Below are 114395 nucleotides of genomic sequence, written 5' to 3'. Positions count from 1 at the left end.
CAGCTTGACGGCTTCCTGCGGCAGTTTCTGCGCCATCAGCACGTCGCCTTCGAGCTTGTAGCCGGCCGCCAGCTTCGGCTGCTGTTCCTGCACCTGGCGCGCCACGGCCAGCGCGTCGCGCTGGCGGTTCAGCGACAGCAGCAGGGTTACTTCGACCACGCGCGCTTCGAGCAGGGTGGGATCGAGCAATTGCGCCCGCTTGGCCGCTTGCAGCGCATTCTGGCGGTCGCCCAGCGCCAGGTGCAGGCTGGCGATGCGCATCTGCAGCGGTGCCGACGTCGTCTGTATGCTGGCCAGCTTGCTGTAGCTGTCGAGCGCCGCCTGCGTCTGGCCGGCGCCGTATTCGACCTGCGCCCGCATGGCCAGCGCCTCGGCGTCGTCCGGGTGGCCCGACTGCAGGGTGCGTGCCAGTTCCAGCGCCTTGTCGGGCGCGCCCGTCTGCAGGTAAAAGTTACTCAGCAGCAGGGCCGGCGCGACGGCGTCGGGATTGTCGCGGTGGGCCCGTTCCAGCCAGCGCCGCGCCTCGTCCATCTTGCCTTGCGAGGCGGCCAGCTTGGCCAGCGCCGCGCACAAGTCGGCATTTTTTGGCGCTTTCGCCAGCGCCCGCTCGAAGCGCTGTTTTGCTTGTTCCGGCTTTTTCCCGGCCAGGTCGAGTTGCGCCAGGTTGTTCAGCGCGGGGAGATAGACAGGGTCCATCCCCAGCGCCTGCTCGAAACTGGCGCGCGCGGCGGGGACGTCGCGCAAGGCCATGTAGACGCCGCCTTTCAGGTTCAGCAGCAGTGGATTCGTGCCTTTCTGCTGCTGTTCCAGCATCTTGACGGTGGCCAGGGCCTTGTCATTCTGTTTGTTGCGCAGCAAGGTCAGCACCAGCATGGTGCCCACCTGCGGCGTGCTCTTGTCGAGCATGCTGGCGCGTTCCAGTTCGTCGATGGCACGGCTGTTCTCGCCCATGCCCAGGCGGCTGATGCCCAGCGCCGCATGCAGCCTGGCCGTGTCCGGCGCCAGGGTATTGGCCTTTTCGAAATACGCCGTGGCCTTGTCGTAGCGGCGCGCGCGCAAATGCGCCTCGCCCGCCAGCGACAGCAGTTCCACGTCGTCGGGAAAGGTGGCCAGTACGGGCAGCAGCAGGTCGAGGGCGGCATCGGTCTTGCCGCGCATCAGTTCGATCGACGCCATCATCTTGAGCGCGTACAGATGTTTGGGATAGACGGCCAGGAAGCGCTGCAGATAGTTTTCCGCCAGTTGCGGCGAGCCCAGCTTCAGTTGCACGGCGCCGGCCAGCAGGATGGACGGCATATGCTCGGGTGCCGCCTTGAGCACAAGTTGCAACGATTGCAGGGCCGCCTTGTTCTTGCCCTGGCGGAAATCGAGCAGCGCCTGGGCCTGCAGCAAGCCCAGGCTGTTGGGTGCCGTCTTGCGCGCCGTGGCCAGCTTGGCCGCCGCTTCCAGGTAGCGGTTTTCCAGGAGATCGAGGTTGGCCAGGTCGATATGCGCCTGGGTATTGTCCGGCTTGAGCTTGAGGATCTGCATGTAGGCGAGGCGCGCCGCACCGTTCTTGCCTTGCAGGCGCTGCAGGTCGCCCTGCAGCCGCAAGGCGTCGAGGTTGGCGGGCGCGCTTTTCAGCGCCTGGGCCAGCAGCAGCTCGGCCGCCGGCACCTGCTGCTCCAGCGCCGCCAGCCGCGCCAGGCCCAGCAGGGCCTCGACCTGGCCGGGATGGGCTTCGAGCAGGCGCGCAAACACGGCGCGCGCCTCGTCCTGGCGACCCAGGGCCAGCAAGGCATCGCCGCGCAGGCCCAGCAGGCTGGCGGGCTGCGCCGTGTCATCGGCGATCTCGGCCAGTACCTTGTCGAACTGGCCCAGCATCAGCCAGGCCTTGCCCAGCAATGGCATCACTTGCTGCGCCGCCGTGCCCAGCGACTTTGCCCTGCGCAATTCTTTCTCGGCCGACAGTGCTTCGCCCGTGTCGATATAGATACTGCCCAGCAGCAAGCGCGCCGCCGCATTGTCCGGCTCCTTTTGCAGCAGGTTCTTCAACTGGATGATGGCGGCGCGCGCCTCGCCCTTCTGGCGGTACTGCTGCGCCTCGGCCAGCAGCGATGCGCTGCTCTGCGTGCCGTGGCACCCAGCCAGCAAGGGCAGCAGCAGGGTGCAGCACAGCGCGGCGGCCGGCAAGCCGGGGAAAAGGCGGGGCAGGGTACGGGCCATGGAAGTCTCCGGTAGCGGCGTGCATGAAGGATGGGCATGGCCTAGCTTAAAAAGATGGGCGCCGCTCTCCTTGATTGCGCTCAACAAGCCGCCGATTGTCCGCGCGCCTGCTTGGCGCCGCTTCGTGTTCCTTGTTCCTGCTCAAGAATGGCCGGGCCGGCGACCGTAGAATTTCCCCGACGGCGATACTCAGGCCGCAACCATTGGGAGCACATGCATATGGACAGCAAGGTGGATGGCAATGTGAATCACAAAGCGGGCGTGGTGGCGGTGATGGGGCTCGGTTATGTCGGCTTGCAGCTGGCCGTAGCGTTCGGCATGCGCCAGCGCACCATCGGCATTGACTTGTCGGCACGCAAGGTCGAAAGTTACCGCAACCATGTCGACCCCACGGGCGAAGTAAGTACGGAACAGCTGCGCGCGGCGCAGTGGCTGAGCGTGGGCTGCGATCCGGCCGAGCTGCAACTGGCCGATTTCATCGTCGTGGCCGTGCCCACGCCCGTCGACAGCGCGCACAATCCCGATTTTTCCGCCCTGGCCGGCGCCAGCGCGGCCGTCGGCCGCCATATGCGGCGCGGCGCCACCGTCATCTACGAGTCCACCGTGTACCCGGGCGCCACCGAGGAAATCTGCATCCCCATTCTCGAGCTGCATTCTGGCCTGCGCTGGAAGGAAGATTTTCATGTGGGCTTTTCACCCGAGCGCATCAACCCCGGCGACAAGGACCACACCCTGCACAGCATCCGCAAGGTGGTCTCGGGCGACGACGCGGCCACCCTGGACAAGGTGGCCGCCCTGTACGAAGGCGTGGTCGCGGCCGGCGTGCACCGGGCCTCGAGCATCAAGGTGGCAGAAGCGGCCAAGGTCATCGAAAACACGCAGCGCGACCTGAATATCGCGCTGATGAACGAACTGGCCATTATCTTTGACCGCATCGGCATCGATACCCTGGAAGTGCTGCAGGCGGCGGGCACAAAATGGAATTTCCTGCCATTCCGTCCCGGCCTGGTGGGCGGCCACTGCATCGGCGTCGACCCGTATTATTTGACGCACAAGGCGGAAATGCTGGGCTACCATCCGCATGTGATCCTGGCCGGGCGCCGCATCAACGACGGCATGGCCAAATTCGTGGCGGAAAAGACCATCAAGGAAATGGTGCGCGCCGGTTTCAAATTGAAGGGTTCGCACATTAACGTGCTGGGACTGACCTTCAAGGAAAATTGCCCTGACTTGCGCAACTCGAAAGTGGTCGACATGATCCACGAACTGCAATCGTACGGTGTGCAAGTGCATGTGCACGACCCCGTCGCCGATGGCCGCGAAGCGCTGGAAGAGTATGGTTTGACCCTGGAAAGCTGGCACCAGCTGCCGCGGGCCGAGGCCATCATCAGCGCCGTCTCGCACCAGGCCTTGCTGGCCCGTCCGCTGGCCGACTTCCAGGCCAAGGTGCTGGAAAACGGCTGTTTCATCGACATCAAGTCGCATTTCGACCCCCGTCCGCTGGCGGACGGCGGCCTGCACGTGTGGCGGCTGTGATGGCGGCCGACGCTTTCGATGCCGCAGCAGACACGGCGCAGGAGTCAGCCGGTGGCGTGGCGGGCCCGGCTGCCGGCGTTTACGCGCAAGCGTGTGCGCAACTGGCCAGCGAACCGCGCCGCTGGCTGGTGACGGGCGTGGCCGGTTTCATCGGCTCGCACCTGCTGGAAACCTTGCTGCAACTGGGCCAGGAAGTGCGCGGCCTGGACAATTTTTTGACGGGCCACCGGCATAACCTGGAGCAGGTGCGCGCCAGCGTGGGCGAAGCGGCATGGCGGCGTTTCAGCTTCATCGAAGGCGATATCCGCGATCCGCAGGCGTGCGCGCGCGCGTGCGGCGCGCCAGCGCCGGCCGCCGGCAGTGGCGACGGTACGGCAGATGGTGGCGGCGGCAGCTTGAGCGAGCACGGCCGTGCCGATCCAGGCGGCCCCGTCGCCGTCGATTTTGTGCTGCATCAGGCGGCGCTCGGTTCCGTCTCGCGTTCGCTGGAAGACCCGCTGCTGTGCCATGCCGTCAATGTCAGCGGTTTCCTGAACATGCTGGCCGCCGCGCGCGAGGCGGGCGTGCAGCGCTTCGTGTATGCCGCGTCGAGCGCCACCTATGGCGACCATCCGGCCTTGCCGAAAGTGGAAGAGCACATCGGCGCGCCCCTGTCGCCGTATGCCTTGAGTAAATATGTCAATGAATTGTACGCGCAGGTGTACGCGCGCTGCTACGCAACACAGACAGTGGGGCTGCGCTATTTCAATGTCTTCGGCCCCAGGCAAGACCCGCTGGGCGCCTACGCGGCCGTGATTCCCTGCTGGATCGCCGCCATGCTGGACGGCCAGGCCGTGCACATCCATGGCGACGGCGCCACCAGCCGCGATTTCTGCTTTGTGCACAATGCCGTGCAAGCCAATATCCTGGCCGCCACCGGCACCGACCCGGCAGCCGTCAACCAGGTCTACAACGTGGCCGTCAACGCCCGCACCAGTCTGACCCAATTGCACGCCAGCATGCAGCAGATGTTGCTGGCCGCCCTGCCGCAGCACGTGCCGCAGGCACCCGAATATGGCGAATTTCGCGCCGGCGACGTGCGCCATTCGCAGGCGGACATCGCCAAGGCGACCCGCTTGCTCGGCTATGTGCCCACGCACGATCTGGCGCAAGGCTTGCGGCACACCATCGCCTGGTATGTGGCGCAGGCGGGCCTGGCGTGAGGTACGAGCTGGCCGCACCTGACGTATGCGCGCTGGCGGCCCGCATTGTGGCCCGCTTACTATATGTCCAATACAATGCCACACCCGCGCGATTGCCAGCCCCCTAGTGTTGCACGGGCGTAGCTGCCGGTGTTGCCGGCTTGGGCGGTTCGGGCACACCGTCGCTCTTGCTGTGCAGGGTACGGGGTGTGCCGCGAAAATCGGCCGTATGCAGGGTGACGGGGCGGCGCCAGATGCGGGCGATATACGCCAGCACCTGTTCCGCCCGCTCCAGGTCGAGGCCGCGCCCATCGCGCTGGTGATCGTGGCGCAGCACCAGGCTGCCGTCGTCGTTAAGCAGGGTGACGGCGATGCACGGCACGCCATAATTGTATTTGGGCGCCAGGATGGCTTCGCGGATGGCCCGCAAGTCGCGGCTGGCCAGGCGCGTTTCGCCGTCGCGGCGGCTTTCATGCACGAACAGGCCCAGACGGTCAGCCAGTTCCCCGTCCAGATAGTTGCGGATGAAACTGCAGTCATCGTCGTCGCGGCAAATCTGGCGCGCCCGCGCCAGTCCTTCGCGCTCGATGATGTGTTCCCACATGCAAAAGCCCAGGTGATAGGGATTGACGGCCAGCGCCTGCTGGTGCTCGCCCGCGTAAGGGCGCACCACGTCCGAATGCGACTTGATGGCAGACAGATACAATGCGGGCGGCAGGAAGTCGGCTTCGCGCAGCAGCCGCGCATGCCAGTACGAGGCCCAGCCTTCGTTCATGATCTGGCAGGCGTACACGGGATAGAAGTAAAACGACTCTTCGCGCACGGCCAAAAAAATGTCGCGTTCCCAGTCGGCCAGCTCCGGCCCATGCTGTGCGATGAACCATAATAAATCGTACTCGGCTTGCGGCGGCAGGAGCGGGCGCTGCGTCACACGTGCCCTGGCCGCCTCGCGCGCCGCCAGCGTGGCGGCCTCACCTGGCAAGCGCCGGTAGCGCCGGTCAAACGGGCCGTCTGCGGCGGCTTGGTCTGGCGTGCCCGCGACGCCAGCTGGCCCCGATGCCGCGGCATAGGGCGGGCGGTGCAGCTCGGCATGGATGTCCACATGCTGCTCCAGCGCCAGTGCCGCGTCGAGCACGGCTTCCACCTGCTCTTGCCCGTGCCGTTGCAACGCTATTTCCAGGCGCTGCGCCCGCGCCGCGCTTTGTTGCAGGATGTGCTGGCCCGCCATGGCGCCGAAGCGCAGGAACAGGGCATTGCGGCTGGCAAAATCGGCGTGACCGAGCACATGCGCCGTGACGAGGGTGTTTTCGGCCACGGAATTGTGCTCCGCCATGTAGGCATGGCAAGGGTCGCCGGGAAACATGACCTCGAAAATATGCGAATTGCCCATCTTCTGATGCACGAGCTGGTGGATGTAGCGCACGCCGAACGACCAGTGACGCATGCGCACGGGCAAGCCATAGATGGCGATCTCGTTCATGAAATTGTCCGGCACCAGCTCGAACTCGACGGGCGCAAACGCCAGGCCCAGCTCGCGCGCCAGTGCTTCGATGCGCGCCGCGTAACCGTCCAGGCCCATGGTGTCGATGCTGTCGGCCTTGTCGGCCTGGTCTGCCGCACCGCCGTGGTCCAGGGCGTCAGGCCGCGTCATGACGCTGCCTCCGTGTCGGCCGCTTCGTGCTGGAAAAAGGTACGGATGGCCGCCCACACATCGTCAGGCTTGCTGAGGATGCTGCTGTGCAAGGGCAAGCCCCGCCGTTCCTGCTCGGCGCACAGGCTGTGCATTTCCGTTTCCAGGCTGCGCGGCACGCCGGGCAAGGTTTCCACATAGCCCATATAGTTGAGCAAGGCGGCCAGTTCGCCCAGGCCCAGGCTGGCGGCCGCCCTGTCTTCGCTGAAATTTTCGCCATCGGAGGCATAGAACAGATAGGCGTTATAGCGTCCCGGCGCGTAGTGTTCCTGCAGCAGTTCGCGGCTCAGGCGAAAGGCGGTGGACGCCATGGTGCCACCCATGCCATTGACCTGGAAGAATTCGGCTTCGGAAAATTCCCAGGCGCGCGTCGTATGGGCGATGAAGCGCGTTTCCACGCGCGCATACCTGCGCCGCAAGCCCTGCAAGGCAAAGAAAAAGAAGGACTTGGCCAACTTGCGCTCGGCTTGCGCCATGCTGGCCGACACGTCCAGCACGAAAAACACGACGGCATTCGTGCTGCGGCGGGGCTGTGCCAGCACCTGGCGGTAACGCAAGTCATCATTGGTGAAGGGCACGGGCTGCGCTTGCAGGGCGCGCCGCTTGATCGCTTCCTTGACGGTGCGGCGCCGGTCCAGGCGCGAGCGGGCGCCATGCCGGTCCAGGCCGCTGCGTACCAGCCGCACGTCGTCGATCGCGCCCAGGTGGCGCGGCTTCAGGTGCGGCAGTTCGAAGGCGTCCCATAGCCAGTCGAGGATGTCGTCGATGGGAAACTCCAGCAGCAGGCGCACCGCCCCCTCGCCATCGCCGCCTGGCGCACCGGCCTCGCCTGTGGCGGCAGGGCGCGCCGCGCGCAGGAGATCGCCGGGCTGGCCGTCACCCTGGCCCGCCCCCACGCTGTTGCGCGCGGGCGCCAGGCGAAAATGCGCATGTTCGAGCAGGCGCATGGGCACTTGCACGGTGCGCTGCTGCGGTCCGCCGATCAGGTCAGGCGTGGCGATCAGCTCGGGCAAGTGCGCCTGCACGGCATCGCGTACTTTCTGGTTATGGCGCAGCCAGTCGCGCGCGCCGCGCGAGAACAAGCCGTACCAGGGCTGGGCCAGGGCCGGCGCGGTGGACACTGGCGAAGTCGTGGCGGCCATGGCTATTCCTGCCCCAGCAAGGTGGTCACGTAGTTGAGCGCTTCGCGCGCGCTATGGGCGTCATAACCGTATTCGTCCACCAGGCGCTGCTCGACGGCGGAGATCCTGGCCCGCACGTCATCGTCGGGGCGCTTGGCCGAACCGACCAGGCGCAGCACGTCGCGCCGCTGCTCGAACAGATACTGCTGGATGGCATCGTGCAATTGCGCGTGGCTGCCCAGGCCAAAGGGCTCACCCCGCTTGAAGGCGCCCATGGCCTTGCGCACCACTTCTTGTCGGAACGACTGCTTGCCCGCGTCGCTGATATGGATTTTTTCTTCCACGGCGCGCAGGAAGCGCTCGTCGGGGCGGCGCTCTTCGCTGGTCATGGGGTCGCGGATCTGGCGGTTGTCGAGCATGGCTTCGACTTCATCGAGATACTTGCTCAGCAAGTCCTGCGCTTCTTGCTCGAACGACACGAACAGGGCCTTGTGCACGTCGGCCTTGACCCAGCGGTTATAGAAATCCTTGCGCGTGAGCACCAGATAATCGACCCACTGGCGCTTGCGCCGCGGTTCGATGCGCGCATCGCTTTCGATGCCATCCTTCAGGGCCAGCAGTACATCCATGGTGGAGAGGCTGTTGCGCTGGGCGGAAATGATGGCGTGCGACAGGGCATTGATGACAAAACGGGGCGACACGCCCGACAAGCCCTCGTCGGGCGACTTGTCGCGCGCGCGCAGGCGCCGGATGTCGGCATGCTGCAAGTCGTCGACGTCTTCGTCCGCATACACGCGCAGCTTCTTGACCAGTTCGGCTTCCTTGTCCTCGCCTTCGGGCAGGCGGCTGAGGATGGCGAACACGGCCGCCGCATGCAGCACGTGCGGATCGAGATGCACGTCGCGAAAAGCGGGCGCGGCCGCTAGGATCAGCTTGCGGTAAATGCGCGCTTCTTCGCGGTAATTGAGTGTATACGGCACTTGCACGATGACCATGCGGTCGAGCAGCGCCTCGTTTTCGCTTTCTTGCAGAAATTTGCGAAATTCGGCCAGATTCGTGTGCGCGAGAATGGTTTCGTCGAGGTAAATCAGGGGAAATCGTGACACCTTGACATTCTTTTCCTGCGTCAGGGTGAGTAGTAAATAGAGGAATTCGCGCTTGACCTTGAGGATTTCGATCATTTCCAGCATGCCGCGGCTGGCCGCATACACGGCGCCGGACCACGACCAGGCGCGCGGATCGCCTTCGTCGCCGTACTGCGCCACTTTCGACAGGTCGACGGAACCGACCAGGTCGGCCAGGTCGGCCGTGGTGGGGTCGTGCGGCGCATACGTGCCGATGCCGCAGCGGCCCGCCTCGGACAGGTGGATGCGTTCGACGGGCATGCGCAGGAAGTCGCCCGCGTACTGTTCTTCCAGCCGTGCGCGGCAATGGGGACACAGTTCGCCATGCAGCTCGGCGTCATAGCTGGCGCGAAAGTCAGCGCGCATGCTGTGCGGCACCAGGTGCAGCGGCGATTCATGCACGGGACAGCCGGCGATGCCGTACAAGGCGCCTTCGCTGCTGTGGCTGTATTCTTCCAGCCCCCGTTTGAGCAGGATCACCAGGCTCGACTTGCCGCCCGATGGCGGACCCAGCAGCAGCAGCATGCGCCGGCCCACTTCGGAGCCGGCGGCCGCCGCCTTGAAGTAGGCGGCCACGCGGTCGATCGCCTCGTCGATGCCGAACAGCTCGTCGTCGAACAGGCGGCAGCGGAAGCGCCCGCTGTCATCGGTCTGGCCGTTCCCGCGCATCATGTCCCACAGGTACTGGTGCGCGCTGCGCGTCAGCAGGGCCGCGCGACCGGGCAGGATTTGCTCGATGAAGTCGGCAAAACTGCCGCGCCAGGGGCTGATGCGGTGTTTTTCCGCCCAGGCCGCCATGCCGTGCAGAAAACCGGCATGCTGGCCTGCTTGCTCGCCCGCAGGCGCGTCGTCGTGGCGTGTCATACCAGGGCTCGTCATTGTTTCCCCATCCATACCGTTGCCGGTGTTGCTGTTGTTTCTTACCTTGCTGTTGTTGCTAACCTTGCTGTCGTGGAGCAGGCCCGGTTCCAGCCTGTCGGCCAAGTATACGGCGGCGCCTCTGGCCGCACGCCTGATCTCGCTCAACCTTGACGAGGGAACTATTTTTGCCCTCCTTTTGCCCCTTTGGCGCAGGGCTGTCACGCGCCTGCGCACTTCAATCCAGATCAATACCGGCCGGCGCGGCCCGTCCACACTGGATATCCAGAGCACCCCACGAGGAGAACATGATGATCGGCAATGATAACGGTTTCAGCGCCCCACCCGGCAGCAGCGGCCAGGGGCAAAGTGCGGACGATGAAGAGGCCATCGGCCAATTTTCCACCCCCGGCGCAGACGACAATACGATCGAGAGCGCATCCGTCTCAGACGTGCCCGACGCCTTGAGCGGCGTCAGCATGGAATTGCTGGAAATCAAGCGCAGTATCGAAGACGGCATGCGCCAGTCCATTTCCCAGGCGGGCGGCGTGCGTGCCGCCGACGCCTTCAGCGACGGCGGCAATATCCAGGGCGTGTCCATCGGCCTGGGCGAGGGCGCCAGCGACAGTTCGTCCGGCGAGCCGGGCTTGCCGGCACTGACCCTGTACGTGGCCGAACCCACGTCCGTCGACCGCGCCAAGGCCGCCATCGTTGGGGCCATGGGTGTGCGCGCCGTGGCCAGCGACAGGGTGCCCGTGAACATTGTCGTCACGGGCGTGATCGACGCGCAGCCGCACCGTTTCCGCTTGCGTCCGGCGCCGGGCGGCGTCTCGGTCGGGCATTTCCGCATCACGGCCGGTACCATCGGCTGCCTGGCCGTGGGGCGCAGCGCGCCGCGCAACAGCCGTTTGATGATTCTGAGCAATAATCACGTGCTGGCCAATTCCAACGGCGGCGCGTTCAACGACTGCATCGTGCAGCCGGGCCCTATCGATGGCGGGCGCTGCCCGCAAGACCAGGTGGCCGTGCTCGAGCGCTTCGTGCCCATCAATTTCAGTGGCGGCGTCAATTTTGTCGATTGCGCCACCGGCTGGGCCTGGCCAGACCGCGTGCGTCGCGAACTGGTCTACCTGAGCGGTGGCGTGCCGGCCTATTTCCGCATCAGCAACGCGCTGGCAGCGCCCGCGTTGGGCATGCTGGTCGGCAAATCCGGACGCACGACGCAATTGACGCAGGGCCGCATCACGGGTCTGGGCGCTACCATCAACGTCAATTACGGCGGCGGCAGGATCGCGCTGTTCCAGGACCAGATCGCCATTACGGGTGTCAGCGGGGCATTCAGCGCGGGCGGCGACTCCGGTTCGTCCATCTGGACCTGGAACCAGCAGCGCAATCCCGTCGGTCTGCTGTTTGCCGGCGGCGGCAATATCACGTTTGCCAACCAGATGCGCAGGGTGGTGGTGGCGCTCGACATCAATTTGTACACTTGAGCAGGGTCACAGAAAACGGCGCGGCGGCGTGATGCTTCCTTGCACTGCGCCACCTTTTGCACGATGATGATAGGGTCAGGCGTGGCTGCCATGCTTGGCCTGGCGGGCAAGAGGCGCTGCCGTGCCTCCTTGTTCCACGCGTGCCATGGGCAGCATCAGGAGGATGTGTCATGTCAAACAGTAAATTTGTAACCGCGCCTTACGCCGTCTTCGAGGATGCGGCCATGCCGTATGTGCCGGACGAGGCGGGTAGCCACGCGGTGGCGGGCTTCGCGCATGCCGCACCGCCGCCCGGCCGATTGGAAGCGGCAAAGCGGCGCAATGAGCGGGCCCTGATGGCGATAGATGGCGTCGAAGGCGTCAGCCTGGGGCAGACTGCCATCGGCGGCGAAGCCCTTGTCGTGTATTTGCGCGATGCCTCCGTCAAGCGGCGCGTGCCGTCGCAGGTCGACGGTTACCCGGTGGAAACGAGCATCACGGGCCAGATCGATATCCAGCGCTGGTAGGGCCTAGTGACGTATATGGCAGGCAAGAAAAGCCCGCGTGCGGGCCTTCCTTGCCCTGCGTGCGTTGACCCTATTTGCTCAGGCGGGCTATCGCTTCGGCCACGCCCGCGCCATACGCGGGGTCGCACAGGGTGCAGTTGCCGATGTGGCGTTGCTTGACTTGCTCCGAAGCACCCGAGATGGCGCGCGCCGTGTTGTCGAACAAGGCTTGCTGCTGTGCCGCAGTCATCAGGCGGAACAGGGCCCGTGGCTGCGAATAGTAATCCTCGTCGACACGGTGGTTCCAGTGATCGGCCGCGCCTTCGATACTCAGCGGCGGTTCGCGGAAGTCGGGCTGCTCGGCCCATTCCTGCTCGCTGTTCGGTTCATAGCCCAGGGTGCCGCCCTGGTTGCCGTCGACGCGCATCTGGCCGTCGCGGTGATAGCTGTGGAACGGGCATTTCGGCGCGTTGACGGGGATATGGCTGTGGTTGACACCGAGGCGGTAGCGCTGCGCGTCGCCATATGAAAACAAGCGCCCCTGCAGCATCTTGTCCGGCGAAAAACTGATGCCCGGCACCACGTTGGCCGGGTTGAAGGCCGCCTGCTCCACTTCGGCAAAGTGGTTGTCGGCATTGCGGTTCAGTTCCAGCACGCCCACCTCGATCAGCGGATAGTCGCCGTGCGGCCACACTTTCGACAGGTCGAACGGGTTCAGGTGATACGTGCCTGCCTCTTTTTCCGGCATGATCTGCACGTACAGCGTCCAGCGGGGGAAATCCTTGTTTTCGATGCTCTCGTACAGGTCGCGGTGCGAACTTTCGCGGTCCTTGCCCACCAGCGCCTCGGCTTCGGCGTCCGTCAGGTTTTCAATCCCTTGCTGGGTTTTAAAGGTGAACTTGACCCAGAAACGCTCGTTTTGCGCATTCAGGAAGCTGAAGGTATGGCTGCCGAAGCCGTGCATGTGGCGGAAGCTGCGCGGCAAGCCCCGGTCGCTCATCACCACCGTCACCTGGTGCAGCGCTTCCGGCAGCGAGGTCCAGAAGTCCCAGTTGCTGTTGGCGCTGCGCAGGCCCGTGCGCGGGTCGCGCTTGATGGCGTGGTTCAAATCGGGGAATTTCAGCGGGTCGCGCATGAAGAACACGGGCGTGTTGTTGCCGACCAGGTCCCAGTTGCCTTCTTCCGTGTAGAACTTCAGGGCAAAGCCGCGGATATCGCGCTCCGCGTCCGCCGCGCCCCGTTCGCCAGCCACCGTGGAAAAGCGCGCGAACATGGGCGTTTGCTTGCCCACGGCGCCAAAGATTTTCGCCCGCGTGTAGCGCGTGATGTCGTGCGTGACGGTAAACGTGCCATGCGCGCCGGAACCCTTGGCATGCATGCGGCGCTCGGGGATGACTTCGCGGTCGAAGTGGGCCAGCTTTTCCAGGAACCACACATCTTGCAGCAGGGCAGGGCCGCGTGGGCCGGCCGTCTGGATGTTCTGGTTGTCGACGACAGGCGCGCCAAAGGCGGTGGTCAGCTTTTTCATTGGACTCTTTCTTTATAGGGAGGTCGACGGACGAGCCAAGGCCTGCCCAAACACTGGCTGGGCTGAGCGTATGCGACGTTCACCTTGGCTGGTCCAGAGTAACAAATTTCTAAAAAGCAAATTCAGCGTGCGATTTCGAGGCTGGCATCAGCCCCGCCGTGTCCGGGGACGCAGCTAGACCATCATAGCCCCTCGGCAATGACTAGTCCAACACGATTGATCTGGCGCAAAGCGCAGCGTGATTTTCTAGCGCGCCAGCGAGATGTGGCCATCCTGCAATATGGTTTTGCCTTGATTGGCTTAAAACTTGTTCCAGTTATTGTGCCGGTGTTCCGTCGCTTCCTTCATCAGGTGGCCCGCGCGCAGGGCGTCGTCCGCCTGCACCGTCATGGCCAGCTCCTGGATGGCAGGCGGATATTCGTGGTGGGCCGCTTCTTCCAGCAATGCATGGCCCTTGACCAGGTCGCGCGGCACGCCGCGGCCTTCGCGGTAGGCGTTGTACAGCAGGAACATGGCATGTGGATTGCCCAGCTCGCTCGATTTCTCCAGCCAGCGGGCCGCTATCACGGGATCTTGCGGTACGCCTTCGCCGTTGGCCGCCAGCAGGCCCAGCATCAATGCCGCCTTGGCATGCCCTTGCAGCGCCGCTTGCCGGTACCACAACCAGGCTTGGCCGGGCGTGGCCGCGCGCCGCATCTGCCCCAGTTCGAAGGCCGCTTCCGTGTCGCCGGCGCGGGCCGCCTGTTCGAACAGACTCAGCGCTTCGGCGCGGCGTTCCGGCCGGGCCTGGTAAATCAGCGCCAGTTCGCGCTCGGCGACGGGCATGTCCTTGCCGGCCCAGTTGCGCACCTTGCGCTCGGCTTGCTGGTCGCCCGCCTGGCGCGCGTGCATGGCGACGGCTTCGATTTCCGCTGACGTAGGCGGTGGCGATGCCTGGCAGGCGGCCAGGATAGTGGCCAGGACAGCGGCCAGCACGACGGCGGGGAGGGAGAGTGCGTGTTTCATCTTGATCACCTTTCATCAAAACAGGCCGGAACTGCCGCAGTCCCGGCCCATGGACCTTATTTGCTCAGGTCGATGCGGTACTTGGCGAAACCGCTGGCGTCGAGGCCGCCTTCGGCCGCCACGTTGGCGATGCCGCTGCCTTGCGCCAGCGCCAGGTGTCCCGGTGCCGAGCGCAGGATCACGGGACCGGCCGTGGCTGTCTTGACGAAGCTCCAGCTGCGCGCGCTGCCATTCGCCGCCAGGGTCACCTTGCCGCCCTTGGTACTCAGCGACGCCAGGTAATTGCTGACCACGGCCTGGTTCGCATCGGGCGACTTGATGATGGTCTTGCTGCCATCGATGCCAGGCACGGCGCCGCCGCCACCGGCGCGGTAATCGTTGGTGGCAACGATGAAATCATCGCTATCGGCCACAGCTGCGCCCTTGTACGTGAGGTTGACGATGCGGCTGCCTGGCTTTTTCGTCACGTCGATCTGGTATGTCAGCGCATTGTTTTCCGCATAGAACACGTCGTAGTTATAAATCGTGCCATACGACGGCACCAGGTCCTGCTCGGCAGTACTGGCCGGGTCGATCTGGCCAAATTGCTTGGCCGACGTTTCCAGCCACGCCTTCAAGTCCGATCCCTTGATTTTCACGGCTTGCAAGTTGTTGTTGCTATATAAATACAGGTCGCCCGGATTGCGCACCTGCAAGCCGATCGGCGCGGCCGGCGTCGCGCCCGCGGCCACGTCCGTGAAGTCCGATGGCCCGTTGCGGCCCGCCTTGAATGGCGCGCTGCACGAGATGACGGGGATGTTCTTGTAGCTGGACAAGGTGGCATCCGTGCTGGTGGCGATGAAATTTTTCACGTAGTCGAGCTGCGCCTGATTCACCAGCTGGATGGCGCTCACATCGCCCACCAGCGCAAAATAGGCGGACATTTCGAAATCCGTGCTGATGCCCAGCGGCTGCTTGGCGTAAGCGATGGTGGCTGCGTGCTCGGTGGCCACCAGCGGTGCGATGGCCGGGTCGGCTTTCACCAGGGTCTTGCCATCCGTGTACTTGAAGCCACGCGATTCCACCGTCGTCTTGGCCGGCTGCACCACCCATTTTCCGGCCTGATACACCATCGTCAGCTTGATGATGCCCAGGCGGCGACCCCAGCTTTGCGCCATGACGGTCGGTACACCGTTCACGAAGCCGTTGACGGCGTCGATCTTCGCGCTGGCGGGGAAGGCGGCAAACGAGGCGTCCAGCGCGGCTGCGCCTTCTTCCTTGCCTTTCGGGAAGATCAAGTGCGAATGGCCGATCATCAGCGCATCGATGCCCGTGCTGGTCAAGTGATAGCTGCCGTTTTCCATTTTCGGGCTGTAGGCACTGGTGTCCAGGCCGCCATGCGACAGGGCTACGACGAGGTCGGCGCCCTTGTTGCGCAATTCCGGCACATATTGTTTCGCCGCTTCCTGCACGCCTGTCACGCTGACCTTACCAGCGAGCACTTTTTGATCCCATTCGAGGATTTGCGGCGGCACAAAGCTCAGCACGCCCACATTGATCTTCACGCTCAGCTTGCTGCCATCGGGCGCCGTGGCGGTGAAATCGCGGGGCAGCAGGGTGTAGGGCTGGAAGAGGGGCTTGCCGCTGGCCACGCCGACGACATTGCTGAGTACGGAAGGGAAGGCGGGCGCGCCGCAGGTACCCGTCGGCTTGGCCACACCGGGAATGCCGAAATCGGTGTTGGTGATCTGGCTCAGGTAAGGCAAGCCATAGTTGAATTCGTGGTTGCCCATGCCGCCCGCGTCATACTTGAGCGCGTTCATCGCCTTGTGCACGGCCAGCGTGCCGGAGCAGGGCACGGGCGCGGCCACGGCTTGTAAATCGGCCAGGAGGGTGCCCTGGATGACGTCGCCATCGTCGAGCAGCACGTTGTTCGGATTTTCCGCGCGCGCCGCCTGGATCAGTGTGGAGGTGCGCTCCAGGCCCAGGCTGGTGTCTTCCGCCAGCGCGTAATAGTTGTAACTGAGGACGTTCGAGTGGATATCGGTGGTTTCCAGCAAGGCCACGCTGACCGTCGTGCCTTCTGGAATAACCTGCGCCGTCGTCGAACCACCGTTGCAGCCGACCAAGCCCACACTTGCCAGCGCCGCCAGCATGACCCAATTTGTTTTCATTACCGCCCTCGGAAAGATTCAAAGGACGCGACTGTAACGCCGCCATATGACGCGGCGATGACAGCCGTGCGGGGCGCATGGATGCAGGGGGGCGGGACTTACTCCGCTACCCGCCGTACTGACAGATTTGCCGCAGTGGTCGACTGTGGATTGGCGTACAGCGTCGCCAGCACATCCCAATAGGCAGCGGAAATCGCGGGGCCATTGCCAAATCCATTGAAATGGTTGGCCAGCCCAAGCGCATGGCCAAACTCATGTGTCACGATATCCTGGGTGACGTTGCAATGTCCATTCCCCAGATTCAGATACACGGGATTCGAGGCGATGCCATTCTGGCTGCCTGGTTGAATCGGGTTGCCCATATTTTTTCCTGTCGCCACATTGGCACAGTAACTGGCGTAATCCGTGGAATTCGGTGGCACATACGACGTGCCATAACTGACGTGAATATAATTGCCGCTGGCCGGGATGGAATAGACCGCATCGAGTACTAAAAGACCGCGCAACTTGGTATTAATCTGCGCGATGGCGTTTTGCGTCTTGCCCGAGTAATCGAGCTCGGTGGCATTGCCAGCCGCCGGCGGCGTGACATACACGCTGACGTGCTGTTACGGCGTGCCCAGCCAGCGCCAGGTGCCCGCAGGTCGATTCGCGCTTGAAAATTCAATATTACTGGACTTGATATTGGCAATCACATCGCCATCGTTCGCGCTGACATTGTCGCCGCCGCCACACGCTGATAATCCACCACAGACCAGGGCCATCGCAATCAGGTTTAATTTCATCTTGTTTCTCATGTTGTCATCGTTTTGGCAGGGCCAGGAAACCGCTTGCATATAAAAGCCGAAGGCTTGCAGCATTCTTTTACGCCGCGATTGTACCTCAGCCATTATTAAAAAAATACCACGCTATCGGTCAGGCATTCTGATTGATGTCGATGGTCATGACGACAACAGTCTGCCTGCCACGGAGTACCCCATGATCGTGAGCAGCAGCCCGGCGGCCGGGGCAGCCATCAACGATTGCTACCAAAATGCAAGTGAATTGCATTACAATGCCAAACGCAATCAGCTTGCATTTGATGGTGCGAGCGCCATTGCCTCCCATACCTGACTCCACTCCGAAGGAATCCCATGTCGCAACTCCAGCGCAAACTCCCCGTCACCGTCCTGTCCGGCTTTCTCGGCGCCGGCAAGACCACCTTGCTCAACCACATACTGCGCAACCGCGAAGGCAAGCGCGTGGCCGTCATCGTCAACGATATGAGCGAAGTCAATATCGATGCCTCGCTCGTGAAAGACAGCGCCGAAGTGGCTGGCGCGGCTCTGTCGCGCACGGAAGAAAAACTCGTGGAAATGTCAAACGGCTGCATCTGCTGCACCTTGCGCGACGATCTGTTGCTGGAGGTGCGGCGCCTTGCCGCGGAAGACCGCTTCGATTATTTGCTGATCGAATCGACGGGCGTGGGCGAGCCGATGCCCGTGGCCGCCACCTTCGACTTCGAGGATGAGCACGGCGACAGCCTGAACGACGTGGCGCGCATCGACTGCATGGTCACCGTCGTCGACTGCGCCAACCTGCTGGCCGATTTCAACAGCGAAGACAGCCTGGAGCAGCGGGGAGAAACGGCGGGTGAGGGTGACGACCGGCAGCTGGCCAATTTACTCACGGAACAGATCGAATTTGCCAATGTCATCGTCCTTAACAAGGTCGACATGGTGGCCGCCGACGAGCGCCTGCGCGTGCTGGCCATTGTAAAAGCCCTCAATCCCGGCGCGCGCATCATCGAAACCAACCAGTCCGTCGTGCCGCTCGATGCCATCCTCGGCACGAACTTGTTCGACCTGGAGCAGGCGGCCGCCATGCCGGGCTGGGCCCAGGAACTGGCTGGCGTGCACACGCCGGAGACGGAAACGTATGGCATCAGCAGCTTCGTCTACCGGGCGAAAGAGCCGTTCCACGCGCAGCGCCTGCATGACTATATTTCGCAGCCGATTCCGGGCGTGGTGCGCAGCAAGGGATATTTCTGGCTGGCCAGCCGCCCCGAATGGGTGGCCAGCCTGTCCGGCGCGGGCAAGCTGATGAATATCGAAGCCGTGGGCCTGTGGTGGGCGTCCGTGCCGAAGCAGCGCTGGCCCACGGACGCCGCCTCGCTGGCGGAAGTGACGGCGGGCTGGAGTGAGCCATATGGCGACCGCTACCAGGAACTCGTCTTCATCGGCCAGGACATGGACCAGGCCGCTATCGAGGCGGACTTGAAAAAATGTCAATTGAACTACACGGAAACGCGCCAGGGCATGGCCGCCTGGCGCCAGCTGCCCGACCCGTTTCCACTATGGCAGAGCATGGAAGAACTCGAAGATTAACCATCGATAGGAAAGAAATATGACAGAACTGACCCCCGTCACCATCATCACAGGTTTTCTCGGCAGCGGGAAAACCACCTTGCTCAAGCGCATATTGCAGGGCGATCACGGCGTGCGCATCGCCGTGATCGAAAATGAATTCGCCGCCGAAAGCATCGACCATGGCTTGCTGGTGCAGGACAGCGACGAGCAGATCGTGGAAATGAACAATGGCTGCATCTGCTGCAGCGTGCGAGGCGACCTGATCCGCATCCTGGGCGAGTTGCACGCGAAACGCGCAGCCGGGACGATCACCTTCGACCACGTGATCATCGAAACGACGGGCCTGGCCGCACCGGGACCCGTGGCGCAAACCTTTTTTGCGGAGCCGTCCATCAGCGAGTGCTACCTGCTCGACGCGATATTAACCGTGGTCGATGCGCGCCATGCGCAGCAGCAATTGACGGCGCACAAGGAAGCGCAGGAACAGGTGGGCTTTGCCGACCGCATCCTGCTGTCGAAGACGGACCTGGTCGGCAAGGACGCGCTGGCCGCGCTGCGCCAGCGGCTGGTCGCCATCAATGGCCGCGCCGGCATCCAGAAAGTGCGCTTCGGCAATGTGCCGCTGCGCGACATCCTGAACATTCGCGGTTTCAACTTGAACGCCATCGTCGAACTGGAGCCTGATTTCCTTGGGGAACTGGGACACCGCCATGGCGACGGCGTGCAATCGTTCGTGTATCACCAGGCCCAGGCCCTCGATCTGCTGCAGGTGGAAAATTTTCTCGATGCCGTGGTGCAGCTGTTCGGCACCCAGTTGATGCGCTACAAGGGCATTTTGTACGTTGCCGATCTGCCATGCCGCGCCGTCTTTCAGGGCGTGCACATGCTGATGGGCTCGGAACTCGGCGCGCCGTGGCGCGATGAGGAAACGCGCGCCAGCAAGATCATTTTTATTGGCCGCGACTTGCCGCAGGAAATGCTGATCCGGGGCCTGGACCGCTGTATAGTGGACAGTCCGGGCAAGGCGGCGGCCTGAGCGTGGAAGCGGGCGTGCCCGCCCTGGCGCAGATTTTCCTGCTCGGCATGCGGCATGGCCTGGCACCGGACCATCTGGCGCGCGCGTGGGTATAATGGAAAAAAACTGCCGGATTCCACCATGCCCGCACCCGATATCGTCATCCGCCTGCTGACGCCAGCCGACACCGCCGCCTTTTGCGCACTGCGCTTGCGCGCCATCCTTGACTCGCCCAGCGCGTTTTCCTCATCGCGCGAAGATGAACTGGCGCGCACACCAGAAGAACACGCGCAGCGCATTGCCGGCCCCATGCAGCGCGGCTTTGGCGCCTTCGATGGCGCACGCCTGGTTGGCTTTGCCGGCTTGCGGCGTGACCCGTTGCGCCAGCTATGGCACAAGGCCTTGCTGTGGGGCGTTTTCGTCGATGCGCCGCAGCGGGGGAAAGGCGTGGCGCGGCGTCTCGTCAACGCCTGCATCGAACAGGCCGAGACGGACCCTGCCATCATGCAAGTGCATTTGAGCGTGAATGCGGAAAACAATGCCGCACGCCAACTGTATGAATCGCTGGGCTTTATCGCGTATGGCACGGAACCGCGTTCGATGCGCGTCGGCGAACTGTTCTATGACGAACACCACCTGGCCTTGCTGCTCAAGTGATGTTTCGGGAAATTATTTACAGCGCGGGCACAGGCCTTTGATCAGATAATCGACTTCGCCGCCGCTGAAACCTTCCGGCAAGAGCACGGGCGGGGGCAGCTTGACTTCATTGAAGCAAGTGACGTTCGCGCACTTGGTGCACTGGAAGTGCGCGTGTTCGTGCGCCTGGTGGCCGGCGCCGGCGCTGAAGCGCCACACCTGGTCGGCGCCCGCGATGCGGTGCACGAGTTCATTTTCCGTCAGCCATTCCAGTACCCGGTACAGGGTGACGGAATCGATATCGCTGTCCTGCGACAGCGCTTGCTGGATTTCATGGTGGGTCAGCGAACGGCTTTGCGCCATTAAAAAGTCGAGCACCTTCACGCGCGTCTTGGTGACGCGGGCATTGGTGTTGCGGATCAGCGATTCGGCGTGCGGTGTAGAAGATGATGTCAACATGATAGGCCTGCTTGCGGGGGACCGGCTGGCGGCGTCATCGCCGTGCCCGTTGCCACCCTATGGGCCGTATCTTAGCATGCGTGCCGCACCGGATGAAACGGTGTCATGCTTTGAACGTCCAATAGCGGCCGGCGAGCGTATCGACGGGGTCGAGAAAGCGCTGGTCGGCGCGCGCCTGGTCGCGTATCAGATAAAACATGTCGGACAGGGCGGAGCGCTTTTCCGCAAAGTAGGCGTGCTTCATGAAGCTGGTGTCGACCCCGGTGGCGTCGATGGTTTCCACGCCCGCCACGATCAGCATGCCGGCGCCGCTGTCGCCCGCACGCGGGTAGCCGTGCACGGCTTTCGAGGCGGCCAGGGCCAGGTCTTGCGACGAAGCATACAAGGTGACGGGGTTGCGCGCACCGGCCAGTTTGGGCGCGATATCGTGCTTGAAGACGGCAGCGTCGATGTCGGGTGCGGACAGGATGAGTTCCGTGATTTTTTGCGCCAGCTGCGGCTGCGTGGCCAGCAAGTCGGCCACGGCCCGCGCCAGGCCGCGGCTGCCTATGCTGTGTCCCACCAGATACACTTGCGCCGCCTGCGTGCTGGCGAGAAAGTCGGCCAGAAAGCCGCTGATGTGGGGCGTGCTCCATTCGATATTGTTTTCATCGATCGTATAGCCGGCCAGGTCGCCGCGCGACGGCCAGCTGTAGAACACGGGCGCGCCGTCGAAACCCAGGTCGTAAGCCATTTGCCCAGTGCGCCGCGCCGCATCCTCGAAACTCACGTTGTAGCCGTGCACGAAGACAAAGGCGCTCTTGCCGGCCGAGGCGCGGATCTGGGTTTTTAGTGCTGCAAAGAAGTTGTCGCGGTCTTGTACCTCGGCCGACAGCACCACCACGTGCTTGGCCGGGTCGTCGCGAAATTCCAGGCGCCACAGCGATGGCGATTCCAGCTGGCCCATGCGGTGGTCGCGGGGAATGCTGATGTCGCAGCTGCCATAGCTGAGCGGGCCATTGCCGCCCATGACGTTGCGTTCGCCGCTGAAGCGCTGCGCGGGCGGCTTGCCCACGTCGCGCTGGCGGTCCGTGGCGAAATACACTTTGACCACCGCATAATTGGAGACGACGGCGCTCTTGTCGGCCGGGGCGGGCACGGCTACCACGTCGTGTATCTGGGGCAAGGGCCGCTGCAGCGCATCGAGCAAGCCTTGCGCGCCAAACAGGGTTGCCATGTCGTCCGGCGCGTTCGCCGAGGCCAGGGCGGCCGACAGGGCCAGTTGCAGGCGGGTATTGGCAGGATCGGCTTCCAGTGCGGCGATGGCGGCCAGGATGGCGGCGGCGCTGTCGAACTTCGCGATGGCCAGCTTGAGTCGTTGATAGTGGCTGGCGACGGCCTCGGGCGCGTGGCCAGGTGCGCCATGCCCGATGGCTGCCACGACAGCGGAAGTGATCAAGTCCATGCGCCACCTGCCTTTCAGGTCAATCTGGATTGAATGTCAATCTATATTGCCATAAAAGCACGCGCAACGCGACTTGTCCAGCGTCTTGCGCAGCAGTGGCGTCACCGGTCAATGCTGCTTGTCGTCGCTGAACTGCTGCGCCAGCGATTGCAGGGGCGCCACGGTCAGGCCGCCACGGCTTACGTGCTCGGGGATGGCCACGCGCACGGGCTTGCTGTGCATGTTGGCGGACGACAGCACGTTCGTCGTGGTCTCGGGCGCCGCATTCCACACGGGATCGACGATGCCTTCGAACACATGTTTCAATTGCTCACCCCAGGTATCGCGGATCATGCGGAAATACTGGTTCTTTTCATCGATGGTGACGAAGCGCGTGACGGCCAGGCTGCCCGACTCGTAGACGAGCAAGTCGAGCGGCAAGCCGACGGAAATGTTCGAGCGCAGAGTCGAATCCATGGAAATGAGGGCGCACTTGGCCGCCTCGTCCAGGCGCGTGAACGGGTTGATGACCCGGTCGATGATGGGCTTGCCATATTTCGCTTCGCCGATCTGGAAATACGTGTTTTCATCGTGCGATTCGATGAAGTTGCCAGCCGAATACACCTGGAACAAGCGGCAGCGCTCGGCGCCTATCTGGCCGCCTAAAATGAAGCTGACATTGAAATCGATGCCGCACTCGGCCAGGGCCTTCGCTTCGCGCTGGTGTACGGTGCGCACGGCGTCGCCCACGATGCGCGCCGCATCGTACATGCTGGCCACGTTCCAGATGCTGCGTCCATCCGCATCCACGTGTTCGGAGACGATCTGGCGGATCGCTTGCGAGATTGACAGGTTGCCAGCCGTCATCAGCACCAGCATGCGGTCGCCCGGGTTTTCGAACACGCTCATCTTGCGGAAGGTGCCCACCTGGTCCACGCCGGCGTTGGTGCGGGAGTCGGACAGGAAGACCAGGCCTTCGTTGAGGCGCATGCCTATGCAATAAGTCATCGTCGTAAATCAAGTCAAAGGGGGAAGCATTCTACACCAGCCGGGCCGTGCCACCTGCTGGCAAGGCCCGGCCAGCCTCATTCTTGCCACTACACGGGCACGATCTGCACATCGACTCGTAACGTTTCCGTGCCGCCACCCTGGCGCACGCCGCGCACGGGTGCCGCCGAATCGTAGTCGCGCCCGATGGCCAGGCGGCAATACGCGTCCGTCATCAGCCGCGCGTGGGTCACGTCGATGCTGACCCAGCCTGCGAAATCCGGGTCTTCCGTCCAGGCATCGACCCAGGCATGGCTGGCCGCGTGGCCCGTCGTGCCCGGATCGATATAGCCGGAGACATAGCGGGCCGGGATGCCCCAGGCGTGGCAGCAGGCGAGGAACAGATGGGCGTGATCCTGGCACACGCCGCGCCCCAGGGCCAGCGCGTCGCCGGCCGTGGTGGTGACCATGGTGGCGCCGCTTTCATACGCCACCTTGCCGACGATATGCTCGGCCAGGCGCAGCAAGTGGCCCGTGCCGGCCGTCACGCGCTGGTCGGGCAGGCTGGCGGCCGCCAGTTCCAGAATAGCGGGGTTGGCCTGGGTCAGGGCCGTCGGCATGGTAAACAGCAGCGGCGACAAGGTATCGATCAGGTTCAGGCGTCCCTTGTGCGGGTAGATGGTGTCCACCACGCCGTGCGCCACCAGGCTCAGCGACTGGTGGCTGCCGTTGATCGTCAGCATGTGCGACAAATTGCCGTAGGCATCCGTGTAGGCGTGGCACTGGCCCGGCGTGGTGATTTGCCAGGACAGGGCGCGTTGCTGCGGCTCGATACGCGGCGTCAGGTGCAGCTGCTGGATGGTGTAGGCCAGCGGCGCACTGTAGGCGTAATGGGTTTCGTGGCGGATAGTGAGCTGCATCAGGCCGCCAAGGGAACGAGGAAATCGCGGCTGACGCGGTTGCCCAGGTCGTTGATGTTTTCCAGAAACTCCGTCAGGGTCAGGTGCAAACCCGCCTTCATGATGTCGTCGATATGGCCGAATTTCAGCTCCGCATGCAGTTTCCCTGCAAACCTTTCCGTATCGGCCGACACATCGTTGCGGATATGCTTTAAATTTTCCACCACGTCATCCATGCAGGCAAGTAAAGACCTGGGCATGTCGCCGCGCAGCATCAGCAACTGCGCCACCCGCGCCGGGGTGATCACGTCGCGGTAGACCTTGCGGTAGATCTCGAAGCCGGAAACCGAGCGCAGCAGGGCCGCCCAATAGTAAAAGTCGCGCTGGGTGATGTCTTTCGAGGTGTCGCGCGCGCCGTGGAACTTCACGTCGAGGATGCGCGCCGTGTTGTCGGCCCGCTCCAGGAAGGTACCGAGGCGAATGAAGTGGATCGCCTCGTCCTTGAGCATGGTGCCCAAAGTGACGCCGCGCGACAGATGCGAGCGGTACTTGACCCATTCGAAGAAGGCGCTGGGGTCCGTTTCCAGCAGATTGCTGTTCAATCGCTTCTGCATGTCGAGCCAGGTGGCGTTCTGGATTTCCCACACTTCCGTCGTCAGCGTCCCCCGCACGGCGCGGGCGTTTTCGCGCGCGCCCGTCAGGCAGGCGAGGATGGACGACGGATTGTTCGGGTCGCGCACCATGAAGTCGAGCACGTCGCGCGTGTGGAAGCGGCCATATTTGTGGTCATACGCGCTTTGCAGCTCGGAAATACCCAGGGTGGCGCGCCAGCCCTGTTCCGCGTCCTGCTCGGACTGGGGCAGCATGGACGTTTGCATGTTGACGTCGAGCATGCGCGCCGTGTTTTCCGCCCGCTCCGTGTAGCGGGCCATCCAGAACAAATGATCAGCGGTGCGGCTCAGCATGTTTTCTCTCCTGCAAAAGCGGATGTCTCTTCCAGTACCCAGGTATCCTTGGTGCCGCCCCCTTGCGAGGAATTGACCACCAGCGAGCCTTCGCCGAGCGCCACGCGGGTCAGGCCACCTGGCACCATGGAAATGGTCTTGCCGGACAGCACGAACGGGCGCAGATCGATGTGGCGCGGCGCGATGCCGGCGTCCACGTACGTGGGGCAGGCGGACAGGGCGAGTGTCGGCTGGGCGATGTAGCCGCCCGGATTGGCCAGCAGGCGCTGGCGGAAGTCCTCGATCTGCGCCAAGCTGGACGCCGGCCCCACCAGCATGCCGTAGCCGCCCGCGCCATGCACTTCCTTGACCACCAGTTTCGATAAATTGGCCAGCACGTACGACAAATCGGCGCTCTTGCGGCACTGGTAGGTGGGCACGTTGTTCAATATCGGCTCTTGCGACAGATAAAACTTGATCATGTCGGGCACGAACGGGTAGATCGACTTGTCGTCCGCCACGCCCGTGCCGATGGCGTTCGCCAGCGTCACTCTTCCCGCGCGATACACGGACAGCAGGCCCGGCACGCCCAGCGACGAGTCCGAGCGGAAGGCCAGCGGGTCGAGGAAATCGTCGTCCACGCGGCGATAAATCACGTCGACGCGCTTGGGGCCGCGCGTGGTGCGCATGTACACCGAGTTGTCGTTGACAAACAGATCCTTGCCTTCGACCAGTTCCACGCCCATTTGCTGGGCCAGAAACGCATGCTCGAAGTAGGCCGAGTTATACATGCCGGGCGTCATGACGACCACCGTGGGGTCGTCCACACCCATGGGCGCGACGGAGCGCAGGTTGTCGAGCAGCATGTCCGGGTAATGGTCGACGGGGGCGATGCGGTTGCGGGCGAACAGTTCCGGGAACAGTCGCATCATCATCTTGCGGTCTTCCAGCATGTAGGACACGCCCGAAGGCACCCTTAAGTTGTCTTCCAGCACATAAAACTCGCCCTTTCCCGCGCGCACGATATCGACACCCGCGATATGGGCGTAAATGTCGGAAGCGACGGAAATGCCCTGCATTTCCGGGCGGTATTGGGCATTCTTGTAGATTTGCTCGGCGGGAATGATGCCCGCCTTGATGATGTTTTGCTCATGATAAATATCATGGATGAACATATTCAAGGCTTGCACGCGCTGCACCAGGCCCGTCTGCATCTGCGCCCATTCGGCGGCGGGAATGATGCGCGGGATGGTGTCGAACGGAATCAGGCGTTCCGTGCCGGCATCGTCGCCATACACGGCGAAGGTGATGCCGACGCGGCGGAACGTCAGGTCGGCTTCGGCCCGCTTGCGGGCGATGGTCTCGGGCGATTGCTGCGCCAGCCAGTTGTCAAATTCACGATAGTGTTCACGTACCTTGCTGTCCGTACCCACCTCATCCGCAGTCATTTCATTGAAAAAATTTGCCATGTTGTGATTTCCCTTGAGCCGTGTCTATGTATAGCTCAGCAGGAAGCGTGCCAACAGCGCGGCTGCAGGAAGGTGTAAACATGAGCACTTTTGTGGCGTCGCGCTGCCGTTCGCACTACTTTGGTGCGCTAGCTGTCACTCTTGGGAGCGCTGGCGGGCGGGACGAACGGCCGGCAATCGACGGGGACGTCGAAGATGAAGCTGGTGCCCGTTTCGGGTGCGCTGTCGACGGCGATGCTGCCGCCGTGGCTTTCGGCCACGTTCTGCACGAAGGGCAGACCGATGCCCCAGCCCGGCGCGGGGCTGTCGTTCTCGCGGCGCAGGTAGTCGAAGATGCGCTCGGCCTGTTCCGGCGCGATGGCGTGGCCGCCATTGTGGACGGTGAGGATCAGGCGTTCGTGCACGGCTTCCACGTGCACATTGACAGGCGCGTCGTCACCGTACTTGAGGGCATTGCTCAGCAGGTTTTCCAGCGCGCGCCGCAGCGAGTTCTCGCACCACCAGCCGGTGACGGATTGTCCGCTGACCTGGCATTTGCCGGGCCGCTGCAGGTTGACCTGGCCGGCCACGGCGTGTACCAGCGGCAGCACGTCGAACTGGCTCAGCGCCAGCGGCAACTGCTGGCCCCGGTGGTAGCTGAGGCTATCGAGCAATTCCTCGATCATGCTGTCGAGCCGTTTGCTGTGCTCGGCAATCTTGTGCGCTAGCAAGACCACCCGTTCCGGGTCCGCCTGCCGCAGCAGCAACTGGGCGCTGGTGCTGATCACGGCCAGGGGATTGCGCATGTCGTGCGACAGGCCGGCCGCGATGCGGCGCCGGAAGCCTTCGTGCATGCTGGTAAATTCGCGTATCGATTCGCGAATGCCCACGTCGATCGAGGCGTTGATCACCTGCCAATCCTTGCGGCGCAGGGTGATGCCGGACGCATGCGCAACGGCGGCGAAGCAGTCGCGGAAGATCTGGTATTCCTGGATCACCTGTTCCGGCCCGTAATTGGTCATGCGCGCCCGTTCATTGCCATGCACGGCGGGCACGTTGCTGTTGCTGGCGGCGTTTTCGCGCGGATGGCCCGGCGTCAGCGCTTCGGCCAGGTTATCGAAAAAGGCGGGCAGAGTATTGATGAGTATGGGCGTGAGCAGCTGGTCGGCGCCGCGCACGCTGGCGCGCACGCGCTCTTCCCAGGCGCTGAGGACGGCATCACGCATGGCGAAGAGGCGCTGCGCGCGCTGCAGTGGACGGCGTGCGCTGGCCTGGCGATCCGCCTGATGATCCGTGGCAATATTCACCTGAACTCCCTGACAGGAATGGCTATGCTTCGAATAGTATGCGCCTAATCCGCCGGCAGGGAAACGCCTTGTTGTTCAGTATTGGTTAGCCGCAGGGCCGCCTGCAGGCGGGAAAGCGCGGCTGACCAGTCGGGCAGCGAAAAGTTCTGGGGGTCGTCATGACCGTTCGCAAAGCCCGTATCGAGCACGGCGTGGAAGGCGGGGATCAGCCACGTGCCCTTGCGCACGCTGGCGGCGATATACAGCAGGGCCAGCCGGTCGTATTGCGCGGGCGTAAAGCCCGGATCGGGCGCCAGCCCGTCGTTGCCCTTGCCGCCACCGGGTACGGAGCGGCGCGGCTGCACCAGTTCCACGTGCAGGAACAGGCCCGTCAGCGACGGCTTGTCCTTTTCCAGTTTGCTGGCGTAGCCGGGTGTGCCAAAGTCGCGCACCGACAACGAATCGCCGAGGCGGTTCACGTAGACATGGCCTTTCGGCCCGCCGCCCAGCGCCGGATTGCGCAAGGTAAAATCGTTGAAGTCCCAGCTGGCGTCGTTGATGTGGTCGGGAATGGTTTCTAACAAGAAATTCGGGTAGCTGGTGTCGTGGATGACGAAAAAGCGGGCCATGGGCGCCACCAGCCGGCCCATGGCGCGCGACAGCGGTGCGTCGACGGCGCCGCCCACATCCGCTTCACTGATCGATTGCTGCGCCAGCCAGGCGCGCAGGCGGGCCGGGGCGATGCCCGTGCGCTGGCCGACATGACTGGCAAGGAAGTCCGGCAGCGGCGCGCTGTCGCCCAGGCGCGCATACAGTTTCACAGGGCGCAGCAGACACGTGGCTTGCGCCCGCGCATCGCCCTTGAAGCCGCTCTTCCAGGCGGCATAGGGGCAGGCGGCTTGCTTTTGGGCAAGGGCGGTGCTGGCGGTGGCGAAGAGCAACAGGGAGAGGAGGGCGGGGCGCAGTGTCATGCGCGCATTGTCGCCCAAGCACAAGCGATTGCACAGGGGCGCACGCGGCGCGGCGCCCCTGCCGGGCTCTTAGAAATCGACCGAAGCGGAGACGACCACGGTGCGCGGCGCGGCCAGCACCAGCGTGCCGATGTTGAAGGACGACACGGCCGACGACCAGTAGTTGCGGTCCGTCACGTTGTCCATGCGGGCGCGCAAGGTCACGTCATGGCCCGCCACTTGCGTCAGGTAGCGCGCGCCGATGTCGAGGCGCGTCCACGATGGCAGTTGCTTGCTGTTGGCCAGGTCCGCATATTGCGTCGAGGTGTAGATGCCGCGGGCGTTCAGGCTCAAGCCTGGCGCGCCGGGCACGTCCCATTCGCCGCCCACGCTCACCTGTGTTTCCGGCGCGCCGATGGGGCGCTTGCCATTGTTGGCGGCCACGTCGGTCTTGCTTTGCTGCGCATCGAGCCAGGTCAAGCCGCCCAGCAGGCGCACGCCCTGCATCGGCGTGCCGAAAATCGACAACTCCAGGCCTCGGTTGCGCTGCTCGCCAGCCAGTTCGGCGCGCTTGCCGACCACGGCCAGCAAGGGCTTGGCCGTAGTGAACAGGGCGGCGCTCATGCCCAGCTTGCCACCGTCATACTTGACGCCGATTTCCTTTTGCTTCGATTTGTACGGCGCAAACACCTCACCCATGTTCTCGACATTGAAGCGCTGGCCGTTTTCCACATACGTTCCCGTGGCCGCCGGCCCCTTGACCAGCGCCTCGATGTAGTTGGCGTACAGCGACACGTTCTTGCTGGTTTTGAAGACGATGCCTGCCACGGGCGTCGTGGCGCTCTCGTCATAGGCCTTGCCTTGCAGCACCGAGGTGTTGTAGTCGTAACCGGCATCCTTGATCTGCTGGCGGCGCAGGCCCACGGTCAGCAGCAACTTGTCGTCGAGGAAAGCCATGGTGTCGGCAAGGGCATAGCTGCTGAGGATGGTTTTCTGGGTGATGCGCGGGTCGCTCATGATACCGCCTGTATAGGGGGTTGCCGGCGCGGCTACATTGACGGGCGCGTAAATATTGGTGGCAAACGCGTCGCCGATGGCATACGCGTTCTTCGCCTCATTCCAGTGACCGGACCAGCTGGCCACGAGGGTATGCTTGACGGCGCCCGTAATGAGCTTGCCGCGAATGCCCACTTCGCCCGTGCGGATTTCCTGCTTGCGCGCATTGTCGAAGCGCGACACCGTGGCGTCGCCATTGATCGAGGTCAATGACGGCTCGGCCAGGCTGTTGGCTTCCTTGGTCGAGCGGGAGCCATATGCGGCCCAGGCCACGACATCCTTGGCAAGGTCCACCTCGGCGCGTGCCGTGCCGAACACATCGTGTTCCTTCGAATAGCTCCAGGGCTGGGCGAAGTTCTTCGAGGCATCGGGCGCGCCAGGGAGCACGGCCACGCTGCCAATGCCGACGGATGGACGGGGCGACGTCAGGTCGAAGTTCTGGTAGCCGGCATCGGCCGACAGGCGGTAGCCGCGGCCGCGATAGTCGAGGCCCACGGAAAACATGCCCACGTCGTGGCCTTCATGCTGGATGCCCGTCTCGCCCTGGCGCTTGGCGGCGTTGACGCGCACGCCAAACTCCTGGTTGTCGCCGAAGCGGCGCGCCACGTCGATGGCCGCATAGGCGTGGCCACCCGATTCCACGCCCACCGTCAATTCCGTCAGCGGCGTGTTGCCGGCACGCTTGGGCATCAGGTTGATGGCGCCGCCGATGCCGCTGCCGCCCGGCGCCGCTCCGTTCAGGAAGGCGCTGGCACCACGGAACACTTCCACGCGCTCGAGCAGTTCTGGCGATACATATTGGCGGGGCAAGACGCCGTACAGGCCGTTATACGCCACATCATCGGAATCGAGGGCGAAGCCGCGGATCACATACACTTCCTGGAAATTGCCATAGCCGCGCGACATGCGCACGGCCGGATCGCTCTGCAGCAAGTCGCCGACGCTGCGCGCTTGCTGATCGGCAATGAATTGCTGCGTATAACTGGTGCTGCCGAATGGCGAGTCCATCATGTCCACGGCGCCGAGTATGCCCATGCGCCCGCCGCGCGCCACCTGGCCGCCCGCATACGCCTTCGACAAACCTTCCGCCGAGGCATCGGCGGAGGCGTGGACGAGCACCGTGGGCATGGTTTGCGCGTCGCCGGCCGGCGTGGTTTGGGCTTGGGCGGCGCTGCTGGCCATCAGGAAGGCGGCCAGGGCGAAGGGGGTAGGGGCGAGGCGGAAGGTGCGCATGGTGTTGTTGGGATATTAATGAGAATGATTATCATTATATTCCAGCGTGGCGCAACGCGTGGGAAAGTGTGAGAATGTTGAAAAAAAGTCGCCATTCGTACAACACCTGGAGGGCCAAGGCACTGGAATCTGGCGGAAAAGGGCGCGCCAGACGATACCTTGTGGATTTATCAATGCTTGCCGTACAGTTTCGCTAGAATGGGCCATCGCGCCCGGCGCCCACAGGAAACCGCATGCCATTCCATCTACCGTCCGTCTCCATGCGCGTGCGCATACGGGACGGCCTGAGCCTGAAAGGCGCGGCCGTCGCGCTGATCCTGGCCATGCACGCGCTGGGCCTGTACTTCCTCTTGCTGCCGGCGCGGCAGCTCAAGCAATACACGGAAGTGGCTTTCATGACACTGCTGCCGTCCCGGCCGCCGCAGACGCCGCCGATGGCCTTGCCGCTGCCCATGCCGACGCCCTTGCCGCGCGCGCGGGCCAGTGTGGTGCCTGCCATGCCGTCCGCCATCCTCGCACCGCCTGCGGTGGCAGCGGAAACCATCACAGCTCCCACCGAGGATTTCCCCGACGCGCCGTCCACGGCGCCGTCCACCGCCGACTTGCGCACGCGCGCCCGGCTGGCGGCAGGCGCCGCCGACAAGGCCCTGCGTAGCGAACTGAAACAAGACAAACCCTGGCTGGCCGCAGCCGACCTGAAGAGCGAAAGCAACTTCCAGAAGCTGGTCGCCTCCGCCTGGCGCGGCGGCCCCATCATCCGCGTGGAGGAATACCTGACGGCCGATGGCCGGCCCGCCACGCGCGTGGTCAGTGCCGGCGGCGCCACCTGCTATGGCCTGGATGCGAACCCGGGCGCAGGCGCCGACCCGTTCAAGACGGGCGGCAAGGTGAAACGCGTGCCTTGCCCGGGTTGAGGCGATCTGACAATCGTTGTGGCGGTGCTTGTCGGCTTACGCCCTGCGGGCTAAGCCGACCTACGCATGGCGTACGGGACATACATGCCAGGTCAAGATCGCGCGCCGGGCCGCGTTCTAGCTGCGTAGGTCAGATTAGCGCAGCGTAATCTGACAATCTTTGTGGCGGTGCTTGTCGGCTTGCGCCCGTTGGGCCAAGCCGACCTACGCATGGCGTACGGGAGATACATGCCAGGTCAAGATCGCGCGCCGGACCGCGTTATAGCTGCGTAGGTCAGATTAGCGCAGCGTAATCTGACAATCTTCGTGGCGGTGCTTGTCGGCTTACGCCCTGCGGGCTAAGCCGACCTACGCATGGCGTACGGGACATACATGCCAGGTCAAGATCGCGCGCCGGGCCGCGTTCTAGCTGCGTAGGTCAGATTAGCGCAGCGTAATCTGACAATCTTTGTGGCGGTGCTTGTCGGCTTGCGCCCGTTGGGCCAAGCCGACCTACGCATGATGCAAGGGTGATCCATTCCAGGCAAAAACCACGCCCCGGGCAGGGTTTTAGGGGCGCTAACAGGCGATGCCATCCCCCGCAGGGTCGCAAATATGCTAAGTTGCGTCTGCAAATCTTGCCGACACCGACCCGGACGCCTATGCCACCCGAACTCCTCATTCTTGCCCCCAGTCCCTCGGCTGCCGTCAACGCACAACTGGAGCGGCAATACGCCTGCCACCACGCCTGGCAAGTGCCGGCGGACGAGCGCCACGCCTGGCTGGCCGAACGGGCACCCGGCATCCGCGCCGTCGTTACCACGGGCGCGCTGGGCTTGAATGCCACCGACATGGCCTTGCTGCCGCATCTGGAAATCATCGCCGTCAACGGCGTGGGCCTCGATGGCGTGGCGCTCGACCAGGCGCGTGAACGGGGCATCGCCGTCACCACCACGCCGAACGTGCTGACGGACGACGTGGCCGACGTGGCGCTGGCCTTGCTGCTGGCCAGTGCGCGGCACATCGTGTCGCTCGACCGTTTCGTGCGCGACGGTGGCTGGGAACGCCGCGAAGCGATCGCCCCAGCGTCCAGCCTGCGCGGCAAGACGGCCGGCATCTTCGGCTTCGGCCAGATCGGGCAAGCCATCGCGCTGCGCCTGGCCGCCTTCGGTATCCACGTCCGCTATTTCCAGCCGCGCACCATTGCCGGCACCAGCGTGCCGCGCGCCGCATCCCTGCTGGCCCTGGCGCAGGAAAGCGATTACCTCTTTGTTTGCGCGCCGGGCACGCCGGCCACGCGCCAGAGCATCGACCGCAGCGTGCTCGACGCGCTCGGTCCGCAAGGCACCCTGATCAATATCGCCCGTGGCGCCCTGATCGATGAAGTGGCCCTGATCGCCGCCTTGCAGGATGGCCACCTGGGCGCGGCCGCTCTCGACGTATTCGCCGACGAGCCGCGCGTACCAAGCGCCTTGCGCGCCTTGCCGAACGTCGTGCTGACGCCCCACGTGGGCAGCCTGACCGTGGAAACCCGCCATGCGATGGGGCAACTGGTGGTCGATAACCTGGCGGCGCACTTCGCCGGCTTGCCCTTGTTGACGCCAATCACATTATAAAAGTCGCCAGTTAAACGTTTTAATCAAGCTTGAATGAAAGAGTAACCATGGAATTGAGAAAATCGCTGTTGCGCACGCGCGGCGGGCAGGACAGCGGCAAGGTGGGCATGATCGAGCTGTTCTTCGACCTGGTGTTTGTGTTTGCGGTCACGCAACTGTCGCATGGCTTGCTGGCGCACCTGAGCGCCATGGGCTGGCTGCAGACGGGCTTGCTGCTGATGGCCGTCTGGTGGGTGTGGATATTCACGTCGTGGATCACCAACTGGCTCGATCCCGAGCGTATTCCCGTGCGCATCAGCCTGTTTGCGCTGATGCTGGGCGGGCTGATCATGTCGGCCTCGATCCCGGAAGCGTTCGCCACGCGCGGCCTGGGTTTTGCGCTCGCCTATGTGGCCATGCAGGTGGGCCGGCCCCTGTTCGCCTGGTGGGCCGTGCGCCATGAAGAACTCGCGCGCCGCCGCAATTTCCAGCGCATCGCCCTGTGGGCCGTGCTGTCCGGCATCTTCTGGATCGCCGGCGGCGTCGCGTCGCCCGAGCAGCGCCTCTTCTGGTGGGGCGCGGCCCTGCTGATCGACCTGGCCGGTCCATGGATGCAGTTTGGCATGCCGGGCCTGGGCCGTTCCTCGACGGCCGACTGGGATGTCGATGGCGGTCACATGGCCGAACGCTGCGGCCTGTTCGTCATCATCGCCCTCGGTGAATCCCTGCTGGTGACGGGCGCCACGTTTGCCGGGCTGGAATGGACGCCCGGCAACTGGCTCGGTTTCCTGTCAGCACTGGCCGGCAGCATCGCCATGTGGTGGATCTATTTCGACACGGGCGCCGAGGCGGGCCACCACCGCATCGCCCATTCGAAGGACCCGGGCCGCATCGCCCGCAAGGCTTACACATATATCCACGTGCTGATCGTGGGCGGCGTGATCGTTTCCGCCGTGGCCGACGAGCTGGCCCTGGTGCATCCGGATGAAGCAAGTTTTGCCGGCATCAGCGCCATGCTGGGCGGCCCGATCCTGTATTTGCTCGGCAATGCGCTATTCAAATGGGTCAGCAATGACCGCGCCACGCCGCCGCTGTCGCATTTGCTGGGCATCTTGATCATTCTGGCGCTGATCCCGATGGCCTACGGCCGCCTGTATTCACCGTTGACCCTGGCTTGCATCACCAGCTGCGTGCTGGTTCTGGTGGCCGTTTGGGAACATATGGCGCTGCGCCGCCCGCCACCGGAGATCGATCCTTGACGTCTGTCTGACCTTAGCCGGGCGGCGCAATGCCGTCCGGATCGCTACGCGTATCGAGTTGCAGTTGCAGGAACGCCAGGTCCAGCCAGGCGCCGAACTTGGTGCCGACCTGGCACATCAAGCCCACTTCCGCAAAGCCCAGCTGCTTGTGCAGGGCGATCGAACCGGCATTGCCCGCTTCGATGCCCGCCACCATCACATGCTTGCCCAGGCCCCGCGCCCGGGCGATCAATTCCGTCATCAAGGCCTTGCCGACGCCGGCGCCGCGCCTATCGTGGCGCACGTACACGGAGTGCTCGACCGTATGGCGGAAACCCTCGAACGGGCGCCAGTCGCCAAACGAGGCGTAGCCGGCGACAGTTCCTTGCGCATCGATGGCGACCAGCACGGGATAGCCGGCCCGCTGGCGGTCGGCCAGCCAGGCGGCGCGGTTGGCCGCATCGACCGTCCGTTCATTCCAGATGGCCAGGGTATTGCTGACGGCATCGTTGTAGATGGCCGTGATGGCCTCGATGTCGCCCGCATGGGCGTCGCGTATGTGCATGTTGTTCTCCTTGCTGGTCGTCTACTATAATAGACAAATCATAGATTGCCGCCCACGCCTTGTCCAATAGAATCCGAATGGAAGCTAATATATGTCCACTAAACCAGACGAATTGAACCAGCGCATCGGCGCCAGGGTGCGCCTCGAGCGGGAAAACCTGGGCTGGTCGCTGACTGAGCTGGCGGCCCGTTCGGGCGTGTCGCGCGCGATGGTGCACAAGGTGGAACGCGGTGATTGCAGCCCCACGGCCACCTTGCTGGCGCGGCTGTCGGGCGCCTTCGGCCTGAGCATGTCCGAACTGATCGCCCGCGCGGAGATGCGTGCAGGGCGCTTGCTGCGTAAGCTTGAGCAGCCCGTGTGGATCGACCCGCAGAGCGGCTATGTGCGGCGCCACGTGTCGCCCGCGTCCGACATGCCGCTCGACCTCGTGCATATTACCTTGCCGCCAGGCGCCGTGGTGGCCATGCCGGCCGCCGCCTATGTGTCGCGGCGCCAGCTGATCTGGTCGCTGACCGGCAGCCTCCTTTTCATCGAAGGCGATACGCGCCACGTGCTGGACGCGGGCGATTGTCTGGAACTGGGCCCGCCGGCCGACTGCGTGTTCAGGAATGAAACGGCCGCCGCTTGCACCTACGCCGTGGCCGTATTGAAGAACTGAGGCTACGCCAGCGTTACAGCGCTACAGCGCGCAGCTGGGCGATGAAGGCGCGCGCGGCGGGCGCCTGTTCGTGGCGGCGGAAGGCCACGGCGATTTCCGAGCTGATCTGCGGCGCTGCCAGCTCGCGAAATACCACGCCGGGCAATTGCACGCTGGCCATCACGGAGTGGGGCACGATGGCGCAGCCCACGCCCAGCGACACTTCCGTCAGCACGGCCACCAGGCTGCCCGGGCGCGACACCACCTGCGCCGCAAAGCCGCCGCGCCGGCTCACTTCCAACGTCCCCAATTCCTGTTCCGGCACGATGAACGCCTGCTGCGCCAGCGCCGCCGGCCCGATGACGCCGAGGCGGGCGAGCGGACTGTCGGCCTGCACGGCCAGCACGAAGCGGTCGCGCAGCAACACCACCATATCGATGCCGTCCGGCAAGTGCAGGGGCGGGCGCACGAAGGCCAGGTCGACGCGGCCCTGGTCCAGCAAGCCGGGCAGGGCATCCATCGCGTATTCGCGCGCAGCGATGTGAATGCCGGGGTGGCTGGCGCGAAAGCGGGCAAACTGATCTTGCAGCACGCCGGAATAGGCGGCCGAGGCCACGTAGCCGATTTCCAGCCGTCCCAGCTCGCCCCGTCCCGCCCGCCGCGCCACATCCTGCGCCTGCGCCAGCTGGTCCAGCGCGCGCGCCGCCTCGATGACGAACAATTTCCCGGCCGCCGTCAGGGACACGGCGCGCTTGCTGCGCTGGAACAGCCGCGTACCCAGCAGCTGCTCCGTTTCCTGCACCTGCTTGGTCAGCGCGGGCGGCGAAATGCCCAGTTCCGCGGCCGCCCGCGCGAAATGCAGGCTGTGCGCCACGGCCAGCACGCAGCGGAAATGCCGCAATTCCATGTCTTTGTCTGTATTCACCATGGGTGAATTATAAGGCGCCTGCCTTATAACAGAAAATAATACCAGCCTGCTTAAAATACAGGCATGAAAAATACCAACTGGACCTTATATACGTGCTCGGGCGTGTGCGCGCTGATCATGCTCGACACCAACGTCGTGGCCGTCTCGCTGCCCTCGATCGCCCGCTCGCTCAACGCCAGCTTCGTCGACGTGGAATGGGTGGTCAGCGCCTACATGCTGGCGTTCGCCTCGTTCCTTTTGCCGGCCGGCAGCATCGCCGACCGCCTGGGACGGCGCAAGGTCATGCTGTATGGCCTGGCCGTGTTCGCGCTGGCCTCCCTGCTGTGCGGTCTGGCGTGGACGCCGTTCGTGCTCAACGTGGCGCGCGCCATCAAGGGACTCGGCGCGGCGCTGCTGCTGACGTCCGCGCTGGCCGTGATCGGCCACACGTTTCACGCGGAAAAGGAGCGGGCGCGCGCCTGGTCCGTGTGGGGCGCGGCCATGGGCGTGGCCATGACGGTGGCGCCGCTGCTGGGCGGCCTGATCACGAGCGCCATCAACTGGCGCTGGATTTTCTACCTGAACCTGCCCGTCGTCGCCATATTGATGCTGCTGGTAAGCAGGCACGTGGATGAATCGAAGGATGCTTCCAACGCAAGTTTTGATCCATTCGGCGCGGCATTATTCTCCGCCGGCCTGTTCTGCATCATCTGGGGCTTGATCGACGCCAGCGTGGCGGGTTGGTCCAGCCGCGCCACCATGCTGCGCTTTGCGGCCGGCGCGGCGCTGCTGGCCGTGTTCGTGCTGGTGGAACGGCGCCAGCGCGCGCCGATGGTCGATTTGTCGCTGTTTGGCCGGCGCGTGTTCGTCGGCGCCGTGCTGGGCATGTTCGGCTATGCCATCGCCGCGCAGGTGATGATGACGTTTTTACCCTTGTATTTGCAGAACGCCTTCGGCTTTTCCGCCGTGCTGGCCGGTTGCGCCATGCTGCCGTTTGCCGTCGCCATGGTGCTGCTGTCGCGCCTGGCACCGCGCGCCATGCGGGTTCTGGATGACCGCGGCATCCTCGTGACGGGCTTGCTGATCGTCGCCGTGGGCAACGTTGCCACGGCGCTAGCCGCCGCCAGCCTGCAATATGGCTGGGTGGCGGCCGGCATGGTCGTCACGGGCGCGGGCGCGGGCTTGCTGAACGGCACAACCCAGAAGGCCATCCTCGCCTGCATTCCCCGCGAGCGCACGGGCATGGGCTCGGGCATCAGCACCACCACGCGCTTTGTCGGCATCGTGCTGGCCGTGGGCGCGCTGGGCGCCGTGCTGGCCATGCGCACGGCGGCCTCGTTCGACAAGCTGGCGTGGCTGCATGGCTTGAAGGCCTCACCCGAGATGATCGGGCGCATCGTCGCCGGCAACGCGGCCGAGGCCTTTGGCCAGCTGCCGTCCGCCATGCAGGCCGTGGCGCAGGAAGCGGCGCGCCACGCCTTCATTGATGGCTTTGCCAGCGTGCTGTACCTGGCTGGCGGCTTGGCAGCCGTGGTGGCGGCGCTGGTGTTCGTGCTGGCCAGGCCCGTGCAACAAGCGGAAAAAGTGTAACTGTTCAGCAAGTTCCGCGTGCGCCGCCTCTGCTTGTAATATGATGCCATCGAGCAATACATGGCATTCATATAACTACCGCAGGTAATCATATGCGCAGAAAACGCATCATCGTCACGAGTGTGCTGGTCGCCGTCATCGGCGTGGCAGCTCCCCTGAGTCTGGCCTTTTACCTGTCGTCCGTGCGCGCAGAGCAGGGCGAGCAGGAGCGCCTGCGCCTGCTCGCCGGCTACGCGCTCGAGCGCGCCCACCGTTCCATCGCCTCGGCCAGCGTCGCCCTGCGCAGTGCCGATGCGCTGGACCTGGCGCCATGCTCGGAAGCGCATATCCAGCAGCTGCGCCGCATCACCATGACCACACGCAGCATCGACGATATCGGGTATGTGGAAAACGGCTTGCTCAAATGCACGTCGACAGGTATCGAGGCAGGGCGCATCGCCATCACGCCCGCCGACTTCACCCTGGCCAACGGCATGGGCCTCGATTTCAACCTGCGCCCCATCGTCAGCGGCGGCAAGCGCATGGTGGGGCTGAGTTACCGCGCCTATCAGGTGCTGATCGATCCCGAGCGCTTTTCCGACGTCATCGTCGACAGCGATATCCAGATGGCCGTGGCCATCGGCAAGGGAGCCGTACTCGACACCTTGCACCATCCCGATCCCGCGCAGGTGCAAGCCTTGCTTGCCGGCACGGGGGCGAAAGACAAGCTGGCGCACGAGGACAGCATCCATGCGTTGCTGTACCGCGATGGCTTGACGGCCGTGATGATCGAACCGCGCAGCAAGCTGAACGACAGGCTGCGGCGCGAACAGTTGCTGCTCCTGCCCATGGGCCTGCTGATGGCCGCCTTTATTGTCGGCATCGTCATCTGGCTGTCGCGCCGCCGCCTGTCGCTGCGCGGCGAACTGGAAACGGCGGTCGAGCGGCGCGAATTCTTTGTCCATTATCAACCCATCATCGCGCTCGATACGGGCGTGTGCGTGGGCGCCGAGGCGCTGATACGCTGGCGCCGTCCCGATGGCAGCATGATACGGCCCGACCTGTTCATCCCCGTCGCCGAGGAAAGCGACCTCATCTTACCCATCACCGACCAGGTGATCGCTTGCGTCATCGCCGACATGCGCGCTGCGCTGCTGGCCGACCGCAAACTGCATATCGCCATCAACCTGTGCGCCAGCGATATCGAGACGGGCCGGGTGCTCGACGTGCTGGAACGCGCCCTGGACGGCACGTGCATCGAGGCGCAGCAGATCTGGCTGGAAGCGACGGAACGGGGCTTCATCAACGTGGAAGCGGCGCGCGCCACCATCGACAAGGCCAGGGCGCGCGGCCACGCGGTGGCCATCGACGACTTTGGCACGGGATACTCCAGCCTGTCGAGCCTGCAAAACCTGCCGCTCGACGCCCTGAAAATCGACAAATCCTTCGTCGACACCATCGGCACGGACGCCGCCACCAGCAGCGTCACGCCGCACATCATCGACATGGCGCGCACCCTGAACATGCTGATCGTGGCCGAAGGCATCGAAACGCAACAGCAAGCCGACTATTTGCGCGAACGTAAAGTGGAGTTCGGGCAAGGCTGGCTGTTTGCCAAAGCGCTGCCTGCCGCAGAGTTCCTCACCTTTTACGGGAAGCGCCGCGCGCCTTCGCCCCCATGAAACAGCCGCGCTTTCCCTATCCCTTGCAAGCGCTGCGCGTACCGGGCGGCTGGCACATCACCGTCAATACCCTGTTCGAGGTGGAACCGGGGCCGGACACCATGCAATGGTTCAGCAGCGCGCTGCTGCTGTGGGGCCATAGCCGCGACACGGGCTACTGCTTCAATTCGCACTTCGAGCCGGAAGACGATCCGCAAGGGGAATTCGTGCTGGAGATGGGCAAGGTGGAATACGACCGCCACGGCAAGATCGTCCGGGGCAGCGACGCCTTCCTGGGCGAATTTCGCACGCGCAGCAAGGCGGCGTTTGTCGAGCGGGTCGAACAATTCATGCAAGACCCGGCAGCTTGATTTTTACGGTTTGCGCGGCAAGACCACGTCCTGCCCGCCTTGCGTGAGCACGGCGCTGACTATTTTGCCCGCCGCATCGCGCGTAAAAGCCAGTTCCGCCTCGATGGCGCGGAAGAAGAATTGGTCTTTCGCGCTGGCAAACAGGGGCGCCGAACCGACACCGGTGCCGGCCGCTTCCAGGCCGTTCTTGCCCAAGGTCACCGTCAACGTGAATTCCTCGCCCAACGGATACTCGCCCACGTACTCGGTCAGCGCGGCACGCGGCAGCGCGATGGCGGCTTGCGGTTTTTTCAGCGGCGGCAACGGTGTGCCTGGCAGCAAGGCGGACAAGCCCAGCGCATCGACATCGCGCGCCGTGTTCGTCAGCACCACCACGCCACGCTTGCCGTCCGTGGTGAACGCCGCATAGCTGGCGTAGCCGCCCGTCTGGCCGCTGTGCCAGGCGTAGCTTTGTCCCTGTTGCTGCTCCAGCAGCCAGGCCAGGCCGATCTTCGTGTCGCCGTCGGCCGCCAGCGGACGCTGCGGCTGGATCGCCAGCGCATACGGGCGCAGCGGCTTGAACATATACGCTTGCAGGTAGGCAACCATGTCGCGCGCGCTTGAATACACGCCGCCGGCAGGCGCCACCACGTTCAGCTGCCAGGCCGGTGTCGGCTCGCCCGACAGCAAATGGCCGGGCGCCAGGCGCGCCAGCATGCCGTGGCTGGGCGTGTTCGAAGTCGAGCGCATGCCGAGCGGCACGGCGATGCGCTTTTGCAGCAGCGCTTCATAACTGCTGCCGGCCTGCGCCGCCAGGGCCGTGCCCAGCACGGCATAGCCGATGTTCGAATAGTCAAATGCCGTGCCTGGCGCACGCGGCAAATGGTAGGCGGCGAGAAACTGCCGCTGTTTCGCTTGCGTATAGTCGGCATACGGATTGGCCGGGTCTTTCGGCGCGAAGTTGTCGGGCAGGCGCGGCAGGGAAGAATAGTGCGTGGCCAGGTCGAGCAGGCTGATTGTCTTGCCGTCGAAGGCGGGCAGCGTATAGCCCGGCAATAAAGTGGCCACCGGTTCGTCGAGTGTGACCTTGTTCTCGGCGACGGCGTCGGCCAGCAGCAAGCCCGTCATGGTCTTGGTGATGGAGCCGATCTGGTAGACGGTATCGGCGCCCGGTTTGATGTTCTTGCCTGCCTGCACGCTGCCAAAGCCGTACACGGCGCTGTGCTTGCCATCGAGTACGGCAATGACGATGCTGGCATGCATGCCCGTGCGGGTGAGTTCCTCGGCACGCTGGCGCACGGCATCGTCGAGGACGGGCGCGGCCAGGGCGGCGCTACCGAGCAGGCAAAGGGGGAGGAGGGAGAAAGTGGGTGTCATGGGAAACCTTGTCCAGGGTGGGCCGAATGCACGCCGGCGCCTGGATAAGGTGGCTGGCGTGCATGCCGAGCATAGGCCGATTACATGAAGGTTGCCTGAGTTTTCTGTCATTCTTGCTACATTGAAAAGTTACTCGCCGCAGGCGTTTCCAGCAAATGCGCCAGCTGCCCGCGCATGTCGGCGGCCATGCTGAGCAGCAATTCGCCACGCCGGCGCGCATCGGCGCGTTTCTTCGATGGCACCTTGGCCAAGTCCGGCACCCGGTAGGGCGCGCAAGGCAAGTGATAATTACCGTCGCGCATGCGCAGGGCGTGCAGTTCCTGCCACACATGGTCGTAGTCGGCGGCGATATGGCGGCGCCTGCGCGCATTCAGGGCGATGCGGTTGTCATTGCAGACCAGGAACAGGTTGGTGCAGGCAAAAAAATCACCGAAGTCGCGCAAGGCCGCCACCATCAGGTTTTTCGGACGGCAACCGTGCAGCGCCCGCGTGGCTTCCTTGACGGCCAGCTTGCCCGCCTCCGAGCGCAAGCCTTGCAGCGCGCCCAGTTGCAAGGAGACGCCGTCGGCGCGCGGCAGGAACAAAAAACTGGCCAGGTACAGGGGCTGGCTGTCGCGCGTCAGGCGCAGGCACAGTTCGCCCTCGCGGTAGCTGTCGTAGATGGCCGTCAGTTGCAAACGGTACAGTGCCCCATCCTTGCCTTCGAACGCGGCCAGCACGACGGACTGGCGCGCGGCGCGCTCGACCAGCGCGCGCGCGCCGGCCTGCCACAGGAAGCGGTAGTGCCCTTCCAGCAAGGCCAGGCGATCCGCGCAAGCGAGCTGGCGCGAAGCATAAGGCCGGTAAATCTTGAAGCGCAGGCAGGGATGCAGCTGCGCCAGCGAGCTCAAGCCCGGCATGCTGCCCAGGAAAGCTTGCCAGCGCGTGCGCTGGCGGGGAAAGAAGAGGGCGCCCAGCGCCGCTTTCAGGCGGTGTCCGCTGGCGCGCTGCGGTAGCACTGCGGGCAGCACGGCGGCGCCGTGGCGCAAGCTTAAAGCGATGTCATTCATGGTTCTGCCTGAAAAGGGCAGGCGCTGCACAATGAGAGCCTTGCCAATTTGAATGCTACGCAGGCAAGGTGAATTTCATATTAAGAAGCTAGCCCCACGGGCGTTTAGAGGATGGCAACTAAACATTTGCTTTCTAGTAATACGGACGGTTATGCTCGCCGTACCTTAATTCGATGACTGGTATCGCCCATGAAGCACCGCCATTTGCTTGCCATCCCCGCACTGCTCGCCGCACTCGTCGCCCAGGCGCAAGACCGTACGGCCGATCCTTTGGGGCCCTTGGCGCAATGCATCAACCGCAGCGAATTCCAGTTCCGGCAGCAAGACCGCTTGCCCGCGCACGTGACGACGCGCAGCGTCAAGCTGGCAACGGGAGAAGGCCGGGTATCGGTGGCCGACGGCTATCGGCTGATGTTGTTCCACAAGGGCAGCTTGCCGTTCGTGAATCTGAAAATCGAACGCAGCGCCGACGGCCGGTTTGCCGCCGACCACGACACCATCCTGGCACAAATGCAGCAGATGTCGGCCAACAGCAAGCCGCCCCAGCTGGTGCCGCTGGAGACGGACACGCGCCAGGGCGTGGAAGTGCTAGCATTGAACAACCCCTATATCACGCGATCGTCCGGCGTGATCAGTCTATACACTTTGCTGCATGCCGCCAGCGGGACGGTCGCCACCGCCTACCTGCTCAATCAGCCAGCGGACAAACGGGAATTCGCGACGGATGCGCAGTACCAGGCCTTGCGCGACCAGTTTATTGCCGCGCTGGCCAGTTGCATGGCCGATCCAGCGCTGTAAGGCATGCGGCAGGAACAGAGATATCAGCCATGAAAAAAGCTGTACCGGGCACTCTCGATACCGCAGCATGCAAGGCGCTGATCCGCGCCGCCGTGACGGCAAATACAGCACGGAAACCAAAGCGGACGAACACTTGAGACATTATCTGTATATCTGGCACGACCCGGTGGCGCGCATGATTGTCGCTTCCGGCATCGAATTGAAGGATGTGATCCCCGCGCTCCAGGACGCGGACGGCATCGTGCTGCGCAAGGGCAGCGCCGGCACGGCCAGGAAACCTGCCGCCTGCCAGACGGTGGCGCGGCAGCAACTGGCGGCCCTGGCCCAGGAAGACCTGTACGCCTGCGGCAGCCATGCCTGGGCCGATTACCGGGGCGCGCCGCCGGTCCCCGGCGATGCGGAGGTGGCCGCGCTGCTCGGCCACCGTGGCGCGCTGACGCCGCTGCCGGCCTTGCGCGGCCGCTTTTTCGCCTTTGCCCACGACGACGGCTGGTATCTGAAGCTGTTGTATACGGCATGGGACGACGTGGCGGCCTTGCTCGCCGGCGCCATCCCGCCAGCGCTGGGCACGCTCGACATGGATGCGCTGCAACGGGGAGGTGACGGCTACTGGCTGCAAGACGGCGTGGTCGAGCTTGAACTGACCACCCACGACATCGACAGCGTGCTGAATCGCCGCCTGTAGTCCGTCCTCAGGCCATCATATCAACCCCGGAGCATGTAGACGGGTTCAAACATCGCGTTTCTCCTGGCTATCCATGAGCAGGGCCAGCCTGGCCGCCATGCCGGCATGGTCGCGCAACAAGCCGTCGCGCTCCTGCGCCAATGCGTCCATTTTCTGTTGCGCTATTTGCCCATGTTCCGCCAGCATGTCGAGCTGGCGGTCTTGCGCGGCCAGCGCCACCTTGGCGTCGTTCAGCGCCAGCAGGGCCGTATCGAGCTTGGCCAGCAGGGCGTCGGCCGACGCGGCCGCCTGCAGATACTGAAATTCGAACTGGTCGCGCTCGGGGCGCACGGTTGCCAGCGCTGCGCGGTCGGCGGCCGCTTCGCTGGATAAGCGTGTTTGCTCCGCCTGAAGCTGCGCCAGGCGCATGTCTTGCTGAACCAAAGTCGCTTGCTGGCCTTGCAGGCGCTGCTGCAGCTGGGCGTTATCCTGTTCCAGCCGGCTGATCCGCTGCTGCGCCAGCGCGCGTTCTTCGCTGCGCTGCGTGGCCGCCGCTTCCTGGTAATGGTCGAACTGCGAGCGCACCTGCGCCAGTTGGCGGTTCAGGGCGGCGATTTCCTCGCCCCGGTCGGCCAGGCGCTGCGTCAGGCCCGCGTTGTCACTGTGCAAGGTGGCCAGGGTGACGGCGCGAAAATGATGTTCTTCCTTCAGTTGTGCCAGCGCGTGCTGCGTGGCGCGCAATTCCTGGGTGAGAGCGGCGCGCGCCTCCGTCAGTTTCAGGCGTTCGCCTTCCGTCTTCTTCAGCCTGTCCAGCGCCGCATCGAGTTCGGCGCGATTCTGCTGCATGCCCGTTTCCAGCTGCTGCGCCACGTCGCGCTGCTGCTTGTCATACACGCCGCGCATCGCTTCCATCAGCTCGGCCGGCAAGCCGGACTCCGTTTTCACGGCGCCGGCGCCCTGAAATTCTTCCTTCCAGCGTTTTAGCAGGGGAGCGATGGTGCTCTTGCTGCCCGTGCTACCCAGCGCTTCACGCACGCTGTCGACCGTGGGATTACGCCCATCGGCAGCGACGATTTGGGCTGCTTTCATAACATCAGAGTACAAAATGCCGGTGCGGGCCATGAAACCACCTATGAACGAAATTTAGTAACGTATTACATGATACGTAATATCGAATAATATTACGATATAAATTTTAATGATTTTTGAAAAATATAAGTCACGATAAGATCGCTTATCGCGTGTTATGGGGGTGTTTGGCATGGTATTCTGCGTGTCTCCCAGTACAAAACCGCGATTTCGCCACCGCCATGCCCGATTTGCCCCTCCCGAAACGCAGTGCTGGCGTGCCAAAAGTGCCAAAAAGCACCACCATCGCCGTCGCACCGTTACACGGCGCCCTGATCGATGCCGAGCTGGCCGCGCGCCACCAGGCGTTTCTCGCCGCCGCCACGTCGGACAACACGCGCCGCACCTACCGTTCCGCCATCCGCCACTTTCAGGCCTGGGGCGGGGCGCTGCCCGCCGACGAGTCGAGCGTCATCCGCTACCTGCTGGCGTATGCGGACAGCCTGAACGCGCGCACCCTGGCGCTGCGCCTGACGGCCCTGTCGCAATGGCATGTGTACCAGGGCTTTGCCGACCCCGCATCCACGCCCACCGTGCGCAAGACCCTGGCCGGCATCGCCCGCCTGCACGGCAAGCCGAAAAAGAAGGCCAAGGCGCTGCCATTGGAAGACCTGGAGCTGATCGTGTCCAGGCTGGCCGCGCTGGGCAACGTCAAGGCCTTGCGCGACAGCGCCTTGCTGCAACTGGGATTTTTTGGCGGTTTCCGCCGCAGCGAACTGGCGGGATTGACACTCGAAGACGTGAGCTGGGAGCCGCAGGGCATGGTGATCACCTTGCCGCGCTCGAAAACGGATCAACTGGGGGAGGGTATCGTCAAGGCGATCCCGTTCGGCGACGGCGTCTGCTGTCCGGCAACAGCCCTGCGCGCATGGCTCACCGTGGCGCATATCCGCACGGGGCCGCTCTTGCGTACCGTCAACCAGTGGGGCCATGTGGGAGCGAAGGGATTGCACGCCAGCAGCATCAACACGATCCTGGCAAGCTGCGCCAGGCTGGCGGCGCTTGATTACGTGCCGGAATTGTCGAGCCACAGCCTGCGCCGCGGCATGGCCACCAGTGCGCACCGCGCGGGCGCCGATTTCCAGGCCATCAAGCGCCAGGGCGGCTGGCGCCACGACGGCACCGTGCATGGCTATATAGAAGAGGCGGGGCGCTTCGAGGAAAATGCGGCGGGGAGTTTATTGAAGGCGAAGAAAAAGACGACGGGCTGAGGCGCCCTACAGCGCCTTGCTGGCATCGGTCTGGCCGCGATAGCATTGACAGCCTAATGCACGTACCATGGTTTTGCATGTCCGTTTTCGCCCCAGAGCAGACCGTCACCTGTCGATCGTAATATCAACCATGGTCCAGTCGGTATCCGGCGTAAAAGCTGTGTGCAAGCAAAGTGGCCCTATTTCGGACTCCCGAGTTTTCCTTTCTTTGCAGCCTCAGCAGCCCGCTGGTAGAACTTGAAGGCGTCCTGACTCATGTTCGGTCCGGAAGCTCCTGTGAATCGCAAACGATTCGTCAATACCCATCCGTCAAATTCAGTACCATCTTTCGCTACGTACATCACATAAGACCACTCGGCATCTCCGCCGTATTCGTTATACGCAATTAAGCTGTCTCCCGGTACGACAAACAGTCTTTTATTTACACATTTTTCGTCCGGCCCCGTGTGAAGATAAAGTCGTCCCGTTCCTGCGACGTCATACATTAAATTCTCTTGCAGAAAAACTGCGTTACTAGGTTTGACGCCACACTTAATATTCGCTGCATTTGCAGAGCCCGCGAAAATTAGAAAAGTCGTAAGGGTGCCAATAATTTTTAACATTAATTAAAATCTTTTAAAAAAATATTCAGGAAATTTTGCACTAGGATTACAGGCACAAGTCTCAGCGCCTTGCCGCACATTTATTAAAAAGTACCCCAGTGCAACAATGCAAGCAATGCTTACGTAGTTTATTAGTAGAGCGCCCGTTCCTTGCAGTCAACAATAGCAAATTTTCCGCGCGGAAAATGCCCGCATTATCAGTACAACGGCCGGCGACCGGTTTTGGCCGGTAGCTAAACAAGAGCATAGCGGATTGCTAAGCAGAAAAACTCACAAATTGTCACGCTACCGCGAATCGCCGCTTCTGGTCGGTTGCCGTCATCGGCAGATTCCGGCCCGTAGCGGACTTTGCAATATCAAAATGATCGCCTGAACATTATTCGAGTTTTGAGTCTCGGTCGCAAGCGTATTTAGGGTGCTGCGCTGGAGCGAGGAAAGCATCGATAGCGGATACAATTTTGGCCTTCAATTGTTCACTACCAGCATCTTGCATATCCTTGTGGCGCGAGCCTTTGATGTGGACCACGCATGTACCGTAGTGGCCGCGCTCCTTCTTATTCGGCAGTACACCGGGGTCGGCAGTGGTGTCACTGGCACGAATTGTCAGGACGTGGATACCAGCTGAGCGGGGCAATGCGACCCGACGGCTGTCGAGGCTGATAAAGCTGGAGACCCGGCTCGGGTTGTCAGCGGCAAACTGAGCCGAACTGTCGCCACCAAGGGAGTGCCCGACGAGAAGCAAGTGTCGCCAATCGAACTGAGGATAGCGTACTGCGTTCCCGTCGATCACGGTGGAGATCGACCGTGAAGCTACGCGGGCCATCGCCTGTAGTTGTTTCGTAATCGGCGCGTCTCGATCTAACTCTATGCCGCCGGAGCTATCTTGCAACGCGACAACCAAGTAACCCATTCGGTTGAGATTTTGTGTGACGAATGAGTAGTCTGAACCGGAAAGCCCATATCCTGGGCTAAGGATTGCAACTGGACATGGTTGCGCACGAGTGCACGCTTGCACATTAGGTGGAACGTGAATATTCACTGGTACGGCAGCAAAGGCCATAGGCGTGCAAAACATCAGGGGAATTAAGGTGACGAGACGGCGCATTGAAACCTTTCTTGCTACGTTTGGAGGCTGCTGAATCTGGGCTTACTGATGATTATCTCTGAAGTCGAACAACGAACAATGAGAATGCGATGTAACGACTACATGACGAGTTAAGGCGTAGCCTCGCAATAGGTCTGCTTTTGGCCGAACTCAGCCGGCAGCCTTTGCGGAACGACCACCGATTGAATCCGCAGCCGATAACGGACGTCCTGAATGCTTCAGTGTATGGTGCTGTTACTTCTTTGGCAATAAGAAGGCAGGCGAGTGGCTTTGCAATGCACGTTAATCCAAGGGATTGATGAAGTGAATGCGCTCCCTGGCTGGGTTGCTAAAGTGTTCCACGGCACCTATCCGATGGCCATTGCGGATCAGCAAGCGCAGCTTGGCGGAATAGCGGTGCATCGATTTCACTGTGAAGGCGGAAAAACCGTCTTCAGCGCCCCGTGCTTCCTGGCGATCCAGCAGGCGGTGCGCGGGCAGCACGCCGCCGAGCTAGCTATATAAAGAGCCATCCTCGGCACCATGCCCCAGCTTGAGGCGGCCCCCAAAAAAGCATTGAGCTTGAAAATCATGGGTGTTGCTGCTTGTAGAGCAAGCAGGTCAATACTGCCATGAGAAGCAGATAGAATGCGACAAATGTTGGTCTTTGCAACGACCTCAACCGCATGAGACATGCCTATCGAAGGCAATGCCTGCCAGGAATCCGAGGACAACAAATCCTGCTAAGCATCCTTGCGCGCGATGCTGGCGGCGGCGCTGGCGCGGGCCAGGCTGGAGCGCGCGCCAGCCACCGCGCGCAGGCGTTCTTCCAGGTAGGCACTCACGCGCGGATGCTGGCTGAAGGCGACGTTGAAGCGGATGTGCTGGTCGGGTGTGTCGTTGGCCGAGAACGCGGCGCCGCGCATCAGCAGGATCTTGTTGCGGTAGGCGTCCTGCACCAGCAAGTCCACGTCCAGCCCTTCGGGCATGCTGCCCCACAGGAAAATGCCTGCGTCGCCGGGCTGCTCGAACAGCACGCCAGCCGCGCTCAGTTGCCGCGTACTGGCGTTGCGCGCCACCATGATCTTGCGTTGCAGCCGCTCCAGGTGCTTGCGCAGGTTGCCGGCCTTGAGCACTTCCAGCAACACGTATTCGTTCAGCGCCGGCAACGTCATGATCGAATGGATCTTGGTGCGCATCAGCAGCTTGAGCAGGGCGGGCGCTGCGGCCAGGTAGCCCATGCGCAGGGCCGGGCTCAGCGCCTTGCACAGGCTGGAGTAGTAAATCACGCCGTCGAGTCCGGACAGCGACGCCAGCCGCGTGCTGTGGCCCGGCTGGAAATGGCCGTGCACGTCATCTTCGGCGATCAGGAAGCCGTACTGCTGCGCCATGATCAGCACCTTGTGCAGGTTGGCGGCGCTGCTGCTCCACCCGGTGGGATTGTGCAAGGCCGTCTGCATGAACAGCAGGCGCGGACGGTGCACGCGGCAGGCCGCTTCCAGCTCGTCCAGGTCGAGGCCATCGGGGCGGCGCTGGATCGGTACCAGGCGCACGCCGTCCTGGCGCAGCCGGCCGAACATCAAGAAGTATCCGGGGTCTTCCACCAGCACCGTATCGCCGGGCTGCAGGAAAGTGCGGCAGATCAGATCGATGGCATGGGTGCCGCCGAACGTGGTGAGGATGTGGCTGGCGTCCGCAGCGATGCCGATGCCGCGCAACAGCAGCGCGATCTGCTCGCGCAGTTCGGCCAGCCCTTGCGGCGGACAGCGCGAGGCCATGCCGGCCGCGCTGCGCGCCAGCCCACGTTGCACGGCCGCCGCCGGCAGCGCGTCCTGCAGCCAGGTGGGCGGCAGGGCGCCGCTGCTGGCCAGCAGCACGCCCGGGCGCTGGTCGTTCACTTGCTGGCTCAGCCAGACCGGCTCCTGCTCCTGGCCCGCTTCCAGCGCCACCTCGTCGGGAATGGCGCGGCTGGCGTCCATTGGCGCGCAGACGAAGAAGCCTGTCGTACCGTGCGTATCGATGACGCCGGCGGCCACCAGCCTGTCATACGCCACCACCACGGTGTTGGTGCTGACCGCGAGCTGCGTGGCGAGCTGGCGGATCGACGGCAGCCTGGTCCCGCCAGGCAGGACGCGTTGCGCGATCTGCTGGCGCAATGCGGCCTCGATCTGCTTGAACAGGGCGATGGGGGAGGAGCGGTCGATGGCGAACATGGGCCGGAGTTTAACGTAAAAACATCACGGCGAGGACCAGCAGGATGGCGCCCATCGCCAGATTGAAGATGCGCTGGTTGCGGGGCGCTTTCAGCACGCTGCGGATCGACACGCCGAACAGCGCCCACATGGCGTTGCACGGCATGCCCACCACGGTGCCGATCACGGACACCAGCAGCGCGCTGGCGAGCATGTTGCTGTGCGCAGGCATGAAGACGGACGCCATGGTGATCGCCTTGAGCCAGCTCTTCGGGTTCAGCGCCTGAAATAGCGCCGCCTGCGCAAACGATACGGCCTTCGGTGCACTGCTTCCCGCCACCGAGGCGCCGGCCAGCTTCCAGGCCAAAAACATCAGGTACAGCGCACCCGCGATCCGCAGTACCTGCTGCGCCATCGGGTACGCGACGAACACGCTGCCCAGCCCCACGCACATGAGCATGGTCTGTACAAAGATGCCGGCCTGGATGCCGAGGATGACCGGCAGCGCGCCGCGATAGCCGAAATTGGCGCCGGTGGTGGCCAGCATGACGTTATTCGGCCCGGGCGTGGCGGACATCACAAAGCAATAGCTCATCAGGGGCAGGAGGTCGGTCATGGCAGGCAGTCGCAGCGTGGAGAAGGCCCCAGTCTAGAAGCGCGGCACGGCAGGGACAAGACACAAGGCGCCACGTACAGGCACATGCTGTATCAGTCGGACGACTGCTACAGGGGGATACCGGCCGCTTCGCCCCGCCCCGCCACGCGCACGATCTCACAGGGCGGCGGCATACAGCGCGTCAACGTCCCCGCCCCGGATCAGGGAGAGGTGCCGGGCCGTATCAGGCGGCCGCTTGCTCCCGGGGGCGGATGATCATGCAGGTGGCGGTCGCGTGCGCGTACACTTTACCGGCCTCGTCGCGGATCGTGCCTTCGGAAATGACCAGGTTGCGGCCCGCATTGATGACCTTGCCTTCGGCGTAGACCGTCACGTTGAAGGGCAGGGGACGGCACATTTTGATGTTCAGGTCCGTCGTGCCGTAGCTTTCGCCGGCCGGCAAGACCGTGTGCGTGGCGCAACCCGTGACCGTGTCGAGCACGGTGGCGGCGAAACCGCCATGCACGCCGCCCATGGGATTGGTGTGCGTTTCATTCGCCGTGGCCGTGAAGATCACGCGGCCATGCTCGACCGTGTGCGCGTCCATGGGCATGGTTTTGGAAATGCCGGGCCGGGGAAACAGGCCTTGCGCGAAAGCTTGCATCAGTTGCAAGCCGGTCATGTCGTTGGGGTGCATGGGGTAACTCCTGTGGGTTAGAAAAAAGGGTATGGAAATGCTTAACCCAACGGCAATGACCGGGGTCAGACCCTCAGGGTCTGACCCCGGCTTTTGTCTGTGGGTTGGCTTGATCTTGCGCAAAACGCAGGCGCGAGGCGTGTAACAGGAAGCGGGCGACGACGGCCAGTTCTTCCTCGCTGAAACCTTGCTTCAGTTGTGCATTCAGGCTGTCGAGCAGGGGCAGGGCGGCGGCCAGCACCTCGCCGCCCCTGGGCGACAGGTGCAAGGTGCCGGCGCGCGCGTCGAGCGCCGACTGGCCGCGCACGATCAGGCCGTTTTCTTCCATGCGCGCCACCAGCCCCGTCACGGCCGAGTTTTTCAGTTGCAACAATCGCCCCAGATCTTTCAATTGGCAGCCTTCCTCGCCCTTCAGGGCGAACAGGGCGACGACTTGCGTGCCGGAAAATCCCAGTTCGCTGGTAAACACGGCGTCGGCCGAGCGGAACAGGTTCTGGCGCGCCAGGTTGAGCAGGTTGAACAGCCGTGGCGAACGCTCGCCCAGCGGGCAGGCAGCGGCATCGGGGAGGCCGGATTGGGGGGAGGTATTGGTACGCATGCGGAGTATACTACTACGTATGCGTAATAAATCAAGCGACTATTTTCAGTCGCGCTGGTGGCGTCCGATGTAGCGGGCGCGCGGACGGATCAGCGCTGCGCTGGCGGCTTGCTCGGCCGCATGCGCGATCCAGCCGGCCGAGCGGGCCAGCGCAAACACGCTCATGCCCGCGCCCTCGGGCCAATCAAACGCCAGCTCCATGGCGGCCAGTGCCAGGTCGGCATTTGGCTTGGCATCGAGCAACTCGCCTGCCGCCGTGCACACGGCCAGGATGGCGTCCAGCTGCGGGTTCTCGTGCGCCAGCGTCGACAGAATTCCCAGCAGATACGCGGCGCGCGGATCGCCGCCTGGATACAGCGGATGGCCAAAGCCGGCGAATTCCGGCGCGATGGTCTTGTAAAAGGCGCCGATGGCATCCTTGGCGTCTGGCGCGGCCAGCGCCTGCGTCAACATGCGTCGCGCCGCCGCACTGCCGCCACCGTGTTTGTCGCCGGACAAGGCTGCCAAGCCCGCGCCCAATGCGGCGGCCAGGCTGGCGCCCGTCGAAGCGACGCAGCGCACGGCAAAGGTCGACGTGTTCAATTCATGGTCGGCCAGCAACACCAGCGCCGCGCGCAGCAGTTCAGTTTGCTCCGCATCGGCTTGCCACGCCTGGGCCAACTGCCGGTGCAGCGGCAGGGCGGACGGCGCCGTCTGCAGCAGGGCGGCGGCCAGCAGGCGTATCAAGGCGGGACCGGACTGCAGCGAGTGCGCAATGTCCGCTGGCGCCAGCATGGCCATGGCCAGCATGGCGCGCGCCAGCGGCGGCGCATCGGGCGCACTGGACAATCCCTGCGGAAGGGCAGGCGCATCCTGCCGGAAATAGTCGCCCGCGCCATCGTCCCAAAACAGGCTGGCGGCCGCTTCCAGCGTCGCGGACTCGGTCAATGTAGTCGCCTCGCAGCCGCGGTACAGCAATCGGCCATCGAGAATCTGGGAAATCCGCGTCTCCAGCACGGGCAAGCCCCAGTGCATGGCGGCCGTGGCCGTCTGGCCGCCCCGTTTGGCGTCGTTCTTGCGTGCCGCCAGGCGCAGCACGTCTTCCTGCGGGTAGCGCTTGCGGCGCGATTGCCCGTTGCTGACGGAGGCCAGCAAGCCCCGGCTCACGTAGGAATACAGGGTGGGCAGGCTGACGCCCAGGAGGCGCGCCGCGTCAGGAGCGGACAGATCGTTGTTCATGGCGGCCATTGTAGCGGTTGTCACTTTATATTGATTGATGGAATCAAGATTGACGGGCCGGGTGGCGTGTCACTAGACTCATGCCTTTCCAGGAGTCTGCATGAGCACACACACCATACGCACCCTGCGCCCCGCCGACGCAGCACCCTTGCTGGCCTTCGAACAAGCCAACCGGGCCTGGTTCGAGCGCCATATCGACCGGCGCCCGGACGATTTTTACAGCATTGACGGCGTCCACGCGCACGTCGCGCAGTTCCTGGACGAGCACGCACAGGGCCGCATGCACCCCTGCGTCATCGTGGGCGAACACGGAGAATTGATCGGGCGCGCCAACCTGAAGGACATTGACCGGCAGCAAGGCGTGGCCGAAGTCGGCTACCGCATCGGCGAGCAGCAGGCGGGCAAGGGCCTGGCCACGGCCGCGCTGCACCACTTGATCGCGCTGGCGCAAGACGAGTGGCAGCTGCAACGCCTGTGCGCCTGCGCCATCGACGGCAATGCGGCGTCGATCCGCGTGCTGGAGCGCTGCGGTTTCGTGCAGGGATTGCCCGTGCCCGATATCGCCATCGTGGCAGGCAACGTTGTCGATGGCCATGTCTACAAGCTGGAGCTGCGGGCAGCTCCCCAGCGCATCGTCGTCATCGGCGCCGGCATCGTCGGCGCGTCGCTGGCCTACCACCTGGCCAGCAAGGGTGCAAAAGTCACCGTCGTCGAGGCGGGCGGCATCGCATCCGGCGTGACGGGCACCTCGTTTGCGTGGATTAACACGTCTTGCGCGGGGATTGACCCCATTGCGGCCCTGCGCGGCGGCGCCATTGCGGCCTGGCGCCAGCTGGAAACGCAAGTACCCGGCCTGACGCTGCGCTGGCACGGCGCCTTGTCGTATGGCACGCAGGATGGGCGGGTGTCTTCGTCATCCAGTTTGATACACCGCACGCGCATCGCCCAGCTTGAACCGCAGCTGCGGCAGCCGCCGCAACAGGCCGTCCACGAGCCGGAGCAGGGCGCCCTCGACGCCGTCGCCGCCACGCACGCCTTGCTGGCAGCGGCCCGGGCGCTCGGTGCGACCGTCCGCACGCACACGCCCGTGCTGGGTTTTGTCGTCCGGGACGCGCTGGTGACGGGCGTGACAACGGCCACGGGCGTCATCGAGGCCGATCTGGTCGTGCTGGCAGCAGGCACGGGAACTGCTGCGCTGGCGCAGAAACTGGGCGCCAGCCTGCCCATCCACGCGTCGCCCGCCATCTTCCTGCGCTACCAGGCGCCACCCGGCCTGGTGCGCGGCATCATTTCCAGCCATGCAATGGAAGTGCGGCAAGCCGAGGATGGCACCATGCTGGCAGCGGAAGACTATCTGGACGACGCGCCGGACAACCAGCCCGCCGCCATGGCGCAACGCACGGCCAGCGCGATCCGGGAAGAACTTGCGGGCGCCGACGCCATTGCGCCGGCATTCGCCTGCATCGGCCTGCGTCCCATGCCCTTGGACGGCGTGCCCGTCATCGGCTACTTGCCGCAGGTGGAAGGCGCGTACGTGTGCGCCATGCATCCGGGCGTGGTGCTGGCGGCCATCGTGGGCCAGCTGGCCAGCGGGGAAATCGTCGATGGCGAGCCAGCGTCAGCCCTGGCGGCTTGCCGGCCCGCGCGCTTCCAGGCCTGATTGTGGCGTGCTGATTCCTACGGCACAGGCACGACAAACACGGGCAGGACGAATGGCACTTCCTCCTGCTCATCGCCTGCTTCCGACGGGGCCTGCATATAATGCTCGTTGCGCCAGTCGCCGTTTACCACGCGCTCGGCGATCAAAGATAAATCCTGCGTTTCGCGCAGCGCGCAGCGAAACGGCAACCGCCCATGCGAGCGCGACACCAGGCTGAACCGTAGCTGGCGGCATTGCGCATCGTGCCAGCAATACAACAGCATAGCCTCGCCAACGAGCGCGATGCGCCGCGCCGCGATCACTTCACCGATGAACTCAACGATATCGGCCGCATGAATCTGCGGCGTTTCCTCGTCCGTGGGCGAGAAGCTCCACATATTGGTCATCGCTTCGTGATTGATGTCATCGGGATCGATTTCCACGGCATCGTCTTTTGCCATGGCGAGCCAGTTGTTGATGGCGGTTGAGTGAATCATGTAAAGCTTTCAGTGCTTGTTCATATTTTCTTTTCTACGCATGTGCATGCTTTAGTAACGCATGGCCTGCATAGGCTTACCCATCGAATTTCCTGCCAACCGGTATTTAACTAGTCTGCCCATGCCGCCGCATCCACTCATTCGCGACATCTCCATGGTTTTAACCGCGCCGTCGCGTATCCAAGCCATGAAATTACGGTCAAGTTTTACTTCGGGACCGCATGAATTCGGGACCGAACTGGCCTAACAGGGAGCGCCTGATGTTCTTCGTGCTCCTGTAGTCGACATCAATGAACTTGTATAGTGTAATGATGCCGCCATGCCGTCGAATTAATAGCTTGGATAACTATCGTAGTTTTCGATTTAATGAATTACTTAGTAGAAATTAGTCAATCATCGAATTAACGTATTTTATTAGAAGTTCAGTATCAGATTCAGATTTATATTGTCGCCTTGTCATATCGATTCCAGAATTCTGAAATAACTGTGCGGCCCTCCGGAATGATTCCAAGGCCCGCTCATCATCGAGAAGTACTTTTTTAAATTCCTCACACTGCTTCTCGATTTTGTTGCTATTTAATGGGTTTTTAATTTTCCCCATTTCAATTATTTTTACAATCATCATTATATGAAAGCGCGCTTTTTTGAAATCAGCCGACAGCTCGCCACTTCTAAAAAATTGCTCAATTCTAAAGTAACATAATGAACTTACAAAATAAGGCAAAAACTTATGCTCTTCCGCAAAAATTGATCCTTTGAATCTGTTGACGATAGTTCCATAATATCCGGAAACGAGGTGTGGAGAGTCAAGGAATAATGATGCGAATGATTTTATCTGAATTGGTATGGAAATTATTTGCGTTCTTTTCACATCAGGCAATGAATTGTACTGCTGCGAGCGCCGCTCATAGTAAAGTCTAATTTTATTTTTCTCTGCAGCAAAATATAACTCAAGTCGCTTTTGAAATATGCTTAGCGCCTCCAATTGTTCGGTACGAACTTCTGTCTGACTATTGGTGGCGATTGTAATTTCAGTTTTTATGTCATCATTTTCCGTGACAATTATTTTTATTGGGACATTGACGCCATCTATTCCAGGAATTTTTTGACAATCGTGCAAAACATTGCTTGTCTGACATCCATTCACGACTTGATAGTCTCGTAACGTAAAACGATTTCCTGCAGGCGTTATAGTTGAAGCAACCACTGTTACGCCATTATTTAAGACGCAAAACAGGTCAAATTTCGCATTTTCCAGAGTATTCTTTATTTTCTTATTTACTGGATTGTCGCCCTGGAAATCTCTAACATTGTCATCAAAGATACTGTGGATTGTTTTGTTTTCATCTTGAATTAATTTAACAAACTCTTGAAATGGCAGTACTCCCAAATATGCTTCCTTTACTCCATCTATATCTGGTAAAGTTATTCTATTCAAAAACGTAATTGTTGTGGATAACTTATTTTTTGTTTCGTGATACATTTTCTGTATCTCAGTTGCCCCACTTGGGGAAATATTTACATCATCAAACAATCCAATGCTTTTAATTTCTTCTTTTCCACTATCTATAACTGCTTGAAGATTTTGATCCCCAACCCAGACACCGGTGCAAACATAAAAGAGGCGACAATGAGGACGTCGGTTCACCATGTAGGAAGACATGGAAATGACGCTATCCCACAACGTTTTAACATGGCGGATTTTATCATTCTGGACTAATCTTGGATCGTCCGAAAGAAAGTCTTTGACGCCGTGTATAAAAGATCCGATATCTGATCCATTAAATGACGAAGTTGTTTTTGATTGAATGAATATAATATCGGCATCCAAATGACCAGGTCCCTCAACGACCTCTTTCAATTCATCTGAATCGGTAATTATCTTTCCATTAACAATCAAGCACAAACCATCAATAGCACAATCACCACCACTACCTGTATGTATGTCATCCAATTCAAAACTTGATCTATTTAATTTCGATACAATTGAATAATTGCAAAAATGTTCAAACTGAACACTTTCGTCTGATTTCTTAATTTCATTCTGCACTGAAAACGTATCCAGAAGCGACTTCGTTATTTTGTCCATATTCTTCTATATTTGAGTGGTTCGATTTTAAAAAACATCAAGTTGCTTAAATTGCACTTCCAAAAAATGCATGATACACGAACTTGAACATATAACAAAAAATAAGTGACAGTCATCCTATAAAACAAGGCCGCCAAGTACCGTAGTGAATTCCTGAATTTCCCGCCTACGCTTGTGGACCATAGTTCCAGGTAAGAGGATAGTTGTGAATAAAAAAACAAGCCTTATACCTGATAAACTCACTTCCTTTATGTTCCCTTTAAACTTAGAATCCCACGGCATATACATTTTTTTGCAATTCCTTAAGTGCCATCACCCCCTCGGCCCATCCAGCAACAACTCCGCCAGCCTGGTCGTCAGCCACAAACTCGTCTCGCTCAGTTTCTTCCCGTGGATCGACAGCCGCCGCACCGGCAAGCGCGACAAGGCCAGCGCCGGGCAGGGCACTTCCTGCAAATACCCTTTGTAGTTATCGTAATTGGCGATATTCAGCGGCAAAATCGCCCAACCCAGCTCGTCCGCGACCATTTCGGCAATACTGTAAAAACTGTCGGAAAACCAGACGGCGGGGCTGAAGGCGTGTTCGCGGTTCAGGTCGGAATCCATGATCAGCTGGCGGTAGCGGGTCAGCTCGTTGCGGCTCACTTCCTGGCCGTGCGCCATCGGGTGGCCTTTGGCCACGAACACGCCTTGCGCCACGCTGCCGATGTGCTGCTGTTCCAGCACGGGCGAGATGGGGCCGCGGTCGAAGTGAAAAGCCACGTCGGCTTGCTGCTGCTCCACGTATTGCGCCACTTCCGAGGCCGTGGCGTTGAGCATCACCAGTTCCAGCGCCGGGTAGCGCGCCGCCAGTTCCTTGACCAGCTTGCTGATGGCCAGGTAGGGCAGGGCTTCGTCCAGTGCCAGGGTCAGCTGGGCTTCGGGCGCTTCGCTCAGCAGTTGGGCGCGCAGTTGCAAGCGCTCGGCCTGGCGCAGTAATTCGCACGCTTCCAGGTGCATCACCTTGCCCGCTTCCGTCAGCACGGCGCTGCGGCGTGAGCGGTCGAACAGTTCCACGCCGAATTCCGCTTCCAGCAGACCGATCGAGGTGCTGACCACCGATTGCGCGCGGCCCAGCCGGCGCGCCGCGCCCGAGAAAGAACCGGCCGCGACGGCCGCTTCAAAGTAGCGCATTTGTTCCAAAGTCCATTGCATGGCATCCACCTATCTGTTTTGCAGATGGATTTTAACTTGAATGCCATTCAGGGGCGACATAAAATGCCTTTACTAATTCAATAACATGAGATCCGCCATGAAAAACGCCCAAGCCAATTCCCCCTCCATCAGCTTTGACTGGTGTCACGACGCCAGCGCCGAAGATGCGCTGTGCAAGTTATATCTTGATAACGTCAGCGCCGACTATATCTCCCATTCTGAGCTGCAGGGCGAACGCGCCGATGCGCCAGGCAACTGGCGCGCGGACTTGCCTGAGGTGATACGCAGCGAAATCCGCGCCGCCCTGTCGCATGACTGGGCGCATGGCGATTCGACCCTGCTGGCTGTCGCTACTTCCGGCGACGATATCGTCGGCATGGCCCTCGTTTCCATCGACACGCGCCAGCGCGCCTCGAAATCGTTCGCCGCGCTGGACGACCTGGTCTTGCTGCCCTCCGTGCGCGGCAGCGGCATCGGCAGCCAGCTGGTGGAGTGGGTGGCCGACGAGCTGCGCAACCACGGCATCGCCCGTTTGTTCCTCGAATGCGGCGCGCACAACCTGACGGCGCAACAATTCTTCCAGGGCCGCGGTTTCAAGCAAGTGTCCGTCGTCATGCTGCGCGAACTCGACACAGTTGCCGTGTCCGCCGCGGTGGATGACAAGGATGGCGACCGTGGCTGACGCCCGCCGCCCCCGACAAGGCCAGGCCCGTAGCAGCCTGGAACGTAAATATTTGCGCAGCACCAGATTTATCCAAACCGATAGTTGTTAAAAGTTACACTAAAATCCATGAGTTGTTTATGCATCCAATGAAAAAATGGCTGACGCTGGCCATCGTCTCCAGCGCCTTATTCCTGATCGTGGTCGACATGACCGTGCTCTACACCGCTTTGCCCGCGCTGACGCGCGACTTGCAGGCTACTTCCTCACAAAAACTGTGGATCATCAACGTGTACGCGCTGGTCGTCTCCGGCCTGCTGCCCGGCCTCGGCACCCTCGGTGACCGCTTGAGCCACAAACCCGTTTTCCTCGCCGGCCTGACCGTGTTCGGCATCGCCTCGCTGTGCGCCGCGTTTTCGCCCGCGCCGGAATGGCTGATTTTTGCCCGCATCCTGCTGGCCATCGGCGCCGCCTTGATGATGCCGGCCACCCTGTCCATCATCCGCCTGACGTTTACCGATAACCGCGAGCGCTCGTTCGCCATCGGTGTGTGGGCGGCGATTGCCTCGGGCGGCGCCGCGTTTGGCCCCGTGCTCGGTGGTTTCCTGATGGAACATTACTGGTGGGGTTCCGTCTTCCTGATCAACGTGCCCATCGTGTTGCTGACCCTGGTGCTGGCTGCCGTCGTCCTGCCGAAACGGGCCGGTAACCGCGACAAGCCGTGGGACCTGAAGGGTTCGCTGCAAATCATGATGGGTCTGCTTGGTAGCGTGTATGCGATCAAGGAGCTGGGCAAGTCGCAGCCCTCGTATGCACTGGCCGCCGCCTCGTTCGCCGTGGGCGCCTTCTTCATGCTCAAATTTGTGCGCCGCCAGAAGCGGCAAGCCAAGCCGCTGATCGACTTCGCCCTGTTCCGCGAACTGCCGTTTTCCAGCGCCGTCGCTGCCGCCATGGTGGCCTCGGCCGCCCTGATCGGCATGGAACTGGCGCTGAGCCAGCACATGCAGCTGGTGCGAGAACTGTCGCCGCTGGAAGCGGGCTTGCTGCTGTTGCCGCTGCCGCTGGCGTCCGTGTTTGCGGGTCCGTTGACGGGTTTCATGCTGCCGCGCGCCGACAAGGCCAAGGTATTATGGGGTTCGCTGCTGCTGTCCGGCATCGGCATGGCCTCGTATCTGGTGCTGCATGACGCCGCCGTCTCGGCGCAAGTAGCCAGCCTGGTGATTTTGGGCCTGGGCCTGGGCGCCGTCATGACAGCCGCGTCGAGCGCCGTGATGCTCAACGTGGCGCCGCAGCAAGCCGGCATGGCCGCCTCGATCGAGGAAGTATCGTACGAGCTGGGCGCCGTCATCGGCGTCACCGTGCTGGGCACGATTCTGTCGGCCGTCTACAGCGCCACCCTGGTGATCCCGGAAAGCGCGGGCCTGTTGCCGAATGCCCATGACACCCTCGACGCGGCGCTGCTGGCCGCCGAGCAATTGCCGGCCGAACTGGGCTTGCAAGTGTCGGAACTGGCCCGTTCGGCCTTCGACAAGGCGTTTATTGTCGTGCTGGCCACAGCGTCGGGCATTTTGATGGTCTCGGCCATGGCGATTCGCCACTTGCATCTGCGGGCGCGCCGCGCGATCTGCTCGATCTGATCCGTCAACGCTTGAGCAGCGGCGCCACCTTCTCGCGCAAGACGGTCCATTGGGCGTCGTGCACGGCCTGGTTGGGGTCGTGCCCGGCGCGTTTCACCAGGGTAAAACTCTTGTACGGCGCCGTGATGCTGTCGAAATACGTGCGCGCGATGGCGGGCGAGGTCAGCAAGTCCGCTTCGCCCATGATGAAAAACACGGGCAAGTCAAAGCGCGTGCCCAGCGCGGGCAGGTCAACCTTGGCAAACATGCCGTCGCCGCGCAGGCCGATGAACTGGATGTACGAATAGTCATCGGCTGCCTCGGCGGCGGCCAGCGCTTGCGGCGTGGCGTAGAACGGCGCCGGCTGCCACCAGTGCTTGGGCGGCGCATCCGTTGCCAATCCTTCATATTTGCGGTCGAAACGGCGCAAGATGCCGAAGTTGCGCGGATCTGTCCATGGCGGCGCACCGAGCGCCGTCAGCTTGTCCACCGTGGGGGTATCGCCGGCCGCCTGCGCCAGCGCCATCACTTCCCGGTACATGCCGCTCTCATTGTCCCGCGCATTGACCACCTGCGCCGTGCCGACATACGCGTGGAACAAGTCGGGGCGCACCTTGGCCATCTGCACGCCCAGAATCGATCCCCAGGAACTGCCCATCAAAATGACTTTTTGCTGGCCCAGATGCTGCGCAATATAGCGGGCCACGGCGATGCCGTCGTCACGCATCTGCTCCACCGTCAAGGGCACATCGTCAGACGGACGCTGTTTCGCATACGTCATGCCCGCGCCGCGCTGATCCCATTGGACCAGCGTGTAGTGGCGTTCCCAGCCGGCATAGATGGCATCCGCGTAAGGACTCAAGGCATTGCCCGGACCGCCATGGATGAAGAGGATCACGGGATTGCCGCAGGCGGCGCCCGTGAGCGTGATCCATTGCTCGATGCCATTGATGGGTACGTAACCTTGTTCGCGCACGGGCTGCGCGGGCGAGGCGCAGATGGTGCCAGCGGAAAAAGCGGGTTCGGCTGCCTGGACAAGCCCCAGGCCGGACAGTAGTGAAAGTACTGAACAGATTTTGCGCATAGTATCCTGACAGAATGTTCCATAACGACGAGGCATCGGGAAAACGTTCAACCCGAAAGCAGAAACTGGGGTCGGACCCTGGGGGTCCGACCCCTTGCCTTGGGGTTTAATACTTACAATGTGCAATCCTGCACCGTCTTGCCGGCAATAAAGCGGGCGCTGGCCTGTTCAAAGCAGGCGGGCGCCGTCCATAAAATGAAATGCGGCGCGTTGTGCACGGTCGACAGGGCCACCTTGCCGGCCTTGCTCTGCGTCAAAGCCTGGACTTGCGCCTGCGCGCCCGCGTACGGCGTTTTCGGGTCCATGGTTCCCTGCAGCACCAGCATCGGCGGCACTTTTGCCGGCAAAGCGCCGAAATAGACGTCGCGCGCGTAGGTCGGCAAGCCACCACCGAGCAGGATACGCGGCAGGGGACTGGTAAACAGCAAGTCCGCCTCTTCACGGTCGATGTCGGCGGCGGTCCAGCCAGGGCGCAACGATGGCTGCAGGTTGTTTTCCGAATTGCTGATGATGCTGACCAGCGGAATCGACAGCGGCGACTGGGGATAACTGCCCAGCCCGGCCGCCGCCTGCGTCAGCGTGGCGCGCACGGATGCCAGTTCCGTTTCGCCGCCCTGGTCCAGGTCGCGCAGCAGATACGCGATGCGGGCGCGCGCGGCCGGCACGTCGAGCATGCCACCGAGGAAGTTTTTCAGGTTCTTGCCGGGGATCTTCGCCAGCAGGACGGGATCGGCTTGCGCCTTGTCCAGCACGCGGCGGTACAGCGTTTCGGCCGGCTCACCCAATGTGGCATGGCAAGCGGCATCCGCGTCGCATTGGGCCAGCACTTGCATGCCGACCGTGTTGACCACCTGCGAGCGCTGGCTCAAGTCCCAGCGCGCATCCGTTTGCGGCGGCACCAGCGAATCAAAAATGACGCCCTGGACGGGCAGCGGCCCCAGCTGCAAGGTGCGCAAGACCAGCTGCGTGCCGTACGACACACTGTATACATACACGGACGGCTTGGTGTGCTTGTGCCCCGTGCTCCGTTCGCCTTCGATCAAGGCCTTCAAGTCGCGCGCGGCCGTGGTGATGGAAAACTGCGCCGCGTATTCCGGCATCCGATTGATGCCCGTAAAGCAGCTGGCCCATTCGGCGCCCGCCAGCGCGCGGCCGCCGGGACTTTGTTCGGATTCCTCCACCTTGCACAGGCGCGACGAATGGCCCGTGCCGCGATGGTCGGGGATCATGAATTCAAAGCCGGGAAAGCTGCGGCGCAAGGTGGGCAGCAGGCGGTAGAACGAGGCGCCCGATTCGCCGGGGCCGCCCGCCACCAGCCACACAGTGCCCTTGGCGGGCTTGCCAGCAGGCACATCGGCGGCAAACTTGCGCACGAAGACGTGCATGGCGTCCGCCTCGCCGACGGCGCGGCCCTGGGCATCGTAGCTGCCGGGCACGTTCAAGCCTGAGCACAGGCTGCCGGGAGCGGCCGTATCGGAGCAGGGCGTGAAGAACATCGGTTCGGCGTGCAGGGAGGTGCCAGCCAGCAGAGCGGCCAGCAGGGTCAGGCGGGTCAGGCGGGGCAGGAAGGTCATCGGCTACTTTGGCGGCGGTGGGGAACAGCCGCCAAAGTAGCGTTTTTTACAGCAATTGTCCAGATGGAAATATTTCTGAGTGGGACTATGCTTGCTTGTTATTGCGCAGCAAGCGCAGCCCGTTGGCCACCACCAGCAGGCTGGCGCCCACGTCGGCGAACACGGCCATCCACAGGGTTGCCATGCCGGCCAGGGCCAGGCCGAAGAAGACGGCCTTGATGCCGATGGCAAAGCTGATGTTTTGCACGAGGATGCTGCGCGTGCGCTGGCTCAGGCTGATGAATTCGGGCAACTTGCCCAGTTCATCATCCATCAAGGCCACATCTGCCGTCTCGATGGCCGTGTCGCTGCCGGCCGCGCCCATGGCAAAGCCGATGTCGGCCTGCGCCAGGGCCGGGGCGTCGTTGACGCCGTCACCGAGCATGGCCACCACGCCGAACTGCTGCTGCAAGGCCTTGATTTCATCGAGCTTGTTTTCCGGCAGCAATTCCGCCTTGACCAGGCTGACGCCCACCTCGGCCGCGATGCGCTGCGCCGTGAGCAAATTATCTCCCGTCAGCATCACGGTGGTGACGCCCAGCGCATTCAATCTGGCGATGGCCGCCGCTGCCGTTGGACGCAGCACGTCGGCCACGGCAATCACGCCCAGCGCGCCGGCCGGGCTGGCCAGCACCATGGCCGTGTACGCTTGCTGCTCCAGCCGCGCCAGGATGGCTTGCAGCTCCGGCGTCAAGAGCTTCAATTCCGTCATCAGGCGCGCATTGCCCAGGTAATACGTCTGGCCATCGATATTGCCTTGCACGCCGCGCCCATGCAGGGCGGCAAACTGGGTCACGGGCAAGTGGCTGCCGGCGGGCGGACCCGCCTTGACGATGGCGGCGGCAAGAGGGTGGGCCGAATTGGCGTCCAGGCTGGCGGCCAGCAGCAGGATGGCGTCGCGGTCGCTGCCTTCCAGGGCCACCACGTCCGTCACGGCCGGTTTGCCCATGGTCAAGGTGCCCGTCTTGTCGACGGCGATGGCCTTGATGCGATAACCCGTTTCCAGGAATTGCCCGCCTTTGACCAGGATGCCGCGCCGCGCGGCCGCCGTCAGGCCGCTGACCACCGTCACCGGCGTGGAAATGACCAGCGCACATGGGCAGGCGATGACCAGCATCACCAGGGCCTTGTAGACCCAGGCCATGAAGGGCTGGCCCAGCAGCAAAGGCGGCAGCACGGCGACCAGAATGGCAAACACGACCACGGCGGGCGTGTAGTAGCGCGCAAAATTGTCGACAAAGCGCTGCGTGGGCGCCTGTTTTCCCTGCGTTTCCTCGATCACCTTGACGATCTTGGCCAGCGTGCTGTTGCCGCTGTTGGCCGTCACGGTGACGTCAAGCAAGCCCCGTTCATTGATGGTGCCCGCATACACGACGTCGCCCACGGCCTTGTCCACCGGCATGCTTTCGCCCGTGATCGGCGCCTGGTTGACGGACGACTCGCCGCTTTGCACGATGCCGTCGAGCGCGATGCGCTCGCCCGGTTTCACGCGCATGGTCGCGCCGATGGCCACCGTGGCGACGGGTACTGGCTGCCAGGCGCCACTGGCGTCGGCCACCGTCGCCGTGTCGGGCGCCAGCTGCATCAGGCTGTGCACGGCGTTACGCGCGCGGTTCAGCGACAAGCCCTCGATCAGCTCGGCAATGGCGAACAGGAAGATGACCATGGCCGCTTCCGGCCACTGGCCGATGGCGATGGCGCCGAAGACTGCCAGGCTCATCAGGAAGTTGATGTTCAGGGTGAACGTTTTCAGGGCAATCCAGCCCTTTTTCAGGGTCGGCCAGCCGCCCGTGGCGATCGACAGCAGGGCCAGGGCGATGACGAGGGGCGAACTGTCTTCGTGCGTGGTCCACGCCAGCGCCTCGGCGCCGGCAGCGGCCAGGCCGGAAACCACCAGCAAGCCTTTTTGCAGGCTGCTCAGGTTGCCCTCATTCGGGTCGCGCACGACGACCGCGTCCGCCTGCATGGGAATCGCCTGCATGCCGATGCCGTGCAGCGCTGCTTCCACCGTAGCCAGTGTAGGCAGGGTGTGATGCACGTCGAGCACGCGGTTCATCAGGTTGAAATCGAGGCCCACCACGCCGGCCATCGTGGCCAGCTTGTTGCGGATCAGGCGTTCTTCCGTGGGGCAATCCATGTTGGCGATGCGGTATTTGGCCGTGCTCGCGCCGGCGATGGGGGCGCTGGGCAGCGCTGGGCCGGACGGGGCGGCAGGCGTGGACGAGCACGCATGCTGGCTGGAACAGCAACTGGCGGCCTTGGGCGCATGCTCATGCTTGTGGTCGTGCTCATGATCGTGGTCATGCGCGTGATTATGGCTATCGTGTGGCATCGCATCATCCTTCTGGATTGGTGTATGCTTCCATTAGAAACCCTGTAGTCGCTACAGGGTCAAGCGGAATGTGCAAGAAAGAATGAAAAGGGGATGCCATGCGTATTGGAGAACTGGCCAAACGGACAGATTGTGACGTGGAAACCGTGCGTTACTATGAAAAGGCGGGCTTGCTGCAGGAACCGGGCCGCAACAGCGCCGGCTACCGCGAATACCGCGAAGAACACCAGGAACGGCTGCAATTCATCCGCCATTGCCGCTCGCTGCAGATCGGCTTGACCGATATCCGCGCCTTGCTGGAATTTAAGAACAACCCGGCCGAAGGCTGCCAAAGCGTCAATGAGTTGCTCGACCACCATATCTTGCGCATCGCCGAGCAGATGGCGAATTTGCAAACCCTGCAGCAGCAACTGGTGACCTTGCGCCACCAGTGCGACCAGCCGCAGCCGTCGCAAGACTGCGCGATTTTACAAAACCTGTCCGAGGCGGCCAGCGGCCACGACTGCGCCTGCCATACCGAACTTCATTGAACCGATTGTTACATGCTGAAACTGTTGCCTAAAAAAACTTTACTGACCTTATCCCTGCTGTCGCCGCTGAGCCATGCGGCCGATGCGCCTGCCACTGCCGGCCACTACCTGACCCTGTACGCCGTACCCGGCGTGCCGCAAGACGATGACCCGTATACCTGGAGCACGGCTGGCGGCAAGCAGCTGACCAAGGGCGTGACCAAGGCGGACGGCCGCGCCTACGTCAAGGGGGAAGAGGGCGAAGAAAACTATATTTTGAAAACCGTCAGCATGCGCTGGCAGCTGAAGGTCCCGGCCGAATGCTGGCAGGGTGCGCCTGACGCCTTCCAGCAATGCATGCAACTGGCCAAAACCACGAGCCGCCATGATGAAGAGCAAGATGCGCTCAAGCTGGCGGAGCAGCAAAAAGACGTCAAGATGCAGGCCAAAATCGCCGCCTATGCCGTGGCGGCCCGCGCCAACGACGATGCGCTGGCCTGGCTGGGTCGCTTGCCTTCGAACTGGAGCATAGAGAGTTATGGCACGCGCCTGCTGCGCATCGGCGACAAGATTGCCGCGCAGATGAGCAACGCGCTCAAGGATGGCGGGCCAGATGCGCGCCAGTTCGTCTGCCGCGCACCCGACTACTACGGCCCCGTGCCGGACCAGGCGGCTGTTGACGCCTGGATAGGCGCGCCGCGCGCCGTGCGCAAGGTGCGCTCAGGCCCCGCCTGGGATGCGCTGGTGGCCGCTGGCGCAAAGGGCAACTGGATGGCCCGATTGGAACTGTATTACACCTTGTCCAGCGTGAATGTCAGCGAATTGAGTTTGCTGGAACAGTACCGCATCGTGCAATTGATGGAATGGCTCCACAAGAAACAAACAGGCGGCCTGTACAGCTACTTCAGCATCGGCATGCCTGCCGCGCCCGGCAATTCCCGCAGCGTGCAGGATCAGGCCTCGCTGTATGCGGCCATGCTGGGCAGTTACGATGATCAGAACAGCCGGGGCAGCGTCTTGCAGGCGGAATCGGACACGGCGCTGGCCGAAGCGGGCAATAAAATGCTGGCCTGCGCCAAGGCCGCGTTGCCGCAACGGCACTAACGCGGCAGCAACGGCGGGCCGCCATCACCCAGGCGGAAGGCGTCGACCACGCGCAATAAATCATGCGCCTGGTCTTGCATGCTTTGCGCGGCGGCGGCCGATTGCTCGACCAGGGCGGCATTGCGCTGGGTCAATTCGTCCATTTCCGTGATGGCATTGTTGACTTCCTCGATGCCCTTGCTCTGGCGCTGGCTGGCCGCCGTGATGTCGTTCATGATTTCCGTCACTTGCTTGACGGAGGCGACGATGTCGCCCATGGTGCGCCCGGCGCTGTCGGCCAGCTCGCTGCCCGTTTCTATCCTGGCCACGGAATCTTCGATCAGCTGCTTGATTTCGCGCGCCGCCGTGGCCGAACGCTGCGCCAGGCCCCGCACTTCCGTGGCGACGACGGCAAAGCCGCGTCCCTGTTCGCCCGCGCGCGCCGCTTCCACGGCCGCATTCAAGGCGAGAATATTGGTCTGGAAGGCAATGCCGTCGATGACGGCGATGATATCGACGATGCGCCCGGAACTGGCCTTGATGGAGCCCATCGTCTCGACCACCTGGCCCACTACGCGGCCGCCTTCCAGCGCCACGTTCGAGGTCGACAGCACCATCTGGTTGGCCTGGTGCGCATGGCTGGCGTTTTCGCGCACGGTATCGGTCAAGGCATGCATGGACGTTGCCGTTTCCTGCAAGGAATGGGCTTGCGATTCCGTGCGGGCCGACAAGTCCGCATTGCCCAGCGCGATTTCACTCGCTTCCACCGTGATGGTGGAGCCGGCCTGGCGTATCTCGCCCAATAAGGTATTCCAGTTTTTCACCACGGTGGCCAGCGCCCGCGACAGCTTGCCCACCTCGTCGTCACCACGGGCATCGATGCGCATGGTCAAGTCGCCGGCGGCCAGGCTTTCGGCGGCGCAGCACGCCTCGTCGATGGGACCCACCACGGAGCGCGCCACCCAGGTGGCAATCAGGGCCAGCAAGGCAAAGCCGAGGGCCATGGTGCCCAGCGACAGCCAGCCAGCGCGCTGGCCCGCATTTTTTGTTTCCTGCAAGGCGTCGGCGGTGCGAAGGTCGAGGTTGAGCAATACCTGGCGCAGTTGTCCGCGCACTTGCTGGTAGTGTCCGGCGGCATTTTGCATCGCCGCCACGCCCGTATTCGGATCCATCGAGGCCAGGTCCAGCGCCTGCGCCACGCTGGCCCGGTAGCGTTCGACGCCGGGCAGGGCCTGGGCCGCTTCCGTGGCGGCACCCGAGAATTTCTTGAGTTCCGTCAACCCTTGTGCGATGGCGTTCAGCTGGCCATCCGTTTGCGCGCCGAATTGCTTGAACTGCTCGTCCGTCAGGCTGGCGGCGATGGCAATCTTCGCATACACGTCGGCATGCACCTGGCCCAGGGCAATAGCTTGCTGGCTGGCAAGCCGCTCGGCTGTCAGGGTGACATCTTTCAGCTCGCGCATGCGCTGCTCGTTCTGCTGCATGGCGAAGTAGGACATGGCCCCCATGGCCAGCAGGCAAGCCAGCGCGACCACCGGGACGATCAACATCTTCTGTGCGATTTTCATTCGGGCCCGTATCGTTGAGAAGTTCGTTGAGAGATTCGTTGAGAGATCGGCGTACCATCCCGGCGCTGGCGGCGCGGCGGCTGGCTACAGGTAGATGCCGCCGCAGACGACGGTCTCGGCCAGCTTTTCGCAATACATCACCTTCGGCTCGATCTTCTTGGTTTCCGGATTCGTGAATTTGTATTCCTGCCAGAACGTGCCCTTGCTCTTGGCCAGATCGACGCGCTCCTTGACGAAGGCCTTGCCATCGATATCCTTCAATTCGATCAAGTTCTTGCCCACCATTTTCGGGTTGGCGCCATGCGCGACGACCGTGCCGTCGAGCTTGTAGACGACCAGGTACAGGTCGTGCAGGATGAATTGCGGCGACTTGGCCGTGATCTCGCCATACGCCTTGGCGTCGCCGGCGCTCTTGATATAGGACACGCCTTTCTTGACCATGGCTTCGGCATCGGGGCGCGTGGCGCCGCCTTCGGCCGCGCTGGCGATGGATGGCAGGGTGGCGGCGGCAAGCATGAACGACAGGCAAACGGCAGGGGCGAACTTGGACATGGAAATCTCCTTCACATTGCGGCAGGGAAAGCCGGCAGAGAACCGGTACGGTGGGGGAAGTGCTGTTGATTCATAGTAGCGCGATGCCAGCACACATGCGCTGGTGCAACAAATATTTTTTTCAGACGGGCGTTTTTGCAACGCCGCGTGCAAATTGAAAAAAAGCAGTATCCAGAGGGGAAACGGTGTCACCGACTATCGATACGATAGTGTGGCATCCGCACTGCGCTACCAGCCGGATGGCTCTTCCGCAGCCGCGCGCGCCAGGTCATCGCGCCAGTCTTGCTGCACCAGGCGGTAGATATCGGCAAAGAAGGCGCGCGGGTCGGCCATGTCATCCCACCGGATCGGCAGGGCATAGGTACTCTCGGGGTCATGCTCGAGGATGACCCCGAAGTCATAACCGGGATCTTGCAGCGCCTGCGCCAGCACGGCCACCTGCGCGTGGCGGTGGCGGTAGTCCAGTTCCTTGTACTGTCCCGTGATGTCGCGCCGTATCAGCGCCGCGCGCTGGTCGGGATCGTTCATGTCCCAGGCGGCCAGTTCCACCCCCAGCGTGTGTTCGCGGTCATACACGTCGAAGGGGCCCAGAAAATGGTACAGCGTGGGTTCATACGGCACGTCCACCCAGGGGCCGCGCAGGCCTGTTGGCTTAGTTTTCGACATCATGGCTGGATTACGCGCATTCGGGCAAGGTCCAGCCTTCATAGCCCATGTCGGTTGGGTAGATGGCGCGGTTCTGGCCCCAGCGGGCATGGTCGAGGATGCCGTCTTCATGCATGTCCAGCACCCATTCCGTGCTTTCCAGCAAGGTGCCATCCTTGTGGTACACGCGGAAGAAGCTGGAAGTGCTGAGGGCGCGCACGATATTGTGCGGCACGCCGTTGCCGTAGTGCGGCACAAAGGTCTTGATCACGCACGTGCGCTGGTCGTTCCATTGCTGCGCGTACACGGTGGCGTTGCGGGCGGCCGCCACCTTGATGAACAGCCAGACTGCCAGCAAGATGAGGAACAGGAGGGCGGCGGCGATCAGGCCGGTTTTCTTGAGTAGCTGCATGAGGTCATGGCATGGCCGAAAACGAAGTTGCCGCATTGTATGTCAAGAGCGGAAATGCTTGCTGTACAGCACGTACGGCACGCATTTCCCCGCGTATGGTGGTCTATTTCGCCAATGCCGCTTGCAGCGCGTTCGCCATGTCCAGGTGATGTTGTAACGCTGGCAAGGTTTTCGTGGCAAAAGCCTTGATATCGGGATCGCTGGCTTTCTGGCTGGCATCCGTAAACAGTTTCACGGCCTCCTTGTGCGCGGCCACGCCGATGCTGGCCGCATATTCCTTGTCGAATTGCTGGCCTTCCAGGCGGCTCAGCTTGTCGATCTGCGCCTGGTGCTTCTTGCCGGGCTGGTCGCTGACCTCGATCTGCTTGCTGCTGGCCAGCTGTTTCAGCTCGTCCGCCACTTTCGCGTGATCGGCAAGCATGGCGTCGGCGAATGTCTTCACCTCGGGATTGCTGCTCTTGCTTTGCGCTACTTTGCTGGCGGCAATTTCCGTGCTGCCCGCATCGGCGGCCTTGCCGAGGAATTGCTTGTCGTACGCGCCCGGCGCGGCAGCGGCGATGCTGTTGATGGCGATGCCGCTCAAGAGCGCCACGGCGGCGCCGATGGCCACGCTTTTCAAGGAGGGCGTGCGTGAACTGGTGGTCGAAATGCGCATGGGATTCCTTTCATATCATGAGTGCATGCGTGGTTTTTTCTGCAAGCTGATGGCAATGTTAAGCCCGCAGCCTGCGCACACCCATAGGACACGTGCGATGATTCCCGTAGGACTAGTCCTGTTCGTTAGCGCACAGTTCGACTTGTTTCAGCGCAAACAAGGCGGCGATGCCCGCATCGCGGCGCCAGGCGGGCATGCCGATATCGAGCCATTCTTCCATCGCATCCAGGTGGGATGGCTCCGAGACGCTGTGTTCGAGTTCGTCGAGCACCGTGTCGCGGTCGATATACAGGCTGTCCAGCCAGGCATCGAAGGAGGGCGCCAGCTCGATGAAACCGTGGGCGCGCTTGCCCGTCCACTCCGGCAACTCCTGTACGTAGGCCAGCACGCGACCGCCGCCGTCTTCCGTCAAGTCCAGATAGACCATGGAATTGCCACCATCGCGGGCGAAGGGCAGGATGCGCGCCGGCATGTCCGTATGCTGGCGCGCGGCGCGGATCTCGCCGACCAGGGTTTCATCGCAGAAATCGCCCTCGTCGGCGCTGAAGAAGGTATTGAAACCCATTTTTTCCACGCCACCATTGCCGTCTGGCACATCCGTGGTGTAGTCGAACCAGGCGCCGTTGGCCACTTGCAAGAAAGCCAGGAAGGCGGGTGGCAACGGTGCTTCCAGCAAGGTTTCGATGGCGACGATCTGCTGCGCCGTGGGGGCAGGCTTGGCGCCCTCGAGCGCCAGATGGCGGTATTGCGTGTAATAAGTCATTGATTATCCTTGTAAGTTTCTTGCGACCGCGACGCCATCCTCGCAGCCCGTCTCCACCTTCGCCAGCGCATCGACGAGACCGGCGCGCAGCACGGCCATCGAGCGGGCCTTGTCGTCGATTTGCGCGATTTTCGTTTCCAGCATGATCCGCTTGGTGGCCGCATCGAGCGCGTTTTCCTGCCAGACGGCAATGACTTCGGCGATTTCCTTCAAGGTAAAGCCCAGCGCCTTGGCATGGCCGATCAGCTCGATCCGGCGCAAGGCTTGCGCCGAGTACTCTTTATAGTTGTTCGTCATGCCCGGCTGCGGCGCTTCGTCCAGCAGCCCCTGGCGCTCGTAGAAGCGCACCGTGTCCTTGCTGACGCCCGTCAGGCGGGTGATTTCTCCGATGCGCATAGTTTTTCTATTGACCGTGGACTAAAGACCACAGTTTACAGTGAATTTCTCTCCACTACGATTCAATTGCCATGACCGCCTTCAACTATACCAATCAAACCGTGCTGATCACGGGCGCCTCGTCCGGCATCGGCCGCGTCTTTGCGGAAACCCTGGCCGCACGCGGCGCGCATTTGCTGTTGCTGGCCCGCTCGGGCGCCGTGCTCGACAGCCTGGCCAAGGAACTTTCCCAGCGCCACGGCATCCGCGCGCACGCGCTGGTCGCCGACCTGAGCCTGCCCGCCGCCGCCCAGAATGCCCATGCACAGGCCTGCGCGCTGGGCATGCCGCCCGACGTGCTGATCAATAACGCGGGTTTCGCCACGCATGGCAGGTTCGAGAGCATCGCCCTGGCGCGGCAAGTCGATGAAGTGACCGTCAATTGCACGGCCCTGATGGAGCTGACGCACTGCGCCTTGCCGCACATGCAGGCGCAAGGACGGGGCGCCATCATCAACGTGGCGTCCACGGCGGCCCTGCAGCCCGATCCCTACATGGCGGTCTACGGCGCCAGCAAGGCTTTCGTGCTGTCGTTTTCGGAAGCGCTGTGGGCGGAAAACCGCCAGCGCGGCGTGCGCGTGCTGGCCCTGTGCCCGGGCGCTACGGAAACGGCCTTTTTCGATGTGGTAGCCGCGCCCGAAGCGGCCGTGGGCAAGCGCATGGCGCCGCAGGACGTCGTCGATGAAGCGCTGCTGGCGCTGGACCGGGGCCGCAGCAGTCACGTGGCGGGCCGTCCGAACCGGCTGCTGGCGTGGCTGCCGCGACTGCTGCCGCGCCAGACCGTGCTGGGCATCGTGGAAGGCATGCTCAAGCCGAAGGCGGCGTAGGCATCAGAACGCCATGCTGGCGAACATGGCCAGCACGGCCGTCGCCATGACGAGGGTAGCCAGCCAGCCCAGCGCCCGCAGGCGGCGCGAAATGGTGAGCGTGCCCATGATGGCGGGACGCGACGCCATCAGCATCATCAGGGCCATGATGGGCACGGAAATGACGCCATTGATGACGGCGCTCCAGTACAGGGCCTTGATGGGGTCGAGCGGCGAAAAGCACAGGGCGGCGCCGATCACGGTGGCCGTGACGATGATGCCGTAGAACTTCTTGGCGGCCCGGGGCGCCAATTCCAGGCTGTTTTTCCAGTGGAAGGCGCCCGCCATGGCGTAGGCGGCCGAGCCGGCCAGCACGGGAATGGCCAGCAAGCCCGTGCCGATGATGCCCAGGCTGAACAGGGCAAAGGCGAACTCGCCCGCGATGGGGCGCAGGGCGGAAGCGGCCTGGGCGGACGTGTCGATATGCGTGATGCCTTGCGCGCCCAGGGTCACGGCCGTAGTCAGCATGATGAAGAAGGCCACCAGGTTGGAAAAGCCCATGCCGATGGCCGTGTCCATCTTGATGCGCTGGAACTGGCGTGGCGCCTGTTCCGGCGCGCGGCGCAAGGCTTGCGCGCCGGCATCGGCCTGCAAGTCTTCCACTTCCTGGGAGGCTTGCCAAAAGAATAAATAGGGGCTGATCGTCGTGCCGAATACGGCCACGATCATGGTCACCGAGGCGGCCGACCAGCTGAACTGGGGCCAGACCGTGCGCAGCGCCACTTCGCCCCACGGAATGTGCACGGTCAGCACGGTAGCGACATAGGCCAGCAAGCCCAGAGTCAGCCATTTCAGGATGCGTACGTACTGTTGATATGGAATGAACACTTGCAGCAGCAGGGACAGCAAGCCGAAGCCCACGGCGTATAGGTGCGTGGGGCCGCCAATAATCAGCGTCAGGGCATCGCCCATGGCGGCCACGTCGGCGGCGATATTGATGACATTGGCCAGCAGCAGCAAGCCGACGATGGCGTACAGCAAGGATTTCGGATAATGGCGGCGGATATTCGTCGCCAGCCCGTGGCCGCTGACCCGGCCGATCTTGGCGCTGATGACCTGGATGCCCAGCATCAGCGGGAAGGTCAGGCAGACGGTCCACAGCATGCCGAAGCCAAACTGGGCGCCAGCCTGCGAATACGTGGCGATGCCGCTGGGGTCGTCGTCGGCCGCGCCCGTGATCAGGCCCGGCCCCAGCTTGCCCAGCCAGGTGTCGGAGGGGGCCGCTCGGCCGCTGTCAACATGCATGCGTCACTCCCGTGTGGTGAAGCGGGCAGCGTAGCACAGGCGGGCGGCGCCAAGAAGGGGTGCCGCCCGACAAACACGCGCTTCAGTAGCGCGCATCCCTGGGCTTGCCGCCCTTCGGCCAATCCTTCACCTTGTCGGGGAAGTCCGGACGCGGCATGTGCGTAAAATACTCGGCCACGTCGACGGCGTCCTGGTCGGACAGGTTGCCTTGTCCCAGCGGGAATTTCTGGCCATGGCCCATCACCATATTGGCCTTGACGAAGCCGGCCGCCGTATAGGTGCGGGCCATGCCGGCGCCGATATTGAACGAGCGCTCGCCCCACAGCGGCGGGAAAGCCACCACGCCGTTGGCGCCCTTGATGCCCTCGCCATTCGCGCCATGGCAGACGGCGCATTGCTCCGCATACACTTTTTTGCCATGCACGGGATCGGGCAGCAGGTTGCGGGCTATCTTTGCCACGCCGCGTCCCGCCACCTTGTCGTTCGCTTGCGTGGCGCCCTTCATCCAGTCGATGTAGGCGACCATGGCCTGCAGGTCGGGACCGTCCACGGGCAGCGGCTTGCCGTGCATGGAGCGGCGGAAGCAGCCGTTGATGCGCTCGCCCAAGTTAATCACCTTGCCGGCGCGCGGCGCTTCCGCCGGAAAGAAGGCGGAGATGCCGAGGAAGGGCGAACCGTTGGCCACGGTGCCGCCATTCAGGTGGCAGCTGCTGCAATTGAGGTAGTTGCCCACGTTGTGCGGCAGGCGGGCACGCGTTTCCGTCATCAGTTGCATGCCGTGAATCAATTGATTGGCATTCGGATCGGCCGTCAGGGCGGCGAAGCGGGGCGTGACGAAGCCGCCCGCGTCCGGCGCCTTGAGCTTGAGCTCCTTGCGCACTTTGGCGATCTGCGCGGGCGTGACGGGTGCGCCCTGGTTGCCCCACTTGCCGCGCACAAAGGTGAGGATTTCCGCCAGTTCCGTGTCCGACAGGCGGTCATACGACGGCATGCCGAACGAGCGGGGCGAGTGCTGCGTGACAGCCGACTGCCAGCCCGTCAGCGCGATATGGATGACGGACGTGGCATCTTTCGATTGCACCGAGTCGTTTTGCGCCAGCGGCGGGAAGATGTTTTCCACGCCACGGCCGTCGCGGCGGTGGCAGGTGGCGCAAAACTGCAGGTAGCCCAGGCCGCCGCGCGTGTTGTACAAGGCGTCGTTGCTGGCGGCCACGACGGGCGCCGTTTTCCTTGCTGGCGCTGCTGCCCCGTCCTTGGCCGGCAAGCCGTGCAGGTAATGGGCCAGCGCATCGAGGTCGCCATCCGTGAAGTATTGGGTACTGTGCGTGATGACTTCCGTCATGCTGCCGGCCGCCGTGCCGAAACTGTTGCGGCCCGTCTTGAGCAATTGCACGATGTCGCCCGGCGTCCACAGATTGCGCAAGTTCACCGCATGCCAGCCGTCAAACGTGAAACCGGACAGGTAGAGCTTGCCGCTGCCGCCATCCTGGCCCATGGTTTTTTCCTGGAAGGCCACGCCGCGCGGCGTGTGGCAGGAGCCGCAATGACCGAGACCCTGGGCGATGTAGCTGCCGCGGTTCCACATGGCCGACTTGGCGCTGTCGGGCTTGAATGGCGCGTCGTCGAGGAAGACGGCATTCCACAGCGACATGCCCCAGCGCATGCTGAACGGCCATTTCATGTCCGTTTCGCGGTTTTGCTGCGCCACGGGCGCCACGCCCCGCTGCAGGTAGGCGTACAACGCCTGCATGTCGTCGGGCGTGATCTTGGCGTAGGAAGGGTAGGGCATGGCCGGATACAGATTGTGGCCATCGGCCGCCACGCCCTTGCGCATGGCGCGGTCGAATTGCGCGAACGAGTAGCTGCCCAAGCCGGTCTTCGTATCGGGCGTGATATTCGTGCTGTAAATGGTGCCGAACGGCGTTTTCAGCTCCAGGCCGCCGGCCATGGCGGCACCGTTCGGACTGGTGTGGCAGGCCACGCAGTCGCCCAGGCGGGCGACATATTCGCCGCGCTTGATCAGTTCGGCAGACGCCGTGGGCATGTTGCTGGGCGCGGCCCAGGCGCTGGCGCAGCAAGCCAGCATGCCCAGAAGCAGTAGCCATCTGGAAAAGAAGAAGGCGCGAGGGCGGTGCGAACCGCAATGCAGGCTAGAAATGGCGTTCATGGTGACCCTTAATTATTACGCGTCAGCTTACGCATCCGTCACCACGGCGAACATTGGGAATTTCTTTCGAACAACTAGGCAATCTTCCCTAGTGTTTTACACGGGAAAATCGTGTACGGTAGCCTGCAAGCTGGCCATGATGCGCTCGCGCAGCCAGCGGTGCGCCGCGTCCAGGTGCATGCGCTCGTGCCAGACCATGGCCATTTCGTAGTCGGGCAGGGTGACGGGCGGCTCCCACGTGCGCAGCGCGCCCAGCGCATTCTTCAGCAGGCGCGACGGCAACAGGGCCACCATGTCGGAGGCGGCCAGCAACGGCGGGACGATCAGGAAATGCGGCACGGACAGCACCACCTTGCGCGTGCGCCCCAACTGCTGCAGCGCCGTATCGACGTTGCTGCGGAAACCGCCGCCGTTCGGCGAGACGACGATGAATTCCAGCGCACAAAACTGGTCAAGGTCGGGCGGTGCCTGCAGCAGCGGGTGGTCGCGCCGGCCCGCCAGCACGTAGTGCTCGGTAAACAGGGTACGGTGGCGTAAGCCAGGCGGCGCTTCTTCCTGCGCCAAAAAACCCAGGTCGACCTGGCCGCTTTCCAGCTCGTGCGCCATGCGCGCCGGCACGGCTTCGAACACCGCCATGCGCGACAACGGCGCCTGCACGCGCAGGGATGCCAGCAGGGGCAGCAGAATCGCATACTCGGTGGCACCTGCCGCCGCCAGATTCCAGCGCACTTCGGCCGTGGCCGGATCGAACGCCGATTCAGGCTGCAAGACTTGCTCCAGCTGGGCCAGTACGGCTTGCAGCGGCGCGAACAGGGCCAGCGCGCGCGCCGTGGGCAGCATGCCGCGCGGACCGGGCAAGAGCAGCGGATCGTCGAAGGCCGTGCGCAGCTTGCCCAATTGCACGCTGACGGAAGGCTGGCTCAGGTGCAGCCGCGCCGCCGCCCGCGTGACGTTGCGCTCGATCAGCAGCGCGTTCAGGGTCAGCAGCAGGTTCAAGTCCAGCTTGTGTAAATTGTTCATGGCTATACCTCGTATACCAACTATTCATTTCCACTATGATAGCGCAAGCCCTACAGTAGTTCCTGTGATTTCCACTCTTCATCTTTTACAGGAGCTAACTGATGCAACTGCATGAATATACAAGCTTTGATGGCTTGGGACTGGCCCAGCTGCTGCGCACTGGCGCCGTCTCGGCGGCCGAACTGCACGACGCCGCTCAGCGCGCCTGCGCCGCCGTCAACCCGCAGATCAATGCCGTGGTCGAGCTGTGGCCGGCCAATTTTTCCACCCTGGACCATACGGCGCCGTTTGCCGGCGTGCCGTTTCTGATCAAGGACGTGGCCATCACGATGGCGGGCCAGCGCAGCGAAGCGGGCAGCCGCCTGGGCGCCGGCCATGTCGCTACGCTCGATTCCCACCTGATGACGCAGTTCCGCGCCGCCGGGCTGACAACCTTCGGCCGCACCAGCACGCCCGAAATGGCCTTCGCCACCACCACGGAACCCGTTTTATATGGCGCCACGCGCAACCCGTGGAACGTCAGCTTGAGCGCGGGCGGCTCCAGCGGTGGCGCGGCGGCGGCCGTGGCGGCCGGCATCGTGCCGCTGGCGCATGCGACGGACGCGGCCGGTTCCATCCGCGTGCCAGCCGCATCGACAGGCCTGTTCGGCTTGAAACCGAGCCGTGGCCGGGTCTCGAATGGCCCCGCCATGGACGAAATCTTCAGCGGCCTAGGCGTGCAACTTGGCGTGAGCCGCACGGTGCGCGACAGCGCCGCCTTGCTCGACTGCGTGCAGGGCGTGATGGCAGGTGAACCGTATGTGACGCATGCGCCCAATTTTAGCTGGCTGTCGCAGGTTGATGTAGCGCCGGGCAAGTTGCGCATCGGCGTACAGCGTACCGCCAGCAATGGCGCCCGACCCGTGCCTGCTATCGATACCGCCCTGCAAGACACCGTGCGCCTGCTGGAAAGCCTGGGCCACCACGTGGAAGAAGCAGCGCCTGCGCTGGGCGTGTCGTGGCAAGCCTTCGTGCATGCGAATGCCCGCATCTGGTGCGCCAATCTGGTGCCGTGGATAGACGCCCTGGCGCGGGAAAGCGGGCGCGGCGTGTCGCTGGCGACCCTGGAAGCGGCCACCCTGGCCTGCTACCGGTACGGGCAGACGGTGTCGGCCGTCGATTTCGTCGCCGCGCTCGACGTGCGCAATACCGTCGCGCGCCACGCCGCCGCCCTGTTTCACCAGTACGACGTCTTGCTGACGCCCACCATGCCGGACGTGCCATGGCAACTGGGCCGTTATGGCAAAGACGAGGCACAGCTTGATGGGCTGGGCTGGACGGCGCGCCTGTTCGAGCACTCGCCCTACACGCCGCTGGCCAACGTGGCGGGCTTGCCGGCCATGTCCGTGCCGCTGGCCATGTCGAATGAAGGGTTGCCGATCGGCATGCAGTTCATGGCGGGCTATGCTCAGGATGGAACGCTGCTGCGCCTGGCAGCGCAGCTGGAGCGGGCGGCGCCGTGGCTTCCAAGGCGGCCGCCCGTGTGGGCGGGCAAGGAACAAACATGCCTTGCCGGTGGCTGAAACCAGCCACTATACCGGCTTGGGCCAGCGGCAAAAAGCCGGGGTCGGACCCGCCGGGTCCGACCCCAGTCCTTGCTCTTGGGTGAAAAATATCAGGTAGGCAACGTCGCCAGCGGCGCCGCACTGCGGTTTTCCACGCGAAAGCGGACTTTTTCCCACAGCCGGTCGTGGAAGGGCAGCACGATCACGTTGCAGATCGGTTCGACCACGGCCAGCAAGCCGCCGAAGGCCATGGAACCGGTGGCCCAGTACATGACGCCGAAGGCCACGCCCATGTGCAAGGCCGTCTGGCTCAGCTTTTCACCGGCCAGGGCGGCAAAGCCCACGCGGCTGGCGGCGTAGCGGCGGCGGATCGCGTGCCAGGCTTTTTCATGCCATGGCAGCAAGCCCACATTGATGATCGGTTCGATGATGGCGGCCAAGCCACCGAGCGCGAGCGACCCCGTCAGCAAGTAGGCGAGGCCGAAGGCGATCGACATGTGCGTGCAGACCTGGCTAAATGTTTTGATGGCGGTGAACAAGGGAGGCTCCTCTCTGTTGAATTCGCTTATCCTTGATTCAGATAGTAACGATTCTCATTTACAAAAGGAAGTAAAATATTTCAACTGGATCAATAGTTATTGACTATTGAAAATAGTAATATCATTGTATTTTATAAAATTGAACAATTTAGCCGTCACACAGCGCCTGCGTTCTCTATACCAAGTAAGCCAGTATTTTCTGGTGCTTGGGAGAAACAAATGACGACCCTTTTGGATGACATCCTGGCCACGCCGCAGCCGTGGTCGCAGCAACCGATTGCCGAATGGCGCGATATGTGTCCTGCGCAACATGGCGCCAGCCTCGACGATTTCGTCGTGCGCGAATGCCGGCGACGCGACGCGCACATGGACATGCGCAATGTGGTGGGCCAGACGGCCCACTATGCAGGACAATCGTGGCGCGACGCGGTGCTGGAACCGCAATACAGGCCGGGCAAGATGCGCGACGTCTTTGCCCGATATGAGCGCAACCCCGGCTATTATTTCAACGGTGAACTCGACAACGGCATCCAACTCGGCTCCATCGATGGCGAGAATTGGTATACCGATGGCGGCGGCAATCACCGCACGGTGGTGGCGAAGTTCGCCTGCGACCGCATAGCCCGCCGGACCGGGCACTATCCGCTGGTGCGCGGGGTGTCGACCAGCCACTATCAGCCGGACATGCAGGCCTGGCACCTGTTTTGCCAGCTGCGGCAACGCCACGCGGACCTGATTCAATTGTCCGTTACGCGTGAAGGTGGCGAAAGAACCGTTGTGGCAGGCGCGACGGAAATCACGTGGCACCTGCGGTTCTTCGTGCAGGATGGGCGTTTTGGCGGAATCGCGCGCGCCGAACATCTCGACGCTGCCCGCTTTTGCGCCTACGCCCGGCATGTACTGGCCCATGGCGGCAAGCCAAGCTGGCGCGACCGAGTGCTGCACCGCCTGGTCGGCGACCGGGACCGGCTGGTGTACCGGTCCCTGGCGTGAGCACGCCTATATAGATAGTGCAGGCCGGAGGAGGGGAGTCCTGCTCCGGCCTGCCCTTACGGCAGGGTCTTCAGCACATTCTTGGTCGGCACGGAGAAATTATAGTTGTCGTGGCGGTCCCAGTTGATCGACCACGTCATCACGCCGCGGAAGTCCGGATGCGCCTGCAGCGGCTTGATGGTGCCGCAATTGAGCAGGCGCGTCAGGCAATTCAGGGCGTTGCTGACGTCGGCATTCGTCGTAAAACCCGAGCCGGCCGAGCTGCGGCCCGACGGCACGCCGAAGCCCACCTGGTCCGGACGCAGGCCCGCGAAGGTGTTGCCGCCATAATTGAATCCCTCGATCAGCATGCGCGCCGTGGCCACCAGCTGGTCGGCCGAACCGGCCTTGATGGCGCCCGTGGCATACGGCGTGTAGATGTCGCCGTTGTTGTAGTACTGCGGGTGCAGCACCGTCAGCTCGCTGCGCAAGGCATTGATGATGGGAATGTAGGCGCCCCAGATGCTGCCGTAGCTCGTGTAGCCCCCTTCCACGTACACCCATTCCGGCGCCATCGACAGATAAAAGCTGCTGCCAACCTTGGTTTTCAGGTTTTTCACGGCGATCGGCAGATAGGTCTGGATGGCCGCGCCTTGCGCCACGCCATTTTCCAGGTCCAGGTCGATGCCGTCGAAGCCATACTTGGTGATGATCGCGTACAGGCTGTTCGTGAAATTTGTTGCTTCGGCCGTGTTGCCGACGGACACGGAGCCGTTTTGTCCGCCCAGCGACAGGATGACTTTCTTGCCCTTGGCCCGCTTGGCGGCCACGTCGGCGATGAACTGCGCTTCCGTGCCCGCGCCCGGATCGATGGTCAGACTGACATTGCCGCCGCCCGCGTTGTCGCCGAACGAGACGACGATCACATCCCAGTCGTCGCTGACCTGGCTGATTGGGTAGGTGGCGCCGCTGGGATTGGTGAAGTTGTGCCAGTAGCCGATCAGCGCGTGCTTCGCCAGGCCGGTGGGGGTCGGTGTCGGTGTCGGGGTCGGAGTCGGGGTAGGTGTCGGGGTAGGAGTGGGTGTCGGTGTCGGGGTGGGAGTCGGCGTAGGAGTTGGCGTAGGCGTGGGTGTCGGAGTCGGAGTCGGTGTCGGCGTGCCGCAGTCTCCCACCACCGTCCAGGGCTGGCCGCTGCCGGCACCGCCGCTGCTGGTCGCTGGATTATTGCCTTGTGTCCACCAATTGGCCGTGTAATTGACGTTGTTGTAGCTGGCCTGGCCGCCGCCGTTGTAGGCGGTGCCACTGCTCCACGGCGTGTAGCAGGCCACCGCTGTGGTCGCACCGGCCAGCAGCTGGCTCGCGCCTGCGCTGGCGCCGTCACTGCCGCCGCCGCAGGCGGCCAGGCTACCGCCGAAGAGGGTAATGATGAGGCTATTCATGACTGTCCGGTGCATCGCATCTCCTTGTGTGTTTTTATCTTGGCCGGGCGGCTGGACACCGTCCGATTTTTCAGAGTGCAAGCATTGCAGGTGGTAGTCAACTGGTTTTATTCTTTGCGCAAGATCACAATACCAGTCGCAGCCTTGTCCCATAGGATGGGCGATGCGGGCCATACCAGTGCCTGTTTGCCAGTGTGCTGGTATGGTGTACGGAAGAGCGCCGGGAGCAGGGCGGGGAAGGGCGGAGTACTCTCGCGACGGCTACGGCGCTGTTTCCTTGCGCAAATCGGCATACAGCACGCGCGACAGATCCAGCAGCATCTGCGTCAAGGCCACGGCTTCGCGCTGCATCAGCCGGTAGTCCACCTGGGTCACCGTGCCGATGCCATAGCTGAGCTGGTAGGTCGGCGCCTTGACATAATTTAGCGTGGGTAGGCGTCGCGCCGCCCGGAACGTCTGGCCTGCATCGGGCCAGGCGGCCCTCTGCGCACTGCCATCGCCGCCGGAATTGTCAGGCGGCAGCACGAACGCGGGTACCACACCGGCCTGCCTGAGCATGGCGTAGGACGCCTCCATCAAGGCAGGCGTGCGCGGTGAAAACAGGGCGGCCGGCTCGGACCTGCCCGTGAGATGCAAGTAGCCGTTGCTGTCGGGCAGCACTTCCAGCGCGCCCAGTTGCCCGATGCCGAGCATCGCGGCCATGCGCTGCGTCAAGCCATCGTCCTTGTGACGATCCATAAATTGCGCGATGCCCGCGCCGCCCGCGAGATGACCGCCCGTCAGCAGCAGCATGACGCTGCGCGGCAAGCTGTCCTGCGGCAGGCGCGCCAGGTACTGAGCCATGTCGACGATGGCGTTCGGTCCATTGTTTTCCAGCCCGTTCGTGCCATCCGTGTAGCTAGCCAGCACCATCAATTCATCCGACTTGCCGGGGATGATGCCGACCAGGTTGCGCGTCTGCACCTGCCGCACGGTGGCCGCCATGGTCAGCCGCAAGACAGGCGCCGTGTCTGCCAGCACGCGGTCGCGCAGGCGCTGGCCACGGCCGCGGTCGATAAACACGCCGGGCAGCTGGCGCACCACGCCGTCGCAGGGTGCATACAGGCCGTCCGCCGCCAAGGACGGCGTATCCAGAATGACGATCACGCCCGCCGCACCGGCCGCCTGCAGGCTGTCCAGCAGCGAAATGAACGGCCCCAGCATCTGGAACGGGCGCGCATACGGCGTGTCCGGCCCCATGGCGTGCTCAGGGTCGTGGACGTGCACGGCCGTCTGGCGGAAAACCTGGCCCGTCCACGCCACTTCAGGCATCTCGACGAGCACCAGCTTGCCCGCCAGGCTGGCATCGGGCCTGGTATTGGGCGCCAGGTAGGCGATGCGTCCCGAAATGCCGGACAGCGGCGTGACGCCCGAATACGGAATATAGCCAGCCGAAGTCAGCACGCCGGGCCGCTCGCCATCGAGCACTTCCAAGCCCCAGTGTTCCGCCTCCACCGACCATTGCCGCAAGCTGACCGGTTCAAAGCGCAGTTGTTTGACACCGGCGCGTGCCAGGCGTTCATGCAACACGTCGATATACGCTTCATGCCGGAGCGATCCCGTGGCGCGCAACAGGCGCTCGTCCAGGTCATATTGCCAGTCCACCAGTTGCTTCCTGGACAGGAATTGCGTGGCGTCGACCGTCACGGCAGCGTTTGCAGGCAGGGCGCGCGCAGGCCATGGGCCGGGCTTGCTGGCACAGGCGGACAAGGCGGTCGCGATGGCCAGCGCGGCGCCCGCGCGCAACAGAGCGCGCGAAATATCTTGAGACTTTGCCTTCATAATCGGCTGCAAACCCTTGATTTTATTATTGTGTTTCACCGAAAAAATCGTCGAAGAAGTCAAGGCATGCCCGGCAAAAGAGATAAGGCGGGCAATCTTACACGAGCACGTCCCGGCACACACATTGTTATTGATTTGCAATGCAATCGTGCGCAACGTGGACGATGGCGGCGGCAAGCCGCAACGCGGCGCGCTGCCTTGCGGCCCGGGCGCAAACATGAAACAAGCCGTCCGGAAGCGATTGCTGGTGCGGCAACCACTGTGCTGTGCCATCAACGCGCCGCGTCCGTTGAGCCATGCCTGGCCACCAATGCCTGGTCAAATCCATCGAAATTGTCCACATGGACAGCCTGGCCACGGCGCCAGCCAAATACGCCGGCGTACGGTAGCCGTGGCAGATCGCGGCCAAAGTTGCGCGGCCAGAAGATTAGCCGCACGGACGCGCCAGACCTGCGGCCAGGCACTGCACACACCAGCGCTGCGGCGTGGCAGGCCAGCAGGCACGCAGAACCGCCAGCATTGCACCGGGAGACAGGCACGCAGCGCAGCGCGCGGCAGCAAACTCCAGAAATCCTGCTTGCCAGCCTGGAGCCGGTCAGCGCATCGAAGCGCAAAGGGACTGCGCGAGAACCCATGACGAAAAAGTCAGGGCCCCAGGCGGCGCGCAAAGGGCTAAAATCGCATTTGCGATTGTACAAGTTGCAAAAAGGGGCATTTGACGAATTCATCCATAACTTCGCATAATTTATATTATGTCAAATATAGGATCGAAGTGGAAGACACTTTTTTGTAATCGTAAGTGCATCCACCACCAATTTAGCTAGTTGCCGCATATGCATCAATGTGCCGTAAAACACAACTGCAGTTCTCTTCTAAACACCGCAAGATGACAAGATTTCAATCATCATAGTCCGAATCGAACTTGGGTTGCACATCCCCTACATCCACAGTACAGTCCCCACCAGAAACGCCAAAATCTATACTCCATTCCTCCATTGGATCATCTAAAAGTTGTCCCTTGCAGATTAAAAAAACTTCAACATCCACTTCAACACTCCTTTGAACCTCAACTGACCCCACATTAAATTCATCATGATCAATGGTATCGTATTGATAAAATTCAACATTTACATCTAGAGAAACTTCGACAGAAATATTGAGTTCAACAGTACAAAGGGACGGGTCATGTTCTACAAACCATAAACCGACTTCGTCATGATTAAAATGACTATCTTCAACATTTACCGCATTAACCTCGCCTTCAACCCTTAGGTTGTAACTACTATAGATGTCCCCCATTCTCCAAGAGGCATTCCCTAAATGCCGAGCAATAACGTTTTCAAGTTGAGAATAAACATCGCTCGTCTTGTCGAGAAGGGAATTTTTTACTTTTTCTTTTACTTTATCTGCGCTTTCACTTTTCGATTCAAACAGGGCAACAAATTCCTCAAGCGATCTTACGCAGTAAAGAAAATCAGATTGGTTGGAAAAATTCAACCAACCGCTATCCTTCGAAATTATTATGCCATGACTATTTTTTTCTCTCGCAAAATCCTCCAAAATCAATAACGCGGCTGCATCTGGAAATTCTGACTTTTTCTCTTTTCGCGATTCAAAAGGAGCCTGTAAAGAAAAATACTTATCGAACATCCTTCTTGCTAAGTCTGCCCCATCAAGTTTAAGCACCACTCCATCTAGTCTTTTTACAAATTCCGCGAATTCATTTTCAAATTTTTCACGTAAAACATCTTCCAACTTTGCCTCTTTTATCTCTCTCTCGGATACTTTTAATTCATGACTGCACAACCTTTTAACCTTATTCAGCGCAGAACCAAGATCATTAAGAGCCTGACTAATCGGTTCCATTCTGTGATTCATTACTTCGCGCTGTACAACCTCGGTTAGACATATGGCAATCCATTTCGGACGTTGAAGATGCAACGCTAATAATGCACCGTCCTCGAACTTATATCCCAGCGACTGGATGATGTCAGTATCAATTGAGAAAAATTTTACTTTCCTATGTTCGATTAGTTCTGAAGCAGTTGGTAATCCTTTCGGCATTTCAAAGTCCTTTTATATGGGCGTAGTGGTTTTTTTTATTAAATCTGAGCTATAGGGTATACCAGAACTGTAAAAATTAGCTATTAAAATCGCCGCGCTTGGCACGCTCACAAAAACCATGGCATCGAACGTCGTCCTTAAAACACCGCTCACAGACACGTAAACGTAGGCAGTAGCGAGCCTGCTGCACAGCCCATTTTGGCACTCCAAGCATATACATAAAGTCCCCAAGCACCCTAGTGCGGTTTACTGCTCGCCAATTTGTCCGCCTAGAATTCCGAATAATCCAGTACTGATTGCGGAACTCATTCTCAATTTTCTCAAGTATCCGCAGTGAATTATAATCAAAATTTGCCATAGGACGTCCCTCCTCCTCATCAATCTAGGTGGAGTAACTGTCAGAACGGACAATCGTCCACCACCTGTGGCAGCCCCGGAGCGGTCGCCAGGTAGACGACGCCGAGATTGTTGTTGCACCAGGTCTGCAGGCCGTCCATGCAATGACCTGATAGGGCCTGGAATGCGACCTGCGCAGCGCGCAGCATGTTTGTACAAAACGGCACCCGCCATACGTCCACTTCCGGCACCACGATGCCCCTGGAGCGGAAATAGCGTTTCTGGTCAAGCGCCCTGCACTGCATTTCCTTGCCGCAGTATTTCGCTATATAGCTGGCGATCTTGTGCGCCCCGGCCACGCCGAAACCGAAACGGTGCGGGTCACGGACGTGGACCTGTCCCATTTGTTCACCGTTCGGGCCGCGCCCCAGGATGCTTTGCCAGATGGAGCGTAGCAGTGCATACATTTGCCGCCCTGCGACGGCAACATGAAAATGCAAGGCGCCACGGGCCTGTTCCTCAATGACCGCTACATAATGAAATTGTTTATGCTTACCAAGTTTTCGACAAAACGCCTTCCAGTGTTTTAATGCAAGTTCACGGTCCAGCATGTTTTCTCGGTAGGTCAACGTCACCATGCGATCAGCGTCGATTTGCTTGCAGCAAAGACGCAATCTGGAAATACGCGGAGTCTGGCCGTGTAAGTATCGTTACCGCTATTCTTGATACCTCTGTCGACCGGCCACACGACAGAGCGAGTAAACAACTCCCTTTTATTTCAAATGATACAAACATGCTACAAAGCTGTTCAATAGTTTCGCGGATTCCTGTCGTTTACCTATGCATGGCATGAACAACAAAGTTCTGCCGCACCAACAGGAGAGATCGTATGGCAGGAATATCAGCAGTCAGCGGCGGTACGGGATTTATCCCTACGCAAAGCAAAAAAGACGTCACCAGCGCGGCGAGTGCCGCAGAGCAAAAGAGCGCCGCGCCGGTCAGCGAGCCGCCGCAGGGTGCCAATGCGGAAGTCGCTGGCGCGACGGCCAGTAAGGCGCCGAACGGCGCGGCAGCGTTGTCGAACACGCTGCAGAGCCAATACGACGCCTCGCGCGTAGACACGTCGGCCGTCGATGGACGCGCCGCCAAGACTGAGACCGGCAGCGCCGACACGGCCGAAGCTGGCGGTACCGAACAGGCCGGCGCGGCCGACGCGTCGGCCGTCAGCAATGACGCCAGCCTCACCGCCACGGCGAGTTCCAGCGAGACTTACGAAGCCGAAGACAAGAACGAAAACGGCGAAGTCACCGAGCAGGAGCGCGCGGACTACAAGGAAACCAACGCCTATCTCAACAAGCATCCCGAAGCCGCTGCCAACGCAAAAGTCAAGGTCGCGGTCGATGCCTACGTGAATGGCGCGGCATCCTTCGCCGAACCACCACGGTCCGCCATTGCGACACAGGCCTGATACTACAATAGCGGGTATCAGTTAAACTGCTCCCGCTTTCCGTTTCGTTCCTGTTTCAAGTAGACCATGCCAACAACTGCCGAAGTGCTCATCGTCGACGATGATCCCGATATCTGTACCCTGCTAGTCGCCTATCTGGGTGATTTCGGCATCCGCGCCCAAGCGGTCCATGACGGCACCGCGATGCGCGCGTCTCTTGCCCGGCAGCGCTTCGACATCATCATCCTGGATTTGATGTTGCCGGGTGAAGATGGACTGTCTCTGTGTCACAGCATCCGCTTCCTGTCTGATATTCCCATACTCATGCTCACGGCGCGGGGCGAACGCGGCGACAAGGTGGCCGGACTGGAGGCTGGCGCCGACGATTACGTGATTAAACCGTTCGACCCGCGCGAGCTGGTGGCGCGACTGCACACCATCTTGCGGCGCATTCGTGGCCGCGGCGTGGGAGCGCCGACGCTAGAGCGCAGGCCGCCGCCGGCCAACGACATCTGCTTCGGTGGCTGGCGGCTGAACCGCGCCACTCGCGAACTGACCTCGCCCGCGCAGTTGCTGATCCCCCTGTCCTACGGTGAATTCCGGCTGTTGTCTGCGTTCATCGAGAAGCCGCAAAGTGTCCTCAGTCGTAGCTATCTGTTGAGTGCGGCACGCGGGCGCAGCATGGAGGCGTACGACCGAACCATCGACTTGCTGGTGTCCCGGCTGCGCCAGAAACTAGACACCGACAGCACGGCCAAGCCGCTGTTGCGCACCATCCGCGGCGAGGGTTATCTGCTCGACGTGGCATTCGAAGCATGAGGTTCAAGTTCGTAGACACGCTGTTCTCTCGCCTGTTCGCCTTGGCAGTGGGCGCCATCGTGGCTAGCCACGCCATCGCCTTTGGCCTTTTTTTCATGCTCTATCACGACGCGGCTCGCTGCCACCCGCAGCCGCCGGTGGGCGGCGTGGTCATTGGAGTCGTCACGGAGTTGTTGGCACTGGCCACGGCCGCCTGGCTGGGTGCGCGCAGCATCGCGCGTCCGATCCAGCAATTGGCGGTCGCCGCAGTTGAGCTCGGCAACGACGTGAACCGCTCGGCCCTGCCGGAAAGCGGCCCTGTCGAGGCGCAGTTGGCGGCGCGCGCTTTCAACCGCATGCAAGCCGATCTGCGCCAGCAACTGGCTGCCCGCGGCCACTTTCTCGCCGCCGTTTCGCACGACCTGCGCACCCCGCTGACGCGCATACGGCTGCGCGTCGAACAGTTGGCCGAGCCCGATGTGCGCGCCCAACTGCACGCCGATGCCACCGAGATGGCCGCCATGCTCGACGCCACACTGGAGTATCTGCGCGGCGAAGCGGCCGTTGAGGCCCCGGCCATGCTCGATGTGCAAGCCCTGGTGAGTTCAATGGTTGAAGATTATCAGGAGCAGGGACACGCCATCGAATGCACAGGCGTAGTCGCGCCCATTCTGGCGCAGCCGATCGCGTTGCGGCGCGCCCTGGCCAATTTGATGGAAAATGCGCTGCGTTACGGCGGAATGACGAAGGTTGAGTGCGCCATGCACCCATCCGGACTGTCCATCACGATCCACGACCAGGGTCCAGGCATTCCGGCCGCCGAACTGACCGCCGTCATGCAGCCGTTCTACCGCCTGGAGTCGTCGCGTAACAAAGCCAGTGGTGGCGTGGGCCTCGGATTATCCATCGCGTGCGAAGCCATTGAGAGACAAGGCGGCACGCTCACCTTATACAACGCCCCCGAAGGCGGCCTGGTCGCCACAGTGCTGTTGCGACCGAACAAATGTTGAGCGGCGCCAGCCTGATCCAGGCGCTGTTCTTTGTCACCAGGATACGGCGTCCGGGCAAGTGCCGAGAATTGAGTCTTGTCTATCGTGAATGCAGACGCTCGGCAACCGCGAAGATCCCCATGCCCGCGAGCATGGCGATGAAGAAAACGAGCGGCTTGGCCCCTCCTGACGCCAGCGACGCCACGGCCGGACCGGGGCAATAACCAGCCAGTCCCCAACCGGCACCAAATGCCAGGCCGCCAAAGACCAGGCGCCGGTCGATTTGCCTCGATGTCGGCAAGCGCATCGCATCGCCCAACAGGCTGCGCTCCCTGCGCGATGCAAAACGGAATGCCACGATGCCAACGCCTATCGCGCCACACATGACAAGGCCCAGCGACGGATTCCAATGCCCCGCCACGTCGAGGAAACCAAGCACTTTCGATGGATCCGTCATGCCCGATACGATCAGTCCGATGCCAAAGACCAGCCCCACAAGTCCCGCCAGTATATTTTTCATGACGAGTGCCTTAAGCGATGAGGTGTCGGACGACAAAAACAGTGGCGAAGCCGGCAAGCATGAAGGCGACTGTCGCCACCAGCGAACGCGGCGACATGCGCGACAAACCGCAGACGCCATGTCCGCTGGTGCAGCCTGAACCATAGCGCGTCCCCACGCCAACCAGGAGGCCGGCAATGATCAAGGTGGGGAAATCGGCGTCCATCCGTACTTCGGGCAGCGTCAGCACTGCGCCATACACCAAAGGTGCGCCAATCAGGCCGGCAAGGAAAGCGACGCGCCAGGCAATATCGCCTTTCGGCCATTCCAGCAAGCCTCCCAGTATCCCGCTGATGCCGGCAATACGGCCGTTAAACAGGACGAACACTGCAGCCGACAAGCCGATCAGCATCCCTCCTGCCAATGAGGCCCATGGCGTAAAATTATTCCAGTCTATCTGCACGCGACTTCTCCAATTCTGATGTGCTATTCATCCTGTGCCAACTCGACGCGCCTCAGGCCGGGACCGAGAATTCCTCGAATGCCGCCAGCGCATTGGCGCAATACATCGCCGACGGCCCGCCGCCCATGTAGATGGCCATGCCCAGCGTTTCTTCAAATTCGGCCCGGGTGGCGCCCAGCTTGACCAGGGCCTGCACATGAAAGCCGATGCAGGCATCGCAATGGGCCGCGATGCCCAGGGCCAGCGCGATGAACTCCTTGGTTTTCTTGTCCAGCGCACCATCGCGCGTTGCCGCGCGCGCCAGATCGCCAAAGCCTTTCATCACGTCGGGAATATCCGCGCGCAGGGTCGCCAGTTGCTGCGACACCGACTGCGTCAAGGCGCGGTAGCTGCCAGCTTGCATGCTCATGTTGTCGCCTCCGTTGCCTGCCTCATTTTTTCACCGCACAGGTACGAATGCCAAACGGCAGATACGCGGGACAGAAGCGGAAAATGCCTGTCGCCAGGGGAATCACGCCCAGCCAGCCCCAGGCGCCGATGGCACCGGCCAGGGTGGCCACGATCAGGCCCAACCCCAGCAGTATCCGAATGGCACGATCAATATTGCCGACGTTCGCGTTCATGGTCTTGCTCCTCAATGGTTAATCTGCTTAAGCGTTGCGATGACAACACGCGACACACACCCAGGTTTCAGGTACGCGTCATGCTGCTATCGAAGCATATTTCATGCCAACGTTACACCATGTGAGGATAGGATAGAAAACAGGGACTTAGGGCGATGTGGCAGGCAGCCGCGCGCTGCCAGCCGACGGGTGGCACTGCCACACTGGCAGCATGGCAGTGCTGCAAGGCCTAGGCGATGCCCAGCGCTTTCAGGCGGCGGTACAAGGTGCGCTCGCTGAGGCCCAGGTGCGCCGCGAGTTCCTTGCGCGTGCCGCCGAAGGTGGCATGCAGCTCGGCCAGCGGGATGCTGTCGCCGCGCACCGGCGTGGCTGGCGCGGCCCCCTGCTCCACCGGCGCCGCCAGCAGTTGCTCGACGCGGATCACGCCATCATCGGCGAACAGGCTGGCCCTGTCCAGCACGTTGCGCAGTTCGCGGATATTGCCCGGCCATGGGCGTTGCTGCAGCTGCGCCAAGGCTTCGGCATCTATCGTCAGCGTGCGCTTGCCCGCGCCCGCGCGGCGCAGGAATGACTGCACCAGCAACGCGATGTCGTCGGGCCGCGCGCGCAGCGGCGGCAAGGCGATGGGAAAGGCACTGATGCGGTAATACAAGTCCTGTCGGAACTCGCCGCGCGCCATCATCTGCTCCAGCGATTTGTGGGTCGCGGCGACCAGGCGGAAATTGGCGTGCTGGGTCTCGACGCTGCCCACGCGCCGGTAAGTGCCCGACTCGATCAGGCGCAGCAGCTTGACTTGCATGGAAAGGGGCACGTCGCCTATTTCGTCGAGAAACAAGGTGCCGCCTTGTGCCGTATCGACCAGCCCCGGCTTGCGCGAGGTCGCGCCCGTGAAAGCGCCCTTTTCGTGTCCGAACAATTCGCTTTCAAACAGCGTTTCGGTCAGTCCGGAGCAATCGACCACGACGAACGGTCCTGTGGCCCGTGCGCTGTTTTCGTGTACGGCACGCGCAAACAGTTCCTTGCCCGTACCTGACTCGCCCAGCAGCAGCACTGGCAGCATCGACGGCGCGACCCGCTGCAATGCCTCCAGCACCCGGGTAAATGGGGCGGAGCGGCCCACCAGTCCCTCCTCGCTGGGCTTGGCCGAAGCGCTGCGCACCACTTCCAGCCGCTCGACATACGCGGTAATGGTGCCGCCGGCATCGAAAATGGGACGCAGTTCGACGGCGACGTGCTCAGGGCCCCGCGGCGTATGGTGGATGTGCAGCACGCGGTCGGGTCCGCGCAGTTCCTGCGCCTTCTTCATGGGGCAATGCTCACCGGCCTGGTCGCAAGGGGCATCGTAATGATGCGAGATGCGGTAGCACTTGTGGCCGGTCACGGGCTCGCCGATGCTGCCGAATTGCCGCTGGTAGGCGACATTCGCGGCCAGAATCGTGTAATCGGGATCGAGCACGATCATCGGCTGGACCTCGTGTTCGAGAAACGAGATCAGCGATTGCACCATGGGCGCGCTGGGGGATGGCTCGATGCGGGTGACCGGTGGCGTTGGCATGCTGGCTCCTTGTTGTGCAGCCATACTGTCGCAGGACTGCCAATGCGTCAAGTGGCACTGCCAGTGGCAGCGCCAAACAGGGGTAGCGCATGTTTACCTCTGGCATGAAAACGCCTGGAATCAGGCATTGGGGAGAGGTATGTAGCCCAAGCTCGTACTGGCACAGGTCTTGCATTACCAGTTAGACCTCATGCACGCCAGGCTTGCACACCCAGGAGATAGACGCATCATGACCAACACATCACCGCAAATAGAAGGTTTCTTCGACCCCGCCACCAGCACCGTCAGCTATCTGGTGCTCGATCCGGCCACGCGCCGCTGCGCCTTGATCGACAGCGTGCTCGACTATGATCCGAAGTCGGGCCACACCAGCACCGCCTCGGCCGACCGCCTGCTGGCGCGCGTCGCGGCCCTGGACGCCAGGGTCGAATGGCTACTGGAAACCCATGTGCATGCGGATCATTTGACCGCCGCTCCCTACCTGCAGGAAAAACTGGGCGGCAAGATCGGCATCGGCCAGCATATCGCTACGGTGCAGCAGGTATTCGGCAAGCTGTTCAACGCCGGCGACGACATGGCGCGCGACGGCAGCCAGTTTGACCATCTGTTTGCCGATGGCGAGCTGTTTTCCATCGGCGCGCTGCAATGCCGCGCCCTGCACACGCCCGGCCACACCCCCGCCTGCATGAGCTACGTCGTCAGCGACGCTACCCGCGGCGCCGCCTTTGTCGGCGACACGCTGTTCATGCCCGACTATGGCACGGCACGCTGCGACTTTCCCGGCGGCGATGCACGCACCCTGTTCCACTCCATCAACAAAGTACTGAGCTTGCCGGAAGATACCTTGCTCTACATGTGCCACGACTACCAGCCGGGCGGCCGCGAAGTGCGCTATGTCAGCACCGTCGGCGAGGAGCGCACCAGCAATATCCATGTGCGCAACGGCATCAGCGAAGAAGAGTTTGTTGCCATGCGCACCAGGCGCGATGCGTCGCTGGAAATGCCGACCCTGATTCTGCCATCGGTGCAAGTCAATATGCGCGCCGGGCACTTTCCCGAGCCAGAGGCGAACGGCATACGCTATCTGAAAATACCGCTCAACGCGGTCTGACAACACACAGCACACACTGGACGCAGACAAACATGCACATTCATCCACTGGCGCCCGGCCGGTGTTTCAGGGGCCGGGCATGACCATCATCCTGCTGCTCGGCTTTACAGTCGGCATCATCCTGGCACTCACCGGTGCGGGCGGAGGCATCCTTGCCGTGCCCTTGCTGGTCTTTGGCGCGGGCCTGAGCATGGCGCAGGCGGGTCCGATCGGCTTGCTGGCGGTCGGCCTTGCGGCTGCCCTCGGTGCGGTGATGGGTCTGAAAACCGGGACGGTGCGCTACAAGGCGGCGATGCTTATCGCCGGCGCGGGCATCATCTGCTCCCCTCTTGGCTTGTGGCTGGCGCAGCGCAGTCCGAATCGGCCGCTGGCGATCCTGTTTTCCCTCGTGTTGCTTTACGTGGCGCTGCGCGTCTACCAGCGCGCCACTTCCGGCGCTGCCGATACTGCGGCGTCCGGCGAACGCGCGCCTCCCTGCCAGCTCGACGCCACGCGTGGAAAATTGCGTTGGACGGCCCCTTGCGCCAGGGCGCTGGCCCTGGCGGGCGTGGTCGCGGGAATCCTGTCCGGTTTGCTGGGTGTCGGCGGTGGCTTCGTGATGGTTCCCGCATTGCAACGTTACACGGATTTGACCACGCAATCGATCGTCGCGACCTCGCTTGCCGTCATTGCGCTGGTATCGCTGTCAGGCGTCATCGCCAGTACCGCCACCGGTCACTTGCAATGGAGCATTGCGCTGCCTTTCGCTATCGGTTCCCTGGCCGGCATGGCCGGTGGCCGTCTGGTTGCCTCCAGGCTGCCGGCGCAGCATCTGCAGAAAGCGTTTGCGATGGTTTCCGCCCTGGCCGCGCTGGCGCTGTTTATCAAGGCTATCTGATGGCGCCCATCAGAATACCTGGTATGGCCCGGAAACAAGCGCAGCGGCGCATTCTGCCGCATGTTTCTGCAAATAATTGATCTCACGATGGTGGACCCGCAAATACCGGGATTTGTCATCGCGCGATGCCGTTCGGGTAAGTATGATGTCAGCATGAACTGCCATGCTCAGGTGGTTATCAAGGAGAGCAAGCGATGTTCCTAGCGCGTACATGCATGGCGCTGTCTGCCCTGGTTTTCAGCAATGCGGTCCATGCGGATGTCCACTGCACGGATCCGATTGCCGACTGGAAACCTCGCGAGCAATTGCAGCGGGAAGCCGAACAGCGCGGCTGGACTGTCCAGCGCATCAAGATCGATGATGGCTGCTACGAGCTCAGAGCCATTGATCGCAACGGCAACAAAGTCAAGGCCAAATACTCCCCGGCGTCGCTGCGCATGCGCAGCATGGCGGTGGATTTCGGCAACAACGGCGACGCCGCCGACTACCTCGGCCCTGTACCGCAGGCTCCCGTCAGGCGGCCTGCAGGTACGACATCCCAAGGGGAAAAGCAATGAAAAACATCACAGCCTGCGCCTGCCTTGCAGGTGTATTGGCGTTGCCCGGTCTCGTCCAGGCACGCCCGGTCACACTCACCGCGCAACTGAAGAACTACGCCGGCAACGGCGCGTACCTGGCGGTATATGTCACGGATGCCGCCGGCAAGTACAAGAAAACGTTGTGGGTAGCCGGAAAGAAGACCAAGTATTACAAGCACCTGAGCGACTGGGCACGCGGCAGCGGCCTGAACGCGCGCGAATTTGACGGGATCAGCGGAGCGAGCGTCGGCAGCGGCAAGACCCTCAAGGTGACGGTCGAACTGGCCGATACCCTGATTGATGCAGGTTACGAGATCCGTGTTGACAGCGCGGCAGAGGACGGGCGCGACAATCCGGCCGACGTGCGCACGCCACTGAGCAAACAGGGCGCAGGCAAACCCGTCGGTGGACGCGGCTACGTCAAGTCCTTCATTTACGACATGTAGCCACCGCCGCATGTTACGACAGATACATTCGCTCGCTGGCCTGATCAGCGCACTGCTGGTCATGCTCATCGGTTTGACGGGCGCCGTGCTGTCGATCAACCCCGCGCTCGAGCGGCTGGCGACCAACGTGCCGGCGGGCGTCAGCGTTGCCGAACTCGCGGGCCGGGTGGCGCGCCACTATCCGGGCGCCGAGCAGATCCAGCGCACGGCCTCGGGAACCATCATCGTCTACTACAGCGCCGGCGACGTCTCGGGCGTCGACCGGGTCGACCCGTCCAGCGGCATGGCGATCGCGCCCTATGCACCGCCGGCATACGCGCGCTGGTTCAAGGAGTTGCACAGGTCATTATTCCTCGACACGCCAGGCAGCGCCGCTGTCGGCGTCACCGCCCTGCTGATGCTGCTGGTCTCAATCTCCGGGATTTTTCTGCTGCTCAAGCGGGTGGGCGGCTGGCGCCAGCTGGCACGTCCACTGCATGGCAACCGCAGCCAGCGCTGGCACGCCGCGGTGGCCCGTTTTGCTGTCGCCGGCCTGCTGTTGTCCGCAGTGACCGGCAGCTACATGTCGGCGGCGACCTTCAGCTTCATTTCCGATGGCAGCCAGGACGAACCCGATATCCCCGCCACCACGTCCGGCGGCACCCCGCTGCCCGCTGCCCGCCTGCCAGCCTTGCTGGCCACCAGTCTGGCCGATCTGCGCGAACTGTCCTTTCCGCTTGCCGGTGACAGCAGCGCCGTCTATACCTTGCGCACGCGGCAAGGCGACGCCTATGTCGACCAGTCCAGCGGCGCGCTGCTGGCCTTCCGCGCGCACAGCAATGTCCGGGAAGCCTTTGAACTGATCTACCAGTTGCATACGGGCGAAGGCCTGTGGTGGCTGGGCCTGGCACTGGGCCTGAGTGCGCTCGGCGCGCCCTGGCTGGCGGTGACGGGCATCGCCGTATGGTGGCAGCGGCAGCGGGCCAAACCGCGCATCGCCAACAACTCGGCTCCGGGTTCGGCCGACAGCGTGATCCTGGTGGGGAGCGAAAACAACAGTACCTGGGGCTTTGCCCGCGCGCTGCACGATGCCTTGCGACAGGCCGGACAACGCGTGCACACGGCGCCGATGAACCAGTTCTCGTCGCGCCACAACGCCGCGCGCCAGTTGTTCATCCTGACGGCGACGTATGGCGATGGCGATGCCCCCGCCTGCGCCACGCACTTTCTGGCCAATTTGGCCGGTGTTGCCCCCAACCAGGCGGCAAGTTACGCTGTACTCGGTTTCGGCGACCGCCAGTTTCCCACGTTCTGCCAGTTCGCGCACGAGGTCGACGCGGCGATGGCGGCGCGCGGATGGCGCCGGTCGCTGGAACTGGCCCTGATCGACCGCCAGTCGCCGCAGGAATTCGCGCGCTGGGGGAGCCAGGTCGGCGCGCTGCTGGGCCATGAGCTCGTACTCGACTATGCCCCGGCACATCCGCACACGCATGCGCTGCAGTTGCGCGAGCGCATCGCCTACGGCGAGGAGGAGCACGATCCCACCGTGGTGCTGCGCTTTATAGCCGCCCCGCCGCCGGCTCCCGCCGGTTGGCTGAAAAGCCGGCTTGCGCGCCATCGGCTGCCCCGCTTCGAGGCCGGCGACCTCGCAGGCGTCATGGCGCCCGGCAGTTCCATGCCGCGCTTCTATTCGCTGGCGAGCGGATCGGCTGACGGCGTGCTGGAAATTTGCGTGCGCAAGCAGCCCGGGGGCGTGTGTTCAAGCTACCTGTACCACTTGCTGCCGGGGGACCGCATCGAAGCCTTTATCCAGCCCAATCCGCAATTTCGTCCGGCCCTGGGCAAGGCACCCGTCATCCTGATCGGTGCCGGCACCGGGATCGGGCCACTGGCCGGTTTCATCCGCAACAATACGGGCCAGCATCCGATGTACCTGTACTGGGGCGGGCGCCATCCCGACTCCGATTTTCTGTATGAGCCCGAACTGCGCAACTATCTGGCCGACCGCCGGCTGACGCAGCTGCACACAGCCTTCTCAAGAGTCACGAATGGCGTCCACGTGCAGACCCGGCTGATGGAGGATGCCGACAATATGCGCCGCCTGATCGCCGACGATGGCCAGGTGCTCGTCTGCGGCAGCCGCGCCATGGCCGCCAGCGTGAGGCAGGCCATGGACCAGATACTCGCACCACTCAAGCTCGATGTAGCGGCGCTGAGGGAAAAAGGAAGGTATCGTGAAGACGTCTTCTGAACCCGCGCTGCGGCGCTACAGCCTGAATGGCGAAACCATGGGCAGCCGCTATACGGCCGTATTCTATGCGGCCGGACAACCTGACCTGGCCGCCATCGGCGCCAGCCTGTTTGCCGCCGTCGACAGGGTCGACCGGCAGATGTCGACCTGGAATGCCGCCTCGGACCTGTGCCGCCTGAACGCGGCGCCGGAAAACACCTGGCTTCCTGTACCGCGGGAGCTGGCGCAGGTGCTCGCTGCGGGGCTGCTGGTCAGCCGCGAATCGGGCGGCGCCTTCGACATGGCGGTTGGCCAGCTGGTGGAGGACTGGGGATTCGGGCCGTCGCAATGCGCGCCATCGCCGCAGATCGCGGCCCGGCATGGCAAAACGTACTGCCCCGCAGCCGCGGCATTGGACGTGGATCTGGCAGCTGCGCAGGTGCGCAAGCGCGCGCCGCTGACGCTCGACCTGTCGGGCATCGCCAAGGGGTTTGGCGTCGACCAGCTGGCGCATTGCCTCGATGGCTGGTCCATCGCCAGCTACCTGGTCGGCATCGACGGCGAAATGCGCGCGCGCTCGACCAGACCCGATGGCCAGGCCTGGAGCGTGGCGATAGAAAAGCCGACACATGGCATGCGTGAAATCGGTGGCGTGATGGAACTGCACGACGTGGCCATCGCCACCTCGGGCGACTATCGCCGCTGGGTCGAGATCGACGGCACGCGCCATGCGCACACCATGCATCCGGCCTTGCAGCAACCGGTAGCGAACCGCCTCGCCGCCGTGAGCGTGCTGGCCCCCAGTTGCATGCTGGCCGACGCCTGGGCCACGGCGTTCATGGTCCTGGGCGAGGTGGACGGTGTCGCGCTGGCCAGGAAACGCGGCATGGACGTGCTGTTCGTCCTGCGTCACGGCGCCTTGCTCGAAGAAATTCTGCTCATCGACGGCAAGATGGTCTGATCTGCATGGCCGTGCATCACTGCGCGGCCGCGCGGCGCGGCCATCGCCATGCCGATAGCCCCCACTTGACGCACTCGAACCAGATGATGCCGAGCACGGCGACGAATGCGCACTGCATCAGCAGCGCCATGTCCGGCAGCGCGAAAGCAAACAATTCGCGGATGGGCGCCACGCCCAGCACCAGCAACAGCAACAGCGAGGCCACCAGGCTGATCCAGGCGAACGCCCGGTTCGACTTGATCCCCCTCCTCCATGACGGCTGGGTCCATTGGCGGTTGACATAGATCAGTCCCAGGTTCGACAGCACGAGACTGAGGAAGGTCGTCGTGCGCGCCACTTCGTCGGAATGGCCGGCCCAGCGCACCAGCACGTGGAAGCCGACCAGCATGGCCAACAGCCCTGCCCCCTGCAGCAAGCCACGCAGCAGTATTTCACGGTCGAACAGATGCATGTCCGGCCTCCTGGGTTTGCTCGTCATGGCATCGGCTTCGATCGGCTCGGCCTCGAACACGATCGAGCAGGCGGGGTCGATCACCATTTGCAAAAACAGTATGTGCACGGGCATCAGGAGCATGGGCCAGCCCAGCAGCACGGGCAGGATGGACAGGCCAACGATGGGTACATGCACGGCGACGATGAAGACGATGGCCTTGCGCAGATTGGCAAACAGGCGTCGGCCATGTTGCACCGCCAGCAATAGCGAAGAAAAATCATCCTTGAGCAATACCAGCGCTGCCGCCTCGCGCGCGACGTCGGTGCCACGGGCACCCATGGCCACGCCGATGTTGGCCGCCTTCAATGCAGGCGCGTCGTTGACGCCGTCGCCGGTCATGGCGACGATATCGCCACGGCTGCGAAAAGCTTGTACCAGGCGCAACTTCTGTTCCGGCGCGATACGGCAAAAGACGTCAGTATCGGCCAGGCGCGCCTGCAGTGCCGTGTCGTCCAGCGCGGCCAGGTCCATGCCGGACATCACACCGCTGGCCACGCCGGCGATACCGGCCTGCCGCGCGATCGCCAGTGCCGTGGCGGGATGGTCGCCCGTGATCATCACCACGCGGATGCCCGCCGCGTGACATTGCGCCACCGCATCGGGCACTTCCGGGCGTACCGGGTCGTGCAAGCCAAGCAGGCCCAGGAATTCGAAATCAAAGACATGCTGGTTGTCAGGCAGGGGCGGCGCGGCAAACGTGGCGCGGGCGACGCCGATCACGCGCAAACCATCGTTCGCCATGGCCTGCACCTGGGCCGCGATGGCGGCGGCACGCTCGGGCGCCAGATGGCACAGATCGATGATGGCCTCGGGCGCACCCTTCGCCGCCACCAGGAACTCGGACTGGTCCGGCGATTGCCACACCCGCGACATGGCCAGCATTTGCCGCGACAGCGGATAATCGTCGATCAGCTGCCAGTCGGCATGCAGGTGCTCCGTATTGGCCAGCAAGCGGGCGCCGGTCTGGCCGATGGCCGACTCCATCGGATCAAACGCCCTACGATGGCTTGCCAGGACGGCATATTCGAGCAAGCCGTGCAGCTCTTCCTGCAAGGCAGCGGCGGGATTGCCCTGACAATCATGGGTGCAAGTTTCCGAGCAGAGCCGGGCCACGTCCATGCGGTTGGCCGTCAGCGTACCCGTCTTGTCGACGCACAGCACCGTCGTCGCACCGAGCAATTCGATTGCCGGTATGCTGCGCGCCAGGATGCTTTCGCGCCCCAGGCGCCAGGCGCCCAAACCCAGGAAAAGCGTCAGTATCACCGGCAATTCTTCAGGCAGGATCGCCATGGCCAGCGTGAGACCTGCCAGCAGGCCTTGCAAGGCGTCGCCGCGCAGCCACCAATACGCCAATGCCAGGCCGGCGGCGAGACACAAGCCGCCGATGGCGACATGCCTGACGACGCGCCGCGTTTCCGATTGAATCGGCGTCAGCTCGCTCCCCATGGTGGCCAGCGAGGCGCCGATGCGGCCAAGCGCGCTGTGCGGGCCGGTGGCGACCACCAGACCGCTGGCCGTGCCTTGCGTGATCAGGGTGCCGGAATACACGAGACTGTCCGGACTGCCGCCGGCATCGGAGGCGCCATGCTTGATGACCGGCACGGACTCACCCGTGAGCATGGACTCGTCGGCCGCCAAATTCGATGCGTTGAGCAGTTCCATATCGGCGGGCACGCGGTCGCCCTCGGCCAGCAGCACCAGGTCGCCCAGCACCAGGTCCCTGCCAGCGATGCGCTGCTGTTTCCCGTCGCGTATCACCAGGGCGCGCGGACAGGACAGGTCGCTTAGGGCGTTCAGCGAGCGTTCCGTGCGCCTGCGCTGAAAAAAAGTGATGCCCATGACGATGCAGACAAAGCCCAGCAGCATCAGCGCTTCATTGCGGTCGCCCAGCAGCATGTAGATGACGCCGCAGGCGACCAGCAGCAAGAACATCGGTTCGGAAACGACATCGAGCAGCAGGCGCCCGGCACTCAAGGGACGCGAGGCGGGCAAGGCATTCGGCCCGTTTTCCAGCAAGCGCTGCGCGGCCTGCGCGGCTGTCAGCCCTTCACTACCCTGCGGCTCCGACATGGCATTCATCCTTTTCCTGAGAGGCAGCGTGTAGTGGTTAAGCAGGTCCTGGTCGTGATTGCGGCATCAGGGTTTGGGCGCGGGCGACCATGCAGGCCGCACTTGCGTCAGCGAATCGACGATGACCATATACTGCCCCGGCCATGCAATGATATCGCGATCCGCTTTGAGCACCCACAAATGGCGGCCGTCCTTGACGGCTTGTTCATAGACTGCATCGAGCAAACCGTGTGAGTCGAGAAACACATTCAATGTGGCTGGAATGCGGATGCAGCCCTCGGAAGCAACATTGCCCAAGCGAGCTTCCAGCACATCCGGATCGGTGGCGTGCATTTGCAAGCGCATCTGGCTGACGGCGCCCGTGCCCCAGCCGCGCTGTGCCTGTTGCCAACCGAAATCGAAGACGCGCATGCCGCGCCGCCCATAACCACGAATGTGATTGTCGTTGAGCGTGCCTTCGGAACGAAAGTCGGGATTTTCCAAGGTATGTGGAAACACCCCCAACGGCGTCAAGAAATGATTATAGCTTCCCACCTTGCCCGTCGAGACGGCCGTGGCGCCGATGAACGACCATGCATCTTGCTCTGTATGCAAGATCACAAAGGCGGCCTGTACTTGCGGGCTGCGGTCCACCAGCAGCACAGTCTGTGCTGACGTATCGGTGACATTGGCATCGGCCAACGCTTGTTTCAACAGCGCCACATAGCGCGCCTGGTCGGCCGTTGGCACCTCCAGCCGATGATCGACTTCGCGCGCAAATTGCGCGCGCCACGCGTCGGCGCCCGGATCGGGCGGCGCCGCGACCACCGCCAGCGGCCAGAGCGCTACGCCCAGACACAACATCAACACAGACTTATCAATTTTCATACAAATCATTTGTTTCCTTAATAAAACAATCTATCCAGCCCTTGCTGGTCCCCCGCCGCCACAAACCACTCCACCTGCCAGCGCTGCGTGCGCAGGGCCTGGGCAGATTCTGGCAGGCACCACGGCGGATACACGCGCAGCGCGCGCTTGCCGCCGCTGCCCGCGCGCGACATCACGCCGCGTTCGAGCAGCACGCTGCGCGGAAAAATGAAAAAGCCGTGCCGCGCGCCGTCGTCGGTCACGGCGACAATGACGATATCGACGGGGTCCGCTTCATCGAGCGGGGCGATCTCGGCATCGGGATGGGGACGCTTCCAGACGGTGACGAACTGGCCGGTTTTCGTCGGCGTGGTTTTGGCCACGCGCAAGACCAGCCGCTTGCCGTGCAGTTCGGCACGGCAGGCGCCGTAGTCCGCGCTTTCCTCTTCCGGCACGGGCGCTTGCGGCAAGCCCAGGAAGGCCCATGGACCGGCCTTCATTGCGCGCTGAACTCGGCCGCGGCCTTGGCCGCCCACAGCGCCTCGGCGTGGCTGGCGAACGGGCTGTCATAGCCGTCGACCTTGCCGTCTTCGTCGACAAAATACAGCCACCAGCCATCGCCCTGCTCGCGGATGGCGGTCTGGCCCGGCGCGCAGTGGGTTTCGACGGACTGGCCGGCGGCCAGGGTGGCGATGCTGATGCCGCGGTGAATAATATGCTCGGGAGTCATAGAAAAATACGTCATGCGAAAAAATCAATGGTTGTAGTGTAGCCTTGCCGGCCTATCCTGACCAGTGCGCTACACTGCTGTTTCAAACGGAGGACAACATGGCATCACAGCAAGGCACGGTGGATTTTTTGCTCGATCAGCTGGCGGGCGCTGGCAGCATCAACGCGAAAAAAATGTTTGGCGAATATGGCCTGTATTGCGACGGCAAGATGTTCGCCATCGTCGCCGACGACCAGCTGTTCATCAAGCCGACGGACGCGGGCCGCGCCTGGATCAGTACGATGAGCACGCCGCTGGAGGCGCCGCCCTATCCGCAAGCCAAGCCGTATTTCCTCATCGATGGCGGCCTGTGGGACGAGCGCGACTGGTTGTCCCAGCTGGCGCGGCGCACGGCGGATGCCTTGCCTCTGCCGAAACCGAAGCCGCCGCCCAAGCCCAGAAAACCGGCGTCAGCCAGCTAATACGCTGTTTTCACACGCCTTGCCCTGCAGGAAGCATTGCAGGTTGTGATAGGTGATGGCGGCGATTTCGCGCAGCGCTTCTATGGTGAAGAAGCCCTGATGGCCCGTCACGAGCACGTTCGGGAAGGTCATCAGGCGCTGGAAGATGTCGTCGTCGATGATGTCGGACGAGCGGTCCTGGAAGAACAGATTGCTTTCCTGCTCGTACACGTCGATGGCCAGGGAACCCAGCTGGCGCGATTTGAGCGCTTCGATGACGGCGCCCGTGTCGATCAGGCCGCCGCGCGAGGTGTTGACCAGCATGGCGCCCTTCTTCATCAGCGGCAAGGTCGCTTCGCTGATCATGTGGCGCGTGCTCTCCATCAGGGGGCAATGCAGGGAGACGATGTCGGACTCGGCCAGCAGCTGCGGCAGCTCCACCATCGTGCCCAGCTCTCCGAACGCGGGCGCAGGATACGGGTCGTGGCCCAGCACCGTGCAGCCAAAACCCTTGAAGATGCGCGCCGTGGCCAGGCCGATCTTGCCCGTGCCGACGATGCCCACCGTCTTGCCGTGCAAGGTAGAGCCCAGCAAGCCATCGAGCGAAAAATTGCCTTCGCGCACGCGGGCATACGCGCGGTGCGTGTGGCGGTTCAGCGTCTGCACCAGGGCCAGCGTGTATTCGGCCACGGCTTCCGGCGAGTAGGCAGGCACGCGGGCGACAAAAAAGCCCAGGCGCCTGGCCGCTTCCAGGTCGAGGTTGTTGTAGCCGGCGCAGCGCAGCAGGATGGCGCGCACGCCATAGCCGTGCAGGGCTTCCAGCACGGGCGCGTCGAGCACGTCGTTGACGAACACGCAGACAGCCTCGGCGCCTTGCGCCAGGATCGCGGTTTCCTGGCTCAGCAAGGCGCTGTGGTAGACCAGTTCGATGCTGTCCGGCTCGGGTTGGGATGGCAAGGCTTCATCGAAGAAACGGCGGTCGTAGGGCTGGCTGGCAAAGAAGGCGATTTTCATGGTGAGTCCTGGAACTTGCTGAATGGCAAAACAGCATCATAGCGCAAGCGCCCTGCCCCACCCTGTACGCCTGTACGCCTGGCACCGTTGATCGCCTATTTGGCTTCGCGCGGCAAGGTCAGCACGTGGCGCAGATACGCCGTTTCTTCGGCGTGCTGCAGGTGGTAGCGCTCGCGCGCGGCGCGCGTGGCCGCCTGGTGAGCCGCGATGCCGTTTTCCGTCAGCTCGACGCCGAAGTCGGCCGGCGGCTGCTCGGGGCCGCCGAACAGGCGCGCCAGGATGAAGCGGCCCACATTGTCGCGGTAGTGCGATGCTTCCCAGTAATAGCGCATCTCGCGCGCGCCCGTCACTTGCGGGATAGCTTCGCTGGTGATGCTGTTAAAGCCCGAAAAATCCACCAGGCGCACGTCGCAGCCCTGGCGCCGGTAACGCCCGGCCATCCGCGTCAGGTCGCGCTGCCATGCTTCCATGGCATCCCACTTGCCGCGCCAGTACAGGGCGTCGAGGGTGAGCGCATGCGTGGGGTTGATGTACAGGCGCAAGCGCGTGCCGCCCCGGCACAGTTTGCCGACGCTCGCGTCGAAGGCGCGCAGCGCAGGTTCGGTCGGCCCCAGGCCATCGCCGAATTCCTGCAGGCGCGGCGTGAAGGCGCGCGCCGTGCCAGTCCAAGTACGGTTGCGGCTGGTGAGGCAGGACTCGTCGCGCTGGCCGTGCAGCGCCAGGCTGGACAGGCAGACGCCGTCATAGTTGCCGTTGAGGATGCGCCAGGTGTCGCGCGTCATGTCGACAGTCAGGCCGCGCTTGAGATTGAGCAAGGCGCGCCGCGCGAAGAACGCGGGGCCGCCGGCCGTCAAGCCCGGTTCCACGCCGGCCGAGCCCAGTTCCAGCGAGAACGAGGGGGCGTCGATGCCCCACACCATGGTGTCGACATGGCTGACCCTGGCCGCGTGCTCGGCCAGGCGCATGGCTTCGCCGATGGAGGCGCCCGAGACGGCGCTATTGAAGACGCTCTTGCCTTCGAACAAAGTGCGCGCACTGTTCGCCGGCAAGCCCATTTCCGTGCGCGAGTTGCCGATATACACGATGGCGGGCCGATAGCGCGCCACGGCATACGTCTTGCCCCACACGCTGAGTTTTTCCGTCGTCGGGCGCAATCGCTGCAGCAGCGGACTGTCCCACTGGTGCAGCAAGTACGGATCGACGTGATAATTCACGGCCGAAACGAGGGCCAGCGCGGCCAGCACGCAGGCAAGAAAGATGGCGAGGTAGCGGCGGGCGGTGGTGTCCATGGTCAGCATTGGAAGGTGAAAAATGGCGTATTTGTGGGGCTTTGCATCAACGCCGGATCAGCGGTCCGTCCAGCACCCGCTGCGCATAGGCCACCTCGCGCGCATGTTCCACGCGATAGCGCTCGCGCGCGGCGCGCGTGGCCGCCTGGTGGTCGTCGATGTTGGCCTGCGTCAGCTCCACGCCGAAATCGGCCGGCGCCGGCGTGCCGCCACCAAACAGGCGCGCCAGGATCAAGCGGCCCACATTGTCCCGGTAATGCGACACTTCCCAGTAATAATGCATGTCGGGCTTGCCGCTGACGAGCGGGGTCGCTTCCGTCGTGATGCTGTTAAAGCCGGAAAAATCATGCAGCCGCACATCGCAGCCCTGCCCGCGGTGGCGCTCGACGAGCTGCACCAGGCCGCGTTGCCAGGCCTGCATGGCATCCCACTTGCCGCGCCAGTGCAGCGCGTACAAGGTCAGCGCATGCGTGGGGTTGATGTACAGGCGCAGGCGCGTGCCGCTCCGGCACAGCTTGGCTATGCTGGCATCAAACGCTGGTATCGAGGGCGGTGTCGGCCCCAGGCCGTCGCCGAATTCCTGCAGCCGCACGGGAATGGCATCCTTGGTACCGAGCCAGTGCTCGATGCCCTTGAGGGTGCAAGTCTCGTCGCGCTGCCCATACACGGCCAGGTTGGAGCGGCAGGTATCGCCCGCATGGCCTGTCAGGATGCGCACGCTGTCCTGCGTCATGTCCAGGGTCAGGCCGCGCTTCAGGTTGACCAGGGCGCGCTGGACGAAAAAGCCGTGGCGGGCGCCCGTCAGGCTGTCTTCCACGCGCGCCGCGCCCATGTCCAGGGAAAAAGTGGGCGCATCGATGCCCCACACCATGGTCTCGACGCGGCTGACCCTGGCCGCATGCTCGGCCAGGCGGATGGCGTCGCCGATCGAGGCCCCGGACACGGCGCTGTTGAAGATCCTCTTGCCGTCGAACAAGGCACGCACCCTCGTCGGCAAGCCCATTTCCGTGCGCGAATTGCCGATGTAGATGATGGCCGGCCGGTAGCGCGCCACGGCATAGGTCTTGGCCCAGGCGCCGAGCTTTTCGTTCAGCTGGCGCGGACGCTGCAGCAAGGGACTGTCCCACTGGTGCAGCAGGTAGGGATCGACCTGATAGTTCAACAGCGAGACGGCGCCGAGCACCAGGCCGACGCAGGCGAGGAAGCAGACAAGATAGCGGCGGCCGGATGTGTCCATGCTCAGAACTGGAAGTAGAGAAATTCGGTGACCCGGTTCATGCCGAAGATGCAGGCGACGAACAGCGCGGCAAAACCCACGCTCCAGCGGCGCGTGGGGCGCCAGCTGAAGGCCCAGCGCCCTGAAGGTTGAAATATTCTTTCAATGGCAGGCTCGTAGAGAAAGAATATTTCTTGCGTGTTGGGCGCCTTGAACGCCAGCAACATGGCGCCCAGCAGCACGGGCAAGCCCGGCCCCGCCAGTTCGATCCAGCGGATGCCGTCGAAGGCCGGATGCAAGCCCCAGTGCGCCAGACCGGCCGCATGGCTAGCCAGGCCGCGCGGCAGGCTCACGCCATTCGCCCCTATCAGCGCGCCGGTGATGTCCCAGGCCGTGGCCACGTCGGGCGCGCGGAAGAAGATCCAGGCCAGCATCACGGCAAGAAAAGTCAGCAAGGTGGGCCACCAAGCGGGCCACCAGCGCAGCCAGTAGTACCCCGGCGCCGCGCCGAAGAGCCGCTGCCAGGCCTGCTGCAGCACCAGATACAGGCCGTGCAAGCCGCCCCAGATGACAAAGGTCCAGCCGGCGCCATGCCACAAGCCGCCCAGCAGCATGGTCAGCATCAGGTTGCGGTAGCGCATGGCCTCGCCTTGGCGGCTGCCGCCCAGGGGAATATATAGATAGTCGCGCAGGAAACGCGACAAGGTCATGTGCCAGCGGCGCCAGAAATCGGCGATATTGGCCGCCTTGTACGGCGAATTGAAGTTCAGCGGCAATTTCACGCCGAACAGGCGCGACAGGCCGATGGCCATGTCCGAATAGCCGGAAAAGTCGAAATACAGCTGGAAGGTGTAGGCCAGCACGCCGATCCAGCCCTCGATCAGGGTGGGTGTAGCCCCGGCCGCGAAGACGGGCATGGCCAGCGGCGACAGGTTGTCGGCGATCAGCACTTTTTTGGCCAGCCCGATGGTAAAGATCGACAGGCCGATGGCGAAATTGGCGGCGCGCGGGTGGGCGTTGGCCGGGTCGGCGAACTGCGGCATCATGTCGCGGTGATGCAGCACCGGGCCGGCGATCAGGTGCGGAAAGTAACTGACGAACAGCACGTAATGAATGAAGCGGTATTCGCGCACCTCGCCCCGGTAGCAATCGACGAGGAAGGCGATCTGCGTGAAGGTAAAGAACGAGATGCCGATCGGCAGGATGATGTCGAGGCTGGACCACGGCAGGCTGGCAGCGCCAGCACCGGCGGCCACGGCGACTGCGTTGACGCTGTCGATGAAGAAATTCGCATATTTATAGTAGGCAAGCAGCCCCAGGTTCAAGGCCAGGGCCGCCACCAGCGCGCGCTTGCGGGCCGCGCCCGCGCGCGCACCGATCAGGCGGCCGGCGCCGTAATTGACGCAGATCGACGCCAGCAGCAGCGGCAGGTAGCGCACGTCCCACCAGGCATAGAAGAACAGCGAGGCGAGCGCCAGCCACACGGCTGGCGCCAGGCGCCAGCTGGCCGAGGACGTCAATCGGTCCAGCAGAAAATAGCCGGCCAGCACGATGGGCAGATAGCCGAACAGGAAGGCGAAGGAATTAAACAGCATGCTGCCTCCTGGCAGGCAAGGACTGCAGCAGGTAATAACACTCGGCAATCTGCGCCGCCACCCGCTCCCACGTAAAACGTTCCACCAGCGCTTGCACGCGGGCGCGCTCGGGCGGCAACGCCAGCAAGTCGAGGATGGCCTGGCGCTGCGCGGGGCCATCGTCCCAGGCCACCTTGCGCAGCGCGAACGCGGAATCGGGCAAGTCCAGCGCGCTTTGCGCCGTCATGACGACGGGCGTGCCGGCCGCCAGCGCTTCCAGCACGCTCAAGGGAAACACTTCGCCCTGGCTGGGCAGGGCTGCCACGGCCGCCGCATGGTAGGCGCTGGCCAGCAGCGGGTCGGTGTGCTCGAGCGCGCCGAGCCAGCTGACGTGCGGCAAGTCCAGCAACTGCTGCAGATACGCCTGCTGTTCGCGCGGCGCGGCGCCGATCAGCACCAGGGGCAAGCCGGCCCCTGCCAGTGCCTGCGCCAGCCCCAGCTGGTTTTTATATGGTGAAATGCTGCCCGTCATCAGCACGAACGGCCCGGCGATGCCCGTTTCACGCAGGAACAAGTCGCCATTGGCCGTGAAGAAATGCGGATTGATTCCGTTCGGCAAGACGCGGATGGCGTCGGCCCCCATGCCGAAACCTTGCACGATGGCATCGCGCTCAGCCTCGCCCAGGGCGATCACCACGTCGGCCAGCTGCAGGGCGCGCCGCGTTTGCGCATAGCTCGTTTGCACCATCCACTCCGTCAGGCGCCCTGCCAGCCGGTCGGCCAGCCGCGCGCGCCAGGCGCTGGCGCGGCCCCAGCCCGGCGACAGCAGCGGCGACAGCACCACGGGCACGCCTTGCTCGCTGGCCATTTCCATGATGCGGTAAGTGCCATTGCTGGCCGAAAACACGTGCAGCACGTCGAAATCGGCCAGCCGCTGGTGGTTGGCGTCGACCAGCTGCACTTCCAGGGGCCGCGCAGCTTGCTGGGGTAGCCGGTTCAGCGCGGCAATGGTTTCGCGTACCTGGATCTGCAAGCCGCCGTCGCGCTGGAACAGCATCGGGTAGGACAAGATACCGACACGCATGGTCATCCTTTCGTGCATTTGACTGCCAGCCAGCGGCCAGCCAGCTTGCGTTGTAACAACAAGAATTCGCCGGCCAGTTCATGTTTCAACAGGAACAGACCGGCCAGCCAGCACAGCAAGGTGACCAGCGCCGTGCCCGTCAGCGCCAGCAGCGCCGGCGTATCAACAGGCAGCCACAGCAGCGCAGCGAGGGGCACCACGCCGCTGACGCCGCACAGCAGCAGGCTTTTGCGCACGGCCCGCGCCAGGGTGCGCCAGTCGAGTGCGCTCAAGCGCCGCAGACAGCCATACACCAGCCAGCTGCGCAGCACATTGCTGAGCACCACGGCCCAGGCCACGGCCACCAGGCCGAATGGCGCCGCGGCCAGCAGCAGCGCCACTTTGCTTGCGCCCGCCCAAGCATCGAGCCGCACCTGCGCATGCAGCTTGCCCGTCGCCACGAACAGGTAGCGGGCCATGCTGAACATGCTATACACGGCCGAGGACAGGCACATGATGCGGATCAAGGGCACACATCCTAGCCATTGCGGGCCATACAACACCTTGACCAGGGGCAAAGCCATGCAGGCGAGGAAGAGAAAAAACGGCCAGGCCAGCGCCGTCATGTAGCTGATGGTGCGCAGATACACGAGTTCCGCCCCGCCCTGCCCCCCCTGTCCTCCACCTTCCCGCGCGCGCGCCGCGAACAGGGGAAACACCACGGGAGAAATGGCGCTGGTGATGGCCTGATTAAAAATATTCAGTACGCTTTGCGCCTTGCCGAACAGGGCCAGGCTTTCAATGCCAATCAGCTTGCCGATGATCAGGTCCGGCGCCGCCACGCCCGCCTCGTCGACCAGACCGCCGCCCGTCGCATAGGCGCCAAAACGGGCGATATCGCCCATGCCGCGCCGTCCCGGCAGCCACGGCAGTTCGCGCGGTCGCACCAGCAGGCTGACTGCCAGCGAGGCGCAGGAACCGGCCAGAGCCGCCCATACCATGCTCATGTAACTGTAGCCCTGCAGCGCCAGCAGCACGGCCACCAGCAGGTTGACCACGCTATTGGCCCCGTTGATGGCGTAGATGGCGCGAAAGCGCAGTTGCCGGCGCAGCATGGGCAGTGTCAAGGCGCTGAACGGGATCAGCAGGAAATTGATGGACAGCAGCCGCAGCACGAGGGTGAGCCGGGGTTCTCCATAGAAATGCGCGAGCGGCGCACTGGCCAGCAGCACCAGGCCCGCCAGCAGCCAGGCGACAAGCAGGCTGGTGGCCAGTGCAGCGCGCAGTTTCACGGCATCGAGCTGCTTTTCCTGGATCAGGTATTGCCCCACGCCAAAATCGCGCACCACTTGCGCCAGCGCCACCAGCACGGCGCCCAGCGAATACACGCCCACTTCGGCCGGCGTCAACAGGCGCGACAGCACCATGGTGGCGATGATGCCCAGCAGCAGCACCGTGTATTTCTCGGCAAATGAAAACAGAAACGAATGGCGGGTGGCGCTCATGCGGGCCGCCCGCACCTACACCAGGCCCGCATAGAACTGCCGCAACTGGCGTTCCAGGCGCGGCATCGAATAGCGCTGCACGGTTTCTTCGCGCGCCAGCCGTCCCATGCGGGCGCGCCGGGGAGTGTCCATCAGCAGTTGTGCGACGGCCGCGCAGGCGGCGTGCTCGTCATCGAGCGGCAGCAGCAAGCCGCCTTCACTATCGTGCAGGATGTCGCGGGTGCCCGGCACATCCGTCCCCACGGCCGGCACGCCGCAGGCCATGGCCTCAATCGTGGCGATGCCGAAGCCCTCGTTTTTACTCAGCAGCACATGCAGGTCGAAGGCCGGCATCAACAGCTCGACGCGCTGCCGGAAGCCGGCAAACACGATTCTGTCCTGCAAACCCGATTGCTGCGCCTGCAGCCGCAGCATGGCTTCCAGCGGCCCCGTGCCCACCAGCACCAGATATAAGTTGGGGAACTGCGGCACCAGCCTGGCAAACAGGGCCAGCAGCGCTTGCGGGCGCTTTTGCGCGGACAATCGCGCCACGCAGCCGAGCACCAGGGCATCCGGCGGCAGCCCGAGTTGCTTGCGCGCCTGTATTCTCCGTTCGGGCGAAACAGTAAAAGTGTCCGTATCGACGCCGTTGGGAATCACGGCCAGCCGGGTCTGCGGCGCCAGCATGTCGCGGTACAGGTCGAGGAAATGCCGCATGGCCGAGTCCGACACGGCATACACGCCTTTGACGCTGCGAAACGCCTCTTCCAGCCGGGGCCGCTGCCAGTCGCTGAAGGTTTCCAGGGGAAACGCGTTGTGCACGCTAATCACGGCCGGCAAGCGGCATTGCCGCGCCAGCCACAGGATGGAAGCGCCATATGCCGTCCAGCAAAACGCCACGTGGACGAGGTCCGGCCGCAGCCGCCGCAGCCGCCAGGCGCCCGTGACCCTGGCGCGCAGCCAATTCCAGCGGCGCCACGCCCAGTGTTCGAGAAACAAGGGCGGCTCGTACACGCGCACTTGCATCTGCCTTGCGCGCAAGTCTTGCGCCCAGGCAGCAAAACCGGGAAAGCGCCGCAGCGCCAGCACGCTGTCATAGCCGCTCGCGCCCAGCATCTGCGCCTCTTGCGCCATGCGCAGCTCCATGCCGCCCAGCTCGCCCGAATAACTGCTGATGACGATGCGCGGCAGGCGTTTTCTACGTCCGCGCCACGCTTCATGGAAGAAGCCGCGCAGCCAGGCGCGTTCCCACTGGCGCAGGAACAGCTCGGCATGGTCGCGCCGCAGCCAGGCCCGCACGGCGCCGAGCGACTCGCGCACGTATCGGCCCAGCATCCAGCGCGGCACGCCCAGCCATTCCACGCTGGGCGCGAAGGTCGCCAGCCGGCATTGACCCCGGCCAAACAGCATGGCGCGGCGCAGTATCCAGGCGCGCTGCACTTGCTGTGGGCGGATGATGTGCGCCACCCTGGCCTGCGGACGGAACCAGGAAGGATTGCCGGCCGCATGCATCTCCAGGTTGAGCCGGGTTTCGCTGCCCATGGCGTAATTGCTCCCCTGCGGGCCGATGCTTTCGTCATAGCGGGCGCCCGCCTCGAAGATGCGGCGGCGTATCGCCATGTTGGCGCCCCACACCAGGCCCGGATAGATGGGCGCGTCGCGCAAATCGGGGCTGGTAATGCCCCACGTCAAGCCGACAGGCGTCAGGCGCAGCAGCCAGTCGGCCGGCTGTTCGCGCCAGGCGGGCACGATGGCGCCGCCGAACAGGGCGTAGCCGGGGTGATCGCGCGCGCAGTCCTGCAAGCGGCACAGCCAGTCGGATGCAGGCATGGCATCGTCGTCGCCAAAGACGAACAACTCGCTGCCATCGCCGTTTGAGCGCAAGGCGTGTTCGACGGCCCCATTCAGGGCGGGACTGCGGCCGCGCCGCGTCACGTAGAGATAGCTCAAAGGCAAGCGGCCGCGAAAGGCGGCGATCACCCGGGCCGTGGCATCCGTGCTGCCATTGTCGGCGATAACCAGGCGCCAGCCGCCCACGGGCGAACGCAGCGCCATGTAGGCGCGCAATACCTGGGGCAAAGTGCCGGCGCCATTGTAGGTCGCCATGAGAACGGTCAACAAGGACATGCCTCCTTGGTCTTACCATGACAAAACTATGCATCAAGCAGTATTGATCCAGTGTACTGAGCCTGCCCGCCAGCCCGTTGACAGGCATCAAGACCTTGCCAAGCCGGGCAACACCAGGAGCGTCCCCCTTCATGCGCGACATACTGATTACCATCATCATCCTCGGTTCGCTGCCCTTCATCCTGAAGTCACCGGCCATCGGCGGCCTGATGTGGGTATGGGTCAGCGTGATGAATCCGCACACGCAAGCCTGGGGCTTTGCCACCCACTTGCCGTTTGCCTTCATCATCGCCATCGCCACCATGCTCAGCCTGATGGTGACGCGCGAGCCGAAAAGCCTGCCGCTGACGCCCGTCAGCGTGCTGCTGCTGCTGTTCGTCGGGTGGATGAATGTCACGGCCCTGTTCGCGCTGCTGCCGGCATCGTCATGGATACAGTGGAACAA

At 62.8% G+C, this 114395-nt stretch carries 105 protein-coding genes (2 of these 105 running past the window's edge); 38 read left to right on the top strand and 67 right to left on the bottom strand.

Annotation, left to right across the window (positions count from 1 at the left end):
• Positions 1–2205, bottom strand: the 5' portion of a protein-coding gene (prsT, locus tag C8C92_RS15140; RefSeq protein ID WP_116744439.1) for an XrtA/PEP-CTERM system TPR-repeat protein PrsT. 579 nt of this gene lie to the left of the window's left edge; the window shows 2205 of its 2784 coding nt (coding positions 1–2205); its start codon is at positions 2203–2205; its stop codon lies off the left edge, out of view.
• Positions 2206–2418: 213 nt separating this feature from the next.
• On the opposite strand from prsT, the gene C8C92_RS15135 reads away from it, so the two are divergent.
• Entirely contained in the window at positions 2419–3741 is a 1323-nt protein-coding gene (locus C8C92_RS15135) for a nucleotide sugar dehydrogenase (protein ID WP_243420229.1), read from the top strand.
• Complete coding sequence (locus tag C8C92_RS15130) at positions 3741–4943, top strand: SDR family oxidoreductase (protein ID WP_116744437.1); 1203 nt, start codon at positions 3741–3743, stop codon at positions 4941–4943. The genes C8C92_RS15135 and C8C92_RS15130 overlap by 1 nt, the downstream gene beginning before the upstream one ends.
• Positions 4944–5046: 103 nt before the next feature.
• On the opposite strand, the gene C8C92_RS15125 is transcribed toward C8C92_RS15130, so the two are convergent.
• Genes C8C92_RS15125 through C8C92_RS15115 form a run of 3 tightly spaced genes read right to left on the bottom strand, consistent with a single transcriptional unit; the run spans position 5047 to position 9721 of the window.
• On the bottom strand, positions 5047–6573 hold the full coding sequence (locus C8C92_RS15125) for a SpoVR family protein (RefSeq protein ID WP_243420228.1): 1527 nt from the start codon (positions 6571–6573) through the stop codon (positions 5047–5049).
• Positions 6570–7754, bottom strand: a complete 1185-nt coding sequence (locus C8C92_RS15120) for a DUF444 family protein (protein WP_116744436.1) — start codon at positions 7752–7754, stop codon at positions 6570–6572. Before C8C92_RS15120 ends, C8C92_RS15125 begins: the two co-directional genes overlap by 4 nt.
• Before the next feature lie 2 nt (positions 7755–7756).
• Entirely contained in the window at positions 7757–9721 is a 1965-nt protein-coding gene (locus C8C92_RS15115; RefSeq protein WP_116744435.1) for a serine protein kinase, read from the bottom strand.
• Between the two features lie 302 nt (positions 9722–10023).
• Here C8C92_RS15115 and C8C92_RS15110 point away from each other — a divergent pair, with 302 nt between their 5' ends.
• On the top strand, positions 10024–11205 hold the full coding sequence (locus tag C8C92_RS15110; RefSeq protein ID WP_243420227.1) for a S1 family peptidase: 1182 nt from the start codon (positions 10024–10026) through the stop codon (positions 11203–11205).
• A gap of 170 nt (positions 11206–11375) precedes the next feature.
• Positions 11376–11711 carry a hypothetical protein gene (locus C8C92_RS15105; protein ID WP_116744433.1) on the top strand — a complete coding sequence of 112 codons (336 nt, stop codon included), beginning with the start codon at positions 11376–11378 and terminating at the stop codon, positions 11709–11711.
• A gap of 70 nt (positions 11712–11781) precedes the next feature.
• On the opposite strand, the gene C8C92_RS15100 is transcribed toward C8C92_RS15105, so the two are convergent.
• From C8C92_RS15100 to C8C92_RS27765, 5 genes are all read right to left on the bottom strand, one after another.
• Positions 11782–13218 carry a catalase gene (locus tag C8C92_RS15100; RefSeq protein ID WP_116744432.1) on the bottom strand — a complete coding sequence of 479 codons (1437 nt, stop codon included), beginning with the start codon at positions 13216–13218 and terminating at the stop codon, positions 11782–11784.
• A gap of 300 nt (positions 13219–13518) precedes the next feature.
• The gene (locus C8C92_RS15095; protein ID WP_099763781.1) at positions 13519–14223 is read right to left on the bottom strand and encodes a tetratricopeptide repeat protein; all 705 of its coding nucleotides are present in this window, start codon (positions 14221–14223) and stop codon (positions 13519–13521) included.
• Between the two features lie 56 nt (positions 14224–14279).
• A complete protein-coding gene (locus tag C8C92_RS15090; protein ID WP_116744431.1) occupies positions 14280–16376 on the bottom strand; it encodes a bifunctional 2',3'-cyclic-nucleotide 2'-phosphodiesterase/3'-nucleotidase in 2097 nt (698 codons plus the stop codon).
• 98 nt (positions 16377–16474) lie between these two features.
• A complete protein-coding gene (locus C8C92_RS15085; RefSeq protein ID WP_243420226.1) occupies positions 16475–16972 on the bottom strand; it encodes a hypothetical protein in 498 nt (165 codons plus the stop codon).
• A gap of 12 nt (positions 16973–16984) precedes the next feature.
• On the bottom strand, positions 16985–17236 hold the full coding sequence (locus C8C92_RS27765; RefSeq protein ID WP_243420225.1) for a hypothetical protein: 252 nt from the start codon (positions 17234–17236) through the stop codon (positions 16985–16987).
• Positions 17237–17354: 118 nt separating this feature from the next.
• On the opposite strand from C8C92_RS27765, the gene C8C92_RS27945 reads away from it, so the two are divergent.
• The 4 genes from C8C92_RS27945 (at position 17355) to C8C92_RS15070 (ending at position 20396) form a co-directional block, all read left to right on the top strand.
• Complete coding sequence (locus C8C92_RS27945) at positions 17355–17489, top strand: hypothetical protein (protein ID WP_279340927.1); 135 nt, start codon at positions 17355–17357, stop codon at positions 17487–17489.
• A gap of 20 nt (positions 17490–17509) precedes the next feature.
• The gene (gene zigA / locus C8C92_RS15080) at positions 17510–18742 is read left to right on the top strand and encodes a zinc metallochaperone GTPase ZigA (RefSeq protein ID WP_116744430.1); all 1233 of its coding nucleotides are present in this window, start codon (positions 17510–17512) and stop codon (positions 18740–18742) included.
• 19 nt (positions 18743–18761) lie between these two features.
• On the top strand, positions 18762–19760 hold the full coding sequence (locus tag C8C92_RS15075) for a GTP-binding protein (protein WP_116744429.1): 999 nt from the start codon (positions 18762–18764) through the stop codon (positions 19758–19760).
• Between the two features lie 120 nt (positions 19761–19880).
• Entirely contained in the window at positions 19881–20396 is a 516-nt protein-coding gene (locus tag C8C92_RS15070) for a GNAT family N-acetyltransferase (RefSeq protein ID WP_116744428.1), read from the top strand.
• A gap of 12 nt (positions 20397–20408) precedes the next feature.
• Here C8C92_RS15070 and C8C92_RS15065 read toward each other — a convergent pair whose 3' ends face one another.
• The 9 genes from C8C92_RS15065 to C8C92_RS15025 all read right to left on the bottom strand — a co-directional run bounded on the left by C8C92_RS15065 (position 20409) and on the right by C8C92_RS15025 (position 31060).
• The gene (locus C8C92_RS15065; RefSeq protein WP_070218730.1) at positions 20409–20834 is read right to left on the bottom strand and encodes a transcriptional repressor; all 426 of its coding nucleotides are present in this window, start codon (positions 20832–20834) and stop codon (positions 20409–20411) included.
• A 103-nt stretch (positions 20835–20937) separates the two neighbouring features.
• The gene (locus tag C8C92_RS15060; protein WP_116744427.1) at positions 20938–22278 is read right to left on the bottom strand and encodes an alpha/beta hydrolase; all 1341 of its coding nucleotides are present in this window, start codon (positions 22276–22278) and stop codon (positions 20938–20940) included.
• A gap of 108 nt (positions 22279–22386) precedes the next feature.
• Positions 22387–23265, bottom strand: coding sequence for a peptidase (locus C8C92_RS15055; protein WP_116744426.1), 879 nt, complete (start codon positions 23263–23265; stop codon positions 22387–22389).
• Positions 23266–23354: 89 nt separating this feature from the next.
• Positions 23355–24164 (bottom strand): transglutaminase family protein, encoded by an 810-nt coding sequence (locus C8C92_RS15050; protein WP_116744425.1) that lies wholly within the window; start codon positions 24162–24164, stop codon positions 23355–23357.
• Positions 24164–25108: an alpha-E domain-containing protein gene (locus C8C92_RS15045; protein ID WP_099763790.1), complete on the bottom strand. Its 945-nt coding sequence runs from the start codon at positions 25106–25108 to the stop codon at positions 24164–24166. Before C8C92_RS15045 ends, C8C92_RS15050 begins: the two co-directional genes overlap by 1 nt.
• Positions 25102–26556, bottom strand: coding sequence for a circularly permuted type 2 ATP-grasp protein (locus tag C8C92_RS15040; protein ID WP_116744424.1), 1455 nt, complete (start codon positions 26554–26556; stop codon positions 25102–25104). The genes C8C92_RS15045 and C8C92_RS15040 overlap by 7 nt, the downstream gene beginning before the upstream one ends.
• Positions 26557–26684: 128 nt before the next feature.
• Complete coding sequence (locus C8C92_RS15035; RefSeq protein ID WP_116744423.1) at positions 26685–27842, bottom strand: HAMP domain-containing sensor histidine kinase; 1158 nt, start codon at positions 27840–27842, stop codon at positions 26685–26687.
• A 44-nt stretch (positions 27843–27886) separates the two neighbouring features.
• Positions 27887–28792, bottom strand: a complete 906-nt coding sequence (locus tag C8C92_RS15030) for a hypothetical protein (protein WP_133250763.1) — start codon at positions 28790–28792, stop codon at positions 27887–27889.
• 69 nt (positions 28793–28861) lie between these two features.
• Positions 28862–31060, bottom strand: a complete 2199-nt coding sequence (locus tag C8C92_RS15025) for a TonB-dependent receptor (protein ID WP_116744421.1) — start codon at positions 31058–31060, stop codon at positions 28862–28864.
• A 233-nt stretch (positions 31061–31293) separates the two neighbouring features.
• On the opposite strand from C8C92_RS15025, the gene C8C92_RS15020 reads away from it, so the two are divergent.
• The 3 genes from C8C92_RS15020 to C8C92_RS15010 all read left to right on the top strand — a co-directional run bounded on the left by C8C92_RS15020 (position 31294) and on the right by C8C92_RS15010 (position 34807).
• Entirely contained in the window at positions 31294–31974 is a 681-nt protein-coding gene (locus C8C92_RS15020) for a hypothetical protein (RefSeq protein WP_133250762.1), read from the top strand.
• Positions 31975–32615: 641 nt separating this feature from the next.
• Positions 32616–33569, top strand: a complete 954-nt coding sequence (locus tag C8C92_RS15015; RefSeq protein WP_116744419.1) for a 2-hydroxyacid dehydrogenase — start codon at positions 32616–32618, stop codon at positions 33567–33569.
• 47 nt (positions 33570–33616) lie between these two features.
• The gene (locus tag C8C92_RS15010) at positions 33617–34807 is read left to right on the top strand and encodes a low temperature requirement protein A (protein WP_116744418.1); all 1191 of its coding nucleotides are present in this window, start codon (positions 33617–33619) and stop codon (positions 34805–34807) included.
• Positions 34808–34820: 13 nt separating this feature from the next.
• On the opposite strand, the gene C8C92_RS15005 is transcribed toward C8C92_RS15010, so the two are convergent.
• Positions 34821–35351 carry a GNAT family N-acetyltransferase gene (locus C8C92_RS15005; protein ID WP_116744417.1) on the bottom strand — a complete coding sequence of 177 codons (531 nt, stop codon included), beginning with the start codon at positions 35349–35351 and terminating at the stop codon, positions 34821–34823.
• Positions 35352–35442: 91 nt separating this feature from the next.
• Here C8C92_RS15005 and C8C92_RS15000 point away from each other — a divergent pair, with 91 nt between their 5' ends.
• The gene (locus C8C92_RS15000) at positions 35443–36009 is read left to right on the top strand and encodes an XRE family transcriptional regulator (RefSeq protein WP_116744416.1); all 567 of its coding nucleotides are present in this window, start codon (positions 35443–35445) and stop codon (positions 36007–36009) included.
• Between the two features lie 13 nt (positions 36010–36022).
• Here C8C92_RS15000 and C8C92_RS14995 read toward each other — a convergent pair whose 3' ends face one another.
• Entirely contained in the window at positions 36023–36916 is an 894-nt protein-coding gene (locus C8C92_RS14995; RefSeq protein WP_243420224.1) for a LysR substrate-binding domain-containing protein, read from the bottom strand.
• Between the two features lie 63 nt (positions 36917–36979).
• On the opposite strand from C8C92_RS14995, the gene C8C92_RS14990 reads away from it, so the two are divergent.
• The 3 genes from C8C92_RS14990 to C8C92_RS14980 all read left to right on the top strand — a co-directional run bounded on the left by C8C92_RS14990 (position 36980) and on the right by C8C92_RS14980 (position 40496).
• Positions 36980–38485, top strand: a complete 1506-nt coding sequence (locus C8C92_RS14990) for an MFS transporter (protein ID WP_116744415.1) — start codon at positions 36980–36982, stop codon at positions 38483–38485.
• Positions 38486–38577: 92 nt separating this feature from the next.
• Positions 38578–40146, top strand: coding sequence for an EAL domain-containing protein (locus C8C92_RS14985; protein WP_116744414.1), 1569 nt, complete (start codon positions 38578–38580; stop codon positions 40144–40146).
• Positions 40143–40496, top strand: coding sequence for a hypothetical protein (locus C8C92_RS14980; RefSeq protein ID WP_116744413.1), 354 nt, complete (start codon positions 40143–40145; stop codon positions 40494–40496). Before C8C92_RS14985 ends, C8C92_RS14980 begins: the two co-directional genes overlap by 4 nt.
• 3 nt (positions 40497–40499) lie before the next feature.
• On the opposite strand, the gene C8C92_RS14975 is transcribed toward C8C92_RS14980, so the two are convergent.
• A complete protein-coding gene (locus C8C92_RS14975; protein ID WP_165829452.1) occupies positions 40500–41852 on the bottom strand; it encodes a serine hydrolase in 1353 nt (450 codons plus the stop codon).
• A gap of 116 nt (positions 41853–41968) precedes the next feature.
• Positions 41969–42901 (bottom strand): DUF535 family protein, encoded by a 933-nt coding sequence (locus tag C8C92_RS14970; RefSeq protein WP_116744411.1) that lies wholly within the window; start codon positions 42899–42901, stop codon positions 41969–41971.
• A gap of 189 nt (positions 42902–43090) precedes the next feature.
• On the opposite strand from C8C92_RS14970, the gene C8C92_RS14965 reads away from it, so the two are divergent.
• A complete protein-coding gene (locus C8C92_RS14965; protein ID WP_099763805.1) occupies positions 43091–43699 on the top strand; it encodes a hypothetical protein in 609 nt (202 codons plus the stop codon).
• A gap of 67 nt (positions 43700–43766) precedes the next feature.
• Positions 43767–44384, top strand: coding sequence for a hypothetical protein (locus tag C8C92_RS14960; protein ID WP_116744410.1), 618 nt, complete (start codon positions 43767–43769; stop codon positions 44382–44384).
• A 45-nt stretch (positions 44385–44429) separates the two neighbouring features.
• Here C8C92_RS14960 and C8C92_RS14955 read toward each other — a convergent pair whose 3' ends face one another.
• Complete coding sequence (locus C8C92_RS14955) at positions 44430–45452, bottom strand: DNA-binding protein (protein ID WP_243420223.1); 1023 nt, start codon at positions 45450–45452, stop codon at positions 44430–44432.
• 257 nt (positions 45453–45709) lie between these two features.
• Here C8C92_RS14955 and C8C92_RS14950 point away from each other — a divergent pair, with 257 nt between their 5' ends.
• Entirely contained in the window at positions 45710–46702 is a 993-nt protein-coding gene (locus C8C92_RS14950; protein WP_243420222.1) for a tyrosine-type recombinase/integrase, read from the top strand.
• A 179-nt stretch (positions 46703–46881) separates the two neighbouring features.
• Here the strand turns inward: C8C92_RS14950 and C8C92_RS27250 are convergent, their stop codons facing one another.
• Entirely contained in the window at positions 46882–47304 is a 423-nt protein-coding gene (locus C8C92_RS27250) for a hypothetical protein (protein WP_133250761.1), read from the bottom strand.
• Between the two features lie 376 nt (positions 47305–47680).
• Positions 47681–48409 carry an alpha/beta fold hydrolase gene (locus C8C92_RS14945; RefSeq protein ID WP_116744407.1) on the bottom strand — a complete coding sequence of 243 codons (729 nt, stop codon included), beginning with the start codon at positions 48407–48409 and terminating at the stop codon, positions 47681–47683.
• A 264-nt stretch (positions 48410–48673) separates the two neighbouring features.
• Between C8C92_RS14945 and C8C92_RS27245 the strand changes: the two genes are divergently transcribed.
• Positions 48674–48913 carry a hypothetical protein gene (locus tag C8C92_RS27245; protein WP_133250760.1) on the top strand — a complete coding sequence of 80 codons (240 nt, stop codon included), beginning with the start codon at positions 48674–48676 and terminating at the stop codon, positions 48911–48913.
• 218 nt (positions 48914–49131) lie between these two features.
• On the opposite strand, the gene C8C92_RS14935 is transcribed toward C8C92_RS27245, so the two are convergent.
• The 5 genes from C8C92_RS14935 to C8C92_RS14915 all read right to left on the bottom strand — a co-directional run bounded on the left by C8C92_RS14935 (position 49132) and on the right by C8C92_RS14915 (position 53712).
• Positions 49132–50601 (bottom strand): PLP-dependent aminotransferase family protein, encoded by a 1470-nt coding sequence (locus C8C92_RS14935; RefSeq protein WP_116744405.1) that lies wholly within the window; start codon positions 50599–50601, stop codon positions 49132–49134.
• A gap of 10 nt (positions 50602–50611) precedes the next feature.
• Positions 50612–51196: a LysE family translocator gene (locus tag C8C92_RS14930; protein ID WP_116744404.1), complete on the bottom strand. Its 585-nt coding sequence runs from the start codon at positions 51194–51196 to the stop codon at positions 50612–50614.
• Between the two features lie 223 nt (positions 51197–51419).
• Positions 51420–51872, bottom strand: coding sequence for a PaaI family thioesterase (locus tag C8C92_RS14925; RefSeq protein WP_034748275.1), 453 nt, complete (start codon positions 51870–51872; stop codon positions 51420–51422).
• Between the two features lie 73 nt (positions 51873–51945).
• A complete protein-coding gene (locus C8C92_RS14920) occupies positions 51946–52470 on the bottom strand; it encodes a MarR family winged helix-turn-helix transcriptional regulator (protein ID WP_116744403.1) in 525 nt (174 codons plus the stop codon).
• Between the two features lie 45 nt (positions 52471–52515).
• The gene (locus C8C92_RS14915) at positions 52516–53712 is read right to left on the bottom strand and encodes a citrate synthase (protein ID WP_243420221.1); all 1197 of its coding nucleotides are present in this window, start codon (positions 53710–53712) and stop codon (positions 52516–52518) included.
• A 76-nt stretch (positions 53713–53788) separates the two neighbouring features.
• Between C8C92_RS14915 and C8C92_RS14910 the strand changes: the two genes are divergently transcribed.
• Positions 53789–55348, top strand: coding sequence for an FAD-dependent oxidoreductase (locus C8C92_RS14910; RefSeq protein WP_116744402.1), 1560 nt, complete (start codon positions 53789–53791; stop codon positions 55346–55348).
• Between the two features lie 17 nt (positions 55349–55365).
• Here the strand turns inward: C8C92_RS14910 and C8C92_RS14905 are convergent, their stop codons facing one another.
• From C8C92_RS14905 to C8C92_RS14890, 3 genes are all read right to left on the bottom strand, one after another.
• Positions 55366–55824 carry a hypothetical protein gene (locus tag C8C92_RS14905; protein WP_116744401.1) on the bottom strand — a complete coding sequence of 153 codons (459 nt, stop codon included), beginning with the start codon at positions 55822–55824 and terminating at the stop codon, positions 55366–55368.
• A gap of 385 nt (positions 55825–56209) precedes the next feature.
• Positions 56210–57913, bottom strand: a complete 1704-nt coding sequence (locus tag C8C92_RS14895; protein ID WP_116744400.1) for an AIPR family protein — start codon at positions 57911–57913, stop codon at positions 56210–56212.
• A gap of 312 nt (positions 57914–58225) precedes the next feature.
• A complete protein-coding gene (locus C8C92_RS14890; RefSeq protein WP_071078351.1) occupies positions 58226–59107 on the bottom strand; it encodes a LysR family transcriptional regulator in 882 nt (293 codons plus the stop codon).
• Between the two features lie 97 nt (positions 59108–59204).
• Here C8C92_RS14890 and C8C92_RS14885 point away from each other — a divergent pair, with 97 nt between their 5' ends.
• Complete coding sequence (locus C8C92_RS14885) at positions 59205–59789, top strand: GNAT family N-acetyltransferase (RefSeq protein ID WP_165829451.1); 585 nt, start codon at positions 59205–59207, stop codon at positions 59787–59789.
• 128 nt (positions 59790–59917) lie between these two features.
• Positions 59918–61405, top strand: coding sequence for an MFS transporter (locus C8C92_RS14880; protein ID WP_279340958.1), 1488 nt, complete (start codon positions 59918–59920; stop codon positions 61403–61405).
• 4 nt (positions 61406–61409) lie between these two features.
• Here the strand turns inward: C8C92_RS14880 and C8C92_RS14875 are convergent, their stop codons facing one another.
• From C8C92_RS14875 to C8C92_RS14865, 3 genes are all read right to left on the bottom strand, one after another.
• Positions 61410–62468, bottom strand: coding sequence for an alpha/beta hydrolase (locus C8C92_RS14875; RefSeq protein ID WP_116744397.1), 1059 nt, complete (start codon positions 62466–62468; stop codon positions 61410–61412).
• Between the two features lie 113 nt (positions 62469–62581).
• Positions 62582–64042, bottom strand: a complete 1461-nt coding sequence (locus C8C92_RS14870; protein WP_116744396.1) for an alpha/beta fold hydrolase — start codon at positions 64040–64042, stop codon at positions 62582–62584.
• 85 nt (positions 64043–64127) lie between these two features.
• The gene (locus C8C92_RS14865) at positions 64128–66413 is read right to left on the bottom strand and encodes a heavy metal translocating P-type ATPase (RefSeq protein WP_116744395.1); all 2286 of its coding nucleotides are present in this window, start codon (positions 66411–66413) and stop codon (positions 64128–64130) included.
• 98 nt (positions 66414–66511) lie between these two features.
• On the opposite strand from C8C92_RS14865, the gene cadR reads away from it, so the two are divergent.
• Both cadR and C8C92_RS14855 read left to right on the top strand, forming a co-directional pair.
• Positions 66512–66943, top strand: a complete 432-nt coding sequence (gene cadR, locus C8C92_RS14860) for a Cd(II)/Pb(II)-responsive transcriptional regulator (RefSeq protein ID WP_034787498.1) — start codon at positions 66512–66514, stop codon at positions 66941–66943.
• Positions 66944–66955: 12 nt separating this feature from the next.
• Positions 66956–68026, top strand: coding sequence for a hypothetical protein (locus tag C8C92_RS14855; protein ID WP_116744394.1), 1071 nt, complete (start codon positions 66956–66958; stop codon positions 68024–68026).
• On the opposite strand, the gene C8C92_RS14850 is transcribed toward C8C92_RS14855, so the two are convergent.
• The 7 genes from C8C92_RS14850 to C8C92_RS14820 form a co-directional block, all read right to left on the bottom strand.
• Positions 68023–69573: a methyl-accepting chemotaxis protein gene (locus C8C92_RS14850; protein WP_243420220.1), complete on the bottom strand. Its 1551-nt coding sequence runs from the start codon at positions 69571–69573 to the stop codon at positions 68023–68025. The genes C8C92_RS14855 and C8C92_RS14850 overlap by 4 nt on opposite strands.
• 84 nt (positions 69574–69657) lie before the next feature.
• Complete coding sequence (locus tag C8C92_RS14845) at positions 69658–70125, bottom strand: cache domain-containing protein (RefSeq protein ID WP_099763826.1); 468 nt, start codon at positions 70123–70125, stop codon at positions 69658–69660.
• 228 nt (positions 70126–70353) lie between these two features.
• Positions 70354–70794, bottom strand: coding sequence for a hypothetical protein (locus C8C92_RS14840; protein ID WP_116744392.1), 441 nt, complete (start codon positions 70792–70794; stop codon positions 70354–70356).
• Between the two features lie 7 nt (positions 70795–70801).
• Positions 70802–71182 carry a hypothetical protein gene (locus tag C8C92_RS14835; RefSeq protein WP_116744391.1) on the bottom strand — a complete coding sequence of 127 codons (381 nt, stop codon included), beginning with the start codon at positions 71180–71182 and terminating at the stop codon, positions 70802–70804.
• A 103-nt stretch (positions 71183–71285) separates the two neighbouring features.
• Positions 71286–71837: a DUF4142 domain-containing protein gene (locus C8C92_RS14830; RefSeq protein WP_116744390.1), complete on the bottom strand. Its 552-nt coding sequence runs from the start codon at positions 71835–71837 to the stop codon at positions 71286–71288.
• Between the two features lie 112 nt (positions 71838–71949).
• Positions 71950–72600 (bottom strand): SMI1/KNR4 family protein, encoded by a 651-nt coding sequence (locus tag C8C92_RS14825; RefSeq protein ID WP_116744389.1) that lies wholly within the window; start codon positions 72598–72600, stop codon positions 71950–71952.
• Between the two features lie 3 nt (positions 72601–72603).
• Positions 72604–72996 carry a MerR family transcriptional regulator gene (locus C8C92_RS14820; RefSeq protein WP_099763831.1) on the bottom strand — a complete coding sequence of 131 codons (393 nt, stop codon included), beginning with the start codon at positions 72994–72996 and terminating at the stop codon, positions 72604–72606.
• Between the two features lie 71 nt (positions 72997–73067).
• On the opposite strand from C8C92_RS14820, the gene C8C92_RS14815 reads away from it, so the two are divergent.
• Entirely contained in the window at positions 73068–73862 is a 795-nt protein-coding gene (locus C8C92_RS14815; RefSeq protein WP_116744388.1) for an SDR family oxidoreductase, read from the top strand.
• Positions 73863–73865: 3 nt separating this feature from the next.
• On the opposite strand, the gene C8C92_RS14810 is transcribed toward C8C92_RS14815, so the two are convergent.
• The 3 genes from C8C92_RS14810 to C8C92_RS14800 all read right to left on the bottom strand — a co-directional run bounded on the left by C8C92_RS14810 (position 73866) and on the right by C8C92_RS14800 (position 78333).
• Positions 73866–75146 carry a divalent metal cation transporter gene (locus C8C92_RS14810; protein ID WP_116744387.1) on the bottom strand — a complete coding sequence of 427 codons (1281 nt, stop codon included), beginning with the start codon at positions 75144–75146 and terminating at the stop codon, positions 73866–73868.
• Positions 75147–75228: 82 nt separating this feature from the next.
• On the bottom strand, positions 75229–77190 hold the full coding sequence (locus C8C92_RS14805) for a c-type cytochrome (RefSeq protein WP_243420412.1): 1962 nt from the start codon (positions 77188–77190) through the stop codon (positions 75229–75231).
• A 219-nt stretch (positions 77191–77409) separates the two neighbouring features.
• A complete protein-coding gene (locus C8C92_RS14800; protein ID WP_116744385.1) occupies positions 77410–78333 on the bottom strand; it encodes a LysR family transcriptional regulator in 924 nt (307 codons plus the stop codon).
• Positions 78334–78434: 101 nt separating this feature from the next.
• Between C8C92_RS14800 and C8C92_RS14795 the strand changes: the two genes are divergently transcribed.
• Positions 78435–79895 carry an amidase gene (locus C8C92_RS14795; protein ID WP_116744384.1) on the top strand — a complete coding sequence of 487 codons (1461 nt, stop codon included), beginning with the start codon at positions 78435–78437 and terminating at the stop codon, positions 79893–79895.
• A gap of 92 nt (positions 79896–79987) precedes the next feature.
• Here the strand turns inward: C8C92_RS14795 and C8C92_RS14790 are convergent, their stop codons facing one another.
• Positions 79988–80416, bottom strand: a complete 429-nt coding sequence (locus tag C8C92_RS14790; RefSeq protein WP_116744383.1) for a DUF2061 domain-containing protein — start codon at positions 80414–80416, stop codon at positions 79988–79990.
• Between the two features lie 219 nt (positions 80417–80635).
• Here C8C92_RS14790 and C8C92_RS14785 point away from each other — a divergent pair, with 219 nt between their 5' ends.
• The gene (locus C8C92_RS14785; protein ID WP_116744382.1) at positions 80636–81409 is read left to right on the top strand and encodes a hypothetical protein; all 774 of its coding nucleotides are present in this window, start codon (positions 80636–80638) and stop codon (positions 81407–81409) included.
• A 56-nt stretch (positions 81410–81465) separates the two neighbouring features.
• Here C8C92_RS14785 and C8C92_RS14780 read toward each other — a convergent pair whose 3' ends face one another.
• The 4 genes from C8C92_RS14780 to C8C92_RS14765 all read right to left on the bottom strand — a co-directional run bounded on the left by C8C92_RS14780 (position 81466) and on the right by C8C92_RS14765 (position 87659).
• Positions 81466–82827: a glycosyl hydrolase family 18 protein gene (locus tag C8C92_RS14780; protein ID WP_243420219.1), complete on the bottom strand. Its 1362-nt coding sequence runs from the start codon at positions 82825–82827 to the stop codon at positions 81466–81468.
• Positions 82828–83088: 261 nt separating this feature from the next.
• On the bottom strand, positions 83089–84648 hold the full coding sequence (locus C8C92_RS14775; protein WP_116745972.1) for a PA domain-containing protein: 1560 nt from the start codon (positions 84646–84648) through the stop codon (positions 83089–83091).
• 897 nt (positions 84649–85545) lie between these two features.
• Positions 85546–86712, bottom strand: coding sequence for a PIN domain-containing protein (locus C8C92_RS27240; RefSeq protein ID WP_133250759.1), 1167 nt, complete (start codon positions 86710–86712; stop codon positions 85546–85548).
• 398 nt (positions 86713–87110) lie between these two features.
• A complete protein-coding gene (locus C8C92_RS14765) occupies positions 87111–87659 on the bottom strand; it encodes a hypothetical protein (RefSeq protein WP_165829450.1) in 549 nt (182 codons plus the stop codon).
• Between the two features lie 278 nt (positions 87660–87937).
• Here C8C92_RS14765 and C8C92_RS14760 point away from each other — a divergent pair, with 278 nt between their 5' ends.
• The 3 genes from C8C92_RS14760 (at position 87938) to C8C92_RS14750 (ending at position 90303) form a co-directional block, all read left to right on the top strand.
• Positions 87938–88516, top strand: a complete 579-nt coding sequence (locus C8C92_RS14760) for a hypothetical protein (RefSeq protein WP_116744379.1) — start codon at positions 87938–87940, stop codon at positions 88514–88516.
• Positions 88517–88582: 66 nt separating this feature from the next.
• The gene (locus C8C92_RS14755; RefSeq protein WP_116744378.1) at positions 88583–89314 is read left to right on the top strand and encodes a response regulator; all 732 of its coding nucleotides are present in this window, start codon (positions 88583–88585) and stop codon (positions 89312–89314) included.
• Positions 89311–90303, top strand: coding sequence for an ATP-binding protein (locus C8C92_RS14750; RefSeq protein WP_116744377.1), 993 nt, complete (start codon positions 89311–89313; stop codon positions 90301–90303). The genes C8C92_RS14755 and C8C92_RS14750 overlap by 4 nt, the downstream gene beginning before the upstream one ends.
• A 79-nt stretch (positions 90304–90382) precedes the next feature.
• On the opposite strand, the gene C8C92_RS14745 is transcribed toward C8C92_RS14750, so the two are convergent.
• From C8C92_RS14745 to C8C92_RS14725, 5 genes are all read right to left on the bottom strand, one after another.
• On the bottom strand, positions 90383–90802 hold the full coding sequence (locus C8C92_RS14745) for a DUF6691 family protein (protein ID WP_099763843.1): 420 nt from the start codon (positions 90800–90802) through the stop codon (positions 90383–90385).
• Positions 90803–90812: 10 nt separating this feature from the next.
• Entirely contained in the window at positions 90813–91244 is a 432-nt protein-coding gene (locus C8C92_RS14740) for a YeeE/YedE family protein (RefSeq protein WP_207781007.1), read from the bottom strand.
• Between the two features lie 52 nt (positions 91245–91296).
• On the bottom strand, positions 91297–91647 hold the full coding sequence (locus tag C8C92_RS14735; RefSeq protein WP_207781087.1) for a carboxymuconolactone decarboxylase family protein: 351 nt from the start codon (positions 91645–91647) through the stop codon (positions 91297–91299).
• Positions 91648–91675: 28 nt separating this feature from the next.
• Positions 91676–91867, bottom strand: a complete 192-nt coding sequence (locus C8C92_RS14730; protein ID WP_071077404.1) for a DUF2892 domain-containing protein — start codon at positions 91865–91867, stop codon at positions 91676–91678.
• Between the two features lie 229 nt (positions 91868–92096).
• Complete coding sequence (locus C8C92_RS14725; protein WP_116744374.1) at positions 92097–93422, bottom strand: sigma 54-interacting transcriptional regulator; 1326 nt, start codon at positions 93420–93422, stop codon at positions 92097–92099.
• A 229-nt stretch (positions 93423–93651) separates the two neighbouring features.
• Here C8C92_RS14725 and C8C92_RS14720 point away from each other — a divergent pair, with 229 nt between their 5' ends.
• The 6 genes from C8C92_RS14720 to C8C92_RS14695 all read left to right on the top strand — a co-directional run bounded on the left by C8C92_RS14720 (position 93652) and on the right by C8C92_RS14695 (position 99604).
• The gene (locus tag C8C92_RS14720; protein ID WP_116744373.1) at positions 93652–94533 is read left to right on the top strand and encodes an MBL fold metallo-hydrolase; all 882 of its coding nucleotides are present in this window, start codon (positions 93652–93654) and stop codon (positions 94531–94533) included.
• 79 nt (positions 94534–94612) lie between these two features.
• Positions 94613–95410 (top strand): sulfite exporter TauE/SafE family protein, encoded by a 798-nt coding sequence (locus C8C92_RS14715; RefSeq protein ID WP_116744372.1) that lies wholly within the window; start codon positions 94613–94615, stop codon positions 95408–95410.
• A 215-nt stretch (positions 95411–95625) separates the two neighbouring features.
• Positions 95626–95967: a PepSY domain-containing protein gene (locus C8C92_RS14710; protein ID WP_243420218.1), complete on the top strand. Its 342-nt coding sequence runs from the start codon at positions 95626–95628 to the stop codon at positions 95965–95967.
• The gene (locus C8C92_RS14705) at positions 95964–96434 is read left to right on the top strand and encodes a DUF2271 domain-containing protein (RefSeq protein ID WP_116744370.1); all 471 of its coding nucleotides are present in this window, start codon (positions 95964–95966) and stop codon (positions 96432–96434) included. Before C8C92_RS14710 ends, C8C92_RS14705 begins: the two co-directional genes overlap by 4 nt.
• Before the next feature lie 10 nt (positions 96435–96444).
• The gene (locus C8C92_RS14700; RefSeq protein WP_116744369.1) at positions 96445–98664 is read left to right on the top strand and encodes a PepSY domain-containing protein; all 2220 of its coding nucleotides are present in this window, start codon (positions 96445–96447) and stop codon (positions 98662–98664) included.
• Positions 98648–99604, top strand: a complete 957-nt coding sequence (locus tag C8C92_RS14695) for an FAD:protein FMN transferase (protein ID WP_243420217.1) — start codon at positions 98648–98650, stop codon at positions 99602–99604. Before C8C92_RS14700 ends, C8C92_RS14695 begins: the two co-directional genes overlap by 17 nt.
• Positions 99605–99620: 16 nt before the next feature.
• On the opposite strand, the gene C8C92_RS14690 is transcribed toward C8C92_RS14695, so the two are convergent.
• From C8C92_RS14690 to C8C92_RS14675, 4 genes are read right to left on the bottom strand one after another with little or no spacing between them, the layout of a single operon-like run.
• Positions 99621–102176: a cation-translocating P-type ATPase gene (locus C8C92_RS14690; protein WP_165829449.1), complete on the bottom strand. Its 2556-nt coding sequence runs from the start codon at positions 102174–102176 to the stop codon at positions 99621–99623.
• Between the two features lie 57 nt (positions 102177–102233).
• Complete coding sequence (locus C8C92_RS14685) at positions 102234–103034, bottom strand: L,D-transpeptidase (RefSeq protein WP_133250758.1); 801 nt, start codon at positions 103032–103034, stop codon at positions 102234–102236.
• A gap of 17 nt (positions 103035–103051) precedes the next feature.
• Positions 103052–103513, bottom strand: coding sequence for a MepB family protein (locus C8C92_RS14680; RefSeq protein ID WP_116744367.1), 462 nt, complete (start codon positions 103511–103513; stop codon positions 103052–103054).
• Positions 103510–103758, bottom strand: coding sequence for a hypothetical protein (locus C8C92_RS14675; RefSeq protein WP_243420216.1), 249 nt, complete (start codon positions 103756–103758; stop codon positions 103510–103512). The genes C8C92_RS14680 and C8C92_RS14675 overlap by 4 nt, the downstream gene beginning before the upstream one ends.
• Before the next feature lie 83 nt (positions 103759–103841).
• On the opposite strand from C8C92_RS14675, the gene C8C92_RS14670 reads away from it, so the two are divergent.
• On the top strand, positions 103842–104204 hold the full coding sequence (locus C8C92_RS14670) for a TfoX/Sxy family protein (RefSeq protein ID WP_116745968.1): 363 nt from the start codon (positions 103842–103844) through the stop codon (positions 104202–104204).
• Here C8C92_RS14670 and C8C92_RS14665 read toward each other — a convergent pair.
• The 7 genes from C8C92_RS14665 to C8C92_RS14635 form a co-directional block, all read right to left on the bottom strand.
• Positions 104193–105197, bottom strand: coding sequence for a 2-hydroxyacid dehydrogenase (locus tag C8C92_RS14665; protein ID WP_116744366.1), 1005 nt, complete (start codon positions 105195–105197; stop codon positions 104193–104195). The two genes, C8C92_RS14670 and C8C92_RS14665, sit on opposite strands and share 12 nt — an antisense overlap.
• 95 nt (positions 105198–105292) lie before the next feature.
• Positions 105293–106486, bottom strand: a complete 1194-nt coding sequence (locus C8C92_RS14660; RefSeq protein ID WP_099764595.1) for a hypothetical protein — start codon at positions 106484–106486, stop codon at positions 105293–105295.
• A gap of 46 nt (positions 106487–106532) precedes the next feature.
• Positions 106533–107723, bottom strand: coding sequence for a hypothetical protein (locus C8C92_RS14655; protein WP_116744365.1), 1191 nt, complete (start codon positions 107721–107723; stop codon positions 106533–106535).
• Between the two features lie 2 nt (positions 107724–107725).
• Positions 107726–109297, bottom strand: coding sequence for an MBOAT family O-acyltransferase (locus tag C8C92_RS14650; RefSeq protein ID WP_116744364.1), 1572 nt, complete (start codon positions 109295–109297; stop codon positions 107726–107728).
• Positions 109287–110360 carry a glycosyltransferase family 4 protein gene (locus C8C92_RS14645; protein ID WP_243420215.1) on the bottom strand — a complete coding sequence of 358 codons (1074 nt, stop codon included), beginning with the start codon at positions 110358–110360 and terminating at the stop codon, positions 109287–109289. Before C8C92_RS14645 ends, C8C92_RS14650 begins: the two co-directional genes overlap by 11 nt.
• A gap of 2 nt (positions 110361–110362) precedes the next feature.
• A complete protein-coding gene (locus C8C92_RS14640) occupies positions 110363–111844 on the bottom strand; it encodes a lipopolysaccharide biosynthesis protein (protein ID WP_116744362.1) in 1482 nt (493 codons plus the stop codon).
• A gap of 15 nt (positions 111845–111859) precedes the next feature.
• On the bottom strand, positions 111860–113944 hold the full coding sequence (locus tag C8C92_RS14635; RefSeq protein WP_243420214.1) for a glycosyltransferase: 2085 nt from the start codon (positions 113942–113944) through the stop codon (positions 111860–111862).
• Positions 113945–114081: 137 nt separating this feature from the next.
• Between C8C92_RS14635 and C8C92_RS14630 the strand changes: the two genes are divergently transcribed.
• A protein-coding gene (locus C8C92_RS14630) for a putative O-glycosylation ligase, exosortase A system-associated (protein ID WP_116744360.1) crosses the window boundary here: on the top strand, positions 114082–114395 show its 5' portion. The gene runs 979 nt beyond the window's last position; 314 of the gene's 1293 nt are visible here — the first part of the coding sequence; the start codon lies at positions 114082–114084; its stop codon lies off the right edge, out of view.

Source organism: Janthinobacterium sp. 78 (assembly GCF_003096775.1).
Taxonomy (GTDB): domain Bacteria; phylum Pseudomonadota; class Gammaproteobacteria; order Burkholderiales; family Burkholderiaceae_D; genus Janthinobacterium; species Janthinobacterium tructae.
The sequence above is the reverse complement of the archived record's forward strand: the minus strand, read 5'-3'. Positions and strand labels throughout refer to the sequence as shown.

Coding starts and splice junctions, on each gene's coding strand:
- C8C92_RS15100 (WP_116744432.1), bottom strand. CDS start 13,218: ATGAAAAAGCTGACCACCGCCTTTGGCGCGCCTGTCGTCGACAACCAG.
- C8C92_RS14705 (WP_116744370.1), top strand. CDS start 95,964: ATGAAAAACATCACAGCCTGCGCCTGCCTTGCAGGTGTATTGGCGTTG.
- zigA (WP_116744430.1), top strand. CDS start 17,510: ATGTCGCAACTCCAGCGCAAACTCCCCGTCACCGTCCTGTCCGGCTTT.
- C8C92_RS15040 (WP_116744424.1), bottom strand. CDS start 26,556: ATGGCAAATTTTTTCAATGAAATGACTGCGGATGAGGTGGGTACGGAC.
- C8C92_RS15065 (WP_070218730.1), bottom strand. CDS start 20,834: ATGTTGACATCATCTTCTACACCGCACGCCGAATCGCTGATCCGCAAC.
- C8C92_RS15075 (WP_116744429.1), top strand. CDS start 18,762: ATGACAGAACTGACCCCCGTCACCATCATCACAGGTTTTCTCGGCAGC.
- C8C92_RS14975 (WP_165829452.1), bottom strand. CDS start 41,852: ATGACACCCACTTTCTCCCTCCTCCCCCTTTGCCTGCTCGGTAGCGCC.
- C8C92_RS27250 (WP_133250761.1), bottom strand. CDS start 47,304: ATGTTAAAAATTATTGGCACCCTTACGACTTTTCTAATTTTCGCGGGC.
- C8C92_RS14775 (WP_116745972.1), bottom strand. CDS start 84,648: ATGAAGGCAAAGTCTCAAGATATTTCGCGCGCTCTGTTGCGCGCGGGC.
- C8C92_RS14980 (WP_116744413.1), top strand. CDS start 40,143: ATGAAACAGCCGCGCTTTCCCTATCCCTTGCAAGCGCTGCGCGTACCG.
- C8C92_RS14700 (WP_116744369.1), top strand. CDS start 96,445: ATGTTACGACAGATACATTCGCTCGCTGGCCTGATCAGCGCACTGCTG.
- C8C92_RS14870 (WP_116744396.1), bottom strand. CDS start 64,042: ATGACCTTCCTGCCCCGCCTGACCCGCCTGACCCTGCTGGCCGCTCTG.
- C8C92_RS14765 (WP_165829450.1), bottom strand. CDS start 87,659: ATGCTGGACCGTGAACTTGCATTAAAACACTGGAAGGCGTTTTGTCGA.
- C8C92_RS14905 (WP_116744401.1), bottom strand. CDS start 55,824: ATGATTCACTCAACCGCCATCAACAACTGGCTCGCCATGGCAAAAGAC.
- C8C92_RS14935 (WP_116744405.1), bottom strand. CDS start 50,601: ATGTTCGCCATCGACCGCTCCTCCCCCATCGCCCTGTTCAAGCAGATC.
- C8C92_RS14685 (WP_133250758.1), bottom strand. CDS start 103,034: ATGAAAATTGATAAGTCTGTGTTGATGTTGTGTCTGGGCGTAGCGCTC.
- C8C92_RS14840 (WP_116744392.1), bottom strand. CDS start 70,794: ATGATGTCGAAAACTAAGCCAACAGGCCTGCGCGGCCCCTGGGTGGAC.
- C8C92_RS15115 (WP_116744435.1), bottom strand. CDS start 9,721: ATGACACGCCACGACGACGCGCCTGCGGGCGAGCAAGCAGGCCAGCAT.
- C8C92_RS14645 (WP_243420215.1), bottom strand. CDS start 110,360: ATGCGTGTCGGTATCTTGTCCTACCCGATGCTGTTCCAGCGCGACGGC.
- C8C92_RS14725 (WP_116744374.1), bottom strand. CDS start 93,422: ATGCCAACGCCACCGGTCACCCGCATCGAGCCATCCCCCAGCGCGCCC.
- C8C92_RS14885 (WP_165829451.1), top strand. CDS start 59,205: ATGAAAAACGCCCAAGCCAATTCCCCCTCCATCAGCTTTGACTGGTGT.
- C8C92_RS15090 (WP_116744431.1), bottom strand. CDS start 16,376: ATGAAAACAAATTGGGTCATGCTGGCGGCGCTGGCAAGTGTGGGCTTG.
- C8C92_RS14785 (WP_116744382.1), top strand. CDS start 80,636: ATGACGACCCTTTTGGATGACATCCTGGCCACGCCGCAGCCGTGGTCG.
- C8C92_RS14995 (WP_243420224.1), bottom strand. CDS start 36,916: ATGGTGAATACAGACAAAGACATGGAATTGCGGCATTTCCGCTGCGTG.
- C8C92_RS14925 (WP_034748275.1), bottom strand. CDS start 51,872: ATGCACCCCAACGACATGACCGGCTTGCAACTGATGCAAGCTTTCGCG.
- C8C92_RS15120 (WP_116744436.1), bottom strand. CDS start 7,754: ATGGCCGCCACGACTTCGCCAGTGTCCACCGCGCCGGCCCTGGCCCAG.
- C8C92_RS14755 (WP_116744378.1), top strand. CDS start 88,583: ATGCCAACAACTGCCGAAGTGCTCATCGTCGACGATGATCCCGATATC.
- C8C92_RS14675 (WP_243420216.1), bottom strand. CDS start 103,758: ATGACGTATTTTTCTATGACTCCCGAGCATATTATTCACCGCGGCATC.
- C8C92_RS14670 (WP_116745968.1), top strand. CDS start 103,842: ATGGCATCACAGCAAGGCACGGTGGATTTTTTGCTCGATCAGCTGGCG.
- C8C92_RS27945 (WP_279340927.1), top strand. CDS start 17,355: ATGATCGTGAGCAGCAGCCCGGCGGCCGGGGCAGCCATCAACGATTGC.
- C8C92_RS27240 (WP_133250759.1), bottom strand. CDS start 86,712: ATGCCGAAAGGATTACCAACTGCTTCAGAACTAATCGAACATAGGAAA.
- C8C92_RS14655 (WP_116744365.1), bottom strand. CDS start 107,723: ATGGACACATCCGGCCGCCGCTATCTTGTCTGCTTCCTCGCCTGCGTC.
- C8C92_RS15010 (WP_116744418.1), top strand. CDS start 33,617: ATGGAATTGAGAAAATCGCTGTTGCGCACGCGCGGCGGGCAGGACAGC.
- C8C92_RS14640 (WP_116744362.1), bottom strand. CDS start 111,844: ATGAGCGCCACCCGCCATTCGTTTCTGTTTTCATTTGCCGAGAAATAC.
- C8C92_RS14650 (WP_116744364.1), bottom strand. CDS start 109,297: ATGCTGTTTAATTCCTTCGCCTTCCTGTTCGGCTATCTGCCCATCGTG.
- C8C92_RS14890 (WP_071078351.1), bottom strand. CDS start 59,107: ATGCAATGGACTTTGGAACAAATGCGCTACTTTGAAGCGGCCGTCGCG.
- C8C92_RS15125 (WP_243420228.1), bottom strand. CDS start 6,573: ATGACGCGGCCTGACGCCCTGGACCACGGCGGTGCGGCAGACCAGGCC.
- C8C92_RS14960 (WP_116744410.1), top strand. CDS start 43,767: ATGCAAGGCGCTGATCCGCGCCGCCGTGACGGCAAATACAGCACGGAA.
- C8C92_RS14805 (WP_243420412.1), bottom strand. CDS start 77,190: ATGCCCACGGCGTCTGCCGAACTGATCAAGCGCGGCGAATATGTCGCC.
- C8C92_RS14880 (WP_279340958.1), top strand. CDS start 59,918: ATGAAAAAATGGCTGACGCTGGCCATCGTCTCCAGCGCCTTATTCCTG.
- C8C92_RS14920 (WP_116744403.1), bottom strand. CDS start 52,470: ATGCGTACCAATACCTCCCCCCAATCCGGCCTCCCCGATGCCGCTGCC.
- C8C92_RS14660 (WP_099764595.1), bottom strand. CDS start 106,486: ATGGACACCACCGCCCGCCGCTACCTCGCCATCTTTCTTGCCTGCGTG.
- C8C92_RS14955 (WP_243420223.1), bottom strand. CDS start 45,452: ATGAAAGCAGCCCAAATCGTCGCTGCCGATGGGCGTAATCCCACGGTC.
- C8C92_RS14970 (WP_116744411.1), bottom strand. CDS start 42,901: ATGAATGACATCGCTTTAAGCTTGCGCCACGGCGCCGCCGTGCTGCCC.
- C8C92_RS15015 (WP_116744419.1), top strand. CDS start 32,616: ATGCCACCCGAACTCCTCATTCTTGCCCCCAGTCCCTCGGCTGCCGTC.
- C8C92_RS14985 (WP_116744414.1), top strand. CDS start 38,578: ATGCGCAGAAAACGCATCATCGTCACGAGTGTGCTGGTCGCCGTCATC.
- C8C92_RS14930 (WP_116744404.1), bottom strand. CDS start 51,196: ATGACCGACCTCCTGCCCCTGATGAGCTATTGCTTTGTGATGTCCGCC.
- C8C92_RS14710 (WP_243420218.1), top strand. CDS start 95,626: ATGGCGCTGTCTGCCCTGGTTTTCAGCAATGCGGTCCATGCGGATGTC.
- C8C92_RS15045 (WP_099763790.1), bottom strand. CDS start 25,108: ATGCTGAGCCGCACCGCTGATCATTTGTTCTGGATGGCCCGCTACACG.
- C8C92_RS14750 (WP_116744377.1), top strand. CDS start 89,311: ATGAGGTTCAAGTTCGTAGACACGCTGTTCTCTCGCCTGTTCGCCTTG.
- C8C92_RS14845 (WP_099763826.1), bottom strand. CDS start 70,125: ATGTCCAAGTTCGCCCCTGCCGTTTGCCTGTCGTTCATGCTTGCCGCC.
- C8C92_RS14910 (WP_116744402.1), top strand. CDS start 53,789: ATGAGCACACACACCATACGCACCCTGCGCCCCGCCGACGCAGCACCC.
- C8C92_RS14850 (WP_243420220.1), bottom strand. CDS start 69,573: ATGAAAATCGCACAGAAGATGTTGATCGTCCCGGTGGTCGCGCTGGCT.
- C8C92_RS15095 (WP_099763781.1), bottom strand. CDS start 14,223: ATGAAACACGCACTCTCCCTCCCCGCCGTCGTGCTGGCCGCTGTCCTG.
- C8C92_RS15005 (WP_116744417.1), bottom strand. CDS start 35,351: ATGCACATACGCGACGCCCATGCGGGCGACATCGAGGCCATCACGGCC.
- C8C92_RS27765 (WP_243420225.1), bottom strand. CDS start 17,236: ATGCTGCAAGCCTTCGGCTTTTATATGCAAGCGGTTTCCTGGCCCTGC.
- C8C92_RS14690 (WP_165829449.1), bottom strand. CDS start 102,176: ATGAATGCCATGTCGGAGCCGCAGGGTAGTGAAGGGCTGACAGCCGCG.
- C8C92_RS14830 (WP_116744390.1), bottom strand. CDS start 71,837: ATGCGCATTTCGACCACCAGTTCACGCACGCCCTCCTTGAAAAGCGTG.
- C8C92_RS14735 (WP_207781087.1), bottom strand. CDS start 91,647: ATGCAAGCTGGCAGCTACCGCGCCTTGACGCAGTCGGTGTCGCAGCAA.
- C8C92_RS14715 (WP_116744372.1), top strand. CDS start 94,613: ATGACCATCATCCTGCTGCTCGGCTTTACAGTCGGCATCATCCTGGCA.
- C8C92_RS14760 (WP_116744379.1), top strand. CDS start 87,938: ATGGCAGGAATATCAGCAGTCAGCGGCGGTACGGGATTTATCCCTACG.
- C8C92_RS15050 (WP_116744425.1), bottom strand. CDS start 24,164: ATGCAGCTCACTATCCGCCACGAAACCCATTACGCCTACAGTGCGCCG.
- C8C92_RS15000 (WP_116744416.1), top strand. CDS start 35,443: ATGTCCACTAAACCAGACGAATTGAACCAGCGCATCGGCGCCAGGGTG.
- C8C92_RS14780 (WP_243420219.1), bottom strand. CDS start 82,827: ATGAATAGCCTCATCATTACCCTCTTCGGCGGTAGCCTGGCCGCCTGC.
- C8C92_RS14965 (WP_099763805.1), top strand. CDS start 43,091: ATGAAGCACCGCCATTTGCTTGCCATCCCCGCACTGCTCGCCGCACTC.
- C8C92_RS14795 (WP_116744384.1), top strand. CDS start 78,435: ATGCAACTGCATGAATATACAAGCTTTGATGGCTTGGGACTGGCCCAG.
- C8C92_RS14720 (WP_116744373.1), top strand. CDS start 93,652: ATGACCAACACATCACCGCAAATAGAAGGTTTCTTCGACCCCGCCACC.
- C8C92_RS14730 (WP_071077404.1), bottom strand. CDS start 91,867: ATGAACGCGAACGTCGGCAATATTGATCGTGCCATTCGGATACTGCTG.
- C8C92_RS15105 (WP_116744433.1), top strand. CDS start 11,376: ATGTCAAACAGTAAATTTGTAACCGCGCCTTACGCCGTCTTCGAGGAT.
- C8C92_RS14865 (WP_116744395.1), bottom strand. CDS start 66,413: ATGCCACACGATAGCCATAATCACGCGCATGACCACGATCATGAGCAC.
- C8C92_RS14820 (WP_099763831.1), bottom strand. CDS start 72,996: ATGCGCATCGGAGAAATCACCCGCCTGACGGGCGTCAGCAAGGACACG.
- C8C92_RS14800 (WP_116744385.1), bottom strand. CDS start 78,333: ATGAACAATTTACACAAGCTGGACTTGAACCTGCTGCTGACCCTGAAC.
- C8C92_RS15110 (WP_243420227.1), top strand. CDS start 10,024: ATGATGATCGGCAATGATAACGGTTTCAGCGCCCCACCCGGCAGCAGC.
- C8C92_RS14895 (WP_116744400.1), bottom strand. CDS start 57,913: ATGGACAAAATAACGAAGTCGCTTCTGGATACGTTTTCAGTGCAGAAT.
- C8C92_RS15130 (WP_116744437.1), top strand. CDS start 3,741: ATGGCGGCCGACGCTTTCGATGCCGCAGCAGACACGGCGCAGGAGTCA.
- C8C92_RS14810 (WP_116744387.1), bottom strand. CDS start 75,146: ATGCATGTTGACAGCGGCCGAGCGGCCCCCTCCGACACCTGGCTGGGC.
- C8C92_RS15070 (WP_116744428.1), top strand. CDS start 19,881: ATGCCCGCACCCGATATCGTCATCCGCCTGCTGACGCCAGCCGACACC.
- C8C92_RS14815 (WP_116744388.1), top strand. CDS start 73,068: ATGACCGCCTTCAACTATACCAATCAAACCGTGCTGATCACGGGCGCC.
- C8C92_RS14680 (WP_116744367.1), bottom strand. CDS start 103,513: ATGAAGGCCGGTCCATGGGCCTTCCTGGGCTTGCCGCAAGCGCCCGTG.
- C8C92_RS14835 (WP_116744391.1), bottom strand. CDS start 71,182: ATGCAGCTACTCAAGAAAACCGGCCTGATCGCCGCCGCCCTCCTGTTC.
- C8C92_RS15055 (WP_116744426.1), bottom strand. CDS start 23,265: ATGACTTATTGCATAGGCATGCGCCTCAACGAAGGCCTGGTCTTCCTG.
- C8C92_RS15025 (WP_116744421.1), bottom strand. CDS start 31,060: ATGCGCACCTTCCGCCTCGCCCCTACCCCCTTCGCCCTGGCCGCCTTC.
- C8C92_RS14945 (WP_116744407.1), bottom strand. CDS start 48,409: ATGCGCCGTCTCGTCACCTTAATTCCCCTGATGTTTTGCACGCCTATG.
- C8C92_RS14855 (WP_116744394.1), top strand. CDS start 66,956: ATGCTGAAACTGTTGCCTAAAAAAACTTTACTGACCTTATCCCTGCTG.
- C8C92_RS14665 (WP_116744366.1), bottom strand. CDS start 105,197: ATGAAAATCGCCTTCTTTGCCAGCCAGCCCTACGACCGCCGTTTCTTC.
- C8C92_RS14990 (WP_116744415.1), top strand. CDS start 36,980: ATGAAAAATACCAACTGGACCTTATATACGTGCTCGGGCGTGTGCGCG.
- C8C92_RS15020 (WP_133250762.1), top strand. CDS start 31,294: ATGCCATTCCATCTACCGTCCGTCTCCATGCGCGTGCGCATACGGGAC.
- C8C92_RS14875 (WP_116744397.1), bottom strand. CDS start 62,468: ATGCGCAAAATCTGTTCAGTACTTTCACTACTGTCCGGCCTGGGGCTT.
- C8C92_RS15060 (WP_116744427.1), bottom strand. CDS start 22,278: ATGGACTTGATCACTTCCGCTGTCGTGGCAGCCATCGGGCATGGCGCA.
- C8C92_RS14825 (WP_116744389.1), bottom strand. CDS start 72,600: ATGACTTATTACACGCAATACCGCCATCTGGCGCTCGAGGGCGCCAAG.
- C8C92_RS14745 (WP_099763843.1), bottom strand. CDS start 90,802: ATGAAAAATATACTGGCGGGACTTGTGGGGCTGGTCTTTGGCATCGGA.
- C8C92_RS15030 (WP_133250763.1), bottom strand. CDS start 28,792: ATGACACTGCGCCCCGCCCTCCTCTCCCTGTTGCTCTTCGCCACCGCC.
- C8C92_RS15135 (WP_243420229.1), top strand. CDS start 2,419: ATGCATATGGACAGCAAGGTGGATGGCAATGTGAATCACAAAGCGGGC.
- cadR (WP_034787498.1), top strand. CDS start 66,512: ATGCGTATTGGAGAACTGGCCAAACGGACAGATTGTGACGTGGAAACC.